Consider the following 115,343-nt stretch of genomic DNA (forward strand, 5'->3'; position numbering starts at 1 on the left):
TGCCCGGCAGCTGCATGAACGGCTGGCAGGTATGATGTTCACCAAAGAGCGAGCAGAGATGACCACTCTTAGGAATTTTGCTGGTTTGCTGGTTCGGCACGGATATACGATGCTGGCTGCCGATATGCTGATTCAATGTATGACGGAAGGGGAGCTGGATGCAGAGGGGCTTTTTTGGCTGGGGGAAACGCTGTATGCCAAAGGATATATTGAGCAGGCATTATCGCTGTTCGAACAGGCATTGGAGCGTGATTCGGCCTTCACTCAGGCTCGGGCCGGGGCGGCAGTCTGTTATTTGAAGCTTGCTCTTGAATTAATAGGACAGGAACGGGAACGTTCCCAGAAAGCTGCGGTGCTCGAGGCCCGGCAGAGGAACCTGGTCCAGCAGCTGCGAACAGCGGAGGGCATGCCTTGGCGGACGATATATCGTGCCAGGGAAAGGAGGAACCACCATGCAGGGAGAGCGGCAACAGACACAGCAGCATCAGAAGGCGCAGCGGATATCGCTGTGTATGATCGTTAAGGATGAGGAGGAGCTGCTGCCGCGCTGTCTTGAGAGTGTGTGCGGAGCGGTTGACGAAATCATTGTAGTAGACACTGGCTCGTCGGACCGCAGCGCGGCAATAGCGCGCAAGCATGGCGCGAAGGTGGTTGAATTTGCGTGGTGCGATGATTTTGCCGCAGCACGAAATGCTGGCCTGGAGCTGGCCACTGGCGACTGGATTCTGTTTCTTGATGCGGACGAGGCGCTGGATACAGCAGCACGGGAGCAGATCAGAAGCTGGACGGGAGTCAGCGGATGCGACGGATTGTTTTTAAACATCCACAATTATACGGGTTCGGGCCAGCAGGGAGCGACGGTTAATCCGGTGCTGCGTCTGTTCCGCAACGCCCCTGAGCATCGGTTCACGGGCCGGATTCATGAGCAGATTGCGGCGGCGATCTGTGCGCGGAATCCGGAGGCTGCGTTTCATGTTACGGACATGGTAATTCACCATTACGGGTATCAGACGGTGATTGTAGAGCGTAAAGACAAGGTGAATCGTAATGTTCGTTTGCTGCAGCGGGCGGTCATGGAGGAGCCAAAGCAACCGTTTCATCACTATAATCTCGGAGTGGAGTATTTGCGTACAGGTCAAGCGGAGCAGGCGCTTGAATCGTTTGGTACAGCGCGGGAGATGATTGATCCGGCGGTAACCAGCTATGCACATCTGCTGTTCAAATATGAGGTTCGTTGTCTGGAGCATCTTCACCGCTGGCCGGAAGCGATGGAGCGGGTGGATGAGGCGTTGCAGCTATTTCCGGAATACACGGACCTGATGCATCATCGTGCGATCTGTGCGGACGCTTTGGGGGATACAGATACAGCTGAGCTTTCGCTTCGTGAGGCAGTCCGGCAGGGACCGCCGCCAGCCATTTTTCATACAGAAGAAGGCATGGGCACCTATCAGACATGGTACACGTTGGGCCGTTTACTGGAAGGAAAGGCCGATCTTGAGGGAGCCGTGGATGCTTATGTAGAAGCGGTGCGTGCAAAAGCCAGTCTGCTGCCGCCGCTGTATCGCATATTTCGAATTATGCGGGTATCCGGACAGGAGGAACAGATTCCGGCGCTGATTGCTTCACGTTTTGCGATGAACTCGGAGGAGGCTTTGACAAAGGTGCTGGGCATTCTGGAGCAAAGCGGCTGTTACGCTTCGGCACTCGAGCTGCTTGGGGAGATGCCTCCTGTAACTTCTGGAGAGCCGCGGGAGAGGCGGTCTGTAGCCGAGGCTTTCCTGCATGTGCAGCGAGGAGACTGGACAAAAGCGCGTTTGAAGCTCGAAACGGTGAAGCGAAAAAAAGGTTTATTTGCCTCCCTGGCTTCCCGCTGGCTCGAACGGCTGCAGTGTCTGGAAGAAGAAGGAAAGGGCGGGAGAGAGGATAAGGAAGGTAGGAGAGATGGGAAAGAGAGGCAAGGAAGGGAGGGGCAGGAACATAAGAAGGGGCAGCAGAATGAGGGACAGGATTCCTTTACGCTTTGGCTAAGGCAAGGCTCACAGGCAGGCGGGGGTAAAGACGTTTTAACCGAAGAAGAGTCAGGGCTTTCAGGCTGGTGGAAGTCGGCAGCAAAAGGAAACGAGGGACCTAAGGAGAATGCAGGTGAACATATCACGTCCGAGAAAGAGCATGCCGGGTTGTACGAGGGCTGGCAAGCGTTTGGACTTTTGCTGGAAGGATGCGCAAGGTCTGGAAGACGGCAGGAGCTGCATGAACTGATTCAACGGGGGCAGCAGGTGCTAATTGAAGCAGATTCTACCATGAGAACTGGATCGGAAGAATCCTTGGCTAAGGAACGGGATGCCGGGACTGAAGAAGAGTGCCGAGGGAATGGTGAGGTGCATGAGAAAGCAGATGTGAAAAATGCCGGTGCACGATTGCCTTTTCCGGGAGCATCGGATACCTTGCTTGGCACGAATTGTATCTTGAAAGGGCTGATCAGTGCAGCGGATTATCATCTGGCGCAGCTCATGTCTGACACAGCACAAGCGGGTGCAGGTAAAAGGCAGCGTCATCCGTACTGGCCTGTCGTTCAGCATATTCGGCTGGAGCTGCCGGGAGCAGACGGGTTTGAGGGATAAGAAAAGCACGGAAGCCCTGAGTAGACGGAGGATGAGGACTGAGCTGGTCTGGGCGGTTTTGATGGATGAAAAAGCATGATGCAAGGTGTGTACTCTAAGGGGCGTGGCAATAGAGCGGTAAATAGAATGATGCCGAATACAGTATCAGTCTGAATGCAGCACGGGGTTGCGGCTGGAAGGAGGGCAGAGTGCGGGTGAAGAACGGCATCAGCTTGTGCATGATTGTAAAGGATGAGGGCAAGTGTCTGGACCGTTGTCTGCGCTCGATAAGTGATAAGGTAGATGAAATTGTTGTCGTAGATACAGGCTCGACAGATGATTCGCAGGCCATTGCCAGACGATATCGTGCTGAAATCATAGACATGGAATGGAACGGCGATTTCAGCGAAGCACGCAATCTCTCACTTGCTGCTGCGAGTTATTCGTGGATTCTGGTGCTGGATGCGGATGAAGTGTGGACACAGATGGAGTGCACGAAAACTGAACTGCTGGAATGGCTGGAGGCCGGGAGTCAGGAGGTCTGGGGCTACTGGATCAAGGTAACCAGTTTGCTGGGTACGATGGGTGAAGAGCGTGTGACGGATGAGGTATGTCGTTTGTTCCGCAACGATCCCCGGATTGCTTTTCGTGGACGCATCCATGAGGAAGCAGCTTCTTCGATTCAGGCAATTATACCGGGCGGGATAGGTCACTCGGACATAGAGGTTGTTCATTATGGTTATCTGGATGATGTTATCGCTGCCAAGGGCAAAAACGAGCGCAATATGCAGCTGATCCGACTGGCTTTACAACAAACGCCGGATCGGGAGGAAATGCTGTATGCTCTGGCAGCAGAATGGTTTCAGCAGGCGAGGTATGAGGAAGCGATTCGTCTTTTTCTGCCGCTGCTGGCCCAGCTTCTGCCGGAGTGTGGATATCACTCGGATGTGGTGTTGAAAACGGCGTATGCCTGGAGAGAGCTGGGGCACTATGGCAGAGCGCTGGCCGTCGTGGAGACATGGGCACCCTTATACGGGGATTTCCCTGATCTGCTCGAGCTTGGCGCTGTGCTGGAACTGGATCATGCGCGGGCAGACAACGCTCTGGGCTGGTTAAAGCAAGCAAAATCAGCCGCATCGGCAGCGGGGCGATATACCTCGGTGTCTGGTGCGGGCACATATCGTGCGTTAACGCTGGAGGGCATGGCCTATGAGCAGACCGGTCGCTGGAATGAAGCGGAAGCAGCTTATACAGCCGCTCTAGGCCTGCAGCCGGGTAATGTGGCTGCATGGCAGCGGCTGCTGCTGCTCGGTGCAGCGACGGGACGGCCGCAGGCCATTGCCCGCGCAGCCGAGGGGGTGTGCTTGCCGCCGGCAGCATGGCAAGCGTTGGTTGCGACCGCGCTGGCTGCGCATCGGCCGGTGTGGCTGCTGCGCCATGCAGCGGCTCTCGCCCCGGCGCTGCAGGCTCAGCCGCTTGCCCGCGGGCTTGCGCTGGCGCAGCTGGGCGAGGACGCGGGTGCATGCGCGGCCCTGCGGCCTTGGGCCGCGCATGCGCAGCACGGGCCAGAGGCGGCGCTGGCGCTGTGGGCGCTCGGCCACAAGCGGCCGGGCAGGGCGATGTGCGCTGCGGTGCCCGAGGCGGCACAGGCGGCGGATGCGCTGCTGCAACGCGCGAGGCTGGCCGCGGGGCAGCGTGCGGGCACGGCCAGGGCCGCTGTGCGCGACCCAGCGGCCTCGGCGCGAGGGCCGGAGCTGCCGCAGCTGCAGCCGCCCGGCGCCACGCCGCGCATGGGCTCGCAGCCCGCAGCGCTCGGCACGCCTGCGCTGCTTGCGCCTGCGCAGGCGCTCGCCGCCGTAGGCGCCTGGCCCGCATGGCTGCGCCTGCTGCAGGCCCAGCCGCCAGGCGGCGCGCTGGCGCTGCTCGCAGCGCTGCCGCCTGCGGCCCGCTGCGGCCTGCTGCGCGCGCCCGCGCACGTCCGCGAAGGGCTGCTTGCGCTATGCGGCCCACCGGGCAGCGCGCAGCAGCTCCTCGCGGACGAGGTGCCCGCCCTCGCGCCCGTGGCGCATGCGCTTCTGGCGGGCACGCTCGCGCAGCTCGCCGGGCGGCAAAGCCTGGCACGTGATTGGGCCGAGTACGCGGCCCAAATCACAGCCCGGCCTGCTGCCGCCCAAGGCCGCCCGGTGAAGTTCCTTCCACCGGGCCTGCAGACCCTGCTGCGCCTGACGGCTCCCGGCGCAGCCCAAGCCCCGACTTACCGGCAGCAGTGCAACTTGCTGCTGGTATACCTGTAGTCCGGCGTATCCATCCCGCCGGACACCTCCCCCATACAGCATAAAAAAGCCGGGGGTATCCCGGCAGTCCCTTTATTGCTACTGATTCCCCCTGCTCATTCAACCTGTTTCTGATGTAATACACTGTCTACCTGCTCCCTTTTTCATATTTATCCCGACCAGCTATATGTTGTCCGTTTTGCAAATCACAGCCCGAAAGCAGCGAATAGGGGTACCGTACATATCGGAGGAGATGGCATCGTCCGGTTCCTCCACATTCAGCTTATCCTCAATGGTCAGTCCGGTGACAGCCATAATGGTCTCCAGCAGATCGGGACGCATCTCAGGCACATCGAAGGTCGCAATTAATTGCCCGTCCGGCTTGAGCACCCGTGCGAATTCACGAAATGCCCGCAGCATCGTGCCCGTATCCAGATGTTCCAGTACAGAGATGCAGAAGACACGATCGAACTGCCCCGCGGCATACGGAAGCTGAGCCAGATTGGCCTGAGCGCGGTGAAGCCTGGAGAGATAGGTACTTGGCAGTCTCCGGGCCGCCTCTTCTCCAAAATCAGCCTTAATATCCAGCAGAATCGCCTCTTCTGACATAATGCGCTCATCCCAGTCACATGCGTGAACCTCACGGCAGTGGTCGGTGAGCCAGAATTTGAACGGGTGGGATATGCCGCAGGCTGCATCCAGCACCACATCGTTTGGCCTTGCAAACTGTCGTGCCCATTCATATTCGTAAGGACGGCTCCACCATGCGGGATGAAGCGGGAAAATCAGCGTATCCGTCTTCGGGTCATTTTGCCGAATGTACCTTGATTCCATCATTTCCGTTGTGAGTGGTATGTCCATCATGTCCGAATCCCCTCCTTGATTCCTGTTTCCGTTAAAAAAGCTTCCAGCACCCTGCTCCATCGGCTTTTCCATATGGACAGATCGTAGGAGAGTGCCGTTTCACGTGCATAGATACCGAGCCGTTCTCGCTCAGCGCGATCCTGAACAAGCCGAATGAGCGCAGCGGTTAATGCCTGTTCCCCTGGAGGTATGAGCAATCCGTTGAAACCGTCCTGAATCAGATCATTGAGCCCGCCTACATTGGAAGCGATTACCGGCAGTCCGCAGCTCATTGCTTCAAGACAAGCGTAGGAGGTTCCCTCCGAGAATAACGTAGGAATCACAGCAATATCTGCCTGATGATACGCGTCACGGATGTCTCTGAAATCATACGTATGCTGACGGATTCGCGCTGTATGCGGATGTGTGCGCTGCCAGTAGCGGAAGGCTCTGCCCACGGTGCTGCCCTCCACCAGTTCTCCAGCAAATTCAATCTCCACATTGGGAAACGCCCCCAGCAGCTTATCTGCTGCCAGCATCATCGGAATGATACCGCGCTCGCTGCTGATGCGGCGTGGATACAAAATACGGATGGCACGAGAAGCAGAGGGCTTATCATCTGTGTATTCAAGATCCGGGTGGACGGTTAACCCGGCAGCTTCTTCTTTATCGGAAAAGTGAGCATTGGAATCGCCGATTCGAATCGCATGCTGATCATTAACAGGCGCGTTCTCCTGCAAATTACTGCTCTCAGTTTCAGCATGACTGTCTCCAGCTGCATCTTCGGATGCCGGAATGATCAGGTCTGCACTTTCGGTTTGCAGAGCGGTGTCTTGCTTCCAGGCCTCCAGCCATGCTTGCTCATGCTGCTGTGCAAGCGTCCTTCTGGGTGGAGCGGGAATGAAGTAAGAGGTATCAACCGCATTGGGAATCAGCATAATTTGTTCTGAATCGGCGTAAGTGCAGGCTGCCCGGCAGAAGGTTTGAAAATGGGAATCTACGGATACGATGCGTACCAGTCCATCCAGCGCCAGCTGAATATGCTCGGCAACCTGACGTTTCGTATCCAGTGGCAGCCCGGGACGATCCCAGTTAATGCCGTGACATATCCCAAGGCTGCCCGGTTTGTAGTGGATGGGCTGCCAAAGACAGCTTGCGTAGATGATCGGCCCGCGAGCCGCAGCGGCCATCCGGTCAAAGGCTTCAGGCACATTGTTCATGTCATAATCGTAGCCATAGACATCAATCTGCTCGGTTCTCGTCTGGAACGCTTCGAAATAGGACAACTGATGCACCTCGGGAATGTGACCCAGTCCCCGGATGACACTGCACAGATCAAGAATGTAACGCTCCAGCCCGCCGCCGAAAACCCGGCTGAACTCCCGATTATAACCATCGGTGAAGCTGTGGGTGAGTATGCTGATTATGCCCATATTACGGTTCCTCCTTCCATGGGAGAAGCCTTGGTTCAGGGTCCAGAATGGACTCGTACTGTGCCAGATTTCCCCACTCCCCGTGTGGATCAATACGTTTGTAGCGCAAATATTTGCGAACCCTGTCCTCCAGACTGCCAGCCCAGCCGAGATGCTGTACCTTCAGCTCGGTATGCACGCCCGGGAGCACCGTACAGGATAAGGGCAGTCTGGGGACGTGGTGGTTCTGCTGCGGGTAAAAGTAGGAATAACCGGGCATGTAACGGACAAGGGTAGCTGTATGCCGTTTGTGCATGGACCAGAGCTCATCCTCGCGATAGTGGGTTCGACCGCCCCACATATCGTAGAAGCGGAAGGCAAACCAGTCTGCGTAGTCCTGATTAATAAGCTTTCGTATAGCTCTTTTGGCTTCACTGCTGTAAAGTTCATCGGCGTCAACCGAGAGCAACCAGTCCGGGTCTGTACTGACGGCTGCTTGCCATAGTGCATTACGCAGACGCCATTCCTCCGCAAAGAGTGGCTTCTCCAGCACCTCCAGCCTGACCACCTTGGGAAAGGCACTGCATATGTCCGGTGTTCCGTCTGTGCTGGCATCATCAACAATGACAATCTCATCCACAAATTCACTCAGATCATGCAGCACTTCCTCCAGATAACGACCCTGTTCGTTGCGGACCTGCAGCATAGCCGTCAGCTTGTTGTTTTGACTCTTACGTACCCTTCGGACAGCATACGATTGTGTAAAAGCATCCGTCTCCCTGTCCTGCAATGACAGAGAATACGGTTCTTCTTCGATTCGTGAGTTCACAACGCGATGAACCTGGTGGGTGCCCTGACTTGACGAGCCCTGGACTTCTGAATCAGGAGGCTCGACCTGCGGCCTGTTCCCAATGGTTCTGCGTTTTTTCGGGTCCATCATTAAGGCACCTCCCCAAGCAGCTGCTGCACGGCTTGATCCAGCAGCTCCAGTTCCAGGATTCGAGCCAAAGCATCTTCATTTTCTACAGCTGTTTCCAGAAACAGCCTCACCGCCCCGTGACGTTCACCCCGAAGGGCCATTGCTGTCCCTGATAATTGCCGATATTCGCGACGACTGGCTCCGTCCTGAATGTCGCTGGCATGAACCAATGCCAGGGCGTCCTCTACACGCTCTGTTTCCTGATAGATGCGAAACTTCCAGTGTCTCGCTGTTTCCCCGCCAAGCTCATCCAGAATACGCATGGCACTGCCGTAGTCATCGTTGATGCGGAGCAGCTCCGCTTGAACGAGCTGCTCTTCTCCCGCTTCAAGCCAGCGGCATAACTGCTCGTAATGGTGGCGTTCCTGCTCGTTCCCGGCACTGATGCCGTATACCTGCAAAGCCTGCTCGGTTTGACCCGATTTAGTATAGATCGCCGAGAGGAAACGGTAATGGGACTGAATGCAGTCCTGCCGTCCATTGATCACTGCATGAGAGAAGGCTTCTTTCAGTGAATCGGCTGCATGATTGTCCTCCAGTAAATATTCGTAAGCCGCCAGGAGGAAGGAGATCGTCTCATGTGCACCAGCCTTCGATCGAAGCTCTCTGTAGTAGTCGGCTCGCACCCTGCATTGAAGCGATGTGATGCTGTCTGGTATGCCGCCCAGAACCTGCCTCAGTGCATGTAAGAAAAACAGCTCATAATCACGCAGCGGAATGCTCTGGCTATCTTGATTGACGTAACCTGCAGGAGAAGAGTCTTCCCCTCCAAGCCAGACCGCTCGAATGCCTTGAAAGAGCAGCTTCATGTACCGGGTTTCAGAAGAGGTGCCAACCAGATCGGCTATACCGACCAGCCTCGAAATGCTGCTCTCCCAGAGCGGAGATACAGCTTCATCTCCAACCGGCTCTGGCAAGAGTGCAATACATACTTCTGGCCGCATGGCTGCGACAGCCATCAGCCAATAAGGATGGGCAACAACTGCAACTGTCCTTGGCTCCTGCAAGCGCTTCTCGGCTTCTGACAGGGGAATGACCTGAATGGATGCCGGAAGCTGCTCTTGCTCGGCACTGCGGCTACTGACGTAGGCGAGCGTTCCCTGCTCGGCTGCAAATAAAGCAGCAATGTCAGGATAAGGAAATGATGACCAGCCCCCTTTGCGTGGAAAAAGCACATATTGGACCGGCTGGGCCGTGTCTGCTGCCAGTTCCTGTTCAGCCTGCTTCCGTGCAGCAGTAGAGCCTGGTTTTGACGAGCAATCTGTAGTTGTTAACGGTTCTGAACGTTCCAACTTTCATTCACCTCGCTTTATTTAGAAGGCTTATTTTCTATGTAAAGTGCTTTAGCATACCGCATGCGTGTGAACTGCCTGACACTAACATATGGGGATTCCGCTCCAAACATGAACATCTTGCAATAATACTCGCATCGTACAGCCCTTAATGTGGGATGCACAAACTAACAAAGTGGCGGCATACAACGATTGAATTGGCAACATACAACGATTAAAGTGACGATTTACAACCATTAAGGCATGTGATAGACAAACCCAATGATGCAGCAGATACAGTCGATCAAGCGACAGGAACCGCTACACAATAGGCTTAATTTTATCTATTGTGTGACCAAGGTCACTTTTTTTCGCAGGGGAGGTGGGTATTGTGATAATTCTCACATGTGAGTTATGCGTAATCTGGCACAATACGTTCATCAACGTATTTGGAGAACAGACAGCGAAGATGAACGCTTCAACGCCATTTACGTATCTTGCTAAAGCGAACAGAAAGAAGGGGTAAAGGTATGGATCCGATTATGCTATCGCGTATCCAGTACGCACTTACAACGATTTTCCACTTTTTCTTCGTACCGCTGTCCATCGGCCTTGTGCTGCTGGTTGCGATTATGGAGACGTTGTATGTTGCCAAGGGGAAGGAAATCTACAAAACGATGGCCAAGTTCTGGGGTAAGCTGTTCCTGATCAACTTTGCCGTCGGTGTAGTCACCGGTATTTTACAAGAATTTCAGTTTGGCATGAACTGGTCGGAGTATTCCCGGTTTGTCGGTGACGTCTTTGGTGCGCCACTGGCGATTGAAGCGCTGCTTGCGTTTTTTATGGAATCTACATTTATCGGTTTATGGATATTCGGCTGGGACCGTTTGTCCAAAAAAGTCCATCTGGCTTGTATCTGGCTTGTATTCACCGGTACATTCCTGTCGGCGCTGTGGATTCTCGCAGCCAACTCGTTTATGCAGCATCCCGTCGGCTTCACGCTGAATAATGGCCGGGCCGAGATGAATGACTTCTTTGCATTAATTACGAATGGTCAGCTTCTCGTTGAATTCCCGCACACGATTTTCGGTGCTCTCATGACAGGAGCCTTTGTGGTAACGGGTATTAGCGCCTACAAGCTGATGAAAAAACAAGATGTGGAAGTGTTCCGCAGATCCTTCAATATTGCAATTATTATCGGTCTCGTTTCCTCGCTGGGTGTGGCTTTCTCAGGGCACTTCCAGGCACAGTATCTGGTGGAAACACAGCCGATGAAGATGGCTGCAAGTGAAGGCACATGGACAACAACGGAGGACCCGGCACCATGGACGGTTATTGCCTCCATTGATACGAAGAATCAAGAAAATTCAGGGGAGATCAAAATCCCTGGACTGCTCAGCTACCTGTCCTACAGCAAATTCTCGGGCAGTGTCAAAGGCATGAAAGAACTGAATGCCGAGTATCAGCAGACGTATGGACCGGGAGATTATATTCCACCTGTACGTACAACGTTCTGGAGCTTCCGTGTCATGATTGCTGCGGGTGGATTGATGATTCTGCTGGCGATGTATGGAACGTATCTGGCTTGGCGCAAAAAGCTGGAAGCAGCTAAACCATGGTTTATGCGTTTAATGGTATTTGCTATCTCATTGCCGTTTATCGCCAATACAGCAGGCTGGATTATGACGGAGGTCGGCAGACAGCCATGGACGGTATTTGGATTTATGACGACCGAAGCTGGCGTATCACCTAACGTATCCGCAGGTATGATCTTGTTCTCTACGATTGCCTTCACAGCGGCGTATAGCGTTCTTGGGGCCGTGATGGTGTATCTGTTTGTACGCAAAATCAAAGCAGGACCGTATGCCGTTGATAAGTCGGAAGAGCATGATGAGTCGGCCGATCCGTTTGGCATGGATGGGGGGTATTCCGTTGTTACTAAGTGAGCTGTGGTTTGTACTGATTGCCGTGTTGTTTATCGGATTTTTCTTTCTTGAAGGTTTCGACTTCGGCGTAGGCATGTCTACCGGACTGATTGCCCGAACTGATCGTGAACGCCGTACGCTGATCAACTCCATTGGTCCATTCTGGGACGGCAATGAGGTTTGGCTGCTGACCGCGGGTGGGGCGATGTTTGCGGCTTTCCCGCATTGGTACGCAACGCTGTTCAGCGGGTTCTATCTGCCGCTTGTTGTTGTGCTGCTGCTGCTCATCGGGCGCGGGGTTGCCTTCGAATTCCGCAGTAAAATGAAACAGCAGCGCTGGCGCAAAACATGGGACATCATCATTCTGGTGGCCAGCGCGCTGCTGCCATTCCTGTTCGGAGTGGTTTTTGCAACCATGATGAAAGGTCTGCCAATTGATGAGCAGATGCAGATGCATGCCGGATTCCTGGATATTGTCAATCCTTACAGCGTCGTAGGCGGCTTGAGTGTGACGCTGCTGTGCCTGGTTCACGGGCTGTTATTTGCTTCCCTGCGTACTGTGGGCGAGCTTAGAGAGCGGGCACTGCATCTCGCACAGAAGTTAATGATTCCGCTGGCTGTAGTTCTGGTCCTGTATGCGGTATTAACCTATTTGATGACCGATGTGTTTGCTGTTCGCGGCTGGGCGCTCTGGATTATGGTGGTGCTTGGTGCGGTTGCATTCGCACTTGCTGCGTACTTTATTCGCCAGAAGCGTGAAGGCCTGGCTTTCGGTATGACCGGTGCAGTCATTGCGATCTCCTTTGCATCCGTATTTATCGGACTGTTCCCGAGAGTCATCGTAAGCTCTCTCGGTTCGGCTTTTGATCTGACCGTATATAATGCAGCATCCGGTGCCTATTCGTTAAAAGTAATGACCATTGTTGCCTGCACACTGCTGCCATTTGTGCTTGGGTATCAGATCTGGAGTTATTATATTTTCCGCAAACGTCTGAACGAACAGCACCACCTGGAGTACTGACATGGGACGCGGGCTGATGAAGCTGCCGGGCATCCGGCCGGTACTCGCGCTGGCCTCTGCACTGGTGCTGCTGCAGGCGATGACCATTATTATGCAGGCCAAATGGCTGGCACAGGCCATTACGGCATTGTTTGAAGGTTCTCCTGTATCATCGCAGGTTCCTGTGCTGCTGCTGTTCCTGGCTGCTTTTGCCGCCCGCTATGCCCTGTCATTCTGGCTGCAGCTTGTCACCACACGATATGCGGAGAGAACGGGAACGGACCTGCGCAGACAGATGACGGAACAGTGGTTTCGGCTCGGTCCGCGTTACGCCAAAACCGAAGGCACAGGACATCTGGTAACGCTGGCGCGTGAGGGGATTGCTCAGTACAAAACGTATCTGGAGCTGTTCATACCGCGTATGCTTGGCACGGGATTTACACCTGTAATCATTCTGTTATTCGTGTTCAAACTGGACACCATGTCCGGTATCATTTTGATGCTGACGCTGCCGATTCTGATTGTGTTTATGATTCTGATTGGGCTTGCGACCCAGCGCAAAATAGACGGACAGTTCAAATCCTACAAAGCGCTGGCAAATCATTTTGTAGATACGCTTCGCGGGCTGGAAACGCTCAAGACACTCGGGCAAAGCAAGACGCATGAAGGCTCCATTATGCGGGTGAGTCAGCGGTATCGCAAAGCAACGATGTCTACCCTTCGCATGGCGTTTTTGTCCTCGTTTGCGCTCGATTTCTTCACTATGCTGTCGGTTGCTTCGGTAGCTGTAGGGCTTGGGCTGCGTCTAACGGAAGGCAATATGCTGCTCGGCCCCGCCCTGACGGTGCTGATTCTGGCGCCGGAATATTTCCTGCCTGTTCGTATGCTGGGTGCGGATTATCATGCGACACTGGATGGCAAGGAAGCCGGGGAAGCGATCAATAAAGTGATAGAACGGGGAAAGGCTGCAGAGCAGCGACAGATGCAAGCCTATGCAGGTGTAGTGCATCATGGAGATGAACTGGAGAGAGCTGGGGCAGGTGATAGAGTGTCTGATCATCTGTCGTCAACCATACCCCATGCCCCCTCCACAACACGTACATTGGATAAATCAGAAACAACAAACACACCAGACACAACAGAAACATCAGATAAACTAAACGCAACAAGCACATCAGTCATGCTAGAGACGCAGGCCCCTGCTGCTTCAAGGCTGCGTGTTGTCTTTAATCGGGATAAACATGAGATGGAGCTGTCTGCCACTTCTTCCGATCATGGTGTGCTTGGTGCATCTCCAGTCTCCTTGTGTTCTGCCGATTCTTCGGCATCGATGTCCTCGTGGGGAGAGTGCAGCCGATTAGCGCTGACAGATATTCAGGTTCAACATGAAGCCGAGGGACCTTATTCTCTGCGGGATGTGACATTTCAACTGGCGGGCCTAGGCAAAATCGGGATCATTGGCGCCAGCGGAGCCGGAAAATCAACATTGATGGATGTGCTCGCAGGTTTCCAGATTCCAACAAGCGGGCAAGTGCTGGTTAATGGTCGGCACCTTACCCCGGAACTTCTCAAGGCCTGGCGAAGCCAGACGGCGGCTATTCCGCAGCATCCTTATATATTCAGCGGCTCCATTGCAGATAACATTCGTTTCTACTTGCCGGATGCATCCGATGCCGAGGTAGCTCAGGCTGCTCAGGCAGCAGGGCTGACGAAGCTGTTATCATCGCTGCCAGGCGGTCTGCATGAAGAGATTGGTGCGGGGGGCAGACAGCTCAGCGGCGGCCAGGAGCAGCGTGTTGCGCTGGCAAGAGCTTTGCTCAGTGAACGCAGCGTGCTCCTGCTTGACGAACCTACAGCTCATCTGGACGTGGAGACCGAATATGAGCTGAAGCAGACCATGCTGCCGCTGTTTGAAGGCAAGCTTGTTTTTCTGGCGACACATCGTCTGCACTGGATGCCGCATATGGATCGCATTATCGTCATGGAGGGCGGCACAGTGGCAGAGATGGGCACACATCAGGAACTGCTGGCAAGACGCGGGGCATATTATCACATGATTCAGGCGCAGATGGAGGCGATATGAGATGAAATCCGGATATTCAAGAGTGGAGACAGAACAGAGTGAGCAACCAACAAACAGCTGGATCGCTCCATACACAGCACAGTACCGCTGGAGATTTATAGGTGCAATTGCACTGGGCACATGCGCGGCACTCTGTGCGGTGATGCTGCTGTTCACCTCTGGATATCTGATCTCGAAGTCTGCGCTGCGTCCTGAAAACATACTGATGGTATACGTTCCTATTGTAGGCGTACGTGCCTTTGGGATTTTCCGGGCAGTGTTCCGCTATGCCGAACGGCTGGCGGGGCATGATGCTGTCCTGCGTGTACTTGCGGATCAGCGGGTGAAGCTGTACCGCATTTTGGAACCGCAGGCCTTGTTCCTGCGCTCACGCATGCAGACCGGTGATGTGCTTGGCGCACTTGCCGATGATGTGGAGCGTCTGCAGGATATTTATCTGCGCACCGTATTTCCGGCGGTGACTGCGCTTGTAATCTATGGTGCGGCTGTGCTTGCTTTTGGTAGTGTTGATCCGATGTTTGCCGTATGCATGGCGCTGTATATGTTAGTTATCGCGGCGGTATTGCCTGCAATATCCTTGAGATTAACCTGGAGATGGCGTGTGCAGCTGAAAAGAGAAAACAGCAAGCTGTACACACGTCTCACCGACGGTGTACTTGGGCTTGGAGACTGGATTGCCAGTGGCAGAGCGGCGGCGTTTATACAGTGGCAGGAAGAGGATGAGGAGCAAGCCGAACAGATTCGCCGCAGATTGCGGCGCTGGAATCGGTGGCGTGATTTCATTGCACAGTTTGTCATCGGGCTGATGGTGGTTTCGGTAACCTTGTGGGCAGGGCATGCAGCCTCTGCTGCCCAGCTGCCTGCGGTCATGATTGCTGCCTTCGTACTGGTGCTGTTTCCGCTAACGGAATCTCTGCTGCCTGTAGGTGATGCGCTCGGGCATGTGCCGGATTACCGTGAATCATTGGAGCGGTTGAACAAGCTGGAAGGACAAGAGGGAACGGGTACGGATACGGTTGGAAAAAAAGATAGAGATAATAGAATCAAGTATACAGACAAAAACAGAAACCAGGATCGAAGCAAGGATAGTGGAGGTTATAACGAGCAGTATAAGGAGCAGCGGCAAGATTCTCGGGAATCCGGTTTGAAAACGGAGCAGCGTTCCAGTTCGATCCGTGGGTACAGGGATGACAGCAGTACTGCTGCGGACGGACGAATTCGGCTGCGAATCCCGCCCAAACTTCGTGCGGATATTGCCATTGAGCAGGTGAGCTATCGGTATGCCCCAGAAGGGGAATATGCTCTTCAGGACATCTCCCTGCATCTGCCTCAGGGCAAACGGCTGGCAATCCTGGGTCGCAGCGGTGGCGGCAAATCAACCCTGCTGAAGCTGATCCAGGGTGCGTTGTCTCCGTCATCAGGACAAGTATTGATTAATGATCTGCCTGTCGAGATGCTGGGCGAGAGTGTAACCGAGGTTGTAGCGGTGCTGAATCAAAGTCCGCATCTCTTCGACACCACTGTTGCGAACAATCTGCGGATTGGAAGGCCGGATGCAACAGATGAGGAGATTCGGCAGGTGGCTGCACAGGTTGGCCTGGCTGGTCTGATCGAATCGTTACCGCAGGCATATCATACCCCGATGCTGGAGACAGGACTGCGCTTCTCTGGCGGAGAGCGTCAGCGGATTGCACTGGCCCGTGTGCTGCTACGGAAGACACCGGTTGTTATTTTTGACGAACCGACCGTGGGGCTGGACCCTGTGACAGAACGCGAACTGATGCGTACGATGCTGGACAGCCTGCAAGGCAAAACGTTAATCTGGGTTACCCACCACCTGATTGGGGCAGAGAAGATGGACGAAATTGTATTTGTGGAAAATGGAAAAATCGTCATGCAGGGTTCTCACGAACAGCTGCTGGCTCGGGAAGAGCGTTACCGCCGGCTCATTGAGCTGGACCGCCCCGGTTGGCTTGAGCGGCAGCATGAGACACCGCTGCCACCTGCAGCTTCCAAATAGTCGGCCTGAGGGGCACGTTCGGCATTGGATACAGGATAAGAGCAGGCGAGGGACAATTGAAGTTCAGGAGTTATTCTCTGGAATTGATTCTCCAGAATTGATTCTCTGCAATTTCATGTGATTCCAACTGACCTCATAGTAATGTTTGAGGATGCACCCACGCTCTTTGTGGTCACATGTCTTTGAGTATCAATAAATCAGAAAGCTAAAATCCAAAGAGACGAAGCGGGACAATCCTGCTTCGTCTTTTTGGGATTTTTGGCTGGGTGTGCTGTTATTGGTTACTGTTCTGGCTGGCGTAAAATATCGCTAACGATCTGAGGCGACGCTATTTGGCTCATTTCAGGTCATTTCAGAAGCTAGCTATGATGAACATAAACCAAGGATAGCCCTCCATATTGCTGCACTCGTAGGTTAAAATGGAAAGTGACAAAACCACCATTTCAGAGCTACACAGCAAAGGAGAGCTATTACTATGAAGTTTACCACAAAATTCATCGGTTTAGATGTGTCCAAAGAAAAAATTTCGGTTGCCATTGCAGACGAAGGCCAAGCCAAATCTCGGTATTACGGAACCATCGCTCATACACCTGCCGCTCTACGTAAACTCATTAAAGGGCTCGGACCCGCAAGTTCCCTATCCTTTTGTTATGAGGCAGGGCCGACAGGGTACGAAACTCACCGCTGGATTGAATCCATGGGCGCACATTGTGTGGTCATCGCGCCTTCTCTTATCCCCAAACGTGCTGGAGATCGCGTGAAAACCGACCGCCGAGATGCAGAACAATTGGCGCGTTTGTTCCGTGCGGGTGAACTAACTCCGATTTATGTGCCTGCTCGGGAGGATGAAGCTCTTCGTGAGTTGGTTCGTGCACGTGAAGCCGCGAAAGAGGATGCTCATCGGGCCCGTCAGCGTGTTCTCAAGTTTTTGCTACGCCACCAGATCCACCGGCCGGAGCACATCAAGCGGACCTGGACGAAAAAGTACAGGGTGTGGCTGAGCCAAGTCACTTTTCCACAATCCTCCATGCAAACGGCATTTACGGAATATCTTCATACGTTACGTGAGGTGGAGGAGCGGATTGGCCGGCTCGACCAAGCGTTAATTGACGAAGCGGCCACTCATCCCAAAGCGGAAATGATTCGTATCCTGCAATCTCTTCGCGGCATTGGTTTTCTAACGGCGGTTACCCTGGTTTCCGAAATCGGTTCGTTTGCTCGGTTTTCTTCCCCAGCGAAACTCATGGCTTATTTAGGTCTGGTTCCCCGTGAGCATTCGTCGGGAGCCAGCACCAAACGGGGCAGTCTCACCAAAACGGGAAACGGTCGCCTGCGTCGGACCTTGATTGAATCGTCCTGGAGCTACCGTCACCGACCTGCGATTAAAGGGGACCTGGCTCTCCGTTTAGAAGGTGTGTCCGCGGATGTACAACTCATTTCATGGAAAGCGCAGAACAGGCTTCATACCAAGTACCGCCGTCTGATTTTTGGTAAACACAAGCACCCCAATGTGGCGATTGCTGCCGTAGCACGAGAACTGATGGGCTTTATCTGGGCGGTTGCACGAACCGTGGAACAGCCGAACGCACAGTAAGTCGTTTTTGCATACGTTGGAGACGATCGTCACAAGGGGAAAAGGGTAAAACCCGGAGCCTTAGGCCCGGTGGTTCATGAAAAGGTTCGGGAGAGAATCCACGAGAATCGTTTGCACCAGGTTGTGTATCAGCTTGACGTGCGTTTCTAGCTTGTCCAAGCTCTCCTTGACGAAGGCATAACATGTGGTAACCAACCCACGGATAGCAGCGTGCCAACCGTCGCTCGCATATGGACCCCCGCGCTTAGGGCTTCGAGGAAATCGCAGCATTTATGCTGGGCTTGACAAAAATGTTCATAGCAGCAACGATTCTGAGAAACGCTATTATCGTCTTTTTGCCCGAAAATCACCCTGAATTATGCATTTTGGGAGAAATAGCGTCGCTGGGAATCGTTAGAATTTTCGTGAAGCCTAAATCAGGCAAATAAGCTTTCTGGGGATCGTTAGGACTTCGCACGGCTCAACTTATGTTATATTGAGCTATCCATTTATTTATCTACTTTCGGCGTTTAATTCAAGGTCCTCCATCCAGTCGCCCGACGCGTAACCCAGGCTCTCTCCTCCAACTCACCGTTATTGTGCACTTAGAGGGAGCCCTGTAGCCAGCCGATCATCCATCCACACACCCATCCACACACCATCCACGAACCCATCCACGAACCCATCCACTCATCCCATACACTCACTTATCTATCCATTCAATCAACAATCACTCTACCGCTCACTAACTCCTTCACTTACTCCCTAACTCACTTACCGAGCAACCTCAAGCACAGCACGCCCTGCATACAAACATTTACTGACCTGTGGGCAAGGTGCCGCAAGAGTGACGAAGCACAAGCTCGGGTTCTACTTTAATGCAGCGATTATCCATCTGTTTGTTCATCAGATCGAACAGGATCATGGCGGCCAGCCGTCCGATTTTGTCTGTGTCCTGTTTTACGGTGGTTAGCGGCGGATCACTGTAACGGCAAGCTTCAATGTCATCACATCCAGCCACCGCGATGTCCTCTGGTATACGCAGACCCGCCTCCTTAAAGGCACGAATAGCACCAAAGGCAAGCAGGTCAGTCGCTGCGAATACAGCACGTGGCAATACCTCGGCCGATAATAGCTTTTTGGCTGCCTCGTAACCATCTGTAGCGGCATAATCCTTACTGTACACAAGCCATTCAGGCCGCTCTTCGAGACTAAACTGCTTTAGTGATTGTTTAAAGGCTTGTTCCCGCTGCTGCATCACAATGGAGGCACGCTGGAGTCCGATAAATCCAAGATCCCGATACCCGTTCATATAGAACTGCTCCACCACTTTGGTCGATATTTTTTCGTTATCGGACATGATGTAACAGGAGTTTTGTCCGGTCAGCTCAATATCAATTCCGATACATGGAATCGGGCTGGCATCAAGGTCGGATACACTGCTCTCCACCTCGTCACCCGCAATAATAATGCAGCCATCCACTTGAAAATATTTGGATCTCGCCAAATAGTCCTCACCCTGCTCGAGAAACTTTTCATTGGAAAAGAAGAGCAGATCGTATCCTAACAGCCCGATTTGTTTCTTAAAGGCATTAATGACCTCTACAAAGAACGGGTGACTGAAATCCACATTCAGTTTCCCTGCAAAAACCACACCCACAAGATGAGATTTCTTAGTCGCAAGTGTTTTGGCGGAAGAGGAGGGGCGGTAGCCGGTTTCCTCCATAATTTTGAGCACACGCTGGCGTGTCTCATCGCCAATATCAGGGTAGTTGTTAATGATTTTGGATACCGTTGCAACAGACACGCCGGCTAAACGAGCTATCGTTTTAATATTCATATCATCCCTCAAATTCTAAACTAGTTTCGTAGATTGTGGCTGTGCCTCTTTACGCATTCCTGCCAACATTCTATGTCACAACCTCCAGAGAGTCAATGAAGTAAAGGGACTGCTGAGATGAATTATGCTATGTATAGAGCTGTTTTATACATTCAATTCTCAAAACTGCGAAAATAAAATGGTGTTTTAGTAAATTCATAATCTTTGTTAAGATATCTAGCATTCTTTTTCAGATAAGAAAGAGAGAAGTTTGAACCATATATCCTTCTGGATATTTATGTATTTCGTAAAACGAGTTTTGTCAACACCGACTGTGGAGTCCTTAAATCCCTGATTTGGCGCGGGTTTACTCTAATAAATTGAAAAAAAGTAAATAAACTATTTACAAATTTATCTGGCGAAGTCATAATGAGGGTGTATTTGACGAAACTGATTTCGTAAATTCGAAAAATTATTGTAATCATGAATTTGTAATTCAATCTTGTATGGTTGGGGGAAAGTCGTATGAAAAGAAAAATGTTAATGATTTCACTTGTAACCGTTTTATTGTTTGTGCTTGCAGCCTGCAACAGCAATTCTACGGATTCGGATGGGAAGGCGTCTACAGATAACGGCAAAAAAGTGACGTTAAAGATCATTCACTGGCAGCAAGAAAATATCAACAATTACATCAAGCAGTTCAATGCCAAATTCGAAGAGAAATACCCCGATGTGAAGGTGGAGTATACAACTGTTCCGGCGGATGCTACGTATGATCAGCTGATGCAGACGCGGATGAACGCGGGCAGTACGGGTGATGTGGATATTATTCCGTTGAAGTCCAGCTTTGTGGGTGCTCCGCAAGACTGGTCCAAGGGTGCGGCTGATCCGATGTGGAAGCAGTGGATTGATGCAGGGCTGATTAGTGACTTGTCAGACCAGACTTTTATTAAAAACTATAACGAGGTCGATGTGCAAAATGCGATGACGTACAACGACAAAGTGTACGGTGTCAACATGGGTAAAGTGGCATTTACGGGGCTGTTCTACAATAAAGACCTTTTTGCCAAATACAATCTGCAGGTGCCAACAACGTGGGATGAACTGCAAAACGTGATCAAAGTGTTCAAGGATAATGGTGTAGAAGCGCTGGGCTTTGCAGGTAAAGATGTTTGGCCGATTGGTCTTGCTGTGCAAGGACTTCAAGCCTCCATACATGACGACCAGCTCAGCTACATCAAGGGTCTGTGGACGGGCCAAACCAAGCTGACTGATCCGGTACAGATTGAAGTGCTGCAGAAGGCTCAAACGTTGATGAACAGTGCAATGCCTGGTTTCATGGGGATTGACTATGGTACATTGCCAAGTTTGTTTGCGACAGGCAAGGTGGCGATGATTGCTGATGGTACGTGGGATGCAACGACGATTCAAGCAGCTAACCCGGAATTGAAGTTTGGTTATTTCCCGATTCCGGGCAGCAACGATGCGGCAAAGAACAAAGACTTGGCTGGTAAATACGATATGACCTGGATGGTTGTAGATAAATCACCGAACAAGGATTATGCATTGAAATGGCTGGAAATGTTGTCGGAGAAAGATAATTATACGGACTTTGTCAATGCTGCCGGATTCCTTCCGACACAGCCTGATGTACAGATTACGAGCGAATTTATTAAAGATATCCAGCCATATCTCGAAAACTTCAAACTTTCATGGGATCAGCTGTTTATTAACCGACAGAACGTAGGGCAATATATCGCCGAATCCAGTGTGCATGCAGAGATGCTCAAACCAGCTGGCCCAATCGCTACACCAGAGGAACTGGCGAGCAAATCACAAGCAGATTGGGATGCAGCAGCTCCGAAATAAATAACAAATCTGTGACCAGCCTTTAAGATTCAGGCGTGCGATCTATCTAGCTGTTCATACAGCTTACGATGATCAAAAATTCAGTCTTTCTTAAATGACATGAAGTCCTGCTTCTTGATGCAAGCTGTAACATAAACCGGAATAGCGCTTGGGGTAAGAGCCTTCAGGCCAGCCTCGATCAAGCAAAGCTGTTGTTCCGGTTTTTTAGTTTTACCCGATGAAAGGTGTGAGGACGATGTATCCGTTTGGAAAAGGGAAGGCACGGCTGATTCCTTATCTGTATTTGAGCATTCCGCTGCTGCTTTATGTCGTATTCGGCTTTGGCCCGTCTCTCGTAACCGTGCTTTTTTCGTTTACGGATGCGACAGGTGTGAGGGGTCAGGCATGGAGCTTTGTTGGCTTGGAAAATTATAAAACCTTCTTCGGCGCCTCTAATGCAGGAGATCGTCTGGATGCCATCGGGCGATCCTTGTATTTTGCGTTTGCAGTAGTCATCATCCAGAACGCAGTAGGTCTGTTTATGGCGATCCTGATTAACAAAAAGCTAAGAGGCGACAAGCTGTATCGTGCAGTATTCTTTTTGCCTGTCGTGCTGGGAGTAACGGTGTCCGGACTGATCTGGCAGCTCGTAGCGAATCCGCTCGGCGGGCCGGCGCAGTCGATTCTGAATTTTTTTGGCACCAGCTCCAACTTTTTCGGAGATTACAGCATTGCCTTTGAGCTGATTATTTTCGTACAAATCTGGATGTACATGGGCTATTCCATGACGATCTTTCTTGCAGGTCTGCAAACGATCCCGAGTGATCTGTACGAGGCGGGATATATGGACGGTGCATCGGGATGGAAGGCATTCACCAACATTACGTTCCCGATGATAGCTCCTTCTTTTACCGTGAATATGCTGTTGTCTATCATCGGCGCTTTACAAACCTTTGATATTATCTACGTGCTCACTGGCGGTAAATTTAATACAACGACGCTGGCTTTTGATGTTTATGCAACAGCATTTGGCAGCGGCACAGCCGATTATGGTCTGGCCTCTGCGGTAGCGATGATTCAATTCCTGTTTGTGTTTACCATCTCTATGGTTGCCTTGTTCTATCTTCGCAGAAGAGAGGTGGAAGTATAATGAAGCAGAGCAGAACGTCGAGAACAATCAGCTATATCATCGTGCTGTTGGTGCTTGCGTTATACGTCTTCCCTCTGTTCTATCTGTTTAATGTGTCGATGAAAACACAGACAGAGTATTTGCTGAATCCCGTAGCGCTTACGGAAGGCATTCGGCTGGAGAACTTTGCTGAAGCGTGGACGAAGGGCAGCTTCTCGCAGTATATGTGGAACAGTGTGCTCTATACAGGCATGTCTACACTGTTGACGTTGATTTTATCCGTATTTGCAGCATTTCCGCTTGCGCGCAGATATGTGAAGTTCAGTACACTGATCTATATTTTCTTTCTGATCTCAATGTATTTGCCGAATCCGCTGATTCCGCAGTTCTCATTGATCAATCAACTGGGTCTGTATAATACCCAAACGGGATATATATTGCTGAAAACGACGGGCACGGGCATTGCGTTTCTGATGTTTGTCGGTTATATCAAATCGGTATCACGCGAGCTGGATGAGGCAGCTGCCATGGACGGATGCGGGTACACAAGGTATTTGTTCACGATCCTCGTTCCATTAATGAAGCCGATTCTGGCTACGGGAATTATTTTGACAGCGATCGGGGTATGGAATGATATTATCGGACCGACCATTTATTTGTCTGATCCGAACTACCAGCCAGTAACGAAAGGGCTGTTCACATTCTATGGGCAGTACATGAATAACTGGCCGCTGTTGGCGTGTGGTATCCTCATTGTTACGCTGCCGCTGGTGGTGCTGTACGTTGCATTGCAGCGCTTCATCGTTGGCGGGGCAATGGCTGGAGCAGTGAAATCATAAGGAACAAGAAAGCAAGAAAGCCACCCTCATTGAACATGAAGGTGGCTTTTGGTATTTCTATTGTTTCATACGAGCAAGTATTTACCGCTTGGTGGAACAAGCTTTTTTTTACATATCCACTAACAACAAAATAATAGAGGACAGGCACAGACAGGTGCTGACCAGATAAAGCACGGCTACGACCTGTTTGTGGTTCAGACCGGCACGCAGCAGGCGATAATGAGCCTGACTTGCATCGGCCTGGTAGATCGCTTTGCCTTGAAGGAAACGTTTGATCACAACGAAAATATTATCGAAGATCGGTACGCCGAGCGCCAGAATCGGAATGAAAATGGACAGCATCGTGGCTTGTTTGAATGCACCGTCAAGTGCGATCACCGCCAGAATAAAGCCAAGGAATGTAGCACCTGCGTCGCCCATAAATACTTTGGCAGGAGCCTTGTTGTATTTTAGATAACCCAGTGTTACCCCGACCAGTGTGATGGACATGAGTGCAGAATCGGTCTGTCCCTTCGTTATGGCTACAATAAACAGTGTAATTGCCGAGATTGCAGACAAGCCACCAGCCAGTCCATCCATGCCGTCCGAGAAGTTAATTACGGTCGTTACACCGAATATCCACAGGATCGTCAGAATGAATTGCAGCCAGATCGGCAGCAGTACATATTCCGCATTGAACGGATTCACGAAGCCGGTAAACGCAATGCCAGAAGCGAAAACGAGCACTGCAGCAGAGACCTGAATAATCATTTTAGGAAGAGCGGGAAAGTCTTTCCCTTTGGTTTTGTACCAGTCATCAATCGTACCGATTGTCAGAAGAAGCATGCCGCCTGCGACCAGTGCAGCCGTTTCCCAAGTCAGTTCTTTTGTCAGAGCAATGTATGTCAGGAAAAATCCAGTAAATATCGCGTAGCTCGCCGTCAATGGTATCGGTTGCCTGTGCAGCTTGCGCTCCACGTCTTCCCGGGGCTTGTCCACAAAATCCAACCTGTGCGCCAGCCGGCCCAGCGGCGGAATCAGCAGAACCACGACAGCAAAAGACAATATGAAAGCCAGTATGTATATCATAAACTCGCTTGGTTCACTCCCATCATCCCATTTCCTCCTATTATACGAGTTTACCTCGAAATCTGTCGATGTCAGTATTGTAACCAAACTGCTGAGGAGCAGGCTTCAGTCGGTGTTTAGTCACTCGTTTGAGGCAGATAGGGACCAAAATATTCAAGCACGTTTCTGGCATGGTAACCGTCATCCCCTTGCCAGGTTGCCGCGAAAACAAAGTCATGCGAACCACCTTTGCGATTCCTTGGTTTATCTCCAGGAACCAGAATGCCGGCGGCAGCCCAGATTTCCAGCAGAGCATCGCGCTCCTGTTTACTGGAGGGTAGACAAGCCTTCCACTTTTTCTCCAGAGAGCGGGCGCTGTCTTTCGGATCTCCCGTCTGTGCAGCCTCCAGCAGCTGTGCAAGTATCGCTTGGTCTTCCGCAGTCACTTCGAATGGGGAAACGTTGTTACTATTGCTGTCGCTGTGCTCCCGAAGCAGCAGTTCGAGATCCATCAGGCAGTAAAGCAGCCAGCCGTGACGCACACCGCCCCATTTGAAGCGTTCAAAATTCAGCACATTCAGGTCGGCATCAACGTAATTTTCATCTGATTGGATACGGAGAAAGTTGCAGTCTCCGCAGGCGCTTGTGTTGGCATGTAGAGCCGGGCGTTCGCTGAAGGTATGTAATGGCATATTTCTGGTCAAAGCCCAGCTGCTTAATGCGCTGCGCAAGTGTACTTTTTTGGTGGACAGACTATGGAGAAACGCAGTGATCACTTGTTCCTTGAGTGCAGGTTCCTGATGCATGCTGTGAAGGCGCTGTACAATCTCGTCATGAGTGATGGTAATCGGATCGAACATAATACCTTTGCTTTTGGCATATTCAAATTCCTCGCCAGAGAAAGGGCCGCAGGGCGACTTCCAGCCGCTTTTCCAGAAGGTGTTCATTAGAATTTTGACTGCTTTCTTGTCCATTAGTCCAAACCTCCTGTTTGCAGAATCATATCGACCAGACCTGGGAAACGTGTGTTGAGTTCATCCTTTCTGAGTGAATAGAAATGGTGTTTACCTTCAATTCGCGGCTGGATAATACCAGCTTCACGCAGCAGTTTGATGTGATGGGACAACGTTGATTTGGAGATATGATCGACTTCAAAAGCCGAGCAGTTTTTCTCGCCCGAGCTCGCCAGACAGTGTGCAATCTTCATACGTACCGGGTCACCCAGTGCATTGCAGACCTTGGTCAGACTCATCTCCGAAGCAGTAGGTATTTTTAAAGTTCTCATATTATAGACGGTAGCACATTCGGCATCGTCTTTCAATGTTCGAAAAATTTCGAATTGTATATTGCGATTCGGTGTAAAGGTGTGATACAGTTCTTCTCGTGATATTTAGTTCGAAATTATTCGAAATGAAGCGCGGTATGTTTTTTACACGATGAGATGTGCCGTTTAAGACAGACAGCATGAAATTAACAGGAGGCAATAGCAATGACAAATTCAGCAACAGCAACAACTGGAAAGCACAATCATACCAATGTTCCGAGCACCACCAATACTACGAGTACTACGAACACTTCAAACGCTGAAAGCGTGGAAGCGAACATCACAGGTCGTGCTGCGAACGCTGCCACCGACACACTCTTAGAAACAGCAGCAATTACGATGTTAAATAACTATTTCCGTTTATTTGATGCTTCCCGCACAGACGAACGGGCGATGCAGGACCTGCTTTCCCTGTTTACGCCGGATGCCGAGATTGTACTGAATGGCAGCAGCCGCAATGGATTCGAGGGATTTATGAAGGCTTTCTATGAGTACAACCAGGATATCAAACATTTGTGGGATGCGTGGGTGCTTCAGCCGGATGGCAGCTATCAGACCAACTGGGCAGTATGCGGCCAAGCGGCAGATGGCACAGTTTATGCGAAGGCAGGCATCGACATTGCACGTGTGAACGAGGCGGGGCAGATCGTGTATCTGGAGAACGTACAGGCAGACGAGAACGCATTCAGCAAATATAAGAACGAGCGCTAAAGGAACACTGAATGGGGGTTTGTGAAAAAAGCCCGAATGAACAGGCCCTTTCCATCTCTGATATGGGAAGGGCCTTCATTATAGAGCAAGACTCAGCGCCGTGCCGGACCAAACGGCAGTGCTGTTGGTTGAACTTACTGAAGCACTGGGTATAACCAGTGCTGGGTAGTACCACTGTGCGGTGCTAGATGTTCCGGCGGTGCTGTAAGTTATTGCCGCGCTGCGCGTTCTCGCCCTGCTGGAGTTACTCCTACGTTGTGCGTTCGGGTCCTGCTGTTAGTTGCTGCTGCGCTTTGCGTTTGGGCATGCTGCTAGCTGCTGCGGTGCTGTGAGTTCCGGTTATCTGTGAATTCCCGCATGCTATAGGTGGTTACTATACTACGTTGTGAAATTTGAACCATCTTGGTAGCAACTTCTTCGGTGTGCATTCGGACCATGATCTGAACTGCACAGTCCCGCCATACTGGTAGTTGCTACTGCGCTGTGCATTGCCCCTTACGGGACAGTACCGTGCCTCATACCATTGCTGTCGCTCGCTGCTTCAGTTGCGTTGTTCACCGATGTTCACCTATCTAACTACTTACCTGCCTGCACTGCCTGCTGTGCTGTAACTTCAATGGGGAAAACGGCATGAGTTGGTCATTTGCGTAGTCCAGGGTGGATGCGGCAGATGATACCCAAACTCTAACGATCCCCAGCGACGCTATTTAGCGAAAAAAGCAAGCTTGCAGATTCTAACGATCTCAAGAGACACTATTTACCTGAAAATCCCGTTTTTATGCTGCTTTTAGCCTGAAAAGTCACAAATAAGGCTTCTGGTGATCGTTAGATTTCAGAGTTGTGTTAAAACCCTCAAATAAGGTTTGTGGGAATCGTTAGCGTGTCGATAGCATTGATAGAACTGCAGTGCAACATGGTTGCTGGCATTGTGGCATGAAACGGATGCTGGCAATAGGGTGATGAGCATCATCAGTAGGCTGATCGCCCGTGCCCGCGTATTGCGCATTCCCAGGCTGATTGTCCGTATCTTCGCATTGCCCGGGCACAGGCTGAGCGCTCATGCCCGGGCAATACACATCAACTGTTAAGCGTAGCCCTCTTCCTGCTGTACCCCGCAAGCACGGTCAAGGCCGCACGCGCGCGCGCCTCTGCACTTCAGGTATCACCAAGCCGATTATCCCATCCCCACACACCTGTACTCAGTCTCGTCGTGTTGGCACAAACTTCTTCTTTACCAGACTTAATCCTTCACCGCGCCAGCAGCAATATCCGAGATGAACTGGCGGCTGATGAACAGGAACATAATGATGAGCGGAATGACAGCAAGCAGTGTGCCTGCAATAACCATGGCATAGTCTGTGTTATAGAGTCCGTTTAATTGAGACAACGCGATCTGGAGCGTATACTTGCGTGCATCCGTCAGTACGATCAGCGGCCACAGGTAGTCATTCCATACTCCGATGAAGGTGAATGCGCCGAGAAAAGCAAACGCAGGCCGCAGAATCGGCAAGGCTACATTCCAATACAGGCGAAAGAAATTACATCCGTCGATTCGCCCGGCATCCAGCAGGTCGCTCGGAATGGATTCCGTCGCATACTGGCGAATCCAGAAGATGCCGAAGGCGTTGACCATGCCCGGGATAATAAGGGCTTTGAAGGAACCCACCCACCCGAACGTGGCCATCAGCACGAAGGAAGGCACCAGCGACAGCTGGGAAGGCACCATCATGGTGGCGAGCAGCAGGACGAAGAGCCATTTTTTGCCCGGAAACTCGAACTTCGCAAATGCAAACCCCGCCAGTGAATCAAAAAATAACACCAGAAGGGTCACGACACCTGATACAAACAACGTATTCAGAAAGGCTCCCCAGAAATCAATCTGCTGCAGCACCCGTGTAATATTGTTCCACAGTTCACCGCCGAACCAGAGCTGGGGCGGAAACTTGTAGATGTCAGACGTTGTTCGGGTGGACATAACAATGAGCCAATAGAACGGGAACATGGATATGAGCATGCCACCGATCAGGCCGGTATACAGCACCAGCGACTTGAGATGTTTGGACGCCATGAGCGCTCCCCCCTTGTCACATCAGGATGATTTGCCTTGAACAAGCTTCCAGTTCACGATGGAGAACAGGGCAATGATCAGGAACATGCCCCACCCAACAGCAGCACCGTAGCCAAAGTAATTGTTGATGAAGGATTCGCGGTACAAGTACAGCACAATCGTCATACCTGCCGCTCCGGCTCCGCCGTCATTGCCTACAAGCACCTGCGGTTCAGTGAACAGCTGCATGCCGCCAATGGTGGAGGTGATGACCGTGAACAGGATGACTGGACGCAGCATAGGAATCGTAATGCGAAAGAAGGACTGTACCGCAGATGCGCCATCGATGCGGGCCGCTTCATACAAAGTCTGCGGGATGCTCTGCAATCCGGCCAGATAGATGATGGCGTTATATCCCGTCCAGCGCCACACGACCATAGAGGATATGGCCACCTTGATGCCCCATGGTGCATTCAGCCACTCGACCACCGGAAGGCCGACCGATTGCAGCAGATAGTTCAGAAAGCCGTAATTGTTAGCGAACAGCGCACCAAAGATGATCGCTACCGCTACAATAGACGTGACGTTTGGCAGAAAGTAACCGACCCGGAATAAAGTGCGAAACTTGATGAAAGGTGCATGTAGCAGGAATGCGATAATTAGCGCAAAGAAAAGCATCGGAATGGTCGAATAAATCCAGATCATAAAAGTGTTGCCCACCGCTTGCCAGAATTCGGCGTCTGTGAGCATGTATTTGAAATTGTTCAAGCCGTTATAGGTCATTACGCCGATGCCATCCCATTTGTGGAAGGCCAGATACAGCGAGAAGGCAATGGGAAACAGTCCGAACACAGCGAACAGAATATAAAAAGGCGAGATGGCGGCATAAAGCGCACGATGCTCCCATATGCGGGCCCAGAGTGATTTATGCCGATCCAGATCGGGCTGGAATGGGCCGGAATCCGGCGACATGCGAGGTTCGGTGACAGCCATATCAATTCCTCCTTTGCGGATAACGAAAGCACATCAAACGAAACGAAACGAAACGGAACGGAAGCCGATAGAACCAACGAAACCTGGTAGAACCAGCGAAACCCATTGAAAGCACGAAATCCAGCAAATCCAACATCACGAAATCCAACCAATCCAACCAAACAAGTAGAGGCTGCGAAAACCAATAAGAGCAAATGCCCATTATGGGAACGACGAGCGGACAGCATCATATAAAACCATAACGCCTGCCTTACCGTTGCAGCTCCCGCTCAACGCGGTGCACGGTATCCGGCCAGACCTGCTGCGGGTCGGCGTTTTGTTTGGCAATATCGTTCAGCCGCCGCGTAATGATGTTGTGTACCGATGGATATCGTTCGCCAAAAAAGGCATCCGGCACATGCTGCGCCGATTCGGCAAATACGGGTCCCGTTGCCTGCCCGCCGAAGAAAGGCTCCTTCTCTTTCATGACTGGTGCATCGAACACACCTGGAGCGGACGGGAACAGATTAATTGTCTTATATTGCTCGAGCTGATTCTCTGGACTCTGCAGCCAGCGAATGAGCTCGAAGGCCTCCTTGGGATGTTTGCTCGATTTCAAAATAGAGAGAAAGGAGCCGCCATTATTACCGTCTCCACCCGGAGCACGAGTGACACGCCACTGGCCGGAGGTATCAGGTGCTGCCTCCTGAAGCACCTGCTTCATCCAGACCGCGCCAACGAAGGAAGCAATCTCTCCGTTATTCATCGCCGCATTCCAGCCCGGTGTCCAGCCGTCGGCATTAGCCAGCAGTCCCTTTTCCTTGAAGGCAACGGCTGTATCCCAGCTTTTGCGTACAGCAGGGGAGTCCATGCCGATGAACGAGCCATCGGGACGGAAGTAGCGCTCGGCAGCTTGGGAGAGTACTTGGTTGTAAACGCTTCCAATATTGTCGGTCAGAAAAACCTTCCCACCGAGCTTATCCTTGATCTGTTCCCCGGCAGCAGCATAGGCATCCCAGTTATTGATCTGACGCGCAACCTCCTCCGGTTCGGATGGCAAACCTGCTTGTTTGAAAAGATCAGCGCGATAGAAGAGGGCTGTCGGTCCCGTGTCCATTGGAAAACCAATCATCTGTCCGCTTGGTGTCACACCCTGCTTCCATTTCCAAGGCAAATACTGATCCTCGATCTCCCCCGCGCCAAGATCATACAAATTATAGAAACGATCTTCACTTGGGAATAATTCCATAATCCAGTCGTTAAGGGCAACAATGTCCGGCTCACCTGAGCGCGCGGCGAGGGTGGTTTTGAGCTTGGCTTTGAAATCTCCACCAATCTTCTGCGCCGTCAGTTCAATATTCGGGAACTTTTCCTTGGCCTTGGCAATGAGCTTATCATCAATGGAGCGGTTCCAATACCATAATGTAAGCGTCACCTTTTTGCTGGAAACTGAATCATCCTGTCCCGGCCAGAACGAGCATCCGCTGATCAGCAGGACACAGACCATGATAATGGCTGTCCAGTAGGTTCTTTTTCGGCGGATCATGTGCATAACCCCCTCATCATTAGGTTTGAGGCAAGAAGTATTAAGGACGGCAGCTGGACTGTTTGGACTACACGAATAGTGTATGAACAGTTTCTAAACTCATACCCAATATTCCGCGATTGAAACACAATTTTGTGTCCATTGCGTAACATAATTTCAGTAGTTACTGAAAAAATAAAAGTTACTTGACACATTATAATTTTTATTCTAAACTAACTTACATTAAGTAACTAATGATGGTGAGAAAAATATAGATATGTTCCATTGCTATGCAAAGGGTGGCATACAAGGTTGCTTTGAGGTTGCTGTATTCGAGGCCGCTGTAACAGTGATCCAAGATCACATTGGCTACGAATGTATTATATTATGAGAAGAACATGGCTTAACAGGAGGAACGAACGATGATCAATTCACATATTATTCAACTGCTTGCCCCTAAAATTCAGACTTTTCCGAGTGGAAAAGAATTCATATATCTGGTGGGACCGATTAAGCTCCCGGTTAACCTGGATGGAGAGACGCGCACATTTCAGTGGTACAGCTGGCTGAAATCGGACAAAGCGATGGAGAGCGGCGAACTGATCGCTTCCCTCGCAGATGCCGAGCTGGCCGAACGCCAGCAATCCAGCGTGCTGGTGTATGGTGATTTCGCTGAAGCACAGGATGCGCTCATTCGTATGCACAGCATCTGTCACACGGGTGATATTTTCGGCAGCAAGCGCTGTGACTGCGGCTACCAGCTGGAGCAGTCCATGAAGATGATTGCTGCACACGGCGCAGGTGCGTTGTTCTATCTTGCGAATCATGAAGGACGTGGCATTGGCTTGTTCAGCAAAGCGATGGCTTATATTTTGCAAGAGGAAGGTCTGGATACGGTAGATGCGAACCTGCAGCTCGGCTTCACCGATGATGCTCGTAATTATGACGATGCGATTGCAGTACTGCGTGCGCTTCGCCAGGCTCCGGTGACGTTGATCACGAACAACCCTCGTAAACTGGCTGCTTTGCAGGAAGCAGGGCTAAATGTCGGTGGACGTGTTCCGCTGTGGGGAGATCGCTCTGCGTACAACGAGAAATATCTGCAAACCAAAGTAAGCCGTTCCGGTCACCTGGCAGACAGTGCCGGTTTGGCTGGGGCAGAGACGCTGCTTCCGCATGCGCAGGCGTGATGTAATCAACGAACTGACATAAAAAGAACTGAAACGAGAAATGAAAAACGAAATAAGGGGCCTCAGGCCTGACATAAATGGGCTGCTACTGCACTTTTCACATGAAAAGGAGCGTTAGCAGTCCTTTTGTCATTACCCGATTTGTGTTCGAAGTGGCTTGCCGTTGATGTGTGACGAATTATACAATATAGTCATCTGATGAATGCAGGGGGAACGAAGGTGCCATTTGAGGGACAGCGTATTTTGCCAGCTGCAAAGAGCATGAAGCAGTTTGAAGCGATAATCGAAGGGCCTTATACCTACGGGGTCATGTTGGAGACACACATTGCACAGCTTCAGAGCATGATGGAGCGGGCGCGCCGGTATGAGAAGAATATTCTGCTGCATGCCGATCTGGTGCAGGGGCTGAAGAATGATGAATACGCAGCAGAGTATCTGTGTCAGCATATCCGTCCGGCAGGACTGATCTCTACACGGGCCAGCATCATCCAGAAAGCAAAGCAAAAAGGCATTACGGCCATTCAGCGGGTATTTCTGCTGGACACACATGCACTCGAGAAAAGCTACCAGCTGCTTGCCAAAACACAGCCTGACTACATCGAGGTATTACCCGGGGTGATCCCGCATATTATCGCGGAGGTATCCGAGCGAACGGGCATTCCGATTATTGCAGGCGGGTTGATTCGTACACCGGAAGAGGTGGAGCTTGCGCTCGGGGTTGGAGCAGCGGCAGTAACAACATCCAATGCTGATTTGATCAAGCATTTCAAGAAATCGCTTACATGATAATGGTATGTACAGGAGGGTTCCGTATGGAAAAATTTATTCTGGCCCTGGATCAGGGCACAACAAGCTCCCGAGCAATACTTTTTAACCACAGCGGCGAGATTGTACACATCGCACAACAGGAGTTTCCGCAGTATTTTCCCAAGCCGGGCTGGGTGGAGCAGAACGCCAACGAAATCTGGAGCTCTATTCTGGCGGTTATGGCATCATGTCTGGCTGAGAGCGGCATCAAGCCCGCACAGATTGCAGGGATCGGCATCACGAATCAACGGGAAACCGCAGTCGTCTGGGATAAGCAAACGGGCAGACCGATCTATAATGCGGTGGTATGGCAGTCCAGACAGACAGCATCGATCTGTGATGAGTTGAAAACGCAAGGGCTGGATGACTTGTTTCATCAGAAAACAGGTCTGCTGATCGATCCATACTTCTCGGGCACGAAAGTGAAATGGATTCTGGATCATGTGCCTGGTGCCCGCGAACGGGCCGAAAAGGGAGAGCTGCTGTTTGGCACGATTGACAGCTGGCTGATCTGGAAACTGAGCGGTGGAACACATGTGACGGACGTATCCAACGCCTCGCGTACATTGATATACAACATTTACGATCTGCAGTGGGATGATGAATTGCTGGGCATTCTGGATATCCCTAAGGCAATGCTGCCGGAAGTACGTGGCTCCTCTGAAATATACGCACATACGACAGACTATCACTTCTTCGGTCACCGGGTTCCGATTGCAGGGGCGGCAGGGGATCAGCAGGCTGCGCTCTTTGGTCAAAGATGTTATACCAAGGGCAGTATGAAAAATACATATGGCACCGGGTGCTTCATGCTCATGAACACGGGAGAAGTGCCTGTGCAATCCGACCATGGGCTGATTACAACGATTGCCTGGGGAGTTGACGGCAAGGTTCATTATGCGCTGGAGGGCAGCATCTTCGTGGCTGGCTCGGCTTTGCAGTGGCTGCGGGACGGTCTGCGCATGCTTCGTTCCTCCAAGGATAGCGAAGACTATGCCAAGCGGGTACCGACAACGGATGGAGTCTATATGGTACCAGCCTTTGTCGGGCTCGGAAGCCCGTATTGGGACAGTGATGTGAAGGGAGCGATATTTGGTCTTACCCGCGGCACAACGAAGGAACATTTTATCCGTGCAGCACTGGAGGCGCTGGCTTATCAGACCAAGGATGTACTGGGAGCGATGGTGACGGATTCTGGCTATCCGGTTCATACTTTACGGGTGGACGGTGGTGCTGCAGCAAATGATTTTCTGATGCAGTTCCAAAGCGATATTCTGGGCATTCCGGTAGAGCGTCCATCGGTGAACGAAACAACAGCACTTGGGGCAGCGTATCTGGCAGGTTTGGCAGTCGGATTCTGGTCCGGGGCAGATGAACTGAACAATCATGATCATACGGAGCGTGTCTTCGAAGCGGTGATGGCGGACGATGAGCGGCAGCAGTTGTATTCCGGCTGGCAGCGAGCAGTGAAGGCTGCGATGGCTTTCAAATAAAGCCCGTTATACGGTTGGAAGACAAGGGACAGAGGAGAACTTTTCTCTATTACAACAAATGGTCATTTGTACTTTTTCGTTAAATATATGTTATTAATGAGATTTATTGGTGGAAAAAGATGTATGATTTACAGGGATTATATTCCTGTTATGCATGAAGGGTTTGCCCACAATAAGGAAAAATAAAAATTTAGTGGGTTGCTTTGAAAATACATCCTTGTGCTAAAAAAACTTTTTGAATTGTTTTTGAATATTGTGTCAAATCAGGCCTTCACGCCGCCGAAAATCTGTGATAGGATTATGTTACAAGTTAAAAAATGATGTCTGGAGATCGGGAGGGACCACGTGCGTTCAGCAATTGCTGAACGAATGACGTGGTCCTTTTTTTGTTGTTTTTTTAGAGAAAATAAGGGAAATAATGGGGGTTCATCATATGGCGATCATGTTCTCGGCAGCACAACGAACAGAAATAATGGAGCAAATGTCGAATGCACAATTTGACGTGTTGATTATCGGAGGTGGCATTACGGGAGCAGGCATTGCACTGGACGCTGTGTCTCGTGGGCTGAAGACGGCTTTGGTGGAAATGCAGGATTTTGCGGCAGGTACATCAAGCCGCTCGACCAAGCTGGTTCACGGCGGCTTGCGGTATTTGAAGCAGTTTGAAGTGAAAATGGTCGCCGAGGTAGGGCGGGAGCGGGAGGTTGTCTATGAGAATGGTCCGCACGTCACTACACCTGAGCCGATGCTGCTGCCTATCTACACGGACGGTACATTTGGCCGTTTCAGCACCTCCATCGGTTTGATGGTGTATGACACGCTTGCGGGAGTGAAGCGCAGTGAACGGCGGCAGATGTTGAATGCCAGTGAAGCTGCTGCGGCTGAGCCTTTACTGCGGAAGCAGGGGCTGCTGGGAGGCGGGCGTTATGTGGAGTATCGGACAGATGATGCGAGACTAACCATTGAAGTCATGAAGGAAGCGGTCCGGCGCGGAGCATTGGCGGTCAACTATGTGAAGGCATCCTCCTTCCTGAAGGAAGACGGGATCATTACAGGCATTCAGGCGGTGGATCAACTGAATGGAAGCAGCTATACACTTCGGGCCAAAAAAGTGATTAACGCTTCGGGGCCTTGGGTGGATACGCTGCGTGAAGTGGATGGCTCGCGCCAAGGCAAAACGCTGCAGCTGACCAAGGGCATTCATCTGGTATTTGATGGTGCACGATTTCCGCTGCGGCAGGCGGTTTATTTTGATACACCGGATGGACGCATGGTCTTTGCTGTGCCGCGAGACGGCAAAACCTATGTAGGCACAACAGATACAGTGTACCGTGAAGACCCGGCGCACCCGTTAATCTCGGAAGCGGATCGTGATTATGTCATTGACGCGGTGAACGGCATGTTCCCGGATGTTCAGATTCGTGCAGAGGATGTCGAATCCGGATGGGCAGGCGTGCGTCCGCTCATTCATGAGGAGGGCAAGGGCCCTTCCGAGATTTCACGTAAGGATGAAGTCTGGGTATCGGATTCAGGTCTGATTACGATTGCTGGCGGTAAGCTGACGGGTTACCGCAAAATGGCCGAGATGGTTGTGGATCTGGTTGCACGTCAGCTGCAGCAGGAATACGGGGACAGCATTGGCCCGTGTGTCACCAAAAAGATGCCCATCTCTGGTGGGCACGTTGGCGGCTCAACCGGATACGTATCGTATACCGAACGCAAAATCAAGGACGGTGTTGCATTGGGACTGGATCGGCGTGTGGCGGAGCGTCTTGCCCGCACCTATGGCTCCAATGTTGATGCGCTGTATGAGCGTATGCCTGAACCGCGGACCAAGGCGGAGCTTCATGGCATGCCGCAAGAACTTTTGCTGATGCTTCGTTATGCAATGGAGGAAGAGATGGCGGCTACGCCGACAGATTTCTGGGTACGCAGAACGGCGGATTTATTTTTTCGCATTGACGAGGTTCGTCGTTACAAATCAGCAGTCAGCGCTTATATGGCGGAGCAGCTAGGCTGGTCCGAACAGCAGACGGAAGCTTACATGAAACAGCTGGATCAACTGCTGCTGGAAGCATCCGGAAAGAGCTAGGGCGGCAGGATTTTGTAGATCTGGGTCGAATGGAACATGTAAGCGCGTAACACAGAGAGGGGATTACATCCATGACATTACAGATCGGTATCATTGGCACGGGTTGGTTCAGCAAAGTACACGCAGATATTATTACTCGTATGGAAGGTGTTCGTGTCGCAAGTGTATGCGGGACAACGCTTGAAAAGGCGGAAGCGATGGCTTCCGTATATGATGCTGCCGGATACGAGCAGTTGGAGCATATGCTGGATGGGGAGAAGCTGGATGCCGTATACGTCTGTGTACCTCCAATGTCTCACGGGTCCATTGAAGCCGAGTTGATTAAGCGAGGAATACCTTTTCTGGTAGAGAAACCGCTGAGTACCGGAATGGACATACCGCTCCACATCGTAGAGCAGGTGCAGCAGTCACGCTTGTTAACCTCTGTAGGATACCATTTCCGTTATCAGGAGGCGGTCCAGGTCATGAAGCAAGCCATGCAGGAGCAGAAGGTAGGCATGGCGCTGGGGCGCTGGATGGGCGGAATGCCTGGGGTCAGCTGGTGGCGTCGCCAGGAAGGCTCGGGAGGGCAGTTTGTCGAACAGACAACACATATCGTCGATTTGCTCCGCTTCTGTGCAGGTGAAGTGACGGAGGTCTACGCCGTCGCAGCCCAGCGCAGCATGCATGAGAAGCATGAGCATGTAACCGTGGCTGATGTGGCCAATGTGACGCTGAAGCTGGAGAGCGGTGCTATTGCAAGCATTGCGAATACGTGCCTGCTTCCTGATGGTGAAGGCGGGGCGGGACTTCAATTTTACACGGATGCCGGTGTATGGGATTGGACGCCAGAGCGTCTTCTTGTGCCGGATGCAGCTTCACATCCGATGGCAGGACTTGAGGTTGCAGAGGGGCCTAACCCGTATGAACGGGAGAACGAGGCATTTATTCATGCTCTGCGAACCGGTGACCGTTCCCGCATCTTGTCCGACTATGCGGATGCCTGCCGCACCCAAGAGATCACAACCGCTGCACAAGCATCGGTGGAGTCAGGGCTGCCTGTAAAGCTCCAGTCCTCATCGCACGTCGCTCGGTAGAAGAGAAATCATGGCTGCCAATAAAGAATTCAGAGGCGGTATGCTAGTTGTAACATAAAGCTTCGACCGATATTCAATGGAGTTTCATCACAGCTTCAGCAGTGCTTTCACCTATAGCTGCAAAACGCAAATACGCCTGCAACCCGAACCCTTTTCTCTATGGTTCTGGTGCAGGCGTATTTATGTTGCTCGCCAATTGTAGCGTGAGCCGTCGTTCTATCAGAAAAGCTAGCCCTTTGTTTTTGCCTTGGCGTTCATTTAACCAAGCTACTTTATTTGCTGCTGTTCTTTCAACCAGTCCGAGGACCAGCTGTAGATTTGATTAATGACAGGTTCGATCGCTCTGCCTTTAGGTGTAAGCTCATATTCCACACGGGGAGGAATCTCGGGATACATATGCCGGGTGACAATGCCTTCCGTTTCCATTTCCTTCAGACGCTCTGATAACAGTCGCCCGCTAATGGCCATTTCGGCCTCCAGCTCTGTGAACCGTTTGGGTCCGGACAACAGCTGATACATGATCAGCAGCACCCACTTTTTCCCGATGATATCCATCGCCTGAGTAATCAAGCAGGGACTTGGAGATTTAACTTTTCTCAGCTTCAACGTGTTTCACCTCGATTCATAAGAGATATGACATATTAGGCTATATAAAAGGACAAAACGTTCTGCCGCTCTACAAAATACAAGCACCTTCCATAAAGATAAAGGGTTACTTCCAGATATGATGAAAGGTCACTACAAAATATACTGTAACATACCTTTTGTATGTATTATACATCATTTCAAGAAAAATTACTTGAAGAAATTATCTTATTATTATATACTCACTTCATAAAAGTAAGTTTGTGAATAATAATGTGTATTGAATTTATATCTAATGTTTAGTGAATACGAAGCGTATAGTGCTTCCCAAAACTCAGTTCCTTTAGAGGACTTTTACATATATTACTACTGTAATCTTTAGTTCAACTTAGAGAGCTTCTCTTATCCAACCTGGACGATGTATCTACTTGGCGCATTGGAACTGCTGAGTGCAGTAGGGCTGCTTATTCCGCGTACCCGTATTTTGGCTTCAGGTGTACTGACCTTCATTCTGATCGGAGCTGTAGGCAGCCACCTGATCTATGCACAATATGCGGCTGTTCCATTCCCGGCTGTACTGCTAATAGCTAACATTGGAGTGCTGCTGGTAAGCCTGCGGCAACTGGAAGAAGAGGAAAGCCTGGAGATGGTACAGGCCTAATGCCGACCTGACAAGGCTCCAGGGAAAAATGAGGAGCTGGCGCTCGCTGTGTTCTGCATTCTGTATTCAAACAGGGACAGTTTCATGTTTCAAGTGTGATGGGATCAGATGCTTCGCTGCCCACGTTTTACGATTCGCTGCGTGTACCTGGTGTCCGATTGCTCGATCCAATCGGCACATACCTGGCGTACCCACTCCGGAGTAGTTTTACTCGCATCGTTGAGCCAGTTGCTGACAGAATTTTGTACATACAGATGGTCATCCGATTTTACTGCGGATAATAAGGGAAGAGCCAGCGCCGGATTTTCCTTCAACGGCTGAATATGTTTCGCCCATACCCCGCGAGGTCGGGTGGATTCAATAGCAAAGCGCCTGATCATCGGATCAGGGTCGGTGCTCCAGGGGATCAACGCTTGAAGAGCTGCCGACAGATCTGCACGGATGGAATCCCGTACAGCCATCCAGGCAATCTCTCTCACGCCAAAGTGATGATCTGCCGCAAAAGCGCGAATCTGTTCGAGCTTCTCTGTCACATGCAGTTCGGGATGAAGTCCGATAATATATGCTGCCCAGCAGCGAACACTGTCTGAACGGTGCTTGGCAAGAAAGTTGAACAGCTGTTTGTTTTCCTGCTCAGACCTTTTCTCCATATACTTCAGCCACTGCCTGCCAATCTCGGGAATGACTTTCATAATGCGCTGTTCATCCTTTTTTCCGAGTCTTGCGGTGACCTCCCGAGTGGAGACAGGTACTTCTAGTTCACGCGTAATTTGCTCCAACAGAAGAACATGATTGACGGCCAGCCATTCGGTTAAATTTACGGATTCAATCGTTCCTGATTGCAGCAGACGGTGGATGTGTGCCGGGATTTCAGCGGCTTTACGCGCACCTTTGCGAAGCAGAATGTCTTCAGGGATAGTAACATCTGAATGGTCATTCATTGTATAACCTCCTTGCTTGTCTGAACTCATTATGTATACCATACAATGGAACAGGAGTGCAGAGATGTAAGCTGGCTTACATCTCTAAGCATCGAGAAGCTGTTTAACGGAATGCCTTGAGCTCACTCGCGTGAAGAGCAACCGATTTAAACGAGGTACGTATGCGGCCTGCCTGCGAGAGCTCTTTCATCGCAGCCGTAACGGATTCTCTGGAGGCGCCAGCCATCCAGGCAATTTCCTGATGTGTAATGCCGGACTGAATACGGCAGTATCCATCCTCTTTCGTCCAACCGTTCCGTTCAGCCAGCCGGCACAGGTTATGCATGATTTTGTCATGTAAATTGCCGAGTGCAAGCGTTTGTGTCAGCTCACTCATTTGTTTGATCCGCTCACTCAGCACGTTCAACATGCTCATCATAAATGCCGGATGCTCCACTAAAAACTGCTCAAATCGCCCTCTATCCATCAAGCAGATATCACAAATCTCTATTGTTTCAATATATAAAGCGCGTGTACCAAGCGAAAGTTCATTCATCTCTCCAAAGACGTTACCTTCACCCAAAATATCCACGGTGAACTGCTTGCCTTCCGGATTTAACGTGTACAAGCGAACCTTCCCCTTTTTCACAAAATAGAAACCTTCCGTAAACGTAGCGGGTGTCTGAATCGTTGTGTGTTTAGGGAACGTTGTAATAGACGTCATGCTGTCCATCTCAATCAGATCTGCTTCAGATAAGGAGGACATGAGGTCGAATTGAGACAGGTACAGGATTTTATTCATAAGGCTCCTTTCACTGGACATAAAAAAGTATAAAAAAAGAAGAACCCGATGAAGCCAGGGTTCTTTCGCAGCCCGCCTTCCTATACATGGAAGGTGCACTGTTTATTCATATGCTATTCTTTGACTATAGTAGCTTTTTGAGTTGAGAGACGCGTCCTTGGCTGATACCAAGTTTCTCCGCAATTTGCTGTTGAGCGAGGCCTGGATGCTGTTCAATAATTTCTTTCATCTGTTGCAGCATACGTGCTGTCTTGGGCCTCAAGTCGGGGTAGTCCTGGCTTGCCGCCATATCTCCATCATTCCATGAAGGAGCAGCGGGTTTGGCAGCAGGACGCTCTTTAGGTGGAGAAGCCTGTTTATTCTCAGGTACGAACCAGTCGGGAGTGTCATCTGGGTGTTTTAATTGAATTGCACAAGTCCGGCAGATGAATTGCTCTTTGAAATACATTTCCGTATCCACGTCACCGCAAAAAATACACAATGTTGATTTGTACTTTCTTAAAATCAACTCTTTCCCTTCAATGAAAAATTCAAGCGGATCGCCGATATGGATTTCCATTGTATCCCGCATTTCTTTGGGAAGCACAATTCGTCCGAGACGGTCCAGAGATCTCTTCATTCCGGTTCTTTTCATCGCATCTCCCCCGCAATATTAACATTAAAACCTGTCCTTATTGTAAGGAAGAAAGGGCTTTAATACAACAATAATATTTCAAAAAATAGGGATTGTTTCTACTATTATGGGAAAATAAGTTTGTGTTTACGGGAAAATAAGTTTGCATTTACGGAAAAATAAGTCTGGAAAGCGCGGGAGCAACGGCCAACGTGAAGAGAGCTGCCAATACCATGGAAATACTGGAGATAGTGCCTGTCAAAGAACTCAGTTCAAAGGCTTTCGAAGTTCCCGTGCCGTGAGCACCCGTTCCAAGCAGTGTACCTCGTGCGATCTCGCCATCAATGCGCAGCATTTTGACTATAGAAGGTCCCATAATTGCGCCGAGAAGCCCTGTCATGATCACAAATACTGCTGTAACCGCAGGAATTCCCCCGATGGAAGCCGACACATTCATGGCAATCGGTGTTGTAATCGAGCGTGGAATCAGGCTGTGAATCAATCCGGAGTCCAGATGCAGCCATTTGGCGAGCAGGGCGGAAGAGAGCACTGCAACGACCGAACCCGTCATCACGCTGACCACGATCTCGGATATATGTTTTTTTAGCACATGGAAAAAGGTATATAGAGGCACGGCAAATGCAACTGTAGCGGGCTGCAGCAGCAGACTGAGCCATTTCCCCCCGCTGCTATAAGCGGCGTAATCTGTCCCGGTGGCGAGCAGTACACCTACAACCAGCAGTGGTGTGATGAGCAGAGGTGAGAGGTACACTTTGGGCAGGCTGCGATACATGCGTTTGGCTACCCAGTAGATTCCGACCGTTAACAGTAAACATAAAAATCCAATCATCCCGTGTGACGCTCCTTTCGTTTGGCAATACGTGTAGCAACCAGGCCCGTGCAGGCCATAACCAGAAATGTGCTCAGCAGCACGATAAATAAAATCTGCAGTCCGTCATGCTCCAGCATCGGCATGTAATTCATGATGCCAACGGCCGACGGAATAAAAAATAAAAGCAGCTCGCCGAGCAGCCACGCCGCTCCCACCTCGATCCACCGCAGCTTTACCATACCGGTCTGCAGTAGAATAAATAGAATGACCATTCCGATTATTGAACCGGGTACAGGCAGATGGAGAGCACGGGCCAGCTGGTCCATGAGCAGTGAGAAAACCATTAACAGCGCAACCTGCGCAATACCGATGCCCCATTTTTTCACCTGAATCCCTCCTTGTATATCCGTGTAAGATTTCATGAATTTGATATGATTAGTTATTTTTTTGAAAATGAAAGGAAACGTTGCTTCGTATCACAAATTTTACAGTGCATCTTTTCATGAGTAAAATGCATATTAAGAATGTTTTCTATTCCATTTGTCTATGACAAGGGTATGAGCTTACGATGGTAAAAGAAGGAGCGGGGATAGGCCATGGATATTCGCCATCTACAATATTTTCTGGAGGTTGCCCGGCAGCAGAGCTTCACAAAGGCCGCCGAGGTGTTGTATATCACCCAGCCTACCATTAGTAAAACCGTGAAGAGTCTGGAAGATGAACTGGGCGTTACCTTACTTGACCGATACGGGAAGCAAGTTCAATTAACGGATGCGGGGCATGTCTTTTTTCGGCAGGCACTGGAGATTGAAAAATCGTTCCGCAGTCTCTCCTCCGAGCTTGACGATCTGATGAATCTGAAGAAGGGCCATCTGCGCATTGGTCTGCCGCCAATGGTTGGATCGAGCTTTTTCCCGATGATTATCGGTGAATTCCACAAAGCGTATCCACAGGTGAGCATACAGCTGTTCGAGGATGGAGCCAAAAAAGTAGAGGCAGATGTGATCAGCGGGGCTTTGGATATCGGTGTGGCGGTGCTGCCTACAGTGGATGAGGTGCTGGATCATTTTGTATTTGTGCATGAAAAGCTGAATCTGCTCGTACATCCTTCACATCCGCTTGCAGGGAAAGAGTCGGTGGCGCTTCAAGAATTGGAGCAGGATGCGTTTGTTTTGTTCCGAGAGGACTTTGCGCTCCATGATCGCATTATTGTGGCCTGTCAGCAGGCTGGTTTTCAGCCGCGAGTGGTCTATGAAAGCTCGCAATGGGACCTGCTGAGTGCGATGGTAGCCGCCAATCTGGGTGTAGCCCTGCTGCCAGAGACGATCTGTCGTGAGGTGGACCATATGCGTGTACGGATTATTCCGGTCGGGGAGCCGGTTATTCCGTGGCAGCTCGGCATGATCTGGCGGAAGGACCGGTATCTTTCTTTTGCCGCGAGAGAGTGGATTGCCTTTACCCAGTCGAAGCTGGGAGAACAGGTGAAATGATGCCGGATCATTGATACAATGAAGGAACGGAATGTAGGGAAAGAGCATGATGAGGTACAAGGTAACACACATATTGGTGGAGGTGTAGGATTTATGAAACTGCGGGTATCCGCTGTACAATATCAATTGCAAACGATTAGCTCATTTGAGGAATTTGCCGCACAGGCGGAGCATTACATACGGACAGCTTCCGAATTCGGAACGGAATTTGTGCTGTTCCCTGAATTTTTCACAACCCAATTAATGTCCATTGGAGACGCACAAGGGAATGCGCTGACCATCGAAGATTTGCCTGAATTTACGGAGCAGTATGAGCAGCTGTTCGTCTCACTTGCGGCCAAGTATAACATGCACCTCATCGGGGGCACACATGTCATTCGCAAGGAAGGCAAGCTGTACAACACAGCGCATATGTTTTACCCGGACGGACGGATCGCACGCCAGGCGAAGATTCATATTACGCCAACCGAAGTGACGGAGTGGAACATGGCTGCGGGTGACGGGCTTGAAGTGTTTGACACGGACAAAGGGCGCATTGCGATGCTGACCTGTTATGATATTGAATTTCCAGAAATCGTACGTATGGCAAAAGCAAAGGGTGCGGATGTTATTTTCTGTCCTTCCTGTACGGACGATCGCCACGGCTTCTATCGGGTACGTTATACAAGTCATGCCCGTGCGGTGGAAAATCAGGTATACGTTGTATTAACGGGAACGGTGGGTCATCTGCCGACGGTGGATTTCATGCGTGCCAATTATGGGCAAGCTGCGATTATTACGCCGAATGATGTACCCTTCCCGCCGCGCGGTATTCTCGCGGAAGGTGAGATCAACAACGATATGATCGTCACCGCTGACCTTGATCTGGATCTCTTGTACGAGGTGCGTGAACGCGGTTCGGTAACGACCTGGCGTGACCGTCGCACAGATCTGTACACGGATTGGGAGTAGAGGAGTAACATGTGACTCATCATCTGAGCTTGGGAAGGAGGCACAGGCAGAATGTATATGAAGGAATTGCTGATAACTGCGCCCGCTGGTGATGGCAAAAAGGGCAGGGCTAAAGCAGTCATTCGCAACTATGCAGCGCCCGACTTTGAAGAGCTTATTCGCATTCAGGCGGAGAGTTTCCCGCCGCCATATCCGGAGGAGCTGCTCTGGAACAAAGAGCAGCTCGGCAGCCATGTGCACCATTACCCCGAAGGGGCGATCTGCATTGAGGTTGATGGGGAGCTGGCTGGATCAATGACCTCACTGCGGATGCAGTGGGACCCGTCACACCCAGCCAGCCATACGTGGGCCGAGGTCACGGATGACGGGTATATCCGCAATCATCAGCCAGATGGAAACACGCTGTACATCGTTGATCTCTGTGTGCGGCCGAAATATCGGAAGTGGGGACTGGCTCAGCTTATGATGCAGTCCATGTACCATCTTGTGATCGCGCAGGGGATGGATCGTCTGCTTGGGGCAGGACGGATGCCGGGATATCATCGGGTGGCTGAGCAGATGTCAGCGCAACAATATCTGGATCAGGTTGCTGCTGGAGAAAGGCATGACCCGGTTATTTCTTTTCTGCTACGATGCGGGCGTATGCCTGTTGGAGTAGCTGCGGATTATCTGGATGACGAGGAATCCTGCAATCATGCCGCTCTGATGGAGTGGCGTAATCCGTTCCGATAAAGAGAGGGTTTGTGCATGTGCACTGTGTCAGCGGGTCCGTATGTCCATGGGCGCTATGTCCGCTAGTCCGCGTGTCTATATATCTATGCTGACATTAGCGAACTTAAACAAAATACAGACGCAGATTTTTCTCTCCAGATCGCTGTTTGTTGAACCAAACTGTTGCACTTAATACATATTTAAAAATAAGGAGGATATTTTCTATGGAATTTACACGTATTACATCTATTCAGGACCCATTGTTTGCCCAGATGCACAAGCTGATGCAGGAGATTTTTCCGCCAGAGGAAGTGCTGGACTTTCAGCTATGGGCTGAGCCGTTGGAAGACCCGGGTATTCGGGTGTTTGTCGCTGTACATGAAGGCCAAGTTGTTGGTTCAACAGAGTACCGTTATTATGAGGACTGGAACGTAGCCATGACGGATTTTACGATTATTGGACGTGAAGGCCTGGGCATTGGTGCTTTTTTGGCCAATCACCGCAAGCGTGATCTGCAGCAGCTTGCCGCTGTAAACGGTAAAGAACTGTTCGGCATGTTCGCTGAAATCTACAATCCGTATTTGAGTCAGGACCATGCGTTTGGCGGCATTAAACCGATGGACCCTTACGTGCGCCGCGAAGTGTTGTCGCATCTGGGCTATCAGCGTCTGGATTTCCCATATGTGCATCCATCCTGGCAAGGTGACGGTGAAGCCGTAGGAGGCTTGGATCTGTGCTTTATGCCGGGTGACGATTCGCTGGTAGAGCTGCCCGCAAGTCTGGTGGCTGATTTCCTGAATCGCTATTATGCTGTGCTGCCAAACAAACCGCAGGAATGGCTCGCCATGGTTGAGCAGCTGAACGCTCATGAATCCGTGGCATTGCGCCCGTTGTAGGTGAATGAGTGCAGAGACGAGGCGTACAATTCATTATTTAAGAAGTGACACGATGATATAGAAGCGATAGCTAGAACCTGGACAAGTGTAAGTAGGTAAATGTAAGCAGGCAAGAAAAGAACAAGCCCAGCTACAAGTACAATTGTCAGCTAAAAGTACAAGTAGAAGATGCCAGAGAGTAGCAGCGGAAGTACAAGTACCACCAGTACAAGTACGGTGCCGATAAAGTAAAATTACAGGCATCGATCAAAAGTACAAGTACAATGATCGACTACAAGTAAAAAACACGACAGCCAGTAAGTGTATCATTATAAGCAAAATATCCGTACAAATATAAGCGGAAGTGTCAGTATAAATGCAAGTACCGGTTACAATTAGAAGCACCAGCACCAGCACCAGCACCAGCACCAGCACCAGCACCAGCACCAGCACCAGCACCAGCACCAGCACCAGCACCCGCGCCAGTAAAGTAAAATCACAGTACCTTGCAGGTGGAATTACAGGGCGATGGGTATAGTTGTAACACGTGGCAGTTCACATCAATAAGTGTAAAGACTCACTTTTCAGACCACACAGATGGTTTGTGCGTGGGTCTTTACTCTTTTCTATTTTCTGTAAAGAGGAGAGATGATGAGAAACAGTGCGAAGACCATGCTGGTTGTTATACAGCGAGGAGTATATCCTGGAGTGGAAGTGCAGCGGAATTTTATGAAGCAGAGATTCAACGCAACGAGGGTGGTTATCTCTAGTGCAAGAGCGATTAAGGCGATGGATCACTTATTGAAGAGGTTGAGATGGGCTAACGATCTCAGGAAGCCTTATTTAGTCGTTTGGCGGCACTTTCCAACGCTAACGATTCTGAGAAACGCTATTTCAGTGAATTATGCCCATTTCTCGCCCTAAAAGCATTGTTTTGTAGCAAATAAGCTCTGCTGGATTCGTTAGAATTTCAGCGGAGCTAAAATGGGCCCAATAGCGTTTCCTGAGATCGTTAGAGTTTGGAAGAGTATCCGTACGGTCCATTTATATCGCTAAAATGTTGGAGATCATCTGGACCTATGTCATGAAAATAGACACTACGCTACGGATCGGACCTATGCCATGAAAGTAGACTACTACGCTAAGGATTTGTCCGTAAATTTCATTGCAAAACGACCGCTACAATGAATAATTAGTATGCGTTTGCCCTACTCAATCGTATACGTGGTTACAAACGATGGACGCGGGAACATGGTTGGCTTCTGCGCCGTCAGACCTTCACTTGTGCTGCGGTTGCGGTGAGCGTGGTTGTAGGCTTGTGACTGCTGCCAGCCCTTGAAATGTTCCTCCGATTGCCAGAGCGTAAGCACGACATAAGTATCATCCTTGAGCGGACGAAGTACGCGAATGCCGACGAATCCAGGCTCGTCTTCTACTTTGCGGGCACGGTTCTTAAAACGTTCCTCAAAATCAGGCCGTCCATCTTCCGTAACAGGTATGTTGTTCAGCACGACGAATCCACCGCCTGTCCATGATCCTGCGGCATCGAATGCCTCATAAGCAGCCACCTGCTCATCAGACTCGATGTTCGGCAGGCGATCTTTCGTTTCAATTGCAAGACGCACCTGATCTCCTGCGCCTTTCAACGTCAGATGTGGATACGCAGCAAGTGCATCCGGCAGTGGGGCTGGAACCAAATAAATATACATAGGAAGTTTGCCTCCTTGTTTGTTTGTGATATAAGCCAGTACAACGTATATCTTCAACATAGCATATGGGCAGAGACAAGTGCAATTTCCCAGAAATATGGTTAGCGTACACCGTTTCATGATAAAGTATATAGACTACAAGCAGAACGGGTGATCGTATGATAACAACAATTCGGATATCGGTTAGACCACTAGTGGAGTACGTGTATCGCAGTGGCAGTATACGTCCGGGGTTCCGCACCAATGCTTCAATGCAGGAGGGAACACGTATTCACCAGCGGGTGCAGAAGGCATATGCCGAAGAGGATTTGAAGGAAATTGTGCTTGAAGCCGAGCTTCGGCATGGAGAGCTGACTTATGTCATCGAAGGACGGTGTGACGGTCTGATCCGGCTGGAAGGCCAGCTGACGGTGGATGAGATCAAGTCAACCGCGGGCAATTTGGACGAGCTGGATGGCGGGCTTGAGGTACACTGGGCGCAGGCGATGATGTATGCGTATATGTATGCCGTTCAGCACGATGAGCCACGCATGCAGGTACAGCTAACGTATGTACATTCGGTGACGGGCGAAGAGCGGCGGTTTCGGCGTATGGCCGAGCGGCAGGAGCTGGAGCAGTTCGCAGCAGAGGTGATTGCCGGATATGCACCATATGCGGAGATGATTGCCGCTTACGAAGCGGAGCGGGACGTTAGTGTGCGCGAGCTGCCGTTTCCTTTTCGCAAATACCGGGAGGGACAGCGCAAGCTGGCAGGGGCAGTGTACAAAACGATTCGTGAAGGCCAGGGACTCATGGCCAAGGCGCCCACAGGCATAGGCAAAACGATGTCCGTGCTTTTCCCTACGGTGAAGGCCATCGGTGAAGGCGAGGCCAGCCGACTGTTCTACCTGACTGCGAGAACGACCACGAGAGTGGCGGCTGAGGAAGCCTTTGCCCGGATGCAGGCAGAGGGATTGAAAATGCATGTTATCAGCCTGACGGCGAAGGACAAAATTTGCTTCAAGGACGAGGAAGCCTGTGATACTGGCCAGTGCGGCATGTGTGAAGGGTATTATGACCGGATCAATGGCGCTGTGCTGGACATGCTGGAGCATGAAACCTTGATGACACGGCCCGTTATTGAGCAATATGCACGTAAACATCGGGTGTGCCCGTTTGAGTTTTCACTGGATGCGGCTTACGCGGCGGATGCGGTAATCTGCGATTATAACTACATTTTCGATCCGCGTATATCGCTCAAGCGTATGTTGGAGGAACAGAAGCGCAAGACCGTTCTGCTGGTGGACGAGGCGCATAATTTGGTGGACCGCGGGCGGATGATGTTCTCAGCAGAGCTGGAAAAGGCTGTTTTTCTCGATGTCAAAAGAGAATTCCAGACGCTGGGCAGCGATGTGCCTGCCGCCAAAGCGATTGTGGATTATACGGGAGCGATTGACAAGTATCTGATCACACTTCGCAAGAATGGCGGGGAAGAAGGCAAGATTATTCAGCAGGAGGCACCGGAGGAGCTGATTGAACGGCTGGAGCCATTTATTCTGGTAGCCGAGCAGTGTCTGGTTGAAGGTGGGTCAGGTAATTCCGAGACGGATCAGCTGCTGCTGGATGCCTATTTTACGGCGCAAAATTTTGTGCGCATTGCCAAGCTGTATGACGAGCGTTTCATTACGTATGCAGAATGTGTGCGCAGCGAGGTACGGGTGAAGCTGTTCTGTCTGGACCCGTCCCAGCAGCTGCGTCAGACGGCAAAGGGCTTCCGCTCGACCATTCATTTCTCGGCTACTTTGTCACCGCTTCGTTATTACCGGGATATGCTGGGGGCAGAGGAGGAGGATTACACGCTGCAGATTCCATCCCCGTTCAGCAGGGAACAGCTGGATGTGCGGCTAATGCCGCTGTCCGTGCGTTACAAGGACCGGGAGCGCACCAAACGTCCGATTGCCGAAATGTTACAGCAGCTTGTTTCTGAATGGCCGCACAGCAATTTGCTGGTGTTTTTCCCTTCCTACCCGTACATGCGGGAGGTTTATGAAGCATATGCGCAGCTTCCGGGTGCAGGTGATGCGGATACGGTCATGCAGGAGCAGGGGATGAATGAGCAGGAGCGTGAGCAGTTTTTGGCGGCGTTCCAGCCGCACCCCGAGCGTACACGTCTTGTTTTTGCCGTTATGGGCGGTGTGTTCTCGGAGGGTGTCGATCTGCCGGGAGACCGTCTGAACGGTGTTGTCGTTGTCGGTGCGGGACTGCCGCAGATCGGTCTGGAGAACAACGTGCTGCGGGATTATTTTGACAAGTCGGGACGCAACGGCTTTAACTACGCTTATGTGTTTCCGGGCATGAACAAGGTGCTTCAGGCTGGAGGCAGACTTATCCGAACCGAAGAGGACAAGGGTGTGCTGGTGCTGGTCGATGACCGGTTTACACAGGAGCCTTATCGTTCGTTGCTGCCTGAAGAATGGCTGGATCATAAGCGAATTTGACGTTGTTGAATGATAAGGGAGATAGCATTGGCTCACCAATTTTGCTGATTTTTCATATTTGATGAAATAATTTTGTGAATTTTCTCAACATTCTTTCATTTTCATGATTGAAACATGGGGTAAACGGGTTATAACTTGGTTAGCACGAACGAACAACGGCGATCCCCTATCCGTTTCGCGGTCCGCTTCGAATGCAAATCAAGGAGGTCGGTTTGTCATGAAGAAAAATCATACCATGATGCAGTTTTTTGAATGGCATTTGGCAGCAGACGGCAATCATTGGAAGCGACTGGCTGAGATGGCCCCGGAACTGAAAGCAAAAGGCATAGACTCGGTATGGGTACCCCCTGTCACCAAAGCTGTATCGGCAGACGATACCGGTTATGGTGTGTATGATCTGTACGATCTGGGCGAATTTGATCAAAAGGGTACCGTACGCACCAAGTATGGCACCAAGCAGGAGCTGGTGGAGGCCATTGCCGAGTGTCAGAAGAGCGGTATTGCCGTTTATGTGGATTTGGTCATGAATCACAAGGCTGGGGCAGATGAGAAGGAAGTATTCAAGGTGATTGAGGTTGATCCTCATGACCGGACGAAGGAGATTTCCGAACCGTTCGAGATTGAAGGCTGGACCAAATTTACTTTTCCCGGACGCGGCGACCAGTATTCCTCCTTTAAATGGACGTCCGAACACTTCAACGGTACTGATTTTGATGCCAAAGAAGAACGGACGGGTGTGTTCCGAATTTCCGGAGAGAATAAAATGTGGAATGAGAATGTCGATGATGAGTTCGGTAACTATGACTATTTGATGTTTGCCAATATAGATTACAACCACCCCGATGTGCGGCGTGAGATGATCGAGTGGGGCAAATGGCTGATCGATACGCTGCAGTGCGGCGGTTTCCGACTGGATGCGATCAAACATATCAACCATGAGTTTATCAAGGAATTTGCTGCGGAGATGATCCGTAAACGCGGGCAGGATTTCTACATCGTAGGAGAGTTCTGGAACTCGAACCTTGATGCCTGTCGTACGTTTCTGGACACCGTGGACTACCAGATTGACCTTTTTGACGTATCGCTTCACTATAAATTTCATGAGGCTTCCCTGGCGGGGCGTGATTTCGATCTTTCCAAAATATTTGAGGATACCCTCGTTCAGACACATCCGACCCATGCGGTAACCTTCGTGGACAACCATGATTCACAGCCGCATGAGGCGCTGGAATCCTGGGTTGGCGATTGGTTCAAGCCGAGTGCTTATGCGCTGACGCTGCTGCGTCGCGATGGATACCCGGTTGTCTTTTACGGCGATTATTACGGCATTGGCGGTCCAGAACCGGTAGAGGGCAAAAAAGAAATTTTGGACATTCTGTTGTCAGCTCGCTGCAACAAGGCTTACGGAGAGCAGGAGGATTACTTCGATCATGCCAACACGATCGGCTGGGTGCGCCGGGGCGTAGAAGAGATTGAAGGGTCCGGCTGTGCCGTTGTGATCTCCAATGGAGATGACGGTGAGAAGAGAATGTTTGTCGGAGAGCATCGGGCCGGGGAAGTGTGGGTCGATCTGACACATAGCTGCGGGAATGAAATTACGATCGAGGCCGATGGCTGGGCTACCTTCCACGTATGTGGCGGAGGTGTCTCCGTCTGGGCGCTGCCAGAGCAGCATGACGATTGTAGCACCAGTGCCGGTAATTAGTGGTGATAAGTGTTGATTTTTAAATAAGGAACCACCTGAAGCTGAATAGTCTCCTCAGTCGCGCAATGTTTTTTGAAGTGAGGATGCTGTTCGTACAGACGCGCTGCCGCGTGCTGATTCGGGTGGTTTGTTGTTTTTTAACGGTTCGATGTAGCTTTCTTGCAGGAAGCTTTCAGGCGATTGTTTCGTTTTCCAAATCTTTTTTTCCTCACTACCTTTCATTCCTCACTGTTAACGGGTATCCACTTTTTATTCTAGTTCAACTTATATAGCTTGTAATTCTATAGCTTGAAAAAATCTACTATTCTAACGATCTCAGGAGAGCTTATTTGCCCCTGTACAGCGATGCTGAAGATGTAACGATTCGCAGGAGCCTTATTTTGCAAATATTCGGTCAAAACCGCCTCATTTACCCCATTTTCACCTAAATAGCGTTTCTGGGGATCGTTAGCGCAGAGAGGCTGGGGAATGTCTCCGCTCAGTAGATGGGTGAATAAAAGTGTAAGTGTACCATCTATTCGGACCGCCATCCCCACCTATTTTCAATTGCTTCTAGCCAAGTGATCTCTGCAAACTCCCGGGTTAATTCTACTTCCTGCTCCCTATTCCCTATTCCCCAGATCAAAGGACTCCAGTGTGCCAGCCATGCGCAGATCATCAGGGTGTGCGCGGTTGAAGGCGGCACGTTTCTCCGCATCGGCATATTCATCATGGTAGTGCATCAGCACCGTTTTCTGCCTTACTTCAGCGGGGAGCTGCTCCAGATCCTTCAGAGAAGTATGGGATTTGATGACCAGATCATGCATATGACATTCATGGAATATGAGCTGTACATCTGGCGCAATCTGCTCCACCCGCTCACGATCAAGAGTGCTGTCTGCACTATAGTAAAAATAAGGCTTCGCCATCAGCCCGTTGCTGATCATGCCAGGAACATGCTGCGTGCGAAATGTCTCGAATGTTACCCCTCCCAGCTCAAAGCTTCCTCCATCCGGCAGTGGCACAACATCATAATAATCGCTCATCGTGCGCTCTCCGTCTGTTGTATATCGCATGCCTGGAGAAAGGATGCTCCACAGCGGTTCGACCAGTTCCTCATGAATGAACAGGCGTGGTTTGCGATCTCCTACAATCTGTGCATAATAACCAAGCATCTGTACGCCGTTAATATGATCCTCATGCAGATGAGTGATAAACACATTATGAACGCCAGTCATGGCAAATCCATATTCCTTGAGTGCTTTGGCATTGGATTCGGGGAAATCGATCACCAGATGAGTGTCTCCGAATTCGGCAAGCATACTGTTGTGGTGCTGCTCTACGCTGAACATATCCCCTGTGCCAAGAAAAGTGAGCTTCATCTATTTCATCTCCTTATCAACCAGATTGAAGACCATATGCAGTTCAATGTGGTACATGGTGTGGTGATCTTCATATCGGTATCATTTGCGTTAAAATCAGTATACCGTGTTCCCCGGCATATGCCTAAATCAACCTTTTTTGAGAACGCTATCATTTTGTATTGAACTTTGAGAGCAAACGGTGTAGCGTAAAGATGGGAAGTGCACTTATATGAACGTAAACTCACCTAAAGGGAGCGTGCAAGGCGAATGAAATCTTTTCTGGATGAACAGTTCTTGCTTCACAATGAAACGGCAGTCAGGCTATATGAGGAATATGCCAAAGACATGCCGATTATGGATTATCACTGCCACCTCAGTCCTCAGGAAATTTACGAAAACAAAACATTTGGCAATCTGACGGAGGCCTGGCTATACGGCGACCATTACAAATGGCGTCTGATGCGAGCTAACGGGATTGAAGAAAAATATGTAACAGGCGGCGAAGGTGTGACGGATTATGATCGCTTTCTCGCTTATGCCAAAACGGTGCCAATGATGATCGGCAACCCGTTGTATGCCTGGTCTCATCTGGAATTACAGCGTTATTTCGATGTTCACGACATCTTAAATGAGACAAGCGCTCCCGCGATCTGGGAAAAGGTAAATGCGAAGCTGATCGGTGAAGGCTTCGGTGCGCGTGATCTGATCACCAAATCCAATGTCACGGTTGTATGCACCACCGATGATCCAACGGATTCACTGGAGTATCACCTGAAGATTCAGAAGATAGAAGATTTTGATACCGCTGTCCTGCCGTCATTCCGCCCGGATAAAGGCCTGGAATTGAACCGGGACACCTTTATCGAATGGGTAGCGAAGCTTTCACAGGTAGCGGGCACTGAGATTACAGACTATGACTCGTTCCTGGCAGCGCTGGAATCCCGTGTCGAATTTTTCCACTCCGTCGGCGGGCGTGTATCTGACCATGCACTGGATTATGTACCGTACGCAACAGCCACTCGCGAGGAAGCAGCCGCAGCTTTTGCCAAAGCACTTGCCGGAGAAAAGGTTTCCCGAGCGGAAGAGGACGGGTACAAAACCGTTACGCTGACATTCCTTGGCAAGCTCTATGCAGAACGCGGATGGGTGATGCAGTTCCACATCAATGCAGCACGTAACAACAATACCAAAATGTTTAAACAGCTCGGTCCTGACACGGGTTATGATGCTGTAAATGATACACCGTTATCCGCGGCGGTCATCGGCTTGCTTGATACGCTGGAGCAGCAGGATGCTTTGCCGAAAACGATCCTCTACTCCCTCAACCCACGGGATAATGAAGTGCTGGCAGCAATCATTGGCAGCTTCCAGGGCGGGGGTACTCCGGGCAAAATTCAGCTCGGTGCAGCATGGTGGTTCAATGATACGAAGGATGGCATGCTCGCTCAGATGAAAGCACTGGCGAATGTAGGGCTGCTCAGCCGTTTTGTCGGCATGTTAACCGATTCCAGAAGCTTCCTCTCGTATACAAGACATGAATACTTCCGCCGCTTGCTCTGCAACCTGATCGGTGAATGGGCGGAACAAGGCGAAGCACCAAACGATATGGAGCTGCTTGGTCAGATTGTACAGGGAATCGCATACAACAATGCGAAGGCCTATTTCCCGTTTAATGCTGTGCCGGAGAAGGTCTCTGTCTCCAAATAACATCGTGTTTCATTGATCTGTATGACATGTCATTCGTTCTAAGATTCATATGGTTATGAATAGGCTCTCGATTTCCTCTGCGTGGTACAACCAGGTGGAGGGAAACGAGGGCTTTTTGATCTGCCTGAACTGGTCTGAACCGGTTTGAACCGTCATGAACAGGCCCTTGGAAAATGGATGCATTTGTCACGCATGAAATGATTGACATAACCATAAGCTGAACATATACTTAGTATACCTAATTAATTGATTGACTATTAAATTGGATAGCTATTAAATAAGTGACCTATTTAATAGACAGACTATGATTATTCTGACGGACGTTCTGTTCCGGCAATAACTGAAAAGGAGGAAGATGTGATGACAAGCATAGATCCAGTGGCCCAGAAGCTTTTATACTCCATCATGCAGTTTAACAAAGGCAAATGGAGACAGCATAAGCCGCATGGGCGCAACCATAATGAGATTATGGTGCTCGCCTGTTTGCTTCATGGCTCACATCCGGGTGAGCGTATGGATTGGCGCGATAATCCGCCTGATTTCGAGAGCCACTTGAATCAGGAGCATCCGGGGCTGAAAGTCTCGGAAATCAGCGCATTGCTGCGCGTGAAATCACCAACCATTACCCCGGTTATTCGCGGTCTGGAGGATGAAGGTCTGGTGGAGCGCACAATGGACCCGGAGGATCGGCGCGCTGTACGGATTACGATTACAGACGCGGGCCGTGCCATCATTCGGGCTGCACATGACGAACGTATGGCAACCTTCAATCGACTGGTGGAGCATCTGGGTGAAGAGGACAGCTTGCAGCTGGCTGAACTGCTCAGCAAGGTGTACACCTTCTTTGATACACAGGTTACCCATTCGAGTGAATCAGATGACCATGCAAGCAAAGCATCCAAACAAGGAAATGACGCATCTGAACAAGGAGATGATACACCATGATGAAACTGTTTCGCATGCTCAAGCCATATAGAACCCCGATTATTTTCATTCTGGGCCTTATCTTTCTGCAAACGATGGCTGAGCTGTATTTGCCTACCTTAATGGCAGATATCGTGAATTTCGGTATCGTCAAGGGCGATGTGCCTTACATCTGGAAAATTGGCGGTTTCATGCTGCTGATCGCTATTGGCGGCACGACATGTTCTATTATTGCGAGTTATCTGTCCTCACGCACAGCGGGCGGATTCGCCAAGCAGCTGCGCAGCAGAGTGTTCCGGCATGTGGAGAATTTCTCTCTGCAGGAGTTCGACAAGCTGGGCACAGCTTCACTGATTACTCGCACAACCAACGATATTACACAGGTACAGAACGTATTAACGATGATGCTGCGCATGATGATTATGGCTCCGATGATGTGTATCGGGGGGATCTTCATGGCGGTATCTCAGGATGCAAAGCTGTCCACCATCTTCCTGGTTGTTCTGCCCGTACTGGCCGGAGCGATTGCATTGATCGGTTCCAAAGGCTTTCCATTGTTCAAGCAAATTCAGAAAAAGCTGGACCGTCTTAACCTGGTACTGCGCGAGCAGCTGACAGGTATTCGGGTTGTGCGTTCCTTTAATCGCGGCGAGCATGAACGTGTTCGTTTCAATGAGGCCAATACCGAACTTAGAGATGCATCGATCAAGGTCAACGTCCTCATGGCTACGGTTATGCCTGTAATGATGCTGGTTATGAACTTTTCCATGATTGCCATCTTGTACTTCGGTGGTCTGCGGATCGATGGTGGTCATATGAACATAGGTGCTCTGATTGCCTTTGTGCAGTACGCAATGCAGATCATGTTCTCTCTGATTATGGTGTCCATGATCTTTGTCATGATTCCAAGAGCGTCAGCTTCGGCGGAACGTATTAATGAAGTACTGGATATGCAGCCGGACCTGTCCGATCCTGTAGAGCCTTCCACCATGAAGTCCATGCAGGGAACCATTGAGTTCGATCATGTCACTTTCCGTTACCCGGGTGCAGAGAATGCGGCGCTGTCCGATATTTCCTTCACGGCTCGTTCGGGTGAAACGACAGCTATTATTGGTGGTACGGGTTCAGGTAAAACCACCTTGCTCAGTCTCATTCCGCGTTTCTATGATGTAACGGAAGGCACGGTGCGTGTCAATGGAACGGATGTACGCGAGCTTCGGCAGGAGGAGCTGAGATCCAAGATCGGATTCGTGCCGCAAAAGGCGGTCCTGTTCACAGGCACAATTGCAGAGAACATTCGTCATGGCAAAGATGATGCGAGTATGGATGAAGTCATTCATGCAGCGCGCACAGCACAGGCCGAGAACTTCATCTCCGAGATGAAGGACGGGTATGACAGCCTGATTGCACAAGGCGGAAATAACGTGTCTGGTGGACAAAAGCAACGTTTGTCCATTGCACGAGCACTGGTCCGTCGTCCAGACATTTATATTTTTGATGACAGCTTCTCGGCCCTGGACTTCAAAACCGATGCCAAACTTCGCGCTGCGCTCAAGTCGGAAACGACAGAAGCGGCTGTGCTGATCGTAGCCCAGCGGGTAAGCACGGTAATGGATGCAGACCGTATCCTCGTGATGGATGAAGGCCAAATTGTCGGTTCAGGAACACATAAAGAGCTGCTGGAGAACAATGAAGTGTATCGCGAGATTGTATCCTCCCAGCTGACTGAGGAGGAGATCGCATGAGTGAACGTACAGCAGAACGTAAAGCGCCAAGTGCTCCGCGCGGGCCGGGTCATCCCGGCGGTGGTATGGGCATGCGTCCTCCGGCTGAAAAAGCCAAGGATTTCAAAGGCACACTGCGCCGCCTGGTTCAGTATCTCCGGCCCCACAGCTCTCGTCTGATTGGAGTCCTGGTTGCTGCCATTTTAAGTACGGTATTCGGCATTATTAGCCCGAAAGTTATGGCTGAGGGTACAGATATTCTTGCTAAAGGCGCTATTGCAATTATGCAGGGTGTGCAGGGAGCCGGGATTGATTTTCCAGCCCTGATGAGAGTGTTGTACCTGTTGCTTGGATTGTACCTGTTTAGTGCTGCTTTCGCGTATGTTCAGCAATACCTGATGGCTGGTGTGGCTCAGCGAGTCGTTTATGATATGCGTGAGCAGATCAGTGCCAAGGTAGGACGTTTGCCGCTGAAGTATTTTGACTCCCGTACACACGGGGAGACGCTAAGCCGGGCAACAAATGACGTCGATAATATCAGCAACACGCTGCAGCAAAGCTTGGCTCAGTTTATTACGTCCGTGGTGACCATAGTTGGTGTCATCATTATGATGTTGACCATCAGTCCGTGGATGACGCTGATTACACTTCTAACGCTGCCGCTCAGTGTTGTCGTGGTGATGCTGGTAGCTTCTCGTTCCCAGAAGCATTTTGCGGGACAGCAGAAATCACTTGGGGAACTGAACGGTCATGTAGAAGAAATGTATACCGGCCACAAGGTTGTCAAAGCCTTTGGACGTGAGGAGCAGTCCGTTCAGCAGTTCGAGAAGGTGAATGAAGAGCTGTATGCATCCGGCTGGAAAGCGCAGTTTATTTCCGGGATTATCATGCCGTTGATGAACTTTGTCGGCAACCTGGGATATGTGCTGATCTGTGTAGTCGGCGGGATTTTTGTTACACGGGGCTCCATCTCCATCGGGGACATACTGGCCTTTACACAATATTCGCGTCAGTTTACTCAGCCGATCAACCAGATTGCCAACATCTCCAACATCATTCAGTCGACTATTGCATCGGCAGAGCGGGTGTTCGAGCTGCTGGATGAAGAAGAGGAGGTTCCAGAATCGAAACAACCTTCAACGCTGCGTCACCCGGCAGGAGCTGTCGCTTTTGAAGGGGTGGATTTTGGTTACAAAGAAAATGAACTGCTCATTCAGAACATGAATATCCATGTGAATCCAGGGCAGACTGTAGCCATTGTCGGGCCAACCGGGGCCGGGAAAACAACGCTGATCAATCTGCTGATGCGTTTCTACGAGCTCCAGAACGGACGAATTACAATTGATGGGATCGACATCAAAGAGATGTCTCGTGGCAGCTTGCGCAGTATGTTCGGTATGGTGCTGCAGGATACATGGCTGTTTAACGGTACAATTCGGGATAACATTGCCTATGGACGGGAAGGTGCAACCGAAGAGGACGTGGTCAAGGCCGCTGTCGCTGCCCATGCAGACCATTTCATTCGCACGCTGCCTGACGGATACGATACGGTTCTGAATGAAGAGGCATCGAACATCTCTCAAGGCCAGAAGCAGCTTCTGACGATTGCGAGAGCGATTCTGGCGAATCCGTCCATCCTTATTCTGGATGAGGCGACCAGCAGTGTGGATACCCGCACCGAGGTGTTTATCCAGAAAGCGATGAATGAACTGATGAAGGACCGTACAAGTTTTGTTATCGCTCACCGTTTATCCACCATCCGGGGTGCCGATCTGATTCTGGTCATGGATCATGGTAACGTAATTGAACAGGGTAACCATGAGCAACTGATGGCGAAGCAGGGCTTCTATGCCGACCTGTACAACAGTCAGTTTTCGGAGCAGCAGCCGCAGGCAATCTAGAATGCTCGGGACGTGTAACAGATTGAGAACATGACGGCTTTTGGAAAAATAGAACCTGCACCATGGGTGCCACAGCGCACCACAAGTGTAAGGAACCTCAAAACAAAGGGACGAGGCAGTTATTTTTGCTGCCTCGTCCCTTTTGTTTTTTACCGCTGCGCGCGCACTTTGTTCCCGCCGTAGATCAGTTTGGAGAGCTCACACACAGTGAACCTCAGTCTGTTTCATGTATGATCGCCATATAGCAGCTTTAAGGTTTTACATGAGCGTTTGTGTCTAGCCTTTCCTCATCTTCAGGACTATGGGGACTGCCTTCCTCCAATGATACGGGCACAGGTTCACCTGGCAGCCCCTCACGCTGTTCAATCATCCGTTTGACCACTTCGAAACAGTCGTCAATGTGCTTGTTGCCCACATAACGCATGGCGGTGAAGCTGAGTGCTGCAGCGAGGCCTTGTCCTGCAAAAGGTACAAACTTGGCGACGGATTTGGTCGCTACGCGCACCCCTACCCGCTTGAGCACTTGAACAACCAGCTCCTTCGTGACCATACGTCCGATGACCTTGCTTCCGATCGACATCACAAATCCGTAGATCATGGACTTGGTTTCAGGGTCCATGCCGTCGAGCTGTTTTTGCGATAATCCGAATTTATCATTGATGGCAGGCAAAAGCTGCATCAGCATCCCGACATCAGCCAGTACATCTGTACCGGGAAGGGGAACCAGGGTAGAGCCGGCTGAAGCGGCAGCTCTTTTGCGAACCATCGTACGGCATTCCTTGCGCACCTGCTCTAATTGTTCCAATGTTTGTGGAATCATAGGGAATTCCTCCATTCGTATAATGTACATATAACCAATTGAAGGTGAATTGAATGGGTTGCTCCCGCGAAGTTCAAGTCTGTATTTTTATAGGTTGCGGAGTAACCTTTTTTCTCATGCATACATCAAATGATAATAGCATACAGCTATCTGTTACTACGCATGGAGAACTCAAAGGATGCATAATCCTTCTTTATCTCCTGATCCTCTGTTTTTCGGAGCTTGTGCATGTACTGCACATCATTTTCTGAGCTTTGGATTTGTTTAAGATTTTGATCTTTTTGGGTAAATGAAGACAAGCATTGGAATGGAGGCAGAGGGGCATGGAATGGTATAAAGCCTCGTTAATTCATCATCAGCATGCCGGGAAAGCGAGTCGGGAGAATACTGTAGGTCTGGCAGCGGGGGTGCTTGCTCCAGCTGTGCATGAAATGGTTGTCGTGCGGACAGATGAGCCTGGTGAGGGAGAGAAGCTGTTTTTTTTGCAAGAACTCTGTCAGGGTTTTGTTCCCCACATGAACTATAGAAGGGCATTCGCTTTCAGATGTCTCTGCCGGAACTCGTCTTCAAGCATGCTCATCAGAATCGCATCGTGATACTCATGATTGTAATACAAAGCGTCCCGCTTCACGCCTTCCCGCTGAAATCCCAATTTCTCATACGTGCGAATGGCGCGCTCGTTAAAAGCAAAGACTTCCAGTTCGATCCGGTGCAGATTGGCGATACCGAATCCATAATCAAGCATCAGCAGCATCGCTTCACTACCGTAGCCTTTGCCTTGCTGTTCGGGTTGATCAATGGCAATGCGGATATGAGCACTGCGGTTTTTATTATGTATATCCATCAGTACCACTTCACCGATAACTTCGTGTGTTGCCTGTAATGCAATGAGCAGCATCAGCCTGGAATCATCCTGAGCTGCACTTTCTACATAACGTTCAACCTGGGCACGGGTAAAGCTGCCTTGGGTTCCTGTGAGTCTGCGCATTTCGGTATCAAACAGACTTGGGTAGTAAGCATCGACATCGGTTAATTCAAATGGGCGCAGGTAAATACGCTCGGTTTGCATTAATCTGGCGGTACGATTCGTAGGTGTAGGTTGTGACATATGTCTTCCTCCTGTCATATTTTCAAGCAAGCTCAAGCGATGTGTGAGGCATCATGAAATCATGGCATGTTGTTTCGCCTGGATGTTGTTCTGTTATATTGCTGCTGACCAAAGTATATCCCAATCCTGTATACTTCCAAATATACAGATTTTATTAAATGAACAGGACAGATGGAGTGAAGCAGATATGATACAGTTACCCAAGCTGGATGAGCACAACAGCAGACCTGTTTTTGTTCAGCTTTCCGATCATATGAAACAGGAGATATTGTGCGGGGCACTGGCAGCACACAGCCGCCTGCCTTCCGTTCGTAAATTGGCTGAATTGTTGGGCCTAAGCACTACGCCTGTAGAGTGGGCGTACCAGCAGTTAATTGCGGAAGGGTACGTCTACAGCGAGCCGCGCAAAGGTTATCGTGTGCGTGCTGTGGTTGAAGGTTATCACGATATATTACTGGGCAAATCATCAATGCTGACCAACGCCCCAGCTGTGTCATCGGATACGCAGCGTTTACGTCCAGTGAGCGATGTTCACTATGATTTCCATATGTCGCAGAATGATTTCACTCTTTTTCCTTATGCGAAATGGCAGCAGTACGCCAATCGGGTATGGCGTGAAGAGTCCCACAGCTTGTTATTCTACGGAGATCCGCAGGGCGAATGGGGATTACGGTCGGAGATAGCAGACTATCTGGGGCAGTTCCGGGGAGTGAGATGCACACCGGAGCAGGTTGTCATCGGTGCGGAACAGCATCTGCTAATGTCACTGCTTACACAGACGATGCTCCAGAAGGGTGGACAGCGCTCCATCGCTGTGGAGAACCCCGGTTATCGCTTGTTACCCGGAACATTTCGGAATTATGGATATGAGGTAATTCCGATCTCATTGGACAGCGAAGGCATCAACCTGGATGAGCTGACTGGAGCAGACGTGTCGGTGGCTGGTGTATCACCGTCACATCAATTTCCTATGGGAGTGACGATGCCGATCAGTCGCAGACTGGCTTTGCTGGACTGGGCGGAACGTGCTGGAATATATTTGATCGAGGATGATTATGACGGGGAATTCAGATATTCCGGCCGTCCCATTCCTTCGATGCAGGGATTGCGAGAGAACACGCCAGTCATCTATATGGGGGGATTCTCTCAGGTGCTTGCACCTGCCTTTTGCGTACACTATATGGTCTTACCGAAAGAACTCCTGCCTTATTTTGCTGAGGTATATAGAACGGTTCTATTCGAACAGTCGGCTTCACGTCACCATCAGCGGACTCTGGAATTGTTCATGCGGGAGGGGGAGCTTGGTAAGCATATCCGTAAAATGCGTCATTTATATAAGCGGAAGCGTGACTTAATCGTACAGGCCATTCAGCAGCATTTTGGAGATCAGCCTGGAATGCAGATTCAGGGTGAACATGCCGGATTTCATCTGATACTGCGGTTAATAAATGAAATCCCGGCAAAGGACATGGTGAATATAGCTCTTGATGCGGGTATACGGGTGGCTTCAACAGAATATCTGTGGGCAAACGACAGCACCCCTGCTGATGGCAAACGGGAGCTTATGATTGGCTTTGCTGGCATCGAACCAGAGAACATTGAGCCAGGCATTGCCGCGTTGGCCCGAATATGGAGGGTATAAAGCGCGGCAAGTATGGCCCAGATGTTCACACAAAAGGGAGAAGCTATATCTCCTGCTGCCCGTCTATTTAATTTTGGCTTGTTTGATTAACCGCACCCTTCAAAAAGAGTCCCACTAACTCCTGCGCGAGCTCTGCGATCGTTTCATGCATGCTGCGCACATCCTCGCGGTTAGCCAGCATCAGCAGGGACGTAAAGGCTTGAGCGAGCAGCAAAGTATTGCTCTGACGCAGATAACCGCTATCCATTTCCCGCTGAAAATGTGTAGCGAGTACATCGAAAATGCGATTTTCTGCTTCACGGATTTGGGCAAGCTGTTCAGGACTCAGATACGCATCGGCTTCACGCATCATCGTTTCCGTATCGACATGTGAATGCTGCATCTTGGCTACAGCCACGCTGACGAGTCGTTCATGTAATGTTCCTGATTCCTCTAAACGCAGCGCCGTCTGCTCCATCCCCATCGCCATCATGCGGGTAATTGCTATAGTGAACAGCTCGGGCTTGCTGGAAAAATGATAATAGATCGATGCTTTGGTAACCTTACATAACGAAGCAATCTGCTGTAGAGAAACGGCTTCATACCCGTATTCCATAAACAGCCGGGATGCTGTCAATAATATGCTGGAGTAAGCAGACGTCTGGTCTGTTCCCGCTTTGGGTCTGCCTGGAGCACGCGTCGTGCTTGTATCTTTTGCTGGTTTTTTGCTCATGAACACCGACCTCATTTTTGGATAAAATAAGTTGCATCATAATATACATAAAATTAGGGATTGCAAAATTAACCTTCCGGTATATATAATTAACTCAATTATAGTATGACCCATGGTTCATTTCTATACTATGACATGAATTCGGGGCTATTTTAATCAAAAGCCTGCTTAACATTAAACAAAACTAGGGAGATGAATAGACCATGCAGGAAGGTTCAGGTTATGGCCGCTTTGTAGCGGGCAAACGAAGTAAATGGGTTACACTGCTCGTATGGATTATCATTGCGGTTGTGCTTGGTATAGTGTGGCCAGCAGTAGGTGACCGCGAGACGAACAATGCACAGGATCTGAGTGATTCGAAACCATCCGTTCAGGCCGCTGCACTGGCGAAAAAAGAGTTCCCTGGGGGTGAGGGATTACCAGCACTCATCGTCTGGCGTAACCCAGCGGGCCTTACTGATGACCAGATACAGCAGATTCAGGCGTTAACCGAACGGCTGGACCAGGACCCGGTGGAGCAGCAGCAGTCTGTGGTTCCACTGTATCAGCTGCCTCCGCAAGCGCTCAAGGGGCAGCTCTCGGAGGACGGCAGCACCATCGTTATGCCACTCTTCTTCAATAAGGATGCTGATTCGGAACAGTTGAAGGCAGGCATTGAAGGACTGGAGGAAAAGACAAAAGCCATCTTCGGCATGAATCCATTTGATACAGCTATCGACAATGAAAGCAAGCTGATTGCCCGGGTAACAGGACCGGTTGGAATCTCCATTGACGCAAGTGGATTGTTCTCCTCCGCGGATGTGTCTCTGCTGATTGCAACCGTCGTGCTGGTGCTTGTTCTGCTGCTCTTGATTTACCGCTCACCGGTACTGGCGATTATCCCGATCATTGCGGTTGGCTTCGCTTATATGGTCACCAGTCCGATTCTCGGATTCATGGCTGATCAGGGCTGGATCACGGTTGATGCACAGTCCATCTCGATTATGACTGTATTGCTCTTCGGAGCCGGAACAGATTACTGTCTGTTCATGATCTCCAGATACCGTCAAATTCTGTACCATGAGCCGGACAAAAAGAAAGCTATTTTCCAGGCAATCACCGGTTCATCCGGCGCGATTGCGATGAGTGGATTTACGGTTGTTGCCGCTCTGCTGGTGCTGCTGCTGGCTGAGTATGGGGCATATCATCGTTTTGCCGTACCGTTCAGTTTGTCCATCTTCATTATGTTTATTGCGAGTTTGACACTCGTTCCGGCATTGCTTGCGATCTTTGGACGGGGTTCGTTCTATCCATTTGTTCCACGTACTCACGAGATGCAAGTAGAACGGGCGAAGAAAAAAGGTAAACCGGCACCAGCCCCACGCAAAGTCCGTGAAAGCTGGATCGGACGGATTGTTACAACCAAACCGTGGACGGTGCTGGCGATTACCATTGTGCTGCTCGGTGGACTGGCTTCTTTTTCAACCCAAGTGAAATTTACGTACGACTTGTTATCTTCCTTCCCGGAAAATGTACCTTCTCGCGAAGGCTTCAAGGTTATTGGTGAGCAGTTCTCCCAAGGCGAGCTTGCCCCGGTTAAAGTGATTGTGGATGCTGGCGGCAAAGAGACTGATCTGAAAGAGCGTCTTGAATCACTCGATTATATTAGCAAGGTAAGCGATGCGCAGCAGGGCGCGGAGAATGCCAATATTACGGCGTATGATGTGGAATTCAATCTGAACCCGTACTCCATGGAAGCGATGCAGCATATTCCCGATCTGCGTGCTACAGCCGAAGAGGCATTGAAGGATGCCGGAGTATCTGATGCAGACAATCAGGTCTGGATTGACGGGCAGACCGCTGAGCAATATGACATTGAAGTTGCGGGCGAGCGGGATGCCAGAATTATTATCCCGGTGGTCATCGGTCTGATTACCTTGCTGCTGCTGCTCTACCTTCGCTCCGTAGTAGCCACAGCATATCTGATCGCAACCGTTGTACTTTCGTATTTTTCCGCACTCGGTCTGGGCTGGATTATCATCCACTACGGACTCGGCGCAGAAGCAATTCAGGGTGCGATACCGCTGTACTCCTTCGTCTTCCTGGTGGCACTGGGCGAGGATTATAACATCTTCATGATCTCAAGCATCTGGCAGAAGCGCAAAACAATGCCGCTTCGTCAGGCGATCAGGGAAGGTGTTGGCGAGACAGGCTCGGTTATTACCTCGGCGGGTCTGATTCTGGCCGGTACATTCGCCGTGCTGGCGACCCTGCCGATTCAGGTGCTGGTACAGTTCGGCATCATCACTGCCGTAGGTGTGCTGCTGGATACGTTCCTGGTTCGTCCGTTTATGGTGCCAGCGATTACAGCGCTGCTGGGCAAATGGGCTTTCTGGCCAGGCAAGTATATGCCGATTGCGGAGCAGCAAGAAAAGAAACAAACCCGATCCCTGTAATACAGGAGAGGGGCAGATGGACGGCGGGGCTTCATGCCTGTGGTCCATCTTTCTTTTTTCCAGTGGAAGAGGCTTGGAGATGGATGTTTGAGATGGAATGGGTAAGCTGGTAAAAAATGCGCAGAAACGCCGTGGTGACTGTATTCTTTGGGAGCAGAAGGTTTACTCGACGGTGAGTTATAGGACATAATAGAGGAAGCGTCGGCTACGGGCAGACGGACAAGTTCACAACAATGGGGTAACCAGAGGAAGGATGAAAGTAAGCATGACGAACAAACTGAATGTGTATTTCAATCATGACGGCGGTGTGGATGATCTCGTATCGCTGTTTATGCTTTTGCAGATGGACAATGTACATGTAACCGGTGTATCGGTCATTCCGGCGGACGGGTATTTGGAGCCGGCGACAGATGCGAGCCGTAAAATTATCGACCGTTTCGGAACGTATTCCGTTGAAGTATCCAAATCCAATTCCAGAGGCAAAAACCCGTTCCCGCCAGCGTGGAGACTGCACTCGTTCTATGTAGATGCACTGCCTGTTCTGAATGAATCGGGCAAAATGGAAGCGCCGCTATCAGCTATTCCGGCACATCAGCATCTGATCGAGAAAGTGCGCAATACGGAAGGCAAAACACTGCTGTTGTTCACCGGCCCGCTGACGGACCTCGCGCGTGCGCTGGACGAAGCACCAGACATCGAAGAGAAAATCGACAAGCTGGTATGGATGGGCGGTACGTTTGAGCGTGGTAACGTCGAAGAACCGGAACATGACGGTACAGCGGAATGGAACGTATTCTGGGACCCGGAAGCGGCATATCGCGTGTGGCAGAGCGGCATCCAGATTGATCTGGTTGCTCTGGAGAGCACGAACAAAGTGCCTCTTACACCCGCTGTTCGTAACCGCTGGGCAGCAGAGCGCCGCTTCGAAGGTGTAGATTTCCTGGGGAACTGTTATGCAGGTTGTCCGCCACTCGTGTACAGTGAAACCAACTCCACGTATTATCTGTGGGATGTGCTGACTACGGCTTCCGTAGGCCGCGAGGATATCGTGAAGAAAAAAACCGTGAATTGCATCGTGATTCCAGATGGGCCAAGCCAAGGTCGCACGGTGGAGCAGGCAGACGGTCGTCCGGTGCAATTGGTCTACGATACTGACCCGGAAGCGTTCTTCACTTATATGACGGATTTGGGCAAAAAAGCTGCTCCGCAGCGCTACTAAGGATCAGCAGCCGCAGGGCTGGCCTTGTATCATGACGAGCCATTATGAGTTGCAGATATTGATGGCAAAAAGACCTATATACCATACGTAATCAACGAACGATACGCATTGTATAAAGGCAAGAAGTAAAGAAAGCCGCAGGCTGTGTTCCGATGATCGGGTATACCCCGATGGGTTGGAACGCTGCCGTGCGGCTTTTTGTTCTAGATTTTAAAGCGGCTGATGAGTCCATTCAGCTCACTGGATAACACACGCAGTGACTCGGCGGAAGCGCTGATCTCACCCATGGATTGCAGCTGCGTTTCGGCAGCCTGGGACACCTGTTGAATGCTGGATGAGGATTCCCGCGAGATATGCTCCATGTTTTCAATGGAGGCGGACACTTCTTCAGAACTTGCTGAGAGTTGCTCGGAAGCAGCGGATACCTCATGCAGGCGCTCGTTAATCGTCTCGATCCCGCTATGGATGAAGGAGAACGACTGACCGGCCTCCTGAACGACCGCCATGCCTGATTGTACCGCTGTTGTGCTTGCTGACATATGCTCAGCCAGTACAGAGGTCAGACGGGTCATCTCGGCGATCAGTTCAGAGACATGCTGTGAGGATTGCTCGGATTCTCCTGCGAGCTTGCGCACCTCGGAGGCGACGACTGCAAAACCATTGCCATGCTCACCCGCCCGTGCCGCTTCAATGCTTGCATTAAGGGCAAGTAAATTCGTCTGGGATGCAATGTTTTGCATCAGATGTGCGACGGATTCAATCTTGCTGGAGTATTCGGCAAGCTCAGTGGTGGATGCTGCCATCTGTACATTAGCCTGATGAATAACGTCCATACTGCTGATCGCGGTGTCCAGCTTGGCCTGTCCCTGAATGGCATTATTCGTGGTCTGCTGTGACACGTCAGCCACTTTGGAAGACGAATGAGCGATATGCTGCATGCTGCGCGTAATCTCCTCCATGGCAACAGTGACTTCTCCAGCGCGAACGACCTGCTCGGAAGCCCCGTGTGCGGTATGATTGGTGTGTTCCGCAATACGCTGGCTGGCTTCGGCTGTTGCCTGTGAATGCTGCGACACCCCTTCTGCGGCTTGAAGCAGGGAGTCGGAGCTTCGGCGAATACCTGTCATGACTTGTCGGGTATCCGTGACCAGATGTTTGAACTCGGAGGCGAGCTGGCCAATTTCGTCCTTGCGTGCCAGGTCTACGTTGACGGTAAGATCTCCTTTGCCAACCTCGGTAATGAGCTTCTTCAGCTTCACCAAGGGGCGGGTTAGATAACGAGCAAAGATGTAAACCAGCAATACGCCGAGCAGCACAATCACAAGCGCTGTCCAAATCATGGTAATGCGGTTGCGTGACATCAGCTCATAGACGGCTGTTGAATCGAGATCCGCACCGACCACGCCTAACATCTGTCCGTTCGCTCCATGGATGGGCACATAAGCTGTAATCGTTGCTCCATAATCCTCATCTCGTGTAAGCTCTCCACGAATGGAGGTATCCTGTGCAAAGGCTTGGAGCATGCCTTCGTACTGTGTTTCCTCAGGTGTGCCATATGGTGAGAAATCATCTTCGGCTACATCTGGCGCGGCTCCGTCCACTACGTAATAATATGATGCCTTTCCATTTTCCTCACGTGTCCCGAGGGTGTATAAATACTTGAGCCCATTGGCCTCACGCAGCTGACTGAGCTGCTGACGCAGCGTATCGTAATACGTCGTTTTGTCCTGCCCGGTGCTGAGTGGGGTGTACAGCGAAATGTCAATTAAAGCTGCTGCCCGTTCAGCTACCGCCTGCGCCTGCATCCCCATCGACTGCTCTACTAATTGTGCGGATGATCGATACATGGTAACACCCAGAATTGCACCTGCGGCTAACATCAAACAAGAAAAAAATAAAAAAATGCGCATAAACAAGCTGTTCATCGTACGAATAGTTCCCCCTTGTATATGTAACTGTATCCTGTAAATAAGTTGAAGAATGGAAAAACGTTGCTAAATTTGCTTCGATGGGCTCTACCTGCTCAAATGAACGTCATGGCTTCGAACGTATCGGATGCTTTAGTGCTCATAATGGAAAGTAAAGTAATGGGTTCATATGGTTTATGTGTTCAATATGGCTTCGTGCTCGATGGGTGTCATTGGGATTAAGTACATCAGGTGTGCTCCGAGTGCTTTATATGCACTCAAATGAACGTCAAATGCAACAGGTACTTCGAGTGCTTCATATGCGCTCAAATGCAACAGGTACTTCGAGTGCTTCATATGTGCTCAAATGCACGTCAAGTGGTCTATCTACTCAAGTGGATGTCATGTGCTTCAAGCGTATCGGACACTTCATTGGTCAATGTGTATTGTACTCCAAGTGACGGATGTGCTTATTACTCCATATCCTTCATGAGCTAATTGCGCTTTATATGATCTCCAATTGTTTCGTATGCTTTAGTGCTCAATGAACGTCTGGTGCCTCAAGTGATTATGTGATGGATATAATTCCGTACTCTGATTGTTTCGTTTGCTTTTGTACACCATACCTTTTGTGCACCATGTGTTCCTTTAAGATGTGTTTATGTTTTAATGATTGCTTTACTTTTGCTCAACATATGCCCGTTTCTTTTATGTATATATTCCTATTTATTTTATCGGCATAAGATTAACAAAGGATTATAGGGTAAGTGGGTGGGTGCTGTCGTTTCGAAGTGCCCCTCGATTATTCTAACGATCCCAGATGAGCTTATTTGGGCGATATGGGTGCTTCAGGAATTGTAACGATTCCCAGAAACCTTATTTAACTAAAAACAACGATTAACACCCATTTTACCATGATTCTTCCCAAAATAAGCTTTCCTGAGATCGTTAAAAAATAAAATCGTGTAAAATTGCCCAAATAGCGTCTCTCAGAATCGTTAAATGTGCGTACCAAAATGCGTGCCAAAGTGCATACGAATAGGTTGTCCCCGCTCCTGTTACATCGTTCCGCCGCCTTGGCGAACGGAAGCTGGAATCTTCTCGGGTCCCTGATTAATGTAGCGATTAATAAACGTGCCAACCTTGGCGTCGTCGAACTTATCGAGCTTCATCGTTTTGGTCCAGGCGGTTACGACAACCTCGCTGCCATCGGGAATGTCTTTATTGGGCACGGCGAGGATGCCTGATCCCGCTTTACGGAATTTGGCCAGATATTTGAGATGCTCCTTGAGCATGTCACTGGCATCTTCGCGATAATAGATGATGATGTCTCCATGTTCCATGTTGTGTACCAGATAAGGATAACCCGGGAAGTCAGTGTAAAAGCCGAACTTAATGTCATGTGGATTATGTGGCCCCGAGGTCGGAATCTTCATCTCATAGTGAATCGGTTCCTCCGTATGGGTGGCTCCATAGTATTTATCATTGGTCACATCAATTACGGCGTTGTTATCCAGTTTGGAGACATCATATGTGCCGCCGCCAGCATTTTGCAGGAAAAACAATCCGAATGCTGCGATTGAAGCGCCAATCAGAATATGAGCGGTAGTCCGTATGAAGCGGCCTTTCTTCTGAATAGCAGCACGCTCCTTCTTTTTCATATGACCAAGAATACTGCCACGTGTACGCGATGCCCAGATATAGGCGGCGATGGAGAGCATCAGTACTACCCCTCCAATGATCAACCATAAGTATGAGGTGCCAGTCTGTTGTTCCATTTGCATATGATCCATGTGGGTCATGTCCATTCGAATTCCTCAGCTTTCGTCATAAAATAAAAAAACACTCAACACTACATTGTGTAGTGTTATAGGTGAACTAGTTATACATGAGCGTATACAAGTGTGTACTAGTCATACAAAAGCGTATACAAGTTGAACTTGTAATACCCGCACGCGGCACCACGTTCACTCAAGCTAACAAAGTTGACTAAATAACGAGGTAAATAAGTAAAAAGGAACATATTATTTACACTACACATTATAGTGTATGGAATAATCCCTGTGCAATGGCACATTGCAAATGCAGAAGAAAAAAGACTTCCCCACATATGGGGAAGCCTGGCTTAATGAGCTCGAGCCTCTAACACCTCTTCATATACAAAATATTACAAGCGTCCATACGGCGAGAACAACGGGCCGAACAGACCGGCTATAACCGCATACAACAGACGATAGGTTACATAAAACAGCACCGCATTGGCAATCAGTACGCTGTACATGCTGTCAAGGGCGGCTTGGGTGCGATTCAGCGGATGGTGGAACAGCACTGTATTCATAGCAACAAACACAATGATGTAGGACAACACCAGCAGCGAGATGGCGAACGAATACGAGATCACAATCATCAGGTTAGCAAGTAATAGGGTCACGACTGCTGGAGCCAGCAATGCCCCAAACTGGGCAATCATGATTTTAGGACGGAAAGTGATCCGCTCGAGCTTCAATACAACATAGATCAGTGCCGCGGCGGCGATCAGAATAATCGCAGTAAACAGAAGTGGACGAAGGAATCCACCGATAAATAGTCCATCCGCACCAAGGCGGCCAAACATAATCAGAAAGTATGTAGAGGTCAAAATAGCAAACAGGGCCATCGTTACCCAGCCATGCAGGGCATGCTGTTCACCGACGGTTTTCATTGTTTGGTATGGACGTGCCAGTACACTTAGGAAATAAGACAGGTACTGTTTGCTTACTTCTTTGGCTTGCTGTACTTTCTCGTTCTGCACAAGGTTGTTCCATTGATTGCCGCTACTGCTTTGTGCAGAATGAGGCTCCCGGGCATCAGCACTACGGGCATCGTCATGATCATGAGCAGGTGACGGGATTGGTGAGATGGATGAGCTTGCGGATTCTTTTCTATTAGATGCGGAGTCCTGCGTGCTGGACCAGCGGGTGTATTCCGAGCTTGCATCTGATGAGTCTGTGTGTGTTGCAGATTCCACAGGATTTTCTGATGCATGGGTTCCTTTCAGGTTAGAGCCGCACCTCTCGCAAAAACGAGCATCTCCATTTTCGTGATTACATACTGGACATTTCATGTCATAAGCCTCCAATTTATTGAAATATTGAACAGTGGATACATTGTGTCTCATTTTACCGTTCGATGCCGAACTTTGTCTATGTATCGCCCTTTAAATACCCAAAAAAACACTTGTGAAACAGAGGAATTACCATGCCATATTTTCATATTGACATAGAGAGGACTCCCGATTATGATGTCTTTATCGAAATTGATAATCATTATCAATTATCAATTATCAGGAAGGGTCTAGTGTGATTTCTGTATCTATAAAGGGGTGTCTGGATTGAAAATGAGAACAAGTGTAACGTTGCCAGCTGTTGTGCTGGTGACTTCGGTGCTGCTTGCGGCGTGTAGCAATGATGCGGTGGCTCCGGCGAAGGTGTCCGGTGAGACAGCTGTAGCAAGTGAGAGTCAGGCGAGCTCGCAGGATAAGAGCAAGGCTGGTACAGAGACTGTAAAAGAGGATTATTCCGTCGCAGTGGCGGGGTATCGGGCTTATGCCGTAGAGCAGATTGATGCGTTTGTGAAGGAAACTGAAAAGTTTACGGATGCGGTGAAGGCCGGGGAACTGGAGAAGGCGAAGGCACTTTATGCCCCAGCACGCATGTATTACGAACGAATTGAGCCGGTAGCGGAGGCGCTCGGTGATCTGGACCCGAATATTGACGCACGGGACGGGGATGTGGAAGCCGCGGATTGGCGTGGATTTCACCGCATTGAGAAGGCGCTGTGGGAGGATAACACGACTGATGGCATGAAGGAATATGCAGACACACTGCTGAGTGACGCGAAGCTGCTGCGGGCAAAAGTAGAAACGATGGATATTGATGCTGGCCTGATGGTCACGGGAGCGGTGGAGCTGCTGAACGAGGTATCCTCCAGTAAGGTGACGGGGGAAGAGGAGCGTTATTCCCATACGGATTTGTATGATTTTGCGGCAAATGTGGAGGGGGCGCGTGAAATTTACAACCTGCTGAAGGATGACCTGGCTGCCAAGGACAAGGAGCTGAACCAGCAGATTGCGGACCGTTTTGCTGCGCTGGAGAAGGAACTTGCACCGTTCAAGGACGGTGACGGGTACGTTTCCTACAAGAAGCTGAAGGACGAGGACGTGCGCAAGCTGAGTCAGAATCTGGATGCGCTTGCGGAGCCGTTGTCGAATATGGGACAGGTACTGGGAGTGTAGACCGATGACGGAGAAGAAGCAGGATTCATTGAAAAAGCCGCTGTCACGGCGTGAAATGCTCAAGCTGACCGGCGTAGCTGGCTTGGGTCTGCTTATAGGCGGGGGCGGCGCCAGCGGTTTGATGGCGCTGGGCCGCCAAGGCTCGTCTGCCGCCGCTGTAAAGTCTGCGGCGGCGGATAGCTTGCCTTTCTATGGCAAGCATCAGGCTGGGATTATTACGCCAGCGCAGGATTTTATCTGCTTTGCGGCGTTTGATGTTACCGCAGGCAGCGTGGAGGACCTTCGCCGTCTGTTCCGGAACTGGACGGCAGCCTCGGCTGCCATGGCTTCCGGACAGATGATTGGCGAGCATAACACCACGCTGAATACGCCGCCCACCGACACGGGGGAGGCGGCAGGCCTGACACCGTCACGGACCACGTTGACGTTTGGTGTGGGGCCGTCTTTGTTTGACGGGCGCTTCGGCTTGAAGGGCCCGAAGCCACGCGGGCTGCGTGACCTGCCGGCGTTTGCCGGGGACGCGCTGGACCCGCAGTGGTGTGGTGGCGACCTGTGCGTTCAAGTCTGCGCAGACGATATGCAGGTCGCCTTCCATGCTATCCGCAACCTCGCGCGAATTGCGCGAGGGCATGCGGTGCTGCGCTGGACCCAGGAGGGCTTCCAGCGCACGGGCCGAGCCGACCCTGCGGGTGGAACACCGCGCAATCTGCTCGGCTTCAAGGACGGCACCGGCAATCCGAACACCTCGGATGCCGTGCTGATGGACCGAACCGTCTGGGCGCAGCCCGGAGACGGTCCGGGGTGGATGGACGGCGGCAGCTACATGGCTGTCCGCCGGGTGCGCATGCGTGTGGAGGTCTGGGACCGCTCCACACTGAAGGATCAGGAGGCGACATTTGGTCGCCACCGTGACAGCGGCGCGCCGATCGGCAGCCGTGGCGAATTCGACCCGGTGGACCTGCAAGCAAGGTCCGCCAATGGACAACCCTTAATCCCGGCAACATCGCATCTGCGGCTGGCCAAGGGAGACGGGAGTCAACAGATTCTTCGCCGCTCGTATTCCTACTCGAGCGGCCTTGATGCCAAAACAGGCCAGCTCGACGCAGGCTTGCTGTTTATCAGCTACCAGCGTGATCTGGACAAACAGTTTATCCCGATTCAGACAAGGCTGGCGAAGAATGACAAGCTGAATGAATACACCGTACATGCGGGTAGTGCGGTCTTTGCGTGTTTCCCAGGATGCAAGCAGGGTGGATACATCGGGGAGACTCTGTTCTGATGCTGTGGCGAAACGGCAATCGAGGTATGATTCAGCCCCGGTATAGGCAGCATGCAGGCAGTGAGGAAACCAGCAGTGATTATGGGAGGAAGAGAGCACCAATGCAAACGAGAAACACATACACCGCATCCAGACATACATCTGCTTCCCCATTAATGTTGTTACAGAGCAAAGCGAGTACAGGGAGCAAAGGCAGACGCCAACGCCGATTCCACAGCTGGTTATTTTCAAGCTGGACATTATCGTCATTAGGCAGAGCTTTATCTTTACGTATCGTTTTATTTCTAATTGGATGCCTTGTCTTTTCATTATCGTGCACGGGAACGGGCTTTTTTCATAATGCAGAAGATAAACATGCTTCAGGTAGCAGTATGCGTGGTTTAGGAGGGCTTGCTCATGTTTTGGATGGCGTTGCTCATGCGGCTGGTGTGTCATCGTCTGCTGGGACAAAGGAAACGGCCGAAACGAAGCAGCTGGATGCGCTGCTTCCCCCTATAGGAAGTGCGCTGGTGGAAGCGGGGCAGGGCAAGCTGGACGAAACAATTCGGGATGTATCCGAATTTCAGACGTTATGGCAGCAGGTGAGCCAGCTGAAACCGGAGCAAGATACCGGACAGGTCACGGCTCTCGCTGCTACGGTTAACGATGCGCTTGCCAAGACACAGACAGCACTCCAGGGCCATGACGCAGACTCTGCCAAGAGTACGCTGTCCGACCTTGCCAGAGCAGTCAATGCATACGTGGAAGGCTTCCGGGGTGCAGAAGGCAGCAGTGATGCTGGCCAGAAGGCGGCTAGCCGGATACTGCCAGATGCTCGCACGAGTCTCGGTGCCATGCAGAAGGCAGATTGGTCGTTAGCCGAGCGTACCTATAAACGAATCGTTACCGCCTGGAAAGGCGTAGAAGCTCCGATTCGCAAGGATCATTTTGGCATATACAGTCAGCTGGAGAAACAGATGAGCCTGATTCGGATTGCGCTACAGGCTGATCCACGCAAGGAAACACAAGCTGTTCAGCAGATGAGCGCGATGGTTACGCTGCTGACCGATTACAGTGAGGGAAATCTCAAGGATGGAGAACTGGATGAAGCCACAGGTGCAGGCGTGGGTGTTTCATCACTGGCAGAGCTGCTGCAATTGCTGGAGCAGGTTCAGCAGCAGATTCAGGCTGGAGATAGCGGCGGGGCAGCAACGGGTCTGGAGCAGTTTATTGCTGCCTGGCCTTCTGTCGAAGGACAGGTGCAGATCTCTTCGTCTGCATCGTATACTGCGATTGAGAATGAAATGACGGAAGCATCGGGATATCTCGTCTCCAGCCCGCCGAATACAGACAAAGCATCCGCGGTTGTCTCCCGAATGATGGAGCGGCTGGAGCCTCTAACAGAGACAACAGCCTATACAGCATGGGATGCGGCTTTGATCCTTCTTCGCGAAGGACTGGAGGCCATTCTTGTACTGGCTGCTTTGCTGGCTTATGCCAAGAAGAGCGGACAGGCAGCGGCGCGGCGATGGATTTTGGCGGGGGCAGGCAGCGGTTTGCTGCTGAGCGCAGCGCTCGCTGTTGTGCTAACGCTGGTACTGGCTGTAGCCTCGTCAGGCAGCACACGCGAGATGATTGAAGGGTATACTGGACTTGCAGCGGTTGTTCTGATGTTAACGGTAGGGCAATGGATGCATAACAAGTCCAGTACACGCGCATGGAACATCTATGTGGAGCGTCAGGTTGGAGGGGCGCTGGCCCGTGGAAGCTTGTGGTCTTTGTTTGCCGTAGCGGGTCTTGCCATATTAAGAGAAGGCGCCGAAACAGCCATCTTTTACATCGGTATGGCTCCGTCCATTTCGTTGTCTCAGCTACTCATCGGGATCGGTGGGGCTTTGATTGTTCTCATTATTCTGGCGATTGCCATCATTCAATTCAGTGTGCGTCTGCCGGTTCGTTGGTTTTTCCTGACAGCTACACTGCTTATCTATTATCTGGTCTTTCGTTTTCTGGGCGAGAGCATTCATGCCCTGCAGGTGTCAGCGACGCTTCCTGCGCATGTAGCTCCAGATCTGCCTTCGCTCAGCTGGCTTGGTATGTACCCCACATGGGAGACCTTTATCCCGCAAATGGTGGTTTTGCTTTACCTCATCGTAAGTCTGATTCGCACCGAGAAGCGTTCGGCGAGAGGTTCCAGTACCTCTATGTGAATGCTGTCCAAACCTGTGCTGTAAAGTATGGGCGTGTCTTGAAACCTACTGAAGTGCATCATTTACTGTCTTTTCGCCCCCTGCTGCGTCACTTTCCCTTGGCACGCCTGCGGAAAACTTCCTGGCTTGGAACGAAAATTTAGCAAAATCTGCTTCCTTCAGCGTTTTCAGACACGCCCTAGTTAAATTGAATTTCTAAGGTTTAATTTTTCTTTCTGTATCGATGCTTCTCTGCATGTCCTAGTAAGTATAGAAAAGCAAAGGCAGGTATTCGCATGATTGAGGTATGACCAAACAGTCCAAAATCATCACTTTGTTTGGTGATTAGTAATGATGAGTTGGTATTATCGTTCTTTGACCATTCTACGATCGCCTCGTTTTCTTTAAGACGAGAATCTTCGCGATATTTTACTTCCATTAAAATTTTAAAGCTGGGCATCATCAGCACAATATCAATTTCTTTTTGCGTGCTGGAATCTCGATAGTATCCGACACGTGGGTTGAAGTTATAATAAAAAGTACTGATATGTTTGTACACCGCTGATTCAACGATTTTGCCCATTTGATCAGAATCTTGAAGAACTTCTTCCCCCTTAACAAGGACTGCATTACGGATCGCTGGGTCGGCTAAGTACACCTTTGGTTTTGAGTTCAGTAGTTTCTTTCCAGTCATTTGTACTGGATAGCTTAAATATATCAGGTTGGCCAGCTCCAGAAGGTTCATGTACTTCACAACGGTTGGTCGGGTAATCCCCATGTTACTGGCTATTGTGGTCGCTTCCATAATATCTCCGGTAGTCATACACAAATACAGGAATATTCTTTCTAACTCATCGATATTTCTAACATTAAATAAAGAGACCATATCTCTTTTTAATACTTTATCCACTACATCTTCCCGAATGATTCTTTGTGCATAACTTATGTCGTCTGTCCGGGCGATTTCGGGGAATCCTCCAATCAATAGATAGCGATGAAAATGTTTCTCTACTGGTTCCAAATCCTTCATCAGTTGTGCTAACTCAACTGATGTTAAAGAATTCAAGGATGTCGGACCCAAGGATGGATTAATGGAGGGCACTGGAATTTCTCTTATTTCAAGATACTCATAAAAAGAAAGGGTGGGTATCCTGATCTGAGTCCATCTACCAACACCACTTTCGGGCATCTTCTCACTTAGAATAGGGCTTGCTGACCCTGTTGCCATGACACGATAAGTAGGGTAAGTATCGTAAATGGTTTTCAACCATCCATTCCAGTCATGCGCATATTGTATTTCATCTAGAAAGAGGTATATATTCTCATCGACAGCCACATTATTAATAAAGATTCTTAGAATTTTGTCTATTTCGGACATCTTTAGAATCGGGTGGTCAAAAGAAACGTATAACAAATTCTTTTTGGGCACACCTGCTTCTAAAGCATCTTGAATGGTTTGATACATAATAGTAGATTTCCCTACACGACGAGGTCCCGTCAGAATGACATGACGACGAATCTCATTATGTTCAAAGCTTTGTTTTGCATTATAATACGCAAAACGTTTCGTTGGTTTAGCGAAATCATCCTGAACTTTGCCTGACTCCCACCATCGATTAAACCCTCTTAGAACTTGTAGTATGCTCTCTTCAGTTATAAGATCTCTCAACGATGTTCACCTACTTTATCATTATTTTATAATTGTATTATACATTATCTACTGAAAAAGTATAATTATACTTTACATAATTTGAAATTTGATGTGAGAGAATTCGATGTATAATTGTACATCCAGATCATATTTTGATTGAATTTTATAGTATGATTACATGAGAAGATAACGATTCAACTCCAGAGAGCAGGTGGACAAGCATCAATGATGAATACTACAAGTGATGTCAAAGCAATATTTTTCGATGTGGATGATACGTTATACGATCACTTGCAGCCGCTTCGAGGGGCGTTGCAGGATGTTTTGGGGTTGTCGGAGACATTTGATTATGCGCTGGCATACCATCGGTTTCGGTATTACAGCGACTGGTTGTCCGCACAGGAGGACCTGTCGGCAGTACCTGAACCAGATGCGGTGGAGCGAATGCGCCGTCGTCGATTTGAGCTGACGATGGAGGAATTCGGAATGCCTTTGCAAGTGGGACAAGCACAGGAACTGCAGGAGCAGTATCTGGGCAGACAATTCGAGATCACTCCGTTTGAAGGAGCGTATGATCTAATTCGCAGGCTTCAGGAAGAGGGGCATACGGTGGGTTTGATCACGAACGGTGAAGGACAGCATCAGCGGCGTAAACTTGAAGCGTTAGATGTGTTTAGTCTGGTAGACGAGACGCAGATTTTTATCTCGGGCATGGTTGGTTACGCCAAACCAGATGGGAGGCTGTTCAAACATGTGAATCAGCAGACCGAAACCGCAGCGCATAACAGCTATTATATCGGCGATTCTTGGCGCAACGATGTAGCCGGAGCTGTGGATGCGGGCTGGAAAGTGATCTGGTTCAATCATCGCGGAGCATTGCCTGAATCCGATCACGAGCCTCATTTTACAGCACAGAGTTATGAGGAAATCAGCCGGATTCTCACGTTTGAGCCAGCACGCGCTTAATAAGTAAATATTTAAGGATAACAGAATAAAGTCATAATATATAAAGTCCTAATATTGTTGTCAGTGTCAGTGCAGATCATCAGCCCCTTCATCTTTAAGGAGATGAGGGGCTTTTTTTATTTGTATAATCCAGCCTGTGAGAATGTTCGCTGTTCCCTTTGTTCATTCGGGTTATAAATTAAAACGGAAGGTTCTAACTCCAGTTTATAATGAAGCCCAGCTTCATCGAATCTTCATTTGCAGAAGAGGGCGAAACTCTTTTCAAAGGGTATAAGTGGTGCTATAATTAAAACAAGATTTAGATTAAGTCTAAATTAAAGACAAAAAAATTGATTCAATTTTGATTATCTGCCGATGTTGTCTAATCAGAACGGATCGTTTCAATTACTACATTTACGTTTCAATTCATTTTCTGAGAGGGGATAAATTCCATGAGCACAATGCAAACTAACTACAACACATTTACAAGTAACACAACTGCACTTCAAGAGGCATTAAACCGTCAGATCGCGGGCTGGTCTGTGCTGTACACCAAGCTGCATAACTTCCATTGGTATGTTAAAGGCCCGCATTTCTTCACACTTCATGCGAAATTCGAAGAGCTTTACAATCTGGCTACTGCCAATATGGACGAAGCGGCTGAGCGTCTGCTGACCATTGGAGGCCGTCCTGTAGCAACGATGGCAGAACAGCTGCGTTTATCTCCAATCAAAGAGGCAGAAGCACAATTGTCCGCTGAACAGATGGTGGAGCAGGTTGTTGCTGATCTGCATGCGATGAAGGAGGTTATTCGTCAAGGTATTGATGAAGCTGGCGAAGCCGGGGATAATGCAACCGAAGATATGGGAATCGGGTTCACAGCTACACTTGATAAAGAGATCTGGATGTTAAACGCATTTTTGGGCAAATAACCTAAGACACCCTGACTCCTGACAACGATATGTAGAGTCCGTGAACAAACGTCCCGTTCGCTTACAAATCCGGTGCGCTTCCCGTATAATAGTGGCATCCAAGATGTACAGAATGGTGGAATGAACAATGCGGACAGGCCTGGATCGATTGCAGGAAGAAGCTGAACGGTTTATATATACAAGTTATAAAGAGCTGGGCTATACGCGTGAAGACGCAGAGGCCCGGCTTATTGCCGTTAGACGCGAGATAGAAGAGAGAGGCACTTACACCCATACGATCGAAGAGCTGGAGCATGGCTGCAAAATGGCTTGGCGGAACAGCAACCGCTGTATCGGGCGACTGTTCTGGGACAAGCTGCGCATCGTGGACAGCCGTGATGCGGATACCGCAGGGGCAGCTGCGCAGGCCGTAATCGATCATATCCATAACGCATCCAACGGCGGCAAGATTATTCCGACCATCACGATTTTGCCTCCGGAAGGCCCGGACGGAGCACCTATCCGCATCTGGAATCATCAATTGATTCGTTATGCCGGATACGAGACGGAACAGGGCGTTGTCGGTGACCCTGCTTCGGTGGAACTGACCAAGGCAGCCTTGTCCCTGGGCTGGCAAGGTGCTGGCGGTAATTATGATGTGCTGCCGCTCATCATTCAGGCTCAGGGACAAGCTCCTGAATGGTACGTCATTCCTGAAGATGAGATTGTTGAAGTTCAGATTGAGCATCCCGAGCGTGCCGAGATCGCCGAGCTGGGTTTACGATGGTACGGTGTGCCAATGATTGCCGATATGCGGGTGGAGATCGGGGGCATTAACTACCCGGCTGCACCGTTTAACGGATGGTATATGGAAACCGAGATTGGTGCGCGTAATCTGGCTGACACGTTCCGATATAACAAGCTGCCGGCGGTAGCCGCTGCACTTGGACTGAACACGTCGAGTGAAACGACACTATGGAAGGATCGTGCTTTGGTGGAGCTGAATGTTGCTGTGCTGCATTCCTTCAAGAAGGCAGGCGTGAGTATTGTGGATCATCATACGGCTGCGGCACAATTTGCCCTGTTTGAACAGCGGGAGGAGAAGGCTGGACGTGAGCTGACCGGCGATTGGGTGTGGCTGATTCCCCCAGTGTCGCCAGCCACCACCCACATTTTCCACAGCTCCTATCGGAATGAGATTGTGAAGCCGAACTTTTTTCACCAGGACCCTGCATATCAATTTCGGGACGGGATCGCCGTTGCCGCTGAGGCGGGCAGCAAACAGCAGAATGATGAGCATGCAAATCAAGCACATCAAAAGCATTCATCTAATGAACTTGCTTATTCGCAGGAAGAGAAGGTAAAGGCCGATAGCACTCCAATGAAATGCCCGTTTGCACATTAAATTGTGTGAGCGGGTTTATTTTTTGAGGTTTCTTTGTATATAAAATACGAAACATCAAACCCGCTTTTTTCTATATATGAATACATCAAACACCTTCATACTGAGAGCATACGAATATAGGGAGGCGATTGGTATGGGGTATATTGAAACGCTGCGTGGAATGGTGGGCAATATTCCTTTAATACTCGTACGGCCGAGTGTACTTATTGTAAATGATCAACGAGAAGTGCTGCTGGTCAAGTACAGGGATCACACATGGGGAGTGCCCGGTGGAATGATGGAGCTTGGTGAGTCTGTTGAAGAGTGCGCGCGAAGAGAGGTCAGAGAAGAGATCGGAATCGAATTGAAACAATTGCAGTTATACGGTGTGTTCTCGGGAGATCAGCTGTACACCCAATTAAGAAATGGGGATCAATATTATAATGTGGTGATAGGATATATATGCAGCCAGTATGAAGGAGAGCTTCAGCCGGATGGGATCGAAGTATTTGAAGTAAAATTTTATAATCCGAAGATGCTGCCTGAGAGCACCGATCCTTATTTAAAACGTATCATTCAAGAGAACATACAGGCACTGGCCTCGCTGCTCTAAACGTCACAAGAGATGCTCCCGCTGAACAGGAGGAACATCTCTTTAACGTGCTGTAACAACTACATAATTATGATTCATGCAGAACATAGTTACCTTAATCCAGATTCTTTTGCCATAATAAAAATACTTCTTCATCTCTGCCTCACCCGATACCTGCTCCGCATAACCGCTTGAACGGCGATGGCAGCCGCAATCAGAAGCAGATTGAAGATAAATACGGTATAGAGGGAGCCTGCTTCCATCAGAAGAGCCGCGATCAGGGGAGAAGCAATAGAGCCGATCTCGGCTGCGGACACGATCTGACCAATGACCGAGCTTCGCTGCTCTTCCGGGGTATGGTCGCCGATATGTGCAAAGAAGGAGTCCATGTAACATGCCCCGCCGATGCCCCCGATAAACATGCCGATGAAGACACAGATGTGAGAGGATGTGCTTAGAAAGACAAGCACCTCAACCCCGATTAAGAACATGCCCAGCATACATAACAGCAGCCGGTCACCCATACGATCCGAGAGTCGACCGACAACGGGTGCAGCCCCAAAAGTAGATATTCCTGCTACGGTGAATGCCAGGCTGGCGGACAAAGCATCCCACTGCATCACTTGCGTGGCATACAGCGCGAAGTATGTCAGAAATACAGCATAGGCACTCATTTCGAGAACGTGTACGGTGATGTAACCGATAAGCTGTTGTTTCATTGTCATGGTAACAGGGAGAGATTTGGCCTGAATGGACTCGGTCTTGGGAGCTGCGGGAGGATTAACATTCTTCTGCTGGTTCTGATTGTTATAATCTTCTTTGACTTTACGCGAAGCTATACATGATGATGCAGGGAGATTCTGTGCTGAGGTTTTGATTCCCATGGCTGTAACGACTGCAATGAGGCAGCAGAGTGCGACCAGCAGAAAAGGCACAGACAATGGCCAGTGTATTGCAAGCCAGCCGCTAATCACCGGGCCAAGAATCATACCGCCTCCTTCGCTGCTGCTAATATAACCGTTGTACAAGCCCCGGTTCTCCACACTGCCGCCATCCCCAATGATGGAGCGCACCACTACGGTCAGGCCGGAAGAGGCGAGTCCTTGCAGCAGACGAAGCAGACCGAAGAGAATGGCGGACTTGGATACGGTGAATCCCCCCATACACAAGGCGAGTGCAGCCAGCATGAGGATAAGTGCTCGTTTACCCCCAAGTTTACGGTAAAGAGCTGATGCCGGAACGCCGCCGATCACTTTTCCAACATAAAACAGGGCAAAAATGACCCCAAGCGTCCAGCCGGATAAGCCGAATTCCTCCATAAACAGCGGAAACAAGGGCAGAATCATGAATCCACCCATCTGACTCAGGAAACATATCATAAGAAGTAAAGGAAGATTGCGCCGAACCTCCAAGCCCAGGACTCCTTTCGTGCGTCTCAACCAACTGATATATCAGCGGTTCTCCTAACGACATGCGTAGATATCGACATATACCCGTAATGTATGCATAAATAGTGAAAATAAGACGAAATTACACAGGGCGTTTACATTGATTGATTACTATTAAAAAATAAAAAAGACACCCGAATGGTGTCTAATACAAAATTATCCTTAATTAAGCCGTTAACCTGATCCTACACCATGCGTCATAAGTTTAACAATTACATTAGAGATAGGTGAAGTAACAGTAAGAAATATACTAGCTACTAAAAGGGACGAGAGGGATTTTTTCATAGGACCGATACACCTCGTTATTCAGATTATTAAACATTTGCAACTGTTCAGAATTCGCCCAACCTCTGTACTGATTGAATAAGGTCAGGGATCGAATCATATTGTGAACACTTCCTATACTACCTGCAAACTCTAATCCTTCAAGTAAAAGGTCGATCCCTTTAGCACGGTCACGTTGTATCTGATACATTCCTAAGTTAGTTAAAAAGGATGCGTACTCTTCTGCTTTTATTGGCTTATTGTACTCTCCAAAGGCACTGTTATACGTTCTATAGGGAATATGTTCTTGAAAACGATCCAAAATGGCATCTATATTGATATCAAACTTATTTGCTGTTTTGACAATATGGCATATACCAGAGAAAATTTCTTCAGGGTGTGATGCAATATGTTCAATGTAGTCAGGCAAGATATCTAAGTTCCCTGCGAGCAGTTGGTATAGATACTGGTTGGCTTTTGAAAATTCATTGAACTGTTTAATAATGGTCGTGGCTTCATCGGACGAATCCTGAATCCATTGGTCTGCATCGGTATACATCAACGTATATTCAAGTGCTTTTTGATAATCTTCATATTGTTCATATACAGCCGTTTGGAGCAGTCGAGCATACAACATGTAGAAGTAATACGGGCGAACGGGCTGCTTGTCTTCAGAATCTTTGCGTTTGGTGTGAAGCGAAAGCTCGTACTGAATGGAAGCGAGACGGAACATCTCTTCAGAAAGTTCATACACTTTGTGCCATTCATTAAGCGAAATATAGATATGAGCCAGATGTTTAATTGCTTCCAATTGGTCCGATTCCACTAGGCGATTCGCATAGGGTTCGAACAATACAGCAGCCTTTAAATTCTGGTTTAAGTCATTACTTAATGATATAAGGAACAGTCTATATCGACAAAGAGCCAATCGTTCGGAATGTTGATATTTCTCGATTACACCCACGCCCTCGTACAGTAATGCAGCTGCTTCGTTGTATCGATTATGGAACAGTTCTTCTGCAACATCAAAAATTAAAGTGCCATAGGCAGTGTTATCCAGAAGATTACTCAAAATTAACTGGATACAATCCAGACGCTTCACCTCTGCACAGCGAATGATAAACGGTCGCAACCTCCTCCAGTCCGGTGCGGTCAGAGTAAAGCATTCTCCCACAAACCGTGTGTAAAAATGGTCCTCTTGCATGCCCATGGCTCTTGTAATACCATCAAGCTGGTTCATGGAGAACGGTTTATTCTGATTGAGGAGGCGGCTGAAAGAGCCTGCATTTATATTTGCTCGTTCTGAGAATTGGCTTTGCGTTAAATGGTGATTGTTTATGTATTGCAACACTTCTGCTCGTATTGTCTTATCCAGCATACACACCACCTTAAATTAAATCCATAATCTGGTTTAATAAACCATTTATATGAATTATATATCTATAATTTTACAGTGGTCAATATTTTCTTTGGCAATTAATCAAAGTTTATACAGAACATCTTTTGGAATGAAAGAAAAAAGGATATAAATTACGATATAAGAAACAAGGCATGAACAAAGTCGTGTATAATAGGTTGGGTTTGTAATGATAGAGGACTGCAAGGGAAGGAAACAACGAGGTACCTCAAGGATAAGGGGGCGACGATAAACATGTCAGAACAACAACCGATCATTCGGTTCGAACGCGTGACGCAGCAATATGACCAGGATGAGGCTGTATTGAAGGCGGTCAGCTTTGAGATTGAACGGGGTAAATTCTATACCCTTCTGGGGCCGTCAGGCTGTGGTAAAACAACGATATTGCGGCTGATTGCCGGCTTTGCGGAGCCGACGGAGGGCAGCATTTATTTTAACGGTGCACTGATTAACCGTGTGCCTGCGCACCAGCGTCAGGTAAATACGGTGTTTCAGGACTATGCATTATTTCCACATTTGAATGTATTTGAGAACGTAGCCTTTGGCCTGCGGATTAAAAAAATGAAAACAACCGAGATTCGCACCAAAGTGCTCGAAGCGCTCAAATTTGTCAATCTGTCCGGTTATGAGAACCGGGAGATTGGTGAGATGTCCGGCGGACAACGCCAGCGTGTGGCGATTGCCCGCGCGATTGTGAATGAGCCGGAAATTCTGCTACTGGACGAGCCTTTATCGGCGCTCGACCTGAAGCTGCGTACCGAGATGCAGTATGAGCTGCGGGAGCTGCAGCAGCGGCTGGGCATTACGTTTATTTTTGTCACGCATGATCAGGAGGAAGCCTTGGCAATGTCTGATGAAATCTTTGTCTTGAATGGCGGTGTCATTCAGCAGAGCGGCACGCCGAACGATATTTATGATGAGCCGATTAACCGCTTTGTCGCGGACTTTATTGGCGAGTCGAATATCGTGGCAGGCAAGATGAAGCAGGACTTCGTCGTTGAGTTTGCAGGGGCACAGTATGAATGTGTCGATCAGGGGCTGCAACCGGACGAGCCTGTTGAGATTGTCATTCGGCCAGAGGACCTGGAGATTACTACGGAGGAACAGGGCAAGCTCAAGGTGAAGGTGGATTCCCAGCTGTTCCGCGGCGTGCACTATGAAATCTCCACCTACGATGACGCAGGTAACGAATGGTTGATTCATTCCACGAAGAAAGCGGTCGTGGGATCGCGTATCGGGCTTTATTTTGACCCGGAAGCCATTCATGTAATGCGTTTCAATGAAACCGAGGAAGAGTTCGACAGACGACTCGAAGCCTACCAAGAGGCCGCTCATGCAGACTAAAGCCGGCACGCGCAATGCGTATCTGATTCCATATGTGTTATGGATGGTGTTGTTCGTTGTAGCGCCTGTGCTGCTGGTGATCTATTATTCGTTCTTTGATGTGGAGGGTAATTTCACATTCGGCAACTATGCGCGGTTCTTTACGCCGGTATATATGCAGATGACGCTCAGCTCGTTCTGGTATGCGTTTCTGATTACAGCCTTCTCACTGCTCATCTCTTATCCGACAGCGTATATGCTGACCCGGACCAAGCACAAGCAGCTGTGGCTGCTGCTGATCATTTTGCCAAGCTGGATCAATCTTCTGTTAAAAGCGTACGCCTTCATCGGCCTGTTCGGTACATACGGGCTGACCAACTCCCTGCTGGAAGTGGTGGGCATTGGCACACAGCAGATTTTGTTCACCGACTTCAGCTTTATCTTTGTTTCGGTGTACATCTTCATTCCGTTTATGATTCTGCCGATCTTTAACGCGCTGGAAGAGATGAATCCGTCTCTGATCTATGCTGCACGGGATCTTGGGGCTTCCTCATGGCTGACGTTCCGGCGAGTCATTTTCCCGCTGACGCTGAGCGGTGTGAAATCGGGCTGTCAGGCGGTATTTATCCCGGCCTTGTCCCTGTTTATGATTACCCGTCTGATCGCCGGGAACCGTGTTATTACGCTGGGTACAGCGATTGAGCAGCATTTTCTCGTCACCCAGGACTGGGGCATGGGCTCGACGATTGCCGTCTTTTTGATTATCGCCATGGCAGTCATTATGTTTCTGACCGGATCAGGCAAGAAGGAGGTGCGAAATGGGAAGAAACGGAAAGCTGTCTAACGTCTATTTAGCGGTTGTATTTGCCATTTTGTACGCACCGATTGCCTATCTGATCTTCTATTCCTTCAACAGCGGCGGGCATATGCGCGGGTTTGAAGGCTTTACATTGGAATGGTACAGGGAAGTATTTGCGGATACCCGGCTGCTGATTATTGTTTTAAATACGTTTATTATTGCGCTGCTGTCCTCGGCTATTTCAACCATTCTGGGTGTGGCGGGGGCACTGGCGATCTATCATGTACGTCGCAAACGCACCAAAAATACGCTGTTATCCCTGAACAACGTGTTGATCGTTAGCCCGGATGTCATTATCGGTGCATCATTCCTGATTCTGTTTACGATGATTGGCATCAAGCTGGGCTTTACGTCCGTGCTGCTGTCACATATCGCATTCAGCGTGCCGATTGTGGTCATCATGGTGCTGCCTAAGCTGCAGGAGATGAGTCCAACCTTGATGGATGCGGCTCGTGATCTCGGCGCAGGATCGTGGCAGATTCTGACACGTGTCGTGCTGCCTTACGTGAAGCCCGGTATTTTTGCCGGATTTTTCATGGCACTGACATACTCGCTCGATGATTTCGCTGTAACGTTCTTTGTGACAGGCAACGGATACTCCACGCTTTCGGTGGAGATTTACTCCAGAGCAAGGCAGGGTGTGTCGCTGTCCATCAATGCATTGTCCACTCTGCTGTTCCTGCTCACGGTGCTGCTGGTGGTTGGATATTACTTCATTAACCGCCGGGCAACACGCATACCACCTGGAGGAAAGGGGCTGCGTCCATGAAACAGCTGGTACGGACATTTGCACTTGTGTTTGTGGCCGCCTTTGCCCTGATGATTCTCGCTTCCTATCTCAACAAAAGCCAGGGGTATTCCGGCGGCAACACGCTGACGATCTACAACTGGGGCGATTATATCGATCCTGAGCTATTGAAGGAATTCGAGGCTGAGACAGGCATGAAGGTCATCTATCAGACGTTTGACTCCAACGAAGCGATGCTGACTAAGATTGAGCAGGGCGGCACGACGTTTGACGTGGCGATTCCTTCCGAGTATGCGATTAGCAAAATGAAGGAAGAAAACCTGCTCGTTCCGATCGATCACAGCAAGCTGCCCAACCTGAAAAATATCGATGCCCGGTTCCTGAACTTGAACTACGATCCAAACAACCAATTCTCCATCCCGTATTTCTGGGGAACGGTGGGCATCGTATACAACCCGGAGCTGGTGGGTGATTTGACGTTTGACAGCTGGAATGACCTGTGGGACCCCCGTCTGAAAAACCAGATCCTGCTGCTCGATGGCGCTCGTGAAGTTATCGGCATGGGCCTGAACAGTCTGGGCTACTCGCTCAATGATACCAACGAGGATCATCTCCAGGCTGCTTTGAAAAAATTATCAACCCTGACGCCAAACGTAAGAGCCATCGTCGGGGATGAGATCAAAATGCTTCTCGCCAATGAAGAAGCAGCAGTCGGGCTGGTATGGTCGGGCGATGCGTCCGAGATTATGGATGAGAACGACAAGCTGGATTACAAGGTGCCGGAGGAAGGCTCCAACCTCTGGTTCGACAGCATGGTCATCCCGAAAACAGCCAAAAATGTAGAGGGTGCACATCAGTTCATTAACTTCATGCTGGACCCGGATCATGCTGCTCGCAACGCCGAGTATGTTGGATACTCCACACCGAACGCGGAGGCACTCAAGCTGCTGCCAGAGGATATCTCGCAGGATGAGCGCTTCTACCCGGACGAGACGCTGACAAGCAAGCTGGAGGTCTACAACAACCTGGGCAAAAAAATGCTGTCGCATTATAACGACCTGTTTCTGGAGTTTAAAATGCACAGCAAATAGCTTGAACCGAACCGCTTAACTGAAGATATTATTTACCGATAATACAGTCGCTCGTTATTGTTACACAAAGAAGCAACTCCTACGTAAATTGGAGTTGCTTCTTTGTGTAACTTTTTATATGACTGAGGCGTTTAAATAGAAGGAGGTGGTAATTTATTCCCAAGTTGCATTGTTTACTGAGACAATGCTATAGATATTGCGTGATCCGCCATTTTTTTTAATTTCTCCGTTTGCCAATTTTGCGCGAAGTTGCGTTGCCGTACTACCATCAAGCATGACAGCATAGTCACAAGCAAAATATTGCATGACTTGACGTGCTTCCCACGGTGTTGCATCTATAATATTGGCAAGTATGATCTTTTTTGTAGATGATTTATAACCAATTGCCGCCCGATCAGAGCGAGAAGGAGGAACGACAAAATTAACAGATTGGCCGTGTTCTTCATCCCGAAGTTTATTAGTTAATTTTGTTTCGGTTGTAATGGTCGAATCTTCGAGATATAGATTTAAGCCACTGATGGCCCAATCAACCCACGATAGCGGGAAACCTACATCCTGGATATTGATTAATTGAAATTTACTAATAGCTGTTGTAGAACCATTGTTTGGTCGGAATTGAACAATTGTTCCGCGTTTATATACGGCGCTAGTGCCAGTACCCTCTTTACCCACCGGTGTACCACCGTAAGTACAAGCAATCCCGGATACAGTTTCGGAAGCTCTATCAAAGAAAGTACCATTAATGCCAAAGCGAGTGGATGAATTCGAGGTGAGTACTGTTCCGTTGATGTTGTGAACGTTAATGGTTTGAGGATCAGCAGAAATATAGTGAACTTCTCTACCTTTGATATTGTTTGAATAATAATATTTAGCTACTGCCATGATATCAACTCCATTTCCTTTAGTGACTTTAACAGGGATAGGACAAGTTGAGTGAGATGTATCCCCCTCATCCGAATCAACTTGTTTTAAAGTAAGCTTATTGTAGCATTCGTATTTGATTGGTGAAGACGATAAAAAGTATGCCAATTGTCTTTTTTATGGATATTTTTAGTTTTTTGAATATAAAATTGGAGGTAATTGCATGGAAAAGAGTAAAATCAGGTCCAGTATCTTTCTATTGGCGATGTTACTGGTTGTAGGGACCGGTTGTTCTCAGGAGCCAAATGCAGAAACGCCAAAGACTACAGAGACACCTGTTAATGAAGCCGCACAGTCTCCGCAAACGGTGAAAAAAGGTACAGGTAAAGATACAGAGGTATTTCAAGAAGGTGTGATGATTGATGTTTCTGACTATAAGAATGAACAAAAATATAAGGAGCTGCTGCAAACATTGGAAAGTAACATGAACGCTATGGTAAAAAAAGATGCTGTTGCTTTTGAAAAAACATTTCTATCCCAAAAGGATTTTGAAAGTAACCGCTTCTTTCTGGATACTCAGGATCGGTACCAGTTTGTAGGGAAACCGACCATAATAGAGCAGGAAGATAAAGACCGTATTGATGTTGGTGTAAGATATAGGGTAAAAGGGTCTGAAGTGGGAGAGAACTTTAAGGAAACGGGAATTATGTACAATTTTAAAAAGGATGCATCAGGGGATTGGAAGGTTATAATGATCGACTAGAGCAAAGCTCAAACCCTTCAGGAATGAGCAGCACGGATGGAGACAAAGTCAAAGGTCGAGGGTAATCCCCCACACCAATGGGACTTATATAACCACAAAAACCTCCCCTAATCACCTAATGATTCAGGGGAGGTTTATTTCTTTTACCCTGCTTCAGAGCAAAAAGCATTGCTTTTGATGTTTCCTTATGTATCCACGTTAACGGAGGGGACAGAACAAACGAAGGAAGCGAAGCGTTCGCCTTTATCCCCGGATTTTCCCCTTTACAGAGGGATTGAAAAAAATCCGGGGATAACAGTGATCCGCAGTTGTTCTGTTACCGCAGTGTCCAGTGGAAACGAGTAGAACTTCACTACATATGCTTTTTGCGGCCCATGATGATCCATGCCCCACCCACAATCAACGCAATAGCAATAAAAGGCTGAACATAGCTCATGTTGCTTAATACCGAGCCGATGGACATGACAGTGAAGAATAACAGCGAAAGAACCGTCAGAATGTTAATCGGAATGAGCAGCCATTTATTCCTACCCCCGAACCAATAGAGCTCAAACAGACCTACAGCTGGTGCCAGAAGGAATCCTGGCCACATCGTACCCCAGTTATCAAACAGCATTGCGATCTGACAGACGATACCTACGGTCAGAAGCAGGCCGCCGGGAACAAGCATCCCGACCCCTCGGCCGATCATGGAGAAGTACATCCAGTGAAAGAACAGTCCGAGCGGAATAACAAACAGTGTAGGCCAGAAGGTCGCAAAGATGGTGCCCGGTCCCAAGCTGCCCCCTTGATTCAGAATGAGGTATACACCCAGCAGAATCAGGACAGGTGCAAGAATTGTACGTTTAGCCATAATGTCTCTCCTTTTTTTGAATATGGAATCATCGTTCCGTACGTATGTATTTATGATTTTCGTTACTCACAGCATACCATGAACTGGAAAACAACAACCTCCGTCTTTGGCGTTAAACTTAACCTAGACTAAAGTCTAGGTAAGCTGCCTGTAGCCATGCCGTATCTGTAATCGTCCCATTGTATAGTCCTGATTTTCTGCCCCTCTGCGTTATTCTGTTGATGAATCGTTCCAACTTGTATCGTTAGGATTATGTCATGACGACTGGATGTGCATCCAGACTGTTACAGCCCGGTTTTGACGAGACTTGCCCGGTATTGTCCCGGGGTTTGTCCAGTCCACTTTTTGAACGCATTCTGAAAGGCACTTTGCTCTGAAAAATGCAGGGCATACGCAATATCTCCGACTGAGTAGGTTCCTCGTTGTAAATATCGAAGTGCGATTTGCTTCCGTACCTGCACGGAAATCTCGTTAAAGGTGGTGCCCTCTTCACGCAATCTGCTCTGAAGTGTGCGAATACTCACGCCAAGATGCGCTGCGGTATGCTGTAATGTGGGAAAGAAGGAGGGCAGACTTTCCATGATCCAGCCGCTCACCTTGCTTGAGAAGGGATGGGAAGCATACAAATCTGCTTGGGTCTCCTCGGCCATAGACTCAAAAACCTTCAGCATCCTGGCATCCGAATACAATACAGGCTGTGTCAGAATATCCCGGGACAACCGCAGGCGCGTGTGAGCAGCACCGAATTGAGGGGTTACCCCGAAAGAAGTGATGTAAGGAGACAGGTCACCAGCAGCATCAGGCGCATCATGACAGAAAAGCACCTCTTTCACGACTGCCCGGCGATTAGCCAGCTTGTTGATCAGATGCAGCACCGAAACAGCCATATCCTCCACACAATGTCGGGACATAGGCATATTGTCATTTTGCACAGACAGCTGAATGATCACATCCGGTCCTTTTATCTCCCACTCCAGTTGAAATCCACTATATATAATATCGTTATACCGCTGATATGCCGATAGCGCATCTCCGATCGTTTTGGAATGCATCATGACGTATCCGGGCAGGCCCAGGTCCGCAAAATCCAACGTTAGCCCCTGGTTTAACCCAAAATACGGATCATCTGTATAATCCGCGGCGCGGCGCATGATTCGTTCCAGTTCGTTGACGGGAATCCGTGCATCGGGGTTCTCCGTCACGACAGGATCAATCGCCATCTCTTTGAAAAAAGATTCGGGGTCGAAACCTTTGTGCACCAACGTTTTCAGAATGGGGTAAACCATGCTAATCGAGACGCTTTGATTGAGATGTTTCATAATTCCTCCGTTTGCGCGAATCCGCAATAATTCAGCGCCGTTGATCATTGGTATATGCCTTCGTTCATTCTATGCTTGTGATATGTCCGTTTCATCGGCTTTTATGAACTCTATTATACAGGAGGAACACAAGGATGAATGCAAATAAAATTCTGATCATTAACGGTCACCCTGACCCGCAAAGTTATTGCAGAGCGCTGTCAACGTCTTACGCAGAGGGGGCAAGAAAATCGGGAGCGTCTGTGGAACTGATCGATCTCAGCGAGATCGAATTCAATCCTAATCTGCGGTACGGCTATCGTCAGCGGACAGAGCTGGAGCCTGATCTGCTGAAAGCACAGGAGTTGATTCGCTGGGCGGATCATCTGGTGTTTGTTTATCCGATGTGGTGGGGAACGATGCCTGCGGTACTGAAAGGGTTTATTGACCGGATATTCCTGCCCGGATTTGCCATGAGATATCGGGAAAACTCAGTGCTTTGGGACAAATTGCTTAAAGGCAAGTCTGCACAGCTCATCGTAACTTCCGACACGCCCCGCTTGTACAATGCATTGGTATACGGAAACGCGGGTCACAGACTCATGAAAAACAACATCCTTAAATTCAGCGGTGTATCCCCGGTACGCGTGACCGACATTAGTCCAGTCCGCAATTCCACGGAAGCATTCCGGCAGAAATGGCTGGATAAGGTGAAGGAAATGGGGATGAAGCAGGGGGGATGAGCGTAATTCAGTAAAAGTAACTAATACCCAATCGAGTGGAACGTAAAAGAAAAGAGACGATGCAGGATAAGGCGCCTGTTTCGTCTCTTTGTCTTCCGTGCAGATTGTTGATCACCTCACGTTATTTAGTGACTGCAGAACGTTGGTGAGTAATCTCTTTATTTTTCAATATCCGAAGATTTCTTGTCCCAGCTACTTACGCCGTCATCCTCAATAATGGAGATCGCCGCGTCGGCAATATCAGGGTCCAGCATCAGCTTCTCCTGAATGCGGAATTTGATATCATCGGCATCGGCCAAGGTGAGTCCCTTCGTCAGCTCAATCAGGCCCTCGACATGGTAATAGCGGCCCTCCTGAACGATACGCATCATCTGAATATCAGCCACATGGCTGTCTGCCAGAATGATCTGGGACACTTTGTCTTCGATATCTTGCGGTGCAGCGACACCGATCAGACCAATCATGTTGTCATAGCCGACACGGAAGGCTACAGCGATCATCAAACATCCGATGATGGTCGTGACAATTCCGTCCAGCAGGGCAAAGTTGGTCAGTGCAATGACCACGACAGACACCAGCGCAAGGCTTGCCCCGAGTACTGCTACGACATCCTCGTAGAAGACGAGCCGGGTTGGAGGTGCCGCGCGTCCTACATTTTTAATTGCGGCCGGAACGAGTCCCAAGCCTGCTGCTTTCGGAGCACGGGCTTCCTTGAGAATCTCCTTCATCGCTTTGATGAGGATCGCCCCATCAATCAGGATATTAAGCACAAGTACGCCAATGTTGATCCACAGACCATCCCCCGAATGCCCGGCAGGATGCCGGAGCAGATGAATGCCTTCGTGAATCGTTTCATAGGCCATGATGGTCACCACAATGACAGCAATCATGCAGAAAATGTTGATGACCCGTCCGAATCCGGTCGGGAAGCGGCGTGTAGGCTGCTTCTCGGATAACACACTGCCGACAAAAACAAACCCTTGGTTAATGGCATCGGCCAGAGAGTGCATTGCTGATGCAAACATGGCGCCACTGCCACTGAGCAAAAAGGCTCCCCCTTTACAGAGCGCAAGTATGGCGTTTCCGGCCATGGCTACAGCGGAGGATGTGTTTCCTTTTTTGACGAGAGACATAAAGCTCTCAGACTTCGGTTGTTCAGCCACTTCGGTAGTTCCTCCCAGAGATGTAATTGATGTAGAAAGACAGTCCTTATTCCGGTAGCTTGTGCATTTCCACTAAATGTTATTATAACTGCCTTTACATCTCCCAGCATTATGAAAAAATGGTCATATCATCATCTGTTCGACATAGGCATTCTCCAGTTACCTCAAGTTAATATTCGATCATCTCTATCTCACGCAGATTGCGATTGGATTGCTCCAGCAGCTCCGTGAACGTCTGAGCGACATAATAGACAAAGTCAGGGTCATGCTCGAATATAATGATCTGCCCGTACGTTCCTTGCTCTGTCGGGTCAAAATCCAGCATCAGATACAGCGAGCCGCCTCCAAGCTTGCCAAAGATAATCCACGATTTCTGATGAAGATAGGGCTTGATCCGAGGGTCGAGCTCATGCATCTCTTCTGGGGTGAAATAATCCTGCATACGAATCTCAACCGTACCGTCATTTTCCTGCTGCATTTTTTCCAGCGATAACATATAGAAGACGTGGTCCTCATTCTGTGCCGCATCGCCTGGAAACAGGACATGAAAGGCATATCCGCTGCCATTTTTGCGTTTGTAAAATGCCCGTAAATCTGCTGGCAGACGAATGCCGTAATGCTGCTCGAACGCATCCAGCTGCTCGTCTGTTGCCCCTTCACGTTCCCTGTAGGCTTCGAGCAATTCCAGGTTTTCCTCGTCCTGCACCTTCTCTTCCAGCAGCTCCAGCAGCTCATCCATAAGTTCATCCATACGTTGTTCTGGCGTTTGCTCTGACATCATGCATTCCTCCCCGAGAGAGTGATTTTTCAGATCATTCAGTAATTTTATCCATACTAGCTCAGTTGGTTCAGGCGGTTCATCTACACGATGATCTTCTCTCTACTAGTATAGAATTACTCCAAAAGCACGTACAAGAAACTATAGACCCAAGTGGTGCCTCTATAGAATGAACTAATGGGAATGTGTAAAAGTGCACCTGAGGTTTGTCTCATCGGTAGTTTCTCATCTCCAAACAATCCAAAAAAACGTGAGCAGCAGGGAAATCCTGCAACTCACGTTTTCACATGTAATTTATTTATTCAAATTTCCAGCAGGACAAGCTCAGGTTACCGAGCTGATACGCCCGGAACAAGAGGGAGGCCTGTTTCTTCTCATCACCTGCACCCATTGCCAGCAGAAGCGGCACGAAATGCTCTGGTGTAGGGACCGCTGCCTGAGCGGATGGAGCGAGCTTGTCATAAGCGAAGAGGGCTTCCGTATCCCAGCGCTCCAGCTTATCCTGAATCCAGCTGTCGAATTCCATGGCCCATGTATCAACGCCTTGACTTTCCCAGTTCAGGCGGCGCAGATTGTGTACCGTACCTCCACTGCCAACGACAAGAATATTCTGTTCACGCAGAGCAGCGAGGGCTTGCCCGACCTGATATTGCTGTTCACCCGTCAGATAACGGTTGACGGACAGGGCAACCACCGGGATGTCCGCCTCAGGATACAACAAGCGCAGCACAACCCAAGCGCCGTGATCCAGACCGCGGGTATCATCTGTTTGCACAGAAATGCCTGCTTCGGTAAGCAGCTTCACAACCTCGGACGTTGTCTCTGCATGCCCCTTAGCCGGATATTTGATCTGATACAGCTCAGGTTGGAAACCGCCAAAATCATAGATGGTTTCGTAGGTGTCAGGGACTGACGATACAAGCTGTGTAGTCGATTCCCAGTGCGCCGAGAACAGGACAATGGCTTTCGGTTTCGGCAGCTCCTGTCCAAGCTTTTGCAAAAACTCAGTGTATACATTCTCCTCCAGCGCCAGTGAAGGCGCGCCATGAGCAATAAAAAGGGATGGCATCATCATTCATTCATTCCTTTCGTATCTTCGGCAGTTACCTGAGCATCCGTCCGAAGGAAGTGTTGGAGTTTGACATATAATTCAGGGGTTACTGTATGACCGCCCCGATAAGGCATATAAGTGACATGATCGGTGTGGCTGCGGAAAAATGCAGCATTATCTTCGCCCAGATGTAACGGGAAAAGGTGATCCTGATCGCCGTGTGAGATCAATGCGGACAGGTTGGGAGAAGGCTGCAGCGTGTATTCATCTTTTACGAACTGCGGAATGTATCCGCTCATGGCAACGATGCCTTTAATGGCATCCCCCATGATCAGGGACAGCGTCATCGCCATGATGGCGCCCTGACTGAAGCCAACAATATAACGACGAGCAGGATCGATTGCATATTGAGCCGACAGCTCAAGAATGAGGTGCTGTAGCCCTTGAACCGAGGCATCGTACAGCTCGCGGATAGGGTTTCCTATACTTTTAATATGGAAATAAGCATATCCTCCGCCTTGTACAAGAGGACCGCGGATGGCAATGATAATGAAATTGGAGGACAAAGGCTCCATTAATTGAAGCATGTCCCGTTCGTCCGATCCCATGCCATGCAGCGCAAAAATAACCGGATACTGCTTGTTTTTATCGTAATGAGGAGGCAACTTCACCTCATGAATATAAGAAGAGCTCAAACCAATGCACCTCCTGATGGAATAAGGGTTACGTGTGAGTTAATTGTATAAAACAAACAACTTAAACCTGATGGCACGAATAGACCTGTAGCATAAAGTTCACTAATGTGAAAATAATATTCTTATTGATGAACAAAATTTATCATGATTTCATTGTAGGGTCAACATTTTTTTTGTATGATGAAAATATGTTTTGTATTAGGGAACTTGGATTGAGTATCAATCCTGTACTTTATTTCTGTAGAGGAGGACGTGAAGAAGTTGATGAAACATATCGTACCTATTCTTAGAATTTTTGATGAAGCGAAGGCTAGGGAATTTTACACGGATTACTTGGGGTTCAAAGTGGACTGGGAGCATCGCTTCGAGGCCGATATGCCGCTGTACATGCAGGTTTCTCAGGATGATATTGTTATTCATCTGTCCGAACATCATGGAGACTGTACTCCTGGTGCAGCCTTACGCATTGAGACGGAGCATCTGGAGGAGCTGCATGAGCGGATTTCTTTGCAAAAATATAAATATGCGAGACCTGGTATTGAAGAAACACCTTGGGATTCACGGGAAATGACCATTACCGATCCATTCGGCAATCGCCTTGTTTTTGTAGAGACATCGGTTAAATCTTGATTTTAATGAAACGGTAGTTAGAGAGAAGAGAGGGCGGTCACATGGATATTGGCTTGGCCATTCGAACGATACGCAAACAGAAACAGATTACGATTATGCAGCTCTGTGAGGGGACAGGGTTGTCCAAAGGTTTTATCAGCAACGTGGAAAATAACAAAACCTCACCGTCCATCGCTACACTGGAAAGCATTGCGGACTATCTCGACGTACCGCTGCCTTACCTGTTGTTGACATCAGAACAACGTATGAATGTGGTTCGCAAGCATGAGCGCAAGGAGACTACAGCGGGTAGCGGGCAGATTAAAGTACAGCAGTTAACAGCAAAAGGTGCTATGCGCATGTCGATTGTAGAGCTGCCGCCAGGGGCATCTACAGGTATCAGCAAACATGCGGGAGAGGAAAGCCATCTGGTGATGCAAGGGGTGATTCGGGCCAAACAGGGAGAAGATGAGGAAACGCTGGAAGCGGGAGATTCATTTACGTGGAATGCGATCGTACCTCATGAGGTTACCAATATAGGAAATGAGCCAGCGGTAGTCTTGATTGCGGTATCCAAAGAGTTGGAGCTGGATCATCTGTTGGATACGTAAGTGGAGGGGTGGAGAGAGAAAAATGGTAGGCACCGCCTTACCCCGCTCCATTGGTTCCAGCAAACACCGTCATAACTGGTCTAATTTCACTCATGGTACTCAAGCTCCTGACGTTTCCCAGCAGCATCATATCTAATTTCAAATTTATTGCCTTCAGCATCCTCACGAACGCGTTTGTTATCCTTTATATAATAAATAGAGGCACCTGACTCTTTAGCCTGTTTACGTGCATGTTGATTCGCCTTTTTTAAAATTTCCTGGAGCTGTTCTCGATTCTCCAACATCTTGATACCCCCAATATCAATGTATGCTTTATTATATCATAAACAGAAACACCACCAACCAGAACGCTGGTTGGCGGTGTCATAAAGTAGCAAGGCAAATCTTTACTTGAAGCTATGCTTACTGTGGATTCGTTGTCCAGATACCTGCCGCTTTTACGAAGACACGGTCGGAGAGCTTGAGTGTTGCAAGCGCAAGCTCGGCTACGTCTTCGGCTTGCATCATGCGATCCTCATCTCCGATTTTCAGCCCGGCATTCACAGCGAGCTCAGTATTCACCGTGCTTGGTGTCAGTGCCGTTACACGGATGTTAGATTTGCGAACTTCCTGCATCAGGGATTCGGTCATGCCAAGCACCGCGAATTTGGAAGCGCAGTAAGCAGAGCCTGTAGCGAATCCACGCTCACCTGCAGTAGAAGCAATATTAATGATGCTGCCGCTGCTCTCCTTGATCATGCTTGGAAGAACGGCGCGTGTCACGTAGTATGTACCCATTACATTGACATGCAGGATGCGTTCCCACTCTTCAGGGTCCATATCCAGCAGCGTACCAAAACTGCCGATCCCTGCATTGTTAATCAGGATATCGACGGCTCCAAGTTCCAGCTCAATCGCTGCTACAGCGGCTTCGGCTTGTGAACGATCGGAGATGTCGGCTGTTGCACTTGTTACCTTCACGCCATACTCCTTGCTTAAAGACTCCTGCAGGGCCTGCAGATCAGAAGCTGTGCGGGCGATCAGTCCAAGATGTACACCTTCCTTGGCAAGTGCTTCAGCGATGGCACGGCCAATGCCTTTACCTGCTCCAGTAATAATGGCTGTTTTATTTTTAAGTTCCATGGGAATAATCCTCCTCAGCATTGGGGTTGGCTTTTGATTATACTATACTTTACCCAACGATCGGAAATATGCGTCATTACAATCTAATGTGGACTGTACAATACAATCTAACTTAACTGCATAAAATAATCTAGCGTGACTGCACAATCCTGATGCTGCCTGAGGTGGTACGTGCCTTGATCAGTTCCTTACTTACCATCGGCGATTCCGGCACGTTAACCTCACCTGAAGTCGCTCTGGCATCATAAATACCGTCAAAATCAGGCGCTGCCTGGATGAAGATATCTCCCGATGTTCCTGATACATTTACGGGAGCGGATTGTGACTGCTCGATATAAATGCTGCCCGAGGTGAATTCGACATTAGCAGCACCGTTTAATCGGGTGATCTCGATATCTCCTGAATGAATCTGGCTGTTCACCTTTCCCGTAACCTGTTCTGCATTGAAGCTGCCAGATGTCTGTTCGACCGTCATATCGCCATGAATGGTATAAGCTGCGATGTCTCCAGAAGTTAGTGACAATTCGATTCGGGGAACATTTAATTCTTGTAAACGAATGGAGCCTGACGAGTTCTTCATCTCCAGTGATTGAGCGTTCAGCCCGGTCAGATTCCAGTCACTTGAAGAGGATTTCAAGGCAATATCATTCAGTGGATATCCCTTGGGCACAGCTACCGTAATGCGGGCATCCTGTTCATTCCAATTCATGCTGAAAAATTGCCAGCGTGTCCGCTGATTCTGCAAGAGCTCAAATGTGCCATTGGCAAATTTCGCTTGTTCGAAGCTTCTGATCATGCTCTGATCCCATTTGCCATCCACTTCGATATACGCATTCTGATCTGGACTAACCATGAATTCGATATCCGCATTAAAGTCGCCATCCATTCGGACATTCTGCAGCTCTCCAGGCTTGAAATCCCACCGTTTGCTATATGTCTCCCGTTCATCTCCGAACTGAAAGCCGTACATAGACGTTCCAAACAAACCTATTCCGATACAGATGATTGCGAGTGCCAGCCATTTTTTCGTGCTCATGCAGGAGCATCCCCTTTCATTACTTTTTGATTCCATCTAATGTAGCCTACAGTGAGGACTTTGAATGCTCTGAAAACATATTTGGATGCAATTGCGAAAAGAATGCCGAGACCAAACAGGCCAATGGATACGAAAATTTCTGCTTTTTCAAGGTGGCTCAAAAATAGAGCATCCACAGCGGCAGCAACAGGGGCAAGAGCCAGCAAAGACATGCTTGCAATGGTGAGCCATACCGACCACAGGGTTAAACCGATGGGGATGCCGAACATCAGATTCAGAAAAAGCAGTCCGACAGCTGTGAAGAAATTGCGTGTGGCTCTTGTAGGGTTGCTCGCGGGTTTCATCTCTTTGAACGTTGATGCGTAGAAAGGGTCCGTAGCAGGCAAGTCTGCATGCATGTATGCATCATAACGGTCACCGAGTGCTTCTCGTGCAATCTGCTCCGGGTGCCCCAGCTCACGGGCGATCTCTTCTTCGGTTCTGCCTTCATGCAGTCCAAGGGCAAAATGCTGATCATAATCTGCAAGCAGTTCAGATCGTTCGGCTTCGTCCATCGGACGTAAATACAGTGCCATCGTCTGCATAAATTGTTGTTTATTCATCTGGATTTCCTTCCTCCATTAGATTGGTCACGCTGCGCACAAAGGCGTTCCACTCTGCTGATAGTGCCGTCATATATTCACGCCCTGTATCAGACAAGCGGTAATATTTGCGTGGAGGGCCTTCGCTTGATTCTTGAAGATAGGTGGTGCAGTACCCCTCATTCACCAGCCGGCGAAGCAAAGGATATAGTGCACCTTCGGCCACTTCGATATGCTTGGAGACTGCCTGAGCCAGTTCATAGCCGTACCGATCCTGACGATGGATCAAGACCAGGACACACAGCTCCAGCACTCCTTTTTTGAACTGGATATTTACATTCACACAGGTTCCTCCTTGGCCGATTCATTGATCACTAGTATGTATTAATCAGTAGTGTTGAAGTCATCATAGCATCCGGTACTATTTAATGCAAGGTAGTGTCTATAAATTAGTTCTAAATCAATTTTGGCTGCTCCTGCTCACCTATAGAATCCAGCATACGAGAAAACCGGATCGTTTGCTTCCGTCTGGAGACGGAGAACCGATCCGGTCTAAAAGATGAAATGTACGCATGCAGTCCGTACATTTCTTGCACATGGCGTCTATTTTGGCTGCCCAAGCGGGGATGTTCATCTTGATACTGCAGTCAGTTACGTCTGCTTAAAAGGTTACTGTTCCTGCACATCCAGGAGGGGCAGGTCTTCTATCGCAGGTCCCTCAATGACATGACCTTCATAATTGAAACGCGAGCCGTGACATGGACAGTCCCATGAACGCTCGCCTTTATTCCACTCGACCTCACATCCCAGATGGGTACAGGTTGTATCCACAAGGAACAGCTTGCCGCTGTTATCTTTATAGGCACCAGCACGTTTGCCGTTATAACGCACGACAGCGCCCTCGTCGCTGCCAAGCTCGTTTATATTTTTGTGTACGATGCCGACCTTGCCAGCAATTAACTCCTTCGCCACATTTACATTTTCCACAATAAAGTTTTTGATGCCCGGGTCAGCCTTGAATCTTGCCGGATCAAAAACGTCTGCATGCGGATTATCCCGCCCGGTAATGCGATCAGCCAGCAAATGTCCAGCCATCGTGCCTGTGGTCATCCCCCATTTGGCAAAACCGGTAGCGACATAGATTCGTTCATGTCTCCCGGTAATAGGTCCGATATAAGGTACTTTATCAATCGAGATGAGATCCTGTGCGGACCAGCGGAACGGGATGCTGCGAATACCGAAGGTTTCCGCTGCGTATTGCTCCAGCCGTTCATAATGTCCGAAGGTGCAGATGCCTTGTCCGGTTTTATGGTTTTCCCCGCCGAAGAGAATATGCTCTTTGCCATTATGCATGACAGCGCGGAGTGAGCGGGCCGGATTATCATCTGAGATGTACATGCCCCCTGCATAGGGTTTCTCGGGTTTAACCATTACCGCATAGGAACGCTCGGCATGCAGCCGGGTAAAGTAAAACCCCGGATCGTATACAGGGAAATGAGAAGCGACCACGATATGCTCTGCTGTGACAAATGAGCCGCCAAACGTTCTGATACGCAGCGAAGCTTCTTCCTCTACATCGGTTACGGTTGTATGCTCATAGACATGTACACCTTGTTTGACAGCTGATGTCAAAAGGTAGTGCAGGTAAGCAAGAGGATCAAATCGGGCCTGTCCCGGCATGCGAATTCCTGCTCTGGACGGAACCGGGATGGGGAGCGGGTCTGCCCATTCCCCGGGAATACCCAGCTTGCCATACGCGGTCAGCTCCACCTCCAGCTTTTTGATGTTATCTTCTGACTGAATATAGACGTAGGCATCCTCATCGGCCCATTGACATTCGATCTGCTTTTCCTTGACGAGCTTGCGCATCCAATCCCCGGCCGCGGCGTTGCCTTCATAGTACATCCGTGCCTGTTCATGCCCGAAGTGATGCATAATTTCATCAAAGATCACCCCATGCTGTGCGGATACTTTGGCCGTTGTATGACCCGTCGTACCGTCAAGCACTTTCCCCGCTTCAAGCAAAACCACACTCAGCCCGGACTGTGCAAGCAGATAGGCTGTCGTAATGCCTGCAATTCCCGCTCCGATAATAGCTACGTCTGCCGTAGTATCTTCTGTCAGCTTGGGATAGGTATCGAATGTATTTGCTGCACGCCACAGAGACTCCGGAGCTGGCGGGAGATTTGTTTTTAAAGGCTCATTGTCACTCATTGATTCTCTTCCTCCTCGATCTTGATCAGACCATGATATAGGACACTAAGACATGAAGGGGCCTGTGTCCTTGTACTTCTCATCAGGATTGCCAGAGTATGCCAGAAAAAAACGAGTATACGCATATTTAACGGGAGGAAGGTTTATATTTTCCTGAGACGTACCTCTGTTTTTTTGGGTCAATATGTTTTATAGTAGGATTATCGAAATCGTTTTAGATAATAAACGTAGATATGATTTATTCTGTTTTAGTGCTTGTATATGTAGTTTTACCGTATATTTCAGAGATGTAATTCAAGAGATACAATTGTTTTTAACATTTTAAAATGTATTCGCTATCATAACGATTATAAATTTATTTATCGAAGGAGATTACACATGACAACTCATCAAACGAAATATCCGTTTCAAGACACAGCTCTTGAGCTCGATGCCCGGGTGAAGGACCTTGTATCCCGTCTGACAGATGATGAAAAAATAGAATCCATGCTGCAATACCAGCCGGCCGTTGAGCGTCTGGGCGTTGCAGCCTACAAGCATGGAACCGAAGCTGCACACGGTCTGGCCTGGCTTGGTGAAGCGACATCCTTCCCACAGCCTGTGGGGCTGGCATGTACGTGGGATACGGAGCTCATGCAGCAGATCGGCTCTGTAATTGGAGATGAGGCACGTGTATTTTACAAACGTAACCCCGCCGTTAACGGTCTTACGCTGTGGGCACCAACGGTGGACATGGAGCGTGATCCGCGCTGGGGACGGAATGAAGAGGCTTATGGCGAAGACCCGGAACTGACAGCGGAGCTGACCACAGCGTTGGTTAAGGGCATTCAGGGCGACCATCCCAAGTATTACAAAGCAGTGGCCACACTCAAGCATTTCCTCGGCAACAACAACGAGGTGGACCGGGGCAGCGGCTCATCCAGCATTGATCCACGTAATATGCGTGAATATTACTTGAAAGCATTCGAGAAGCCTTTTAAAGAGGGCGGGGCACAGTCGATGATGACGGCTTACAACTCGATAAACGGTACACCTGCTCTCCTGCATCCTTATGTGAACGAGATTGTTAAAGGGGAGTGGGGTATGGACGGTTTCATCGTTAGTGACGCTGGCGACGTGATGGGTATCCAAAATGATCACCATTACTATGATTCTCACACACCGGGTACGGTGGAGTCGGTCAAAGCGGGCATCGACAGCATCACCGATGATGCAGAACTGTCCAAGCAAGCGCTGCGTGAAGGGCTGGAGCAGGGGCTGCTTACGATGGAGGATATCGACAAAGCCTTGTTTAACACGTTCCGCGTACGGTTCCGTCTGGGCGAGTTTGACCCGGAAGAGGGCAATCCGTATGCTGCCATTGGAGAGGAAGCCATGATGACGGATAAAGCCAAAGCGCTGTCCCTTCGAGCGGCGAGAGAACAAGTGGTATTGCTTAAAAATGACAATGCAACTCTTCCACTGGACAAGACCAAAGCAGGCAAGGTGGCTGTGATCGGACAGCTTGGCGGTACCGTTTACCGGGACTGGTATGCGGGAACGCTGCCGTACCGTGTAACCCCTGTGGACGGCATCCGCAGTAAGGTGGGCAGTGACAATGTGACGTTTAGAGACGGTGACGATCGCATCACACTTACATCCGCAGCAAGCGGCAAGAAAATAGGGCTTGTCAGAGCCGAGAATTCACCAGAGATGGTGGTTAAAGCCTCGGAGGAGGCGGAGACGTTCCGGGTGACGGATTGGGGTTTTGGCAGCTGTACCCTGCAGGCCGAGAGCAATGGCAAATATGTAACGACAGATGAAGAGTCTGTTACGGCGTCAGCGAGTGAAGTATATGGATGGTTCGTAAAAGAAGTGTTCCACCTTCTTCCGCAGCCGGATGGCAGTGTGGGACTGACGACATGGAATGGCAAAGTCGTGACAGCAGCAAAGGATGGAAATGATGCGCTCAAGGTATGCCAAGAGCAGCAAACCTTCGATGCAGCCGAGACTTTCCAGCACAATGTCGTGGTGGATGGGGTTGAAGAAGCTGTAGCCGCAGCCAAGGAAGCGGAGACGGCGATTGTATTTGTCGGCAATAACCCGCTTGTTAACGGTAAGGAAGAGATTGACCGCCCCGGCCTGGACCTGGCTGAATCCCAGCAGCGTCTCATTCAGGCCGTATACGAAGCCAATCCGAACACGATTGTTGTCATCGTTGGCAGCTATCCTTTTACGTGCAACTGGGTTCAGGAGAACATTCCGGCGATTTTGTATACGTCACATGCAGGACAAGAGCTGGGTAACGCAGTGGCGGATGTGCTGTACGGGGATTACGCACCGGCAGGCCGGTTGAACATGACATGGGTTCAATCAGAAGATCAGCTTCCGGACATCAAGGACTATGACATTATCCAGTCGGGCCGCACGTATCAGTATTTTGAAGGAAATGTGTTGTATCCTTTCGGACACGGGCTCACCTATGCCTCGTTTAAATACAGCAATCTGCAGGTTACCCCTGTGGAGGCGGGGCAGGATGAGCAGGTTACGATTAGCGTGGACGTGACGAATACGGGTTCGATTGACAGTGACGAGGTAGTGCAGCTGTATGTACGTGCGGGTAAGTCCCGTGTAAAACGTCCGCTGAAAACGCTGAAGGCCTTCCGCCGTCTGCATATCGAAGCCGGAGCATCGGTGACCGTACGTTTTGACCTGCCTGTTCAGGAGCTGGCCATCTGGGACGTTACGCGTGACCGGTATGTTGTGGAGGAGGGCATCTACTCGATCATGGCCGCCAAGTCCTCCTCGGATGTACAGCTGGTAGCAGATTTGAAGGTTGCAGGAGAGACCATCCCTGCGCGTAATTTGGGTGTGACCACAAGGGCCGAGAATTATGATGCTTACCGAAATGTGGAGCTGGATGAGTGCAAAGAAGGCGGAACAGCTGTCCGTGTGACCGGAGAACAGGCATGGATTGGCTTCAAGGATGCAGACCTTGGCAGTGGTGCATCTGTTCTCGAAGCGCGTGTATCCGCTGAACAGCCAGGAGCTCTGCTGGAGGTGAGGCTGGGTGCGCCGGACGGCACACTCGCAGGGCATGCAGAGCTGGCAGCAAGCGGGGCCCAACAGTGGTCTACGGTGAAGGCTGAGCTAACTGCTCCAGCGGGAGTACAGGATGTCTATCTGCTGATGTCAGCCGGTGTGCGCGTTCGTCATTTTGAGATTCATTAAAATTATAGCGAATGTTATGAGGGGATTCTGTCTTCAGAGGAGCAGCTTGCTTAGATGCAGGAAGTATCCAGTTTGTCCGAAGAGCTGAGAAGCCTGGCACATGGGCTGAATCAGGTGATACAGCGGTTCCAGGTGTAACAAGCAGGTTATACAGGTAACATACGATATAGCTTCATTAAAGCAGGCTCTGAACACGTGAAACGTGGCAGAGCCTGCTTTTTGTTATGACGAGACAACAAAAGCATCGTTACACTGCATCCAGCTGCAATGTAACGATGCTTCCAGCGGCCTGGGTGGCACGCACATCGATTAAACGCTGATTCCGGCTTCCGCGGAAGGGCAGGGACACATCGCGTTCAGCTGCAAGGTAACGTCCGTCAATAATGACGTCGCATAGCTGTGCAAGCTCGGCTCTTCCCGGATCGGCAACGAGTTCCTCGTATTCGAATCCTGTATAAGCCCACACCGTCAGGTCAGGGCGCGCTTCCCGGAGCTGTCGAACCCAGCGGCTGCAGCCTGGTGCGGAGAAAAAGGGATCACCGCCACATAACGTCACGCCATCCAGCAGGGGATGGTTCGTCACTTCCTGCAAAATCTGCTGCTGCCGCTCTTCCGTAAAGGGTTCGCCGGCTCGAAAGCTCCATGAGTCCGGGCTGAAGCAGCCTGGGCAAGCGTGTCTGCATCCACTGATGAACAATACAGCACGCAGGCCCGTGCCTTCATTGACTGACTCGGGAATATAACCGTACAGATTCACCGATGCTTCACCCGATCCCGTACCTCGGCCTGCTTCGCAGCATTGAAGCGTACTTTATAGTCACCTGTCAGATAGCCAGTTACGCGGCGCAGGCGCTGGAAGTGCACTTCATTTTCATGAACCTCGCATCCCGGACAGATATCCCCGATAACCCCCTCATACCCGCACTCAGGGCAGCGATCAATCGGATGATTGATGGAAAAATAACCAATATCCTGTGCGAGTGCATACTGCACGATGCGCATAAAAGCTGCCGTGTTGGCCCGTACATTGCCATCAAGCTCAACATAAGAGATCGCTCCAGCGTTGCATAAGGTATGGAACGGAGCCTCCAGCTCGATCTTACGGTAGGCCGGAAGGTTATGATAGACCGGGATATGGAATGAGTTGGTATAATACTCACGGTCATTTACGCCAGAGATGGGGCCATATTGTGCCCGGTCCAACTTGGTGAATTTGCCGGACAAGCCTTCCGCTGGAGTAGCAAACAGGGTGATGTTGAGGTTATGGTGCTCACTCATGAGATCGCAGAATTCTCTCATCGTACGAATGATGTTCAGCGCTTCGCGATGCACATGCATATCCTGTCCGTGATGTCGTCCATACATGGCCGTCATACACTCAGCCAGCCCGATAAAACCGAGCGATAACGTTCCGTGCTTCAGCAGATCCGCAACAGGTTCATTGGGGTCGAGCTGCTCGCCTCCTTCCCACACCCCCTCCCGCATCATGAAATCGGATGATTTAGCGGGCTGTTTTGTCTGAATAGCATATCGGTGCAATAAGCCGTCCACTGCAGTATGCATGACCTTTTCCAAAGCTGCATAGAAGCCATCCCGATCCGCGACAGCCCGGTTTCCCCGGCAGATACCATACCGAATGCCCAATTTGACCAGGTTAACGGTGTTAAACGAGAGGTTTCCTTTGCCACTCTGACGATTCCGTCCAAACCGATCCGCAAGGGTACGTGTGCGGCAGCCCATCGTTGCAATGATCGTATCCGGGTCCTCCGGGCGGTAATAAGGCAAGTTAAACGAAGCATCCACATTGACAAAGTTAGGGTACATGCGCCTCGAGGAGCAGGTTACCGCCAAGCGGAACAGATCATAGTTGGGGTCACCCTGAGCCTGGTTAACGCCCTGCTTGCACTGGAAGATATGCTGTGGGAACACTGGTGTTTCTCCATGACCCAGTCCCCGAATCGTGGCCTCCAGCAAGGAACGGGAGACGAGCCGTCCTTCTGCCGAGGTGCAAATTCCATAGTTGAGCGAGGTAAAAGGAATCTGGCCCCCTGCCCGGCTGCTCATCGTATTGAGATTATGTATAAGAGATTCTGCAGCCTGTCCAGTCTCGACTTCAGTCTCTTCACAGGCAAACGCAAAGGATCGTGGACATTGCTGCTTGGCTGTCGTACTGTCCAGATGCAGCTGCTCATCTGTAAGGACGGCAGATTCGTTAAAGAGCCGCTGCCCTTTGCGAAAATGTTTGACGAAGGAACGCTTCACATAAGGGGCGAGGTCCCAGTCGATCTTGTTGGCAGACACACCGCCGTATTGACTGTTTTGCTGGGACTGGAAGATGATAGCGACAAGGGCCATGGCTGACATAATCGTCTGTGGTGTGCGGACGGAGCCATTGCCTGTATTGAAGCCGGAAGCCAGCAGCCGATCAAACGGAATAAAGATGCAGTTGGTTGTGCCAAGGGCGTACTGATCCAGATCATGCACATACAGATCCCCTTGTTCAACCGCTTCTGCAAGCGCCTCGGGCAGCACATGACGCATCGCATGCCATTTTGCCGTCTCCGAACCGAGCCTGCTCATTTTTCCGCTGAAGGAATCTCCGTTCAGATTGGCATTTTCTCTCAGCGTATCGGCATCTTCAGCGCCAATAATACGTCTCCCCAGGTCGGATAATAGATCGGGTGCCGGTGGTGCGGCATACTCAAGCATAGTCATGTAACGTGCCTCCTAAATAGATTTTTGAGATGGTATAAACTTGTAAACACTTGCGTTATATACGATAAATATGAATGTTATATACTAGATGTAGATTGATATTATCCATTTATAAACTATATGTGGATTTTTGGGTGTGATCATCATCACACCCCTAATGAGGAGGCAGGGCACTTGCGTTGAACTGATGCGGGTTTAAAGGTTCCCAAAATTCAAGCGGAGGCGTATAATTTCTACTTATCCTGCAAGTATAGACTTCCACGTCAGAAATTATAGATTAAAGTACTCGTACAGAGCCTTAGTGAGATGTTTTGAAAGTTCTTTAATGAAATGTTTTGAAAAGAGCTTTAATGATAAAACAGATTGTGGATATCGATATGGTTCTCTTATACTTCTGTGGTGTTAAACATATAAGTATAGATTGTGACAATCGTTCGGATTCCCGCTAGAGCCCTGCATGTGATGTAACAGTCTGATTCGTGAATTAAAATATAGCAGCCAAGACAAACAAAGTGGGGTGGATTATGGGGACGGTAGAAGGCAGACACCAAGGCTTCTATAAAAGCATTGAAGAAGCAGCGGCCCATATCGTGGACGTATTAAGTGGCATATTAGGAGTGAATACCATCTTCGTAGCCACGAATGACGGAGTGACCAATGTCATTCTCGAAGCCTTCAACCGCAAAGATGAATTAGTTGTTAAAGGTGCAGCACTTCCATTTATGGAATCCTATTGCAGCCTGGTGTTGAAGGATAACGCCAGTGTTGTTACGATCCAGGATACCTGTGAGCATTCTGCTACACGTTCAATGGATGTTACGACTGGACTCGGGAACCGATTTTTTGTAGGTGTGCCGATCATGCGAAGATCAGGTGAAGCCTTTGGCACAATATGCATAATGGATGATCCCGGATACGTGATCCATGAGAAGGACATGAAGACCCTGGAAGCGATGGCCGTTTTCCTGGGATATGTGGTTGATCTGGAGAGTGCGCTCCGGGCTCAGGAGCAGAAGCTGAGCGATTCAGAACAGCTGCAGGAGAAGCTGCAGGCAGAGAAAGAACGTGCCGAATCCGAAGCGTTGACCAAGACACAGATGCTGAAGCTGATGAGCCATGAGATTCGTAATCCGCTGAACGGAATTTTGGGATTGACGGATCTGATGCGTACTCCCGATATGTCGGAGGAACAAGCCGAGTATGTCAACATGATCGAAACGAGCGGCAACATTCTGCTCACACTGCTTAATAATATGATGAATTTTAACACGAATGAGGCCGGCAAAACGGTGATTCATGATGACCCCTTCGATCTGGTCAGTACAATTGAGAACACGGTCTATCTTTATGCCGGTACAGCAACCAGCAAAAATATAGAGCTGGGGTTAAACCTGAATCTGAATGTATCCCAGGTTTTCATTGGAGATGAGATCAAGCTTGGTCAGCTGCTCGGTCATGTCATGCAATACGCGATGGATACCACCCGGGAGGGTGCTGTGCTTGTGACAGCCGATCTCGATGAAGAGGAAAACGGAGATACAGATGTTCTCCTGCTTCGGGTTCGATATACAGGGCAGATGATATCGGACAATCGTCTGCGTGCTTCCACTGCCAAAACGGCGGAGACCATTAGCACCGAGAAGCTTATTGGCAGTAATCTGGGGCTGGCTGTCAGTCAGAACCTGGCCATTTTGATGCATGGACGCATTCAGGTAAATACGCTTGATGGGATGATGACCGAATTTCAGATTTCCCTTCCCTTGCGAAGATATTGGGATTTGCCACAAGTCACCAGTGTACAGCAACGATTGAAAGGGAAAAAAGTGCTGCTTGCCAAAGACCCTGATATTCTGCAGGGTGTATCTTCCTTGATGCGAAGATGGGAGATGGATGTGCACATGACTTCTGATTCCGCTGCTGCTTACCAGTGGCTCAAAGAAGGCTTCAAGCCGGACGTTGCCGTTGTGGACATGGGGCTGCGTGAAGGAATTACGGTTGATTTCATTATGGACTTGAAACGGCAGGCTGAAGCTATGCCTGTCATTATGCTTGTCCCCTATGGGATGCATATGGATCTGCACCAAACGCAAGCTTTTGATGCCGTATTAACCAAGCCGGTAAGGCAGACCGAATTGTTGAATGCACTAAGTATTATTTTGCCATAGAAACGTTTATTGATGAGCTGCTCTGCGAATATCTCAGTCGGTCCCTGGAGTCTGGAGGCACAAATTGGCACATTCAATCTGAATGTGCTTCTTCGGTGTTCTCTTCTGTTAATTTCAACACTGCAAACGTTTCCACATTACTCCAGTTAGGTTACAATAGGATGTGAAACTTCATCATCTCATGAAGAGGAGGACATGCATTCGATGGAATATCGTAGATTGGGTGGAAGCGGACTGAAAGTCAGCGAGATCAGCTTGGGCAGCTGGCTGACGTACGGGGGATATGTTGAACGGGAGAATGCGGTCAAATCAATTGAAACTGCCTTTGATGAAGGCATTAATTTTTTTGATACGGCTAATGCCTATGAGCGGGGAGCTGCCGAGGTCTTGCTGGGTCAAACGTTGAAAGCTTACTCGCGGAGCTCGTATGTGCTCGCGACCAAGGTTTTTAACAAAATGGGTGATGGGCCTAACGATCACGGATTGTCCCGCAAACATATCATGGAGCAGTGTGAGGCCAGCTTGAAGCGCCTTGGCACGGATTATGTTGATATCTATTACTGCCATCGTTATCATGCAGAGACACCAATTGAGGAGACTCTTCGTGCACTGGATGATCTGGTGCGGCATGGTAAAGTGCTGTATGTCGGCGTTAGCCAGTGGACGGCAGCGCAGATGGAGGATGCACTAAGTACAGCGGACCGCTTGCTGTTAGACCGCATAGTGGTGAACCAGCCGGTATACAACATGTTTGACCGCTACATCGAGAACGAAATTATTCCTCTGGGTGAACGTAAAGGCATAGGACAAGTGGTATATTCCCCTCTCGCACAGGGGCTGCTGACAGGCAAATATACATCGGTCTCAGATATTCCGGAGAACAGCCGTGCTGCGAAGCTTGGCTGGGATGAAGGCAAGATTAGCGCGGATCGGATTGGCAAGGTTCGTCAATTGATCGAGATCGCAGATCAGCTGAATCTGAAGGTAGGCCAGCTCGCTTTGGCCTGGATTCTTCGCCAGAGCAATGTTTCCAGTGCGCTTGTCGGGGCCAGCCGCCCGGAGCAGGTGAAGGAGAATGCAGCCGCTTCGGGAGTGAAGCTGGAGGCTCCTGTGATTGAGAGGATTGAACAGATTCTGGTTTAAGTAAGAAGCGAGGCAGATTATATATACGAAAAAAAAGAGTGTATTGAAGTATAAAAGAGATGCCATCTGCCTATTCACAGGCAGATGGCATCTCTTTTGTTGTGGAAAAAATTTAGATTCTATAGTCAGCATTCGTTTTCTATAACCAGTCTTCGTCAGCAACAATCGTATTACGAGGGGGCAATGAACACACCCTGTTACGTCCCGTATTTTTGGCTTCATAGAGGGCACGGTCAGCCTGGTCAAAGAGATCATTATCGTCGTGATCGTCACAATGATCAGGGTAGACGGCGACACCGATCGAGACAGTTAGCTTTACGGTCTGACCATTAGGCAAGGCAAACAGAAATCTGGCGACAGCTTTCCGCACAGATTCGGCAATGGTTATGGATTGATGGTATCCGCAATCGAGCAGCAGGATGGCGAATTCTTCCCCGCCGTGGCGAGAGACGAGGTCGGTGGAGCGTGCATGTGCAACGAGAAGCTGCCCGAGCTGCTTGAGTACAGCGTCTCCAGCAGAGTGACCGTGCGTATCATTTACTTTTTTGAAACGGTCAATATCAATTGCCAGCAGAGACAGCTTCTGATGATAATGTCTTGCATGCTGGAGCTCAGCCCGAAGAGACTGCTCAAACTGCCGCCGATTGCTCAAATCTGTCAGGTGATCTGTGGATGCTCGTCTTTCCAGCACAAATAACATCTCATTGGACCTGTTAATAAATTCGGCAATAAAATAAATGAAAATACCGCCAGCAAAGGCAAGGGTCAGCTGCATCGGATAAACCTTCATTAAGGTACTTATGCTGTCCGTATTCATCAGCAGCACGATAAAGATCATCGTCATGCCCAGCAGGTTCATGGTGATAATCTTGGTTAATCTGGACCATGAAGCGTAGGCGAAGTATACGCCCGATAGTCCAAGCAGTATCATGATGAATGCTGCATCAATAGCTGATGAGGTTATGCCAAACATAACGATGCGAAGAATCGCAATAATGACACCAGAAACAATGGAAGCAAGTCCGCCAAGATATACTGCTGCAGTCACAACGGCCAGATGCCGCAGATCAACAATGGTGCTGTCATTTATATGAAAGGAGTAGTTCATAAGCACAGTGCCGTATAAACCAAACAACAAGCCGCTGATCATCTGAACGCGCAGCGAGGGAAAAGGCAACCGAATGCTGTAGAATTTAGCGATAATTCCTGACAAGTACATAAAGGTGATTATCACACAGAGATTTACAAAAAACGTGCTTAACAACCAGCATTCCCCCCTTTTACGCACATCACTCTATTTTATCTGAAAATCGGTGCTCTAGCGAACCATATAATCCCAAATGTTAGAAGGGTTTGGTTCTAAGTCGCTATAAAATTCCAAAAGCAAATATAAACATCACAATATTGACTCGATATACATTAAGATTTATACTTAATCTAAATCAAAATAAATAAATGTTGTGTATAGATAAGCAAGTTAGCGATAAAAATGTTCAAATTCGATATATTTTCCGAAATTAATATAAAGGGGTATGGGTTGTGAAAACATTAAATCTGACAATACAGCGGCAAGCCGTATATGATGTCGTGCGTAAATCAGAGGATCATCCAACCGCCGCCGATGTGATGAATCGGTTGGTGGAGCAAGGGTATAATCTGGCTTATGGTACGGTATATAATTCTCTTCGTTATTTAACAGATAAAGAGC

General features: G+C 49.5%; 94 protein-coding genes and 1 pseudogene (2 of these 95 cut by a window edge). 50 read left to right on the top strand and 45 right to left on the bottom strand.

The features are described 5' to 3' along the window. The 3 genes from IEW26_RS23165 to IEW26_RS23175 form a co-directional block, all read left to right on the top strand. A protein-coding gene (locus IEW26_RS23165) for a glycosyltransferase (RefSeq protein WP_188594082.1) crosses the window boundary here: on the top strand, nucleotides 1-523 show its final stretch. It extends 1,871 nt beyond the left edge of the window; only the last 523 of its 2,394 coding nucleotides appear in the window; the start codon falls outside the window, past its left edge; its stop codon occupies nucleotides 521-523. Further along, nucleotides 453-2,621 (top strand): tetratricopeptide repeat-containing glycosyltransferase family 2 protein, encoded by a 2,169-nt coding sequence (locus tag IEW26_RS23170; protein WP_188594083.1) that lies wholly within the window; start codon nucleotides 453-455, stop codon nucleotides 2,619-2,621. The genes IEW26_RS23165 and IEW26_RS23170 overlap by 71 nt, the downstream gene beginning before the upstream one ends. 194 nt (nucleotides 2,622-2,815) lie before the next feature. Further along, on the top strand, nucleotides 2,816-4,894 hold the full coding sequence (locus IEW26_RS23175; RefSeq protein WP_188594084.1) for a glycosyltransferase: 2,079 nt from the start codon (nucleotides 2,816-2,818) through the stop codon (nucleotides 4,892-4,894). 162 nt (nucleotides 4,895-5,056) lie between these two features. Here IEW26_RS23175 and IEW26_RS23180 read toward each other — a convergent pair whose 3' ends face one another. From IEW26_RS23180 to IEW26_RS23195, 4 genes are read right to left on the bottom strand one after another with little or no spacing between them, the layout of a single operon-like run. Beyond that, nucleotides 5,057-5,737, bottom strand: a complete 681-nt coding sequence (locus tag IEW26_RS23180) for a class I SAM-dependent methyltransferase (RefSeq protein ID WP_188594085.1) — start codon at nucleotides 5,735-5,737, stop codon at nucleotides 5,057-5,059. Further along, a complete protein-coding gene (locus IEW26_RS23185; RefSeq protein WP_188594086.1) occupies nucleotides 5,734-7,149 on the bottom strand; it encodes a glycosyltransferase family 4 protein in 1,416 nt (471 codons plus the stop codon). The genes IEW26_RS23180 and IEW26_RS23185 overlap by 4 nt, the downstream gene beginning before the upstream one ends. A 1-nt stretch (nucleotide 7,150) precedes the next feature. Continuing rightward, nucleotides 7,151-8,068, bottom strand: coding sequence for a glycosyltransferase (locus IEW26_RS23190; protein WP_229729988.1), 918 nt, complete (start codon nucleotides 8,066-8,068; stop codon nucleotides 7,151-7,153). Next, entirely contained in the window at nucleotides 8,068-9,399 is a 1,332-nt protein-coding gene (locus IEW26_RS23195; protein WP_188594087.1) for a hypothetical protein, read from the bottom strand. Before IEW26_RS23195 ends, IEW26_RS23190 begins: the two co-directional genes overlap by 1 nt. A gap of 509 nt (nucleotides 9,400-9,908) precedes the next feature. On the opposite strand from IEW26_RS23195, the gene IEW26_RS23200 reads away from it, so the two are divergent. From IEW26_RS23200 to IEW26_RS23220, 5 genes are all read left to right on the top strand, one after another. Beyond that, complete coding sequence (locus tag IEW26_RS23200; protein WP_111270678.1) at nucleotides 9,909-11,324, top strand: cytochrome ubiquinol oxidase subunit I; 1,416 nt, start codon at nucleotides 9,909-9,911, stop codon at nucleotides 11,322-11,324. Further along, nucleotides 11,296-12,324: a cytochrome d ubiquinol oxidase subunit II gene (gene cydB / locus IEW26_RS23205; protein ID WP_188594175.1), complete on the top strand. Its 1,029-nt coding sequence runs from the start codon at nucleotides 11,296-11,298 to the stop codon at nucleotides 12,322-12,324. Before IEW26_RS23200 ends, cydB begins: the two co-directional genes overlap by 29 nt. Nucleotide 12,325: 1 nt before the next feature. Next, nucleotides 12,326-14,386 (top strand): ABC transporter ATP-binding protein/permease, encoded by a 2,061-nt coding sequence (locus tag IEW26_RS30435; protein WP_229729989.1) that lies wholly within the window; start codon nucleotides 12,326-12,328, stop codon nucleotides 14,384-14,386. 1 nt (nucleotide 14,387) lies between these two features. Beyond that, a complete protein-coding gene (locus IEW26_RS23215) occupies nucleotides 14,388-16,406 on the top strand; it encodes an amino acid ABC transporter ATP-binding/permease protein (protein ID WP_188594088.1) in 2,019 nt (672 codons plus the stop codon). A 475-nt stretch (nucleotides 16,407-16,881) separates the two neighbouring features. Continuing rightward, nucleotides 16,882-18,000 (top strand): IS110 family RNA-guided transposase, encoded by a 1,119-nt coding sequence (locus IEW26_RS23220; RefSeq protein WP_188594089.1) that lies wholly within the window; start codon nucleotides 16,882-16,884, stop codon nucleotides 17,998-18,000. A gap of 796 nt (nucleotides 18,001-18,796) precedes the next feature. On the opposite strand, the gene IEW26_RS23225 is transcribed toward IEW26_RS23220, so the two are convergent. Beyond that, nucleotides 18,797-19,819 (bottom strand): LacI family DNA-binding transcriptional regulator, encoded by a 1,023-nt coding sequence (locus IEW26_RS23225; RefSeq protein WP_145404627.1) that lies wholly within the window; start codon nucleotides 19,817-19,819, stop codon nucleotides 18,797-18,799. Between the two features lie 504 nt (nucleotides 19,820-20,323). Here IEW26_RS23225 and IEW26_RS23230 point away from each other — a divergent pair. The 3 genes from IEW26_RS23230 (at nucleotide 20,324) to IEW26_RS23240 (ending at nucleotide 23,614) form a co-directional block, all read left to right on the top strand. Continuing rightward, entirely contained in the window at nucleotides 20,324-21,667 is a 1,344-nt protein-coding gene (locus tag IEW26_RS23230; protein ID WP_188594090.1) for an ABC transporter substrate-binding protein, read from the top strand. A gap of 235 nt (nucleotides 21,668-21,902) precedes the next feature. Next, complete coding sequence (locus IEW26_RS23235; protein ID WP_188594091.1) at nucleotides 21,903-22,796, top strand: carbohydrate ABC transporter permease; 894 nt, start codon at nucleotides 21,903-21,905, stop codon at nucleotides 22,794-22,796. Further along, the gene (locus IEW26_RS23240) at nucleotides 22,796-23,614 is read left to right on the top strand and encodes a carbohydrate ABC transporter permease (RefSeq protein WP_145404623.1); all 819 of its coding nucleotides are present in this window, start codon (nucleotides 22,796-22,798) and stop codon (nucleotides 23,612-23,614) included. The genes IEW26_RS23235 and IEW26_RS23240 overlap by 1 nt, the downstream gene beginning before the upstream one ends. 108 nt (nucleotides 23,615-23,722) lie before the next feature. Here the strand turns inward: IEW26_RS23240 and IEW26_RS23245 are convergent, their stop codons facing one another. The 3 genes from IEW26_RS23245 to IEW26_RS23255 all read right to left on the bottom strand — a co-directional run bounded on the left by IEW26_RS23245 (nucleotide 23,723) and on the right by IEW26_RS23255 (nucleotide 25,946). Further along, on the bottom strand, nucleotides 23,723-24,682 hold the full coding sequence (locus IEW26_RS23245; RefSeq protein WP_111270670.1) for an MraY family glycosyltransferase: 960 nt from the start codon (nucleotides 24,680-24,682) through the stop codon (nucleotides 23,723-23,725). Nucleotides 24,683-24,798: 116 nt separating this feature from the next. After that, a complete protein-coding gene (locus IEW26_RS23250; protein ID WP_188594092.1) occupies nucleotides 24,799-25,635 on the bottom strand; it encodes a hypothetical protein in 837 nt (278 codons plus the stop codon). Then, complete coding sequence (locus IEW26_RS23255; protein ID WP_111270668.1) at nucleotides 25,635-25,946, bottom strand: ArsR/SmtB family transcription factor; 312 nt, start codon at nucleotides 25,944-25,946, stop codon at nucleotides 25,635-25,637. The genes IEW26_RS23250 and IEW26_RS23255 overlap by 1 nt, the downstream gene beginning before the upstream one ends. Before the next feature lie 204 nt (nucleotides 25,947-26,150). Here IEW26_RS23255 and IEW26_RS23260 point away from each other — a divergent pair, with 204 nt between their 5' ends. Then, nucleotides 26,151-26,696 (top strand): nuclear transport factor 2 family protein, encoded by a 546-nt coding sequence (locus IEW26_RS23260; protein WP_229729990.1) that lies wholly within the window; start codon nucleotides 26,151-26,153, stop codon nucleotides 26,694-26,696. 1,240 nt (nucleotides 26,697-27,936) lie between these two features. Here IEW26_RS23260 and IEW26_RS23265 read toward each other — a convergent pair. The 3 genes from IEW26_RS23265 to IEW26_RS23275 form a co-directional block, all read right to left on the bottom strand. Then, nucleotides 27,937-28,764: a carbohydrate ABC transporter permease gene (locus IEW26_RS23265; RefSeq protein WP_111270667.1), complete on the bottom strand. Its 828-nt coding sequence runs from the start codon at nucleotides 28,762-28,764 to the stop codon at nucleotides 27,937-27,939. Between the two features lie 21 nt (nucleotides 28,765-28,785). Further along, on the bottom strand, nucleotides 28,786-29,736 hold the full coding sequence (locus IEW26_RS23270) for a carbohydrate ABC transporter permease (protein ID WP_373288539.1): 951 nt from the start codon (nucleotides 29,734-29,736) through the stop codon (nucleotides 28,786-28,788). A gap of 250 nt (nucleotides 29,737-29,986) precedes the next feature. After that, nucleotides 29,987-31,261 (bottom strand): ABC transporter substrate-binding protein, encoded by a 1,275-nt coding sequence (locus IEW26_RS23275; protein ID WP_188594093.1) that lies wholly within the window; start codon nucleotides 31,259-31,261, stop codon nucleotides 29,987-29,989. Between the two features lie 401 nt (nucleotides 31,262-31,662). Between IEW26_RS23275 and IEW26_RS23280 the strand changes: the two genes are divergently transcribed. The 5 genes from IEW26_RS23280 (at nucleotide 31,663) to IEW26_RS23300 (ending at nucleotide 37,898) form a co-directional block, all read left to right on the top strand. Then, a complete protein-coding gene (locus IEW26_RS23280; RefSeq protein WP_188594094.1) occupies nucleotides 31,663-32,430 on the top strand; it encodes a GTP cyclohydrolase II in 768 nt (255 codons plus the stop codon). 219 nt (nucleotides 32,431-32,649) lie between these two features. Beyond that, nucleotides 32,650-33,216: a glycerol-3-phosphate responsive antiterminator gene (locus IEW26_RS23285; protein ID WP_188594095.1), complete on the top strand. Its 567-nt coding sequence runs from the start codon at nucleotides 32,650-32,652 to the stop codon at nucleotides 33,214-33,216. Nucleotides 33,217-33,242: 26 nt separating this feature from the next. Next, on the top strand, nucleotides 33,243-34,730 hold the full coding sequence (glpK, locus tag IEW26_RS23290; RefSeq protein WP_188594096.1) for a glycerol kinase GlpK: 1,488 nt from the start codon (nucleotides 33,243-33,245) through the stop codon (nucleotides 34,728-34,730). A 433-nt stretch (nucleotides 34,731-35,163) separates the two neighbouring features. Further along, entirely contained in the window at nucleotides 35,164-36,822 is a 1,659-nt protein-coding gene (locus IEW26_RS23295; RefSeq protein WP_229729991.1) for a glycerol-3-phosphate dehydrogenase/oxidase, read from the top strand. A 71-nt stretch (nucleotides 36,823-36,893) separates the two neighbouring features. Next, on the top strand, nucleotides 36,894-37,898 hold the full coding sequence (locus IEW26_RS23300) for a Gfo/Idh/MocA family protein (RefSeq protein ID WP_188594097.1): 1,005 nt from the start codon (nucleotides 36,894-36,896) through the stop codon (nucleotides 37,896-37,898). A gap of 267 nt (nucleotides 37,899-38,165) precedes the next feature. Here the strand turns inward: IEW26_RS23300 and IEW26_RS23305 are convergent, their stop codons facing one another. Continuing rightward, entirely contained in the window at nucleotides 38,166-38,453 is a 288-nt protein-coding gene (locus IEW26_RS23305; protein WP_111270690.1) for a winged helix-turn-helix transcriptional regulator, read from the bottom strand. A 436-nt stretch (nucleotides 38,454-38,889) separates the two neighbouring features. On the opposite strand from IEW26_RS23305, the pseudogene IEW26_RS23310 reads away from it, so the two are divergent. Beyond that, nucleotides 38,890-39,144 (top strand): annotated as a pseudogene (locus IEW26_RS23310) (DoxX family protein); the annotation flags it as partial. Nucleotides 39,145-39,248: 104 nt separating this feature from the next. Here IEW26_RS23310 and IEW26_RS23315 read toward each other — a convergent pair. From IEW26_RS23315 to IEW26_RS23335, 5 genes are all read right to left on the bottom strand, one after another. Further along, complete coding sequence (locus IEW26_RS23315) at nucleotides 39,249-40,085, bottom strand: DNA alkylation repair protein (protein WP_188594099.1); 837 nt, start codon at nucleotides 40,083-40,085, stop codon at nucleotides 39,249-39,251. Between the two features lie 103 nt (nucleotides 40,086-40,188). Beyond that, nucleotides 40,189-40,866 (bottom strand): Crp/Fnr family transcriptional regulator, encoded by a 678-nt coding sequence (locus IEW26_RS23320; RefSeq protein ID WP_188594100.1) that lies wholly within the window; start codon nucleotides 40,864-40,866, stop codon nucleotides 40,189-40,191. A gap of 124 nt (nucleotides 40,867-40,990) precedes the next feature. Further along, nucleotides 40,991-41,500, bottom strand: coding sequence for an AbrB/MazE/SpoVT family DNA-binding domain-containing protein (locus IEW26_RS23325; protein ID WP_188594101.1), 510 nt, complete (start codon nucleotides 41,498-41,500; stop codon nucleotides 40,991-40,993). A gap of 148 nt (nucleotides 41,501-41,648) precedes the next feature. Further along, nucleotides 41,649-42,329, bottom strand: coding sequence for a CidB/LrgB family autolysis modulator (locus IEW26_RS23330; protein ID WP_111270658.1), 681 nt, complete (start codon nucleotides 42,327-42,329; stop codon nucleotides 41,649-41,651). Next, nucleotides 42,326-42,697, bottom strand: coding sequence for a CidA/LrgA family protein (locus IEW26_RS23335; RefSeq protein ID WP_188594102.1), 372 nt, complete (start codon nucleotides 42,695-42,697; stop codon nucleotides 42,326-42,328). The genes IEW26_RS23330 and IEW26_RS23335 overlap by 4 nt, the downstream gene beginning before the upstream one ends. A 210-nt stretch (nucleotides 42,698-42,907) precedes the next feature. On the opposite strand from IEW26_RS23335, the gene cidR reads away from it, so the two are divergent. The 4 genes from cidR (at nucleotide 42,908) to IEW26_RS23355 (ending at nucleotide 46,359) form a co-directional block, all read left to right on the top strand. Then, complete coding sequence (cidR, locus tag IEW26_RS23340; RefSeq protein ID WP_184181057.1) at nucleotides 42,908-43,801, top strand: cidABC operon transcriptional activator CidR; 894 nt, start codon at nucleotides 42,908-42,910, stop codon at nucleotides 43,799-43,801. A 93-nt stretch (nucleotides 43,802-43,894) separates the two neighbouring features. Then, complete coding sequence (locus IEW26_RS23345; RefSeq protein WP_188594179.1) at nucleotides 43,895-44,752, top strand: carbon-nitrogen hydrolase family protein; 858 nt, start codon at nucleotides 43,895-43,897, stop codon at nucleotides 44,750-44,752. Nucleotides 44,753-44,803: 51 nt separating this feature from the next. Then, nucleotides 44,804-45,484, top strand: coding sequence for a GNAT family N-acetyltransferase (locus tag IEW26_RS23350; protein ID WP_188594103.1), 681 nt, complete (start codon nucleotides 44,804-44,806; stop codon nucleotides 45,482-45,484). Nucleotides 45,485-45,687: 203 nt separating this feature from the next. After that, nucleotides 45,688-46,359 (top strand): GNAT family N-acetyltransferase, encoded by a 672-nt coding sequence (locus tag IEW26_RS23355; RefSeq protein ID WP_188594104.1) that lies wholly within the window; start codon nucleotides 45,688-45,690, stop codon nucleotides 46,357-46,359. Nucleotides 46,360-46,605: 246 nt separating this feature from the next. Here IEW26_RS23355 and IEW26_RS23360 read toward each other — a convergent pair whose 3' ends face one another. Together IEW26_RS23360 and IEW26_RS30665 are read right to left on the bottom strand one after the other, a co-directional pair. Beyond that, nucleotides 46,606-46,809, bottom strand: coding sequence for a hypothetical protein (locus tag IEW26_RS23360; protein WP_229729992.1), 204 nt, complete (start codon nucleotides 46,807-46,809; stop codon nucleotides 46,606-46,608). A 737-nt stretch (nucleotides 46,810-47,546) separates the two neighbouring features. Further along, nucleotides 47,547-48,047: an antibiotic biosynthesis monooxygenase family protein gene (locus tag IEW26_RS30665; RefSeq protein ID WP_188594106.1), complete on the bottom strand. Its 501-nt coding sequence runs from the start codon at nucleotides 48,045-48,047 to the stop codon at nucleotides 47,547-47,549. A 158-nt stretch (nucleotides 48,048-48,205) separates the two neighbouring features. Between IEW26_RS30665 and IEW26_RS23370 the strand changes: the two genes are divergently transcribed. Together IEW26_RS23370 and IEW26_RS23375 are read left to right on the top strand one after the other, a co-directional pair. Then, complete coding sequence (locus tag IEW26_RS23370) at nucleotides 48,206-50,524, top strand: helicase C-terminal domain-containing protein (protein ID WP_188594107.1); 2,319 nt, start codon at nucleotides 48,206-48,208, stop codon at nucleotides 50,522-50,524. Between the two features lie 217 nt (nucleotides 50,525-50,741). After that, nucleotides 50,742-52,229, top strand: coding sequence for an alpha-amylase (locus tag IEW26_RS23375; protein WP_188594108.1), 1,488 nt, complete (start codon nucleotides 50,742-50,744; stop codon nucleotides 52,227-52,229). Between the two features lie 602 nt (nucleotides 52,230-52,831). On the opposite strand, the gene IEW26_RS23385 is transcribed toward IEW26_RS23375, so the two are convergent. Further along, on the bottom strand, nucleotides 52,832-53,590 hold the full coding sequence (locus IEW26_RS23385; protein WP_188594110.1) for an MBL fold metallo-hydrolase: 759 nt from the start codon (nucleotides 53,588-53,590) through the stop codon (nucleotides 52,832-52,834). Nucleotides 53,591-53,839: 249 nt separating this feature from the next. Between IEW26_RS23385 and uxaC the strand changes: the two genes are divergently transcribed. The 4 genes from uxaC to IEW26_RS23405 all read left to right on the top strand — a co-directional run bounded on the left by uxaC (nucleotide 53,840) and on the right by IEW26_RS23405 (nucleotide 59,828). Continuing rightward, a complete protein-coding gene (gene uxaC, locus IEW26_RS23390) occupies nucleotides 53,840-55,279 on the top strand; it encodes a glucuronate isomerase (RefSeq protein ID WP_145404590.1) in 1,440 nt (479 codons plus the stop codon). Between the two features lie 360 nt (nucleotides 55,280-55,639). Beyond that, entirely contained in the window at nucleotides 55,640-56,224 is a 585-nt protein-coding gene (locus tag IEW26_RS23395; protein ID WP_188594111.1) for a MarR family winged helix-turn-helix transcriptional regulator, read from the top strand. Next, complete coding sequence (locus IEW26_RS23400; RefSeq protein ID WP_188594112.1) at nucleotides 56,221-57,948, top strand: ABC transporter ATP-binding protein; 1,728 nt, start codon at nucleotides 56,221-56,223, stop codon at nucleotides 57,946-57,948. Before IEW26_RS23395 ends, IEW26_RS23400 begins: the two co-directional genes overlap by 4 nt. Beyond that, nucleotides 57,945-59,828 carry an ABC transporter ATP-binding protein gene (locus IEW26_RS23405; RefSeq protein WP_145404585.1) on the top strand — a complete coding sequence of 628 codons (1,884 nt, stop codon included), beginning with the start codon at nucleotides 57,945-57,947 and terminating at the stop codon, nucleotides 59,826-59,828. The genes IEW26_RS23400 and IEW26_RS23405 overlap by 4 nt, the downstream gene beginning before the upstream one ends. A 250-nt stretch (nucleotides 59,829-60,078) precedes the next feature. Here the strand turns inward: IEW26_RS23405 and IEW26_RS23410 are convergent, their stop codons facing one another. Together IEW26_RS23410 and IEW26_RS23415 are read right to left on the bottom strand one after the other, a co-directional pair. Further along, nucleotides 60,079-60,648, bottom strand: coding sequence for a hypothetical protein (locus IEW26_RS23410; protein ID WP_222125714.1), 570 nt, complete (start codon nucleotides 60,646-60,648; stop codon nucleotides 60,079-60,081). A gap of 520 nt (nucleotides 60,649-61,168) precedes the next feature. Next, entirely contained in the window at nucleotides 61,169-61,756 is a 588-nt protein-coding gene (locus tag IEW26_RS23415) for a GNAT family N-acetyltransferase (protein WP_188594113.1), read from the bottom strand. Nucleotides 61,757-61,943: 187 nt separating this feature from the next. Between IEW26_RS23415 and pdxR the strand changes: the two genes are divergently transcribed. Then, entirely contained in the window at nucleotides 61,944-63,398 is a 1,455-nt protein-coding gene (gene pdxR, locus IEW26_RS23420) for a MocR-like pyridoxine biosynthesis transcription factor PdxR (protein ID WP_188594114.1), read from the top strand. Between the two features lie 67 nt (nucleotides 63,399-63,465). Here pdxR and IEW26_RS23425 read toward each other — a convergent pair whose 3' ends face one another. Further along, nucleotides 63,466-64,110: a TetR/AcrR family transcriptional regulator gene (locus tag IEW26_RS23425; RefSeq protein ID WP_188594115.1), complete on the bottom strand. Its 645-nt coding sequence runs from the start codon at nucleotides 64,108-64,110 to the stop codon at nucleotides 63,466-63,468. A 203-nt stretch (nucleotides 64,111-64,313) separates the two neighbouring features. Here IEW26_RS23425 and IEW26_RS23430 point away from each other — a divergent pair, with 203 nt between their 5' ends. Both IEW26_RS23430 and IEW26_RS23435 read left to right on the top strand, forming a co-directional pair. Further along, nucleotides 64,314-66,545: an MMPL family transporter gene (locus IEW26_RS23430; RefSeq protein WP_188594116.1), complete on the top strand. Its 2,232-nt coding sequence runs from the start codon at nucleotides 64,314-64,316 to the stop codon at nucleotides 66,543-66,545. 265 nt (nucleotides 66,546-66,810) lie between these two features. Next, nucleotides 66,811-67,764: a nucleoside hydrolase gene (locus IEW26_RS23435; protein ID WP_110895788.1), complete on the top strand. Its 954-nt coding sequence runs from the start codon at nucleotides 66,811-66,813 to the stop codon at nucleotides 67,762-67,764. A 203-nt stretch (nucleotides 67,765-67,967) separates the two neighbouring features. On the opposite strand, the gene IEW26_RS23440 is transcribed toward IEW26_RS23435, so the two are convergent. From IEW26_RS23440 to IEW26_RS23450, 3 genes are all read right to left on the bottom strand, one after another. Continuing rightward, entirely contained in the window at nucleotides 67,968-69,689 is a 1,722-nt protein-coding gene (locus IEW26_RS23440; RefSeq protein ID WP_188594117.1) for a methyl-accepting chemotaxis protein, read from the bottom strand. Nucleotides 69,690-70,729: 1,040 nt separating this feature from the next. Further along, nucleotides 70,730-71,479 carry a DUF3105 domain-containing protein gene (locus IEW26_RS23445; RefSeq protein WP_229729993.1) on the bottom strand — a complete coding sequence of 250 codons (750 nt, stop codon included), beginning with the start codon at nucleotides 71,477-71,479 and terminating at the stop codon, nucleotides 70,730-70,732. 359 nt (nucleotides 71,480-71,838) lie between these two features. Then, nucleotides 71,839-72,774 (bottom strand): zinc ribbon domain-containing protein, encoded by a 936-nt coding sequence (locus tag IEW26_RS23450; protein WP_188594119.1) that lies wholly within the window; start codon nucleotides 72,772-72,774, stop codon nucleotides 71,839-71,841. A gap of 273 nt (nucleotides 72,775-73,047) precedes the next feature. Between IEW26_RS23450 and efeO the strand changes: the two genes are divergently transcribed. From efeO to IEW26_RS23465, 3 genes are all read left to right on the top strand, one after another. After that, nucleotides 73,048-73,944: an iron uptake system protein EfeO gene (efeO, locus tag IEW26_RS23455; protein WP_188594180.1), complete on the top strand. Its 897-nt coding sequence runs from the start codon at nucleotides 73,048-73,050 to the stop codon at nucleotides 73,942-73,944. A gap of 4 nt (nucleotides 73,945-73,948) precedes the next feature. After that, the gene (gene efeB / locus IEW26_RS23460) at nucleotides 73,949-75,223 is read left to right on the top strand and encodes an iron uptake transporter deferrochelatase/peroxidase subunit (RefSeq protein ID WP_229729994.1); all 1,275 of its coding nucleotides are present in this window, start codon (nucleotides 73,949-73,951) and stop codon (nucleotides 75,221-75,223) included. Nucleotides 75,224-75,624: 401 nt separating this feature from the next. After that, the gene (locus tag IEW26_RS23465; protein WP_229729995.1) at nucleotides 75,625-77,412 is read left to right on the top strand and encodes an FTR1 family iron permease; all 1,788 of its coding nucleotides are present in this window, start codon (nucleotides 75,625-75,627) and stop codon (nucleotides 77,410-77,412) included. Nucleotides 77,413-77,614: 202 nt separating this feature from the next. On the opposite strand, the gene IEW26_RS23470 is transcribed toward IEW26_RS23465, so the two are convergent. Then, complete coding sequence (locus IEW26_RS23470; protein ID WP_111270634.1) at nucleotides 77,615-79,060, bottom strand: ATP-binding protein; 1,446 nt, start codon at nucleotides 79,058-79,060, stop codon at nucleotides 77,615-77,617. A 210-nt stretch (nucleotides 79,061-79,270) separates the two neighbouring features. On the opposite strand from IEW26_RS23470, the gene IEW26_RS23475 reads away from it, so the two are divergent. The 4 genes from IEW26_RS23475 (at nucleotide 79,271) to IEW26_RS23490 (ending at nucleotide 82,895) form a co-directional block, all read left to right on the top strand. Next, the gene (locus tag IEW26_RS23475) at nucleotides 79,271-80,008 is read left to right on the top strand and encodes an HAD family hydrolase (RefSeq protein WP_188594181.1); all 738 of its coding nucleotides are present in this window, start codon (nucleotides 79,271-79,273) and stop codon (nucleotides 80,006-80,008) included. 431 nt (nucleotides 80,009-80,439) lie between these two features. Beyond that, nucleotides 80,440-80,919, top strand: a complete 480-nt coding sequence (locus tag IEW26_RS23480) for a Dps family protein (protein WP_188594122.1) — start codon at nucleotides 80,440-80,442, stop codon at nucleotides 80,917-80,919. 127 nt (nucleotides 80,920-81,046) lie between these two features. Next, nucleotides 81,047-82,303, top strand: coding sequence for a nitric oxide synthase oxygenase (locus IEW26_RS23485; RefSeq protein WP_188594123.1), 1,257 nt, complete (start codon nucleotides 81,047-81,049; stop codon nucleotides 82,301-82,303). A 133-nt stretch (nucleotides 82,304-82,436) separates the two neighbouring features. After that, the gene (locus IEW26_RS23490) at nucleotides 82,437-82,895 is read left to right on the top strand and encodes an NUDIX hydrolase (RefSeq protein ID WP_188594124.1); all 459 of its coding nucleotides are present in this window, start codon (nucleotides 82,437-82,439) and stop codon (nucleotides 82,893-82,895) included. A 131-nt stretch (nucleotides 82,896-83,026) separates the two neighbouring features. Here the strand turns inward: IEW26_RS23490 and IEW26_RS23495 are convergent, their stop codons facing one another. Together IEW26_RS23495 and IEW26_RS23500 are read right to left on the bottom strand one after the other, a co-directional pair. Beyond that, on the bottom strand, nucleotides 83,027-84,286 hold the full coding sequence (locus tag IEW26_RS23495; protein WP_188594125.1) for an MFS transporter: 1,260 nt from the start codon (nucleotides 84,284-84,286) through the stop codon (nucleotides 83,027-83,029). A 286-nt stretch (nucleotides 84,287-84,572) separates the two neighbouring features. Next, nucleotides 84,573-85,964 (bottom strand): transcriptional regulator, encoded by a 1,392-nt coding sequence (locus IEW26_RS23500; RefSeq protein ID WP_188594126.1) that lies wholly within the window; start codon nucleotides 85,962-85,964, stop codon nucleotides 84,573-84,575. A 273-nt stretch (nucleotides 85,965-86,237) separates the two neighbouring features. On the opposite strand from IEW26_RS23500, the gene IEW26_RS23505 reads away from it, so the two are divergent. From IEW26_RS23505 to IEW26_RS23520, 4 genes are read left to right on the top strand one after another with little or no spacing between them, the layout of a single operon-like run. Continuing rightward, the gene (locus tag IEW26_RS23505) at nucleotides 86,238-87,347 is read left to right on the top strand and encodes an ABC transporter ATP-binding protein (RefSeq protein ID WP_188594127.1); all 1,110 of its coding nucleotides are present in this window, start codon (nucleotides 86,238-86,240) and stop codon (nucleotides 87,345-87,347) included. Further along, on the top strand, nucleotides 87,337-88,170 hold the full coding sequence (locus IEW26_RS23510; RefSeq protein ID WP_188594128.1) for an ABC transporter permease: 834 nt from the start codon (nucleotides 87,337-87,339) through the stop codon (nucleotides 88,168-88,170). The genes IEW26_RS23505 and IEW26_RS23510 overlap by 11 nt, the downstream gene beginning before the upstream one ends. Then, a complete protein-coding gene (locus IEW26_RS23515) occupies nucleotides 88,145-88,954 on the top strand; it encodes an ABC transporter permease (protein WP_110895773.1) in 810 nt (269 codons plus the stop codon). The genes IEW26_RS23510 and IEW26_RS23515 overlap by 26 nt, the downstream gene beginning before the upstream one ends. Beyond that, a complete protein-coding gene (locus IEW26_RS23520; RefSeq protein ID WP_145404554.1) occupies nucleotides 88,951-90,024 on the top strand; it encodes an ABC transporter substrate-binding protein in 1,074 nt (357 codons plus the stop codon). Before IEW26_RS23515 ends, IEW26_RS23520 begins: the two co-directional genes overlap by 4 nt. Before the next feature lie 153 nt (nucleotides 90,025-90,177). On the opposite strand, the gene IEW26_RS23525 is transcribed toward IEW26_RS23520, so the two are convergent. Beyond that, nucleotides 90,178-90,906, bottom strand: a complete 729-nt coding sequence (locus IEW26_RS23525) for a phosphodiester glycosidase family protein (RefSeq protein ID WP_188594129.1) — start codon at nucleotides 90,904-90,906, stop codon at nucleotides 90,178-90,180. Between the two features lie 202 nt (nucleotides 90,907-91,108). On the opposite strand from IEW26_RS23525, the gene IEW26_RS23530 reads away from it, so the two are divergent. Further along, nucleotides 91,109-91,648 (top strand): hypothetical protein, encoded by a 540-nt coding sequence (locus tag IEW26_RS23530; RefSeq protein ID WP_188594130.1) that lies wholly within the window; start codon nucleotides 91,109-91,111, stop codon nucleotides 91,646-91,648. 352 nt (nucleotides 91,649-92,000) lie between these two features. Here IEW26_RS23530 and IEW26_RS23535 read toward each other — a convergent pair whose 3' ends face one another. Next, entirely contained in the window at nucleotides 92,001-92,501 is a 501-nt protein-coding gene (locus IEW26_RS23535) for a hypothetical protein (protein WP_145404552.1), read from the bottom strand. A 284-nt stretch (nucleotides 92,502-92,785) separates the two neighbouring features. Further along, nucleotides 92,786-93,820 carry an AraC family transcriptional regulator gene (locus IEW26_RS23540; protein ID WP_188594131.1) on the bottom strand — a complete coding sequence of 345 codons (1,035 nt, stop codon included), beginning with the start codon at nucleotides 93,818-93,820 and terminating at the stop codon, nucleotides 92,786-92,788. A gap of 134 nt (nucleotides 93,821-93,954) precedes the next feature. Between IEW26_RS23540 and IEW26_RS23545 the strand changes: the two genes are divergently transcribed. After that, a complete protein-coding gene (locus IEW26_RS23545; protein WP_188594132.1) occupies nucleotides 93,955-94,542 on the top strand; it encodes an NAD(P)H-dependent oxidoreductase in 588 nt (195 codons plus the stop codon). Nucleotides 94,543-94,700: 158 nt separating this feature from the next. On the opposite strand, the gene IEW26_RS23550 is transcribed toward IEW26_RS23545, so the two are convergent. From IEW26_RS23550 to IEW26_RS23565, 4 genes are all read right to left on the bottom strand, one after another. Next, entirely contained in the window at nucleotides 94,701-95,675 is a 975-nt protein-coding gene (locus IEW26_RS23550) for a cation diffusion facilitator family transporter (protein WP_373288547.1), read from the bottom strand. A gap of 199 nt (nucleotides 95,676-95,874) precedes the next feature. Next, a complete protein-coding gene (locus IEW26_RS23555) occupies nucleotides 95,875-96,486 on the bottom strand; it encodes an SMI1/KNR4 family protein (RefSeq protein ID WP_188594134.1) in 612 nt (203 codons plus the stop codon). Between the two features lie 295 nt (nucleotides 96,487-96,781). Next, a complete protein-coding gene (locus IEW26_RS23560; protein WP_188594182.1) occupies nucleotides 96,782-97,555 on the bottom strand; it encodes a DODA-type extradiol aromatic ring-opening family dioxygenase in 774 nt (257 codons plus the stop codon). Beyond that, the gene (locus IEW26_RS23565) at nucleotides 97,555-98,229 is read right to left on the bottom strand and encodes an alpha/beta hydrolase (RefSeq protein WP_188594135.1); all 675 of its coding nucleotides are present in this window, start codon (nucleotides 98,227-98,229) and stop codon (nucleotides 97,555-97,557) included. The genes IEW26_RS23560 and IEW26_RS23565 overlap by 1 nt, the downstream gene beginning before the upstream one ends. 264 nt (nucleotides 98,230-98,493) lie before the next feature. Between IEW26_RS23565 and IEW26_RS23570 the strand changes: the two genes are divergently transcribed. Beyond that, complete coding sequence (locus tag IEW26_RS23570) at nucleotides 98,494-98,859, top strand: glyoxalase superfamily protein (RefSeq protein ID WP_188594183.1); 366 nt, start codon at nucleotides 98,494-98,496, stop codon at nucleotides 98,857-98,859. Nucleotides 98,860-98,900: 41 nt separating this feature from the next. Beyond that, on the top strand, nucleotides 98,901-99,449 hold the full coding sequence (locus IEW26_RS23575) for a helix-turn-helix domain-containing protein (protein WP_188594136.1): 549 nt from the start codon (nucleotides 98,901-98,903) through the stop codon (nucleotides 99,447-99,449). An 86-nt stretch (nucleotides 99,450-99,535) separates the two neighbouring features. Here IEW26_RS23575 and IEW26_RS23580 read toward each other — a convergent pair whose 3' ends face one another. The 6 genes from IEW26_RS23580 to IEW26_RS23605 form a co-directional block, all read right to left on the bottom strand. Further along, complete coding sequence (locus IEW26_RS23580; protein ID WP_145404541.1) at nucleotides 99,536-99,733, bottom strand: hypothetical protein; 198 nt, start codon at nucleotides 99,731-99,733, stop codon at nucleotides 99,536-99,538. Between the two features lie 118 nt (nucleotides 99,734-99,851). After that, the gene (locus IEW26_RS23585) at nucleotides 99,852-100,571 is read right to left on the bottom strand and encodes a 3-ketoacyl-ACP reductase (protein ID WP_110895765.1); all 720 of its coding nucleotides are present in this window, start codon (nucleotides 100,569-100,571) and stop codon (nucleotides 99,852-99,854) included. 130 nt (nucleotides 100,572-100,701) lie between these two features. Continuing rightward, nucleotides 100,702-101,607: a DUF4097 family beta strand repeat-containing protein gene (locus tag IEW26_RS23590; protein ID WP_188594137.1), complete on the bottom strand. Its 906-nt coding sequence runs from the start codon at nucleotides 101,605-101,607 to the stop codon at nucleotides 100,702-100,704. Beyond that, nucleotides 101,604-102,209, bottom strand: a complete 606-nt coding sequence (locus IEW26_RS23595) for an HAAS signaling domain-containing protein (RefSeq protein ID WP_188594138.1) — start codon at nucleotides 102,207-102,209, stop codon at nucleotides 101,604-101,606. Before IEW26_RS23595 ends, IEW26_RS23590 begins: the two co-directional genes overlap by 4 nt. Continuing rightward, nucleotides 102,202-102,531 carry a PadR family transcriptional regulator gene (locus IEW26_RS23600; protein ID WP_111270614.1) on the bottom strand — a complete coding sequence of 110 codons (330 nt, stop codon included), beginning with the start codon at nucleotides 102,529-102,531 and terminating at the stop codon, nucleotides 102,202-102,204. The genes IEW26_RS23595 and IEW26_RS23600 overlap by 8 nt, the downstream gene beginning before the upstream one ends. A 326-nt stretch (nucleotides 102,532-102,857) precedes the next feature. Continuing rightward, nucleotides 102,858-104,402, bottom strand: a complete 1,545-nt coding sequence (locus IEW26_RS23605; protein WP_188594139.1) for an FAD-dependent oxidoreductase — start codon at nucleotides 104,400-104,402, stop codon at nucleotides 102,858-102,860. A gap of 378 nt (nucleotides 104,403-104,780) precedes the next feature. Between IEW26_RS23605 and IEW26_RS23610 the strand changes: the two genes are divergently transcribed. Further along, entirely contained in the window at nucleotides 104,781-107,612 is a 2,832-nt protein-coding gene (locus tag IEW26_RS23610; protein ID WP_188594140.1) for a glycoside hydrolase family 3 C-terminal domain-containing protein, read from the top strand. Between the two features lie 247 nt (nucleotides 107,613-107,859). Here the strand turns inward: IEW26_RS23610 and nrdG are convergent, their stop codons facing one another. Both nrdG and IEW26_RS23620 read right to left on the bottom strand, forming a co-directional pair. Further along, the gene (nrdG, locus tag IEW26_RS23615; RefSeq protein WP_188594141.1) at nucleotides 107,860-108,369 is read right to left on the bottom strand and encodes an anaerobic ribonucleoside-triphosphate reductase activating protein; all 510 of its coding nucleotides are present in this window, start codon (nucleotides 108,367-108,369) and stop codon (nucleotides 107,860-107,862) included. Beyond that, nucleotides 108,366-110,327: an anaerobic ribonucleoside triphosphate reductase gene (locus IEW26_RS23620; RefSeq protein ID WP_188594142.1), complete on the bottom strand. Its 1,962-nt coding sequence runs from the start codon at nucleotides 110,325-110,327 to the stop codon at nucleotides 108,366-108,368. Before IEW26_RS23620 ends, nrdG begins: the two co-directional genes overlap by 4 nt. Nucleotides 110,328-110,851: 524 nt before the next feature. Here IEW26_RS23620 and IEW26_RS23625 point away from each other — a divergent pair. Next, nucleotides 110,852-112,492, top strand: a complete 1,641-nt coding sequence (locus IEW26_RS23625; protein ID WP_188594143.1) for an ATP-binding response regulator — start codon at nucleotides 110,852-110,854, stop codon at nucleotides 112,490-112,492. A gap of 204 nt (nucleotides 112,493-112,696) precedes the next feature. Then, the gene (locus tag IEW26_RS23630; RefSeq protein WP_188594144.1) at nucleotides 112,697-113,635 is read left to right on the top strand and encodes an aldo/keto reductase family protein; all 939 of its coding nucleotides are present in this window, start codon (nucleotides 112,697-112,699) and stop codon (nucleotides 113,633-113,635) included. A 139-nt stretch (nucleotides 113,636-113,774) separates the two neighbouring features. On the opposite strand, the gene IEW26_RS23635 is transcribed toward IEW26_RS23630, so the two are convergent. Continuing rightward, nucleotides 113,775-114,899 carry a GGDEF domain-containing protein gene (locus IEW26_RS23635; protein ID WP_145404519.1) on the bottom strand — a complete coding sequence of 375 codons (1,125 nt, stop codon included), beginning with the start codon at nucleotides 114,897-114,899 and terminating at the stop codon, nucleotides 113,775-113,777. 275 nt (nucleotides 114,900-115,174) lie between these two features. On the opposite strand from IEW26_RS23635, the gene IEW26_RS23640 reads away from it, so the two are divergent. Next, a protein-coding gene (locus IEW26_RS23640; protein ID WP_188594145.1) for a Fur family transcriptional regulator crosses the window boundary here: on the top strand, nucleotides 115,175-115,343 show its 5' portion. Its footprint extends 227 nt past the window's final position; 169 of the gene's 396 nt are visible here — the first part of the coding sequence; its start codon is at nucleotides 115,175-115,177; its stop codon lies beyond the right edge, outside the window.

The sequence above is a fragment of the Paenibacillus silvae genome, assembly GCF_014639235.1.
Lineage (GTDB): Bacteria > Bacillota > Bacilli > Paenibacillales > Paenibacillaceae > Paenibacillus > Paenibacillus silvae.

Excerpts from the sequence above, each read along its gene's own strand:
- IEW26_RS23235 (WP_188594091.1), top strand. The coding sequence starts at position 21,903 with ATGTATCCGTTTGGAAAAGGGAAGGCACGGCTGATTCCTTATCTGTAT.
- IEW26_RS23240 (WP_145404623.1), top strand. The coding sequence starts at position 22,796 with ATGAAGCAGAGCAGAACGTCGAGAACAATCAGCTATATCATCGTGCTG.
- efeB (WP_229729994.1), top strand. The coding sequence starts at position 73,949 with ATGACGGAGAAGAAGCAGGATTCATTGAAAAAGCCGCTGTCACGGCGT.
- IEW26_RS23430 (WP_188594116.1), top strand. The coding sequence starts at position 64,314 with ATGCAGGAAGGTTCAGGTTATGGCCGCTTTGTAGCGGGCAAACGAAGT.
- IEW26_RS23300 (WP_188594097.1), top strand. The coding sequence starts at position 36,894 with ATGACATTACAGATCGGTATCATTGGCACGGGTTGGTTCAGCAAAGTA.
- IEW26_RS23590 (WP_188594137.1), bottom strand. The coding sequence starts at position 101,607 with ATGAGCACGAAAAAATGGCTGGCACTCGCAATCATCTGTATCGGAATA.
- IEW26_RS23410 (WP_222125714.1), bottom strand. The coding sequence starts at position 60,648 with ATGATTCCACAAACATTGGAACAATTAGAGCAGGTGCGCAAGGAATGC.
- IEW26_RS23630 (WP_188594144.1), top strand. The coding sequence starts at position 112,697 with ATGGAATATCGTAGATTGGGTGGAAGCGGACTGAAAGTCAGCGAGATC.
- IEW26_RS23575 (WP_188594136.1), top strand. The coding sequence starts at position 98,901 with ATGGATATTGGCTTGGCCATTCGAACGATACGCAAACAGAAACAGATT.
- IEW26_RS23525 (WP_188594129.1), bottom strand. The coding sequence starts at position 90,906 with ATGGCAGTAGCTAAATATTATTATTCAAACAATATCAAAGGTAGAGAA.
- IEW26_RS23415 (WP_188594113.1), bottom strand. The coding sequence starts at position 61,756 with ATGTCACAACCTACACCTACGAATCGTACCGCCAGATTAATGCAAACC.
- IEW26_RS23490 (WP_188594124.1), top strand. The coding sequence starts at position 82,437 with ATGGGGTATATTGAAACGCTGCGTGGAATGGTGGGCAATATTCCTTTA.
- IEW26_RS23485 (WP_188594123.1), top strand. The coding sequence starts at position 81,047 with ATGCGGACAGGCCTGGATCGATTGCAGGAAGAAGCTGAACGGTTTATA.
- IEW26_RS23450 (WP_188594119.1), bottom strand. The coding sequence starts at position 72,774 with ATGAAATGTCCAGTATGTAATCACGAAAATGGAGATGCTCGTTTTTGC.
- IEW26_RS23255 (WP_111270668.1), bottom strand. The coding sequence starts at position 25,946 with ATGAGAACTTTAAAAATACCTACTGCTTCGGAGATGAGTCTGACCAAG.
- IEW26_RS23275 (WP_188594093.1), bottom strand. The coding sequence starts at position 31,261 with ATGATCCGCCGAAAAAGAACCTACTGGACAGCCATTATCATGGTCTGT.
- IEW26_RS23445 (WP_229729993.1), bottom strand. The coding sequence starts at position 71,479 with ATGGACATGACCCACATGGATCATATGCAAATGGAACAACAGACTGGC.
- cydB (WP_188594175.1), top strand. The coding sequence starts at position 11,296 with ATGGGGGGTATTCCGTTGTTACTAAGTGAGCTGTGGTTTGTACTGATT.
- efeO (WP_188594180.1), top strand. The coding sequence starts at position 73,048 with ATGAGAACAAGTGTAACGTTGCCAGCTGTTGTGCTGGTGACTTCGGTG.
- IEW26_RS23400 (WP_188594112.1), top strand. The coding sequence starts at position 56,221 with ATGATGAAACTGTTTCGCATGCTCAAGCCATATAGAACCCCGATTATT.
- IEW26_RS23295 (WP_229729991.1), top strand. The coding sequence starts at position 35,164 with ATGGCGATCATGTTCTCGGCAGCACAACGAACAGAAATAATGGAGCAA.
- IEW26_RS23480 (WP_188594122.1), top strand. The coding sequence starts at position 80,440 with ATGAGCACAATGCAAACTAACTACAACACATTTACAAGTAACACAACT.
- IEW26_RS23520 (WP_145404554.1), top strand. The coding sequence starts at position 88,951 with ATGAAACAGCTGGTACGGACATTTGCACTTGTGTTTGTGGCCGCCTTT.
- IEW26_RS30435 (WP_229729989.1), top strand. The coding sequence starts at position 12,326 with ATGGGACGCGGGCTGATGAAGCTGCCGGGCATCCGGCCGGTACTCGCG.
- IEW26_RS23530 (WP_188594130.1), top strand. The coding sequence starts at position 91,109 with ATGGAAAAGAGTAAAATCAGGTCCAGTATCTTTCTATTGGCGATGTTA.
- IEW26_RS23225 (WP_145404627.1), bottom strand. The coding sequence starts at position 19,819 with ATGAATATTAAAACGATAGCTCGTTTAGCCGGCGTGTCTGTTGCAACG.
- IEW26_RS23260 (WP_229729990.1), top strand. The coding sequence starts at position 26,151 with ATGACAAATTCAGCAACAGCAACAACTGGAAAGCACAATCATACCAAT.
- IEW26_RS23395 (WP_188594111.1), top strand. The coding sequence starts at position 55,640 with ATGACAAGCATAGATCCAGTGGCCCAGAAGCTTTTATACTCCATCATG.
- IEW26_RS23190 (WP_229729988.1), bottom strand. The coding sequence starts at position 8,068 with ATGATGGACCCGAAAAAACGCAGAACCATTGGGAACAGGCCGCAGGTC.
- IEW26_RS23185 (WP_188594086.1), bottom strand. The coding sequence starts at position 7,149 with ATGGGCATAATCAGCATACTCACCCACAGCTTCACCGATGGTTATAAT.
- IEW26_RS23270 (WP_373288539.1), bottom strand. The coding sequence starts at position 29,736 with ATGGCTGTCACCGAACCTCGCATGTCGCCGGATTCCGGCCCATTCCAG.
- IEW26_RS23230 (WP_188594090.1), top strand. The coding sequence starts at position 20,324 with ATGAAAAGAAAAATGTTAATGATTTCACTTGTAACCGTTTTATTGTTT.
- IEW26_RS23625 (WP_188594143.1), top strand. The coding sequence starts at position 110,852 with ATGGGGACGGTAGAAGGCAGACACCAAGGCTTCTATAAAAGCATTGAA.
- IEW26_RS23350 (WP_188594103.1), top strand. The coding sequence starts at position 44,804 with ATGTATATGAAGGAATTGCTGATAACTGCGCCCGCTGGTGATGGCAAA.
- IEW26_RS23535 (WP_145404552.1), bottom strand. The coding sequence starts at position 92,501 with ATGGCTAAACGTACAATTCTTGCACCTGTCCTGATTCTGCTGGGTGTA.
- IEW26_RS23170 (WP_188594083.1), top strand. The coding sequence starts at position 453 with ATGCAGGGAGAGCGGCAACAGACACAGCAGCATCAGAAGGCGCAGCGG.
- IEW26_RS23570 (WP_188594183.1), top strand. The coding sequence starts at position 98,494 with ATGAAACATATCGTACCTATTCTTAGAATTTTTGATGAAGCGAAGGCT.
- IEW26_RS23375 (WP_188594108.1), top strand. The coding sequence starts at position 50,742 with ATGAAGAAAAATCATACCATGATGCAGTTTTTTGAATGGCATTTGGCA.
- IEW26_RS23215 (WP_188594088.1), top strand. The coding sequence starts at position 14,388 with ATGAAATCCGGATATTCAAGAGTGGAGACAGAACAGAGTGAGCAACCA.
- IEW26_RS23385 (WP_188594110.1), bottom strand. The coding sequence starts at position 53,590 with ATGAAGCTCACTTTTCTTGGCACAGGGGATATGTTCAGCGTAGAGCAG.
- IEW26_RS23620 (WP_188594142.1), bottom strand. The coding sequence starts at position 110,327 with ATGACTATGCTTGAGTATGCCGCACCACCGGCACCCGATCTATTATCC.
- IEW26_RS23560 (WP_188594182.1), bottom strand. The coding sequence starts at position 97,555 with ATGATGCCATCCCTTTTTATTGCTCATGGCGCGCCTTCACTGGCGCTG.
- IEW26_RS23265 (WP_111270667.1), bottom strand. The coding sequence starts at position 28,764 with ATGGCGTCCAAACATCTCAAGTCGCTGGTGCTGTATACCGGCCTGATC.
- IEW26_RS23330 (WP_111270658.1), bottom strand. The coding sequence starts at position 42,329 with ATGATTGGATTTTTATGTTTACTGTTAACGGTCGGAATCTACTGGGTA.
- IEW26_RS23510 (WP_188594128.1), top strand. The coding sequence starts at position 87,337 with ATGCAGACTAAAGCCGGCACGCGCAATGCGTATCTGATTCCATATGTG.
- IEW26_RS23425 (WP_188594115.1), bottom strand. The coding sequence starts at position 64,110 with ATGAGCAAAAAACCAGCAAAAGATACAAGCACGACGCGTGCTCCAGGC.
- IEW26_RS23585 (WP_110895765.1), bottom strand. The coding sequence starts at position 100,571 with ATGGAACTTAAAAATAAAACAGCCATTATTACTGGAGCAGGTAAAGGC.
- IEW26_RS23545 (WP_188594132.1), top strand. The coding sequence starts at position 93,955 with ATGAATGCAAATAAAATTCTGATCATTAACGGTCACCCTGACCCGCAA.
- IEW26_RS23475 (WP_188594181.1), top strand. The coding sequence starts at position 79,271 with ATGAATACTACAAGTGATGTCAAAGCAATATTTTTCGATGTGGATGAT.
- IEW26_RS23250 (WP_188594092.1), bottom strand. The coding sequence starts at position 25,635 with ATGGACAAGAAAGCAGTCAAAATTCTAATGAACACCTTCTGGAAAAGC.
- IEW26_RS23180 (WP_188594085.1), bottom strand. The coding sequence starts at position 5,737 with ATGATGGACATACCACTCACAACGGAAATGATGGAATCAAGGTACATT.
- IEW26_RS23345 (WP_188594179.1), top strand. The coding sequence starts at position 43,895 with ATGAAACTGCGGGTATCCGCTGTACAATATCAATTGCAAACGATTAGC.
- IEW26_RS23280 (WP_188594094.1), top strand. The coding sequence starts at position 31,663 with ATGATCAATTCACATATTATTCAACTGCTTGCCCCTAAAATTCAGACT.
- IEW26_RS23320 (WP_188594100.1), bottom strand. The coding sequence starts at position 40,866 with ATGAATAAAATCCTGTACCTGTCTCAATTCGACCTCATGTCCTCCTTA.
- IEW26_RS23505 (WP_188594127.1), top strand. The coding sequence starts at position 86,238 with ATGTCAGAACAACAACCGATCATTCGGTTCGAACGCGTGACGCAGCAA.
- IEW26_RS23315 (WP_188594099.1), bottom strand. The coding sequence starts at position 40,085 with ATGAATGACCATTCAGATGTTACTATCCCTGAAGACATTCTGCTTCGC.
- IEW26_RS23245 (WP_111270670.1), bottom strand. The coding sequence starts at position 24,682 with ATGATATACATACTGGCTTTCATATTGTCTTTTGCTGTCGTGGTTCTG.
- IEW26_RS23540 (WP_188594131.1), bottom strand. The coding sequence starts at position 93,820 with ATGAAACATCTCAATCAAAGCGTCTCGATTAGCATGGTTTACCCCATT.
- IEW26_RS23515 (WP_110895773.1), top strand. The coding sequence starts at position 88,145 with ATGGGAAGAAACGGAAAGCTGTCTAACGTCTATTTAGCGGTTGTATTT.
- IEW26_RS23605 (WP_188594139.1), bottom strand. The coding sequence starts at position 104,402 with ATGAGTGACAATGAGCCTTTAAAAACAAATCTCCCGCCAGCTCCGGAG.
- glpK (WP_188594096.1), top strand. The coding sequence starts at position 33,243 with ATGGAAAAATTTATTCTGGCCCTGGATCAGGGCACAACAAGCTCCCGA.
- IEW26_RS23355 (WP_188594104.1), top strand. The coding sequence starts at position 45,688 with ATGGAATTTACACGTATTACATCTATTCAGGACCCATTGTTTGCCCAG.
- pdxR (WP_188594114.1), top strand. The coding sequence starts at position 61,944 with ATGATACAGTTACCCAAGCTGGATGAGCACAACAGCAGACCTGTTTTT.
- IEW26_RS23405 (WP_145404585.1), top strand. The coding sequence starts at position 57,945 with ATGAGTGAACGTACAGCAGAACGTAAAGCGCCAAGTGCTCCGCGCGGG.
- IEW26_RS23305 (WP_111270690.1), bottom strand. The coding sequence starts at position 38,453 with ATGGATATCATCGGGAAAAAGTGGGTGCTGCTGATCATGTATCAGCTG.
- IEW26_RS23325 (WP_188594101.1), bottom strand. The coding sequence starts at position 41,500 with ATGAAAAGAACCGGAATGAAGAGATCTCTGGACCGTCTCGGACGAATT.
- IEW26_RS23440 (WP_188594117.1), bottom strand. The coding sequence starts at position 69,689 with ATGAACAGCTTGTTTATGCGCATTTTTTTATTTTTTTCTTGTTTGATG.
- IEW26_RS23555 (WP_188594134.1), bottom strand. The coding sequence starts at position 96,486 with ATGATGTCAGAGCAAACGCCAGAACAACGTATGGATGAACTTATGGAT.
- IEW26_RS23610 (WP_188594140.1), top strand. The coding sequence starts at position 104,781 with ATGACAACTCATCAAACGAAATATCCGTTTCAAGACACAGCTCTTGAG.
- IEW26_RS23435 (WP_110895788.1), top strand. The coding sequence starts at position 66,811 with ATGACGAACAAACTGAATGTGTATTTCAATCATGACGGCGGTGTGGAT.
- cidR (WP_184181057.1), top strand. The coding sequence starts at position 42,908 with ATGGATATTCGCCATCTACAATATTTTCTGGAGGTTGCCCGGCAGCAG.
- IEW26_RS23200 (WP_111270678.1), top strand. The coding sequence starts at position 9,909 with ATGGATCCGATTATGCTATCGCGTATCCAGTACGCACTTACAACGATT.
- IEW26_RS23370 (WP_188594107.1), top strand. The coding sequence starts at position 48,206 with ATGATAACAACAATTCGGATATCGGTTAGACCACTAGTGGAGTACGTG.
- IEW26_RS23220 (WP_188594089.1), top strand. The coding sequence starts at position 16,882 with ATGAAGTTTACCACAAAATTCATCGGTTTAGATGTGTCCAAAGAAAAA.
- IEW26_RS23595 (WP_188594138.1), bottom strand. The coding sequence starts at position 102,209 with ATGAATAAACAACAATTTATGCAGACGATGGCACTGTATTTACGTCCG.
- IEW26_RS23550 (WP_373288547.1), bottom strand. The coding sequence starts at position 95,675 with ATGTCTCTCGTCAAAAAAGGAAACACATCCTCCGCTGTAGCCATGGCC.
- IEW26_RS23580 (WP_145404541.1), bottom strand. The coding sequence starts at position 99,733 with ATGTTGGAGAATCGAGAACAGCTCCAGGAAATTTTAAAAAAGGCGAAT.
- IEW26_RS30665 (WP_188594106.1), bottom strand. The coding sequence starts at position 48,047 with ATGTATATTTATTTGGTTCCAGCCCCACTGCCGGATGCACTTGCTGCG.
- uxaC (WP_145404590.1), top strand. The coding sequence starts at position 53,840 with ATGAAATCTTTTCTGGATGAACAGTTCTTGCTTCACAATGAAACGGCA.
- IEW26_RS23500 (WP_188594126.1), bottom strand. The coding sequence starts at position 85,964 with ATGCTGGATAAGACAATACGAGCAGAAGTGTTGCAATACATAAACAAT.